We start from the raw sequence: 115,343 nt of genomic DNA, 5'->3' as shown, positions 1-115,343 counted from the left end.
TTTCAAAGCCATCAGCATCGTCGTTCGGTGTGATAAAAACAGCGGCTTTACCGCTTTCGTCAGGCTTAATCTCTATCGTAAAACTATTGCCGAGAAAACGCGCATAAAACTGATCTCCTCTCCCATCCAGCGATTCGGCATGCCATCTAACATCAATTGATACGGGGATCCCTTTAAAGGTATACTCCATCTTTCCGTTACAAAAAACATCGACGTAGTCATTGCCAACAACATGTTTTTGCAATACAGATGGGAAGCCCGGCAAGCCAGTTGCACTTTGAAATTGCTCGTTAGACAGGCTCGTTTTCCATCGTTGTGAGCCTGTAAGTTTCACATCTTGATCGATGTCGATAACCGTTTCCGACGATAGCATCCATTGTACCAAATCGATGTAATGGGTCGTAACGTCGACCAATCCCTCACCCTGCTTTTCTGTGTCGAAGAACAATGCCGGACGCAGAAGTGGCTTACCGGAAACATCTTTGATAAAGTGGTGTACACTTTGGAATAAGATAGCAGGCTCACCATCCTTCGCGTTTACTAAGCCGCCAGAAAAGGCTTGATTATTCAGCAACGATTTGACAACCTGATTTTTCACATCGTATCGTTCCGTCATCATATCATAAACCAAAACCGATTCTTTTCCGCCATCATTTTTCATTAAGGCGTTCAATTTACGATAACCTGCAACATCGATGACCAATGGTTTATCGGCGAAAACGTCACGCCCACGCCGAACAGATTCTTGGATATAATCTATCTTCCGCTGATTGTCCCCAGCCAGTATCACCACATTTCCCGTCACTGGATCAAATGCTTTTTCTAAAAAATTCGCTCCGTAGTAATCGATAATTCTCCAGTGCGTAGGATCGTCTTCCCGCATATTGTATTGCGCGATCAATTGTTTATACCCCTTTACAGTGGTGCTTGAATCTGCGAAAAGATGTACGACCGAATCAATAGCTGGATGCATGTGCTTCTGCACTAAAGCCGCATGAAAATGCTGTGGGTTGATAACGGTTAATCTGGCTTTCTCTTCCCGTTTTTGGTTAGAAGGATTTTCACCGGTACATCCAACTCCGAAAAGAAAAATTATTAGCAAAGAAAAATAGCTTAATGTCCTCATTTTACAAACTCCATTTTCTGATTTTATGACCATAAACTGCGTAGTATACCAAGTATAGGTAACACGGGAACAACACCCAATACGCTTCGCGCAAGCCATACCCATCAGCAAAATAACCGTAAACCATCGGTAAAATAGCATTACCGCATAATCCCATGATCATCAGCGATGCACCCATTTTAGTAAACCTGCCCAGTCCGTCCAGTGCAAGCGGCCAGATGCCTGCCCAGGTCAGGGAATTGGAAATACCAAGCAATACAATAAACCAAATAGAGATGTCAACCGTATGTCCCAAGAAAGTAACCTCACCATTGGCATAAATAATAAGCAACGAAAGTATAACGCCCAATACAGTAACAATCCTTAATAAATTCGTTTGACTAATAAACCGGGGCGTAACGGCAATTCCCATAAAATAACCTGCAATCGCCATCGCGAGCGTATATGATGGGAATACTTTGGCTTCCACAAGAGAAATCCCCATGGATCCCGCATAGTTAATGATGGTATCAATGGATATGACCTGTGCTCCCACATGAATAAAAATAGCCACCGCCCCCAAAATCAGGTGCGGAAACTGAAAGATACTGGTTTTATGGCTGTTCGTCTCCGCAACTTCCTCACTTTCTTCATCGGTATTTATCTCCGGGAGCGGAGAATACCGGACACCGATACCGATCAATAACATGACGCAGCCTACAACAGCATACGGGACGATAACGCGTCGAATTAGTTCATCAAGTGCCGCACTCCGGTCTGCATCTGTCATTTCCGCCAAGCTATCAAACATGGCCTGATCTGTAGGGCGCAGTACCGCCGCCGCAAACAAAAGAGGCGCGAGAATTCCTGCAAATTTGTTACAGATGCCCATGATGCTGATACGTTGCGCTGCACGCTCCTTCGGTCCTAGAATCGTAATATAAGGGTTTGCAGCGGTCTGTAGAATAGCTAAACCGACACCGATGGTAAACAATCCGAGCAAAAACACCTCATATGTTCGTGTCATTGCGGCTGGAATAAATATAAACGCACCCGTCGCAAGCGCCAAAAACCCGATCATCATTCCCTTCTTGAAACCGACAGCTTTCAACAGGTACGAGGATGGGACCGACATGACAAAATAAGCGATATAGAAAGCAAACGCTACCAAATAGGATTGGAAATGCGTCAGTTCACAAGCGATTTTAAAATACGGTATCAGGATGGCATTTATCCAAGACAAGAAACCGAAAATAAAAAATAATAGAGCAATAATACCAATAGAAATCGTTGTTTCTTTTTTGGTCAAACTTGCCACCGTTTTTACAGTTGTTTCGCTCATCCCTTATTTAGATTTTGGGTTCCCAACCTTTAGCATACTCTCTTGACCAAAACTCCCGCATGGTATGCTTATCATTGCGAATGTGTCCATTAGATGGATCTATTTCCAACTGTTTACCAGAACGTAGCGCGATATTACCTAATTGCACTAAAAGCGTGCTCTGATGACCGCTCATGATATCTGAATTTAGATTTCCGCCGTTATTGATGGCCGAAAACATATTCTGTATATGAATAGCATCTAATTGCTGTGAAGGACTTGTTAAACTAGCCGTATTGACTGGCCCGCTGTCCTTTACTTCTTTGACGAGTTTACCCTTTATATCGAATACTTTATAAGAATTACCTCCATCTATCTGCAGCGAACCATTAGATCCATAAAACATAACACCGACATTAGAGCCTTCCGTTGGCATTCCGCTACAGCTCCTCCCTTCCCAGGTAATTAATTTATTCGGACCAAACTCGATACTGATCACTTGCGTATCTGGCGTCTCCCAATCATCTTGATACGCATAACGCCCGCCATTTGAACTCACCCGCGTTGGATAATCCGCCTGTAGTCCCCAGCGCGCTAAATCCACCATATGCGTACCGTTATTCAAAGCTTCTCCCGTACCCCAATGCCAGAACCAATGCCAATTATAATGGATAAGGTTATCCTGAAAATCCCTTCGGGGTGCGGGCCCCTGCCACAAATCAAAGTCAAGCCAATCAGGCACGGACACCTTCTTACCAATACCAATGGGTGGTCGATTGTTAGCGTACCAAGTTTTAGCATAGAATACGTCACCAATCGTACCGTTATGCACTTCTTGAATACCTTTAACCACATTTGGCCAAGAGCGGCGCTGGTTACCCATTTGGATAACGTTCTTGTGTTTATTGACGGCATCGATCAGCCATTCGCCTTCCTGTGGATTATGGCCGCAGGGCTTTTCCAGATATACGTGTTTTCCTGCCTGCGAAGCCAAAATAGCAGCCGGCGCATGCCAATGATCTGGTGCGGCAACAACCAGCACGTCCACGTCCTTACTTTCCAGGGACTTTCTGAAATCTGCAAAACCTGTTGGTATAGTTTGTTGATATTTTGTCAATCCGCTAATACACTTGTCAATGGCGCGGCTATCCACATCACAAACATGAATAATCTCACTATTGGGTTGCGCTGCAAAATTCTTCGCCAATGCATTTCCCCTTGCATTGACCCCCATCATCGATATGCGCAGTTTATTATTTGCGCCTATAATGTTATTATAGCTCTTTGCGCTAAACGCGGGCAATACACCTCCTACGCTAATTGCTGCTGAAGCAATCAACGACTTTTTTATAAAATCCCTTCTTGAATTACTCTCCATAATAAACTGAAATTTAATTGATAACATGATTTAAGTCGATCGAACGACCGTTAGCAGACTTACTGACGTCAGCAGCTTCGATAAATGCACAAATTTCTAGAGTTTCCTTGCTGTCAAAAGGTACAACCTTCGTGTCAAAAAATTCAACGATTTTCTCCAATAACGAACCGTATCCTTTGTACGCGCCCAACGCTATAGTAGCCTTCTCACAATACACCGTACCTCCATAAGCGCTTTTACCTTGCCTAGTACCCCGAACTACGCCAATACGGTTATCGTCCCATACACCCACGATGATATCGGCACCCTCCGTATGCGTTCTTGAAACCATCTTACACCCCACGCCCATCGCGGCGAAAAGCATTTCCACACCATGAATGCCATACCAGAAAAAATCCGGATGACTAGGATCTAACGCTGCGGGGCTATACACATCTGCTCCGAGTACTTTACCATATTTACCGTCAATAATATCCTGCATTCCATCAATGTACCGAAGAGAAGAAGATGAAAAGAACGGCGTATTATATTGCTGGGAAAGTGCAAATATTTTTTGAGCATCGGCATAAGATGCAGCTAACGGTTTATCAATGAAAAGTACTTTCTTGGCTTTAAACACCTCTTCCGCCTGCTCAAGATGAAGGCGTCCATCGTTCGTTTCCAATAGCACAAAATCCACCTGCTTCAACAGTTCTTCGATAGAGTTGGTAATCTTGACGCCATACTGCTGTATGTCTTTCGTAAATTTTGGTATACGATCCGTAGCCGACGGAATGGTCTTTGTTCCGTATGGATATGCAGCCACCACCTTATATCCTCGATATCCTCCAGGGTTTTCATTAATGGACTTTGTAAAAGCTACCGAATGGGAAGTATCCAATCCAATAATGCCTATGCGTTTCCCATTTTGAGCGGCGATAGGTAATGTAAAAGCAGACGCTTTGTTCGCAGCTAGCCCCAACATTGCCAGGGAACTAGCGCCGATAAAATCTCTTCTAGTAAAGTTTTTCATGTTAACGGTTTATCTTGTTACTTTATAAAAATAAATAATTGTGTACGTTACCGAAAATATTTTAAATAAAAATATATGGATACAACAACCTTGTTACTCAATGTGTCGTTCATATACGATTTTTCCTTTCACCATAGTATATTGAACCTGGATATTAGCATCGAAGACGACGAGATCCGCATCTTTACCGACGGCAATAGAGCCTTTCTCTTCTTCTACTTTCATTACCCTTGCCGGATTCAGGGAGATCATCCGGATGATCTCGGTCAGCGGAATATTTCCCAACTTTAACATCGTCCTGACCAATCTATCCGCAGTCGCCACACTTCCCGCAAACGCTGTCCGGTCCTTTAGCTTTGCAACACCGTCTTCTACAAGCACCTCCATTCCATCATCACGGCTTCCAAGTATCGAAAGCGTATCGTCGGTACCCGCTGCTCGCATCGCATCCGTTATCAACACCATCCTTTCTGGCCCTTTTATTTTGTAGATCAATTCCAATAAAGGATTAGGAAGATGCACGCCATCCGCAATAAGTTCGACATCGAAGCCATCAATCAAATATCCTGCTTCAACAACCCCTGCATACCGGAAAGCGTGCCGTCTTGTTACCCCGGACATGGCCGAGTAAAAATGCGTCATTAGCTTATAGCCCACTTGATACGCTTTTTCAACATCTTCGTAAATGGCATCGGTGTGAGCGATTGCAGCAATAATATTATTCGCGACCAGATGCTCTCCAAATGCCAAAGCACCCTCTAATTCTGGGGCGGCACTCCAACGCACAATACTTTTATACCTATCTATTAGCGATTTATATTCTTTTGGATCAGGATTTCGTATATATCTTGGATCTTGCGCACCGCGTTGGCTCATCGCAAAATAGGGCCCTTCTAAGTGGATACCCAAGAAGTCCGCTCCATCATTATCATATTGCTTTACGCTTTCGTAACTCTGTAACGTCTCTTCTAATCGCTCCGCCGTAGTCGTCAATGTCGTCGGGACAAGAGATGTCGTTCCAAATCGGCAATGGGTTTTCGCTATTTGGGTAAAGGCTTCCTCTGTCCCATCCATAAAATCGTGTCCGCCTCCCCCGTGAACATGAATATCAATAAAACCTGGAGACACGTATTGGTCCCTTACATCAATCAATGTATGTCCTTTATAATTATCGACATATGAAAACTCATTAGCTGGAATAACGGCCTTTATCTTGCCATGCTCTACCAGCACGGCACCTGGTATTATGGTGTCATTTAGGATTACTTTTGCATTGTAAAACAACGTCGGTTTCGCCATTTTTAGGTTTATTTTATTTTTGTGTACGTACACGAAGATACAAACTTTTTTTATTTACCAAAACCTCACAAAGAAAAAATACCTTTTTTTCACTTCTTTTCCTGATAAGAGTCTACCAGGAGATAGGCGCGACAATGAATCGTGCCGAGACACGACATGTAAAAATAATTAGCTATGTTTGCTCACATGACGATAATAGAGGAACTGAAGAGCGAACTTTTAGGAAAATCTTTTCCCGAGCGGGTAGAGATTTCACAGGAGCAAGTCGTAGTAGATGTGGACACCTTCCTTAAGATACAGTTTATCGAAGTAGAAGCTTGGAAAAAAGATTTAGAAAAATGTCCAGCTTATTTACGGCTAACCAAATTCCGGGAAGCAGTAAGATTATACAAATAACGAGGGATTGATGTTTTGCTCTATTGTACTAATTGAACCGAAAGTTCGTTAAGTAATACTTTAGCATCATTGAGGTCTTGATTCCACGTCTCGTTACGCTTCGTAATCTTTAGTTTCTGAATGGCCGTTTCCAACCGACCGAGGTTCGCTTGGTCACCCTTCTCCCCTAACGCTTGTTTCACCATCTGAATCTTCGCATAATCCTGGAGCCCCTCCAACAAGCGTTCATAACGAATAGAGCTTCTAGCGTTCGGATATACAATATAGGTATCACCAGCCGGCCACGTACGAAAGCGCGAATCCAACAATGGATTTTCCACCCAAGAATTGAATGCCCAACGCAACATACCATCAAAATTCGCCGCCTCAGTGTACCATGCTAGAAGGGTAGATTCAGCGGGGTCAGAAAACGTAAACTGATTAGGAAACCCATCGCTACAGCAGACGTAAAATGTGGTGTTTAACCCACGAGATTGACGATCCTTAAGGTCCTCCGCAGAGAAGGGGTGCCCCAAAGCAATACTAATATCCTCACTATTTGGATAGCGTTGATAAGTTTTCTGATTATCCGCATAAGAAACACCCAATTCCGGAGAAACAGTTTGTAATAGCGCCAAAGCCCCATCGACCTCTTCTCTTGTGCGTTCATCAATAGCGATATTCGTTATGTCTAGCCATCCCTTCTCTCGAAGGTGCTGTACGAAATCTTTTAGAAACGGGGTCCATAACTCTTCAAATACAGGCGTACCAGGTTTGGCCTTCACATTTACGAATTCCCCGCCTACCTCATTTTGATAATGAATTTCATTATTCCAAGGAATGATCGAATAGCAATTTATCATCTTGTTAATCCCAAGATCGAGCATAAACTGCACCCATTTATCAAACACACTATAATCATACTTCCAAGAACCATCCTTTTGTTTTATCCAAATAATCATATCCGCATAGGCATCGAATGTCTGTACATTCCAGGGATCCTTATTAAGGGTCGCCGTGATTACTTTTTGCCCTACGTCAGCTAACATCTGCATTTGTGGTTTCAACGCTTTAAAATGTTCGTCAGACCACATTTCCAGATCTTCTACGCGTGCCACTGCAGCGGGATGTTGCCACTGGTCTAAATGATAGGTCCATTCTGACGGCTTTGGCAAAACCTGATCAATTACGTTCAAAGAAACGTCCAGTTCCTGCGCCTTTACGCCAGCAGCTTTCACATGCACTTTCGCCGTATAATTTCCCGGCTTCGCATCTTCAGGAATACGTAATGTTACCCAAACGGGCCTTACTTTCTTTGCTTCGAGATCGAAAGAAGTCATATCGTCCAGCATATCAGGAGACAGAGACGCCGCAAAATCTTCTGGTTTGCGATGACCGCATCCTCCAGCGAACTCATCGGTCATCACATAACGAACAAAATGCGTGGAAGCCATATCAACCGGTAAATGTTCTCCATTTTCTCCCGTAAACTCCGATACTTCTACCTGCGCATCCACGATCTCCGTATTCGTCCACAATAACACTTGCGCCGAGATACGCTCTCCTCTCCATCCTGTCATGGATTCCTGTTTCTTGACAGAAAAATCTGGAGCTACCGACTTCGGAAATCGCTTATCAATCGTCACAAAAGACGCATGTAACCCATTCCCCACATTAGACCAGTCAGACAATGTATCGGCAGTTGGGTCAGGCAATTCTTCAAAATTGACCAATTCGAATGGCGTATTCCGCTCTCGCCGCTGTTGCTTTTGAGCGCATGCAGAAACCATCGCTAGCAAGATTGTGCTGCACAAAACACCTGTCAATTTTCTTCTATTTAAATTCATCATAAAAAGATTATAATTTAAACTTAGCGAAATCGACAAGTATATGCAAACCGTATTGAAACACAATCGATTGTTTAAAATCAGTACTATCCTCCATGTAAAATATTCGAAGACGAGGTTGCTTCGTTTTCGCCGGAAAAAGAAGATAAAAAAACCTTATCTTTGCAGCATGATTAATGTATCGAATTTATCGCTTCGTTTTGGGAAGCGCGTGCTGTTTGAAGATGTAAATTTGAAGTTTACACCGGGAAACTGTTATGGAATCATCGGTGCCAATGGCGCTGGAAAATCGACATTCCTTAAAATCATATCCGGCGAGGTTGATCCTACAACGGGTTCTGTGGCTTTTACACCGGGCGAACGTATGTCCGTGTTAAAACAAAATCACTACGAGTTTGACGAATTTACCGTTCTCGAAACCGTCATGATGGGCAACCAGGAACTCTACAAGATAATGAAAGAGAAAGATGCCATCTATATGAAGGAGGACTTTAGCGATGCCGACGGTGAACGTGCCGGTGAACTAGAAAGCCTTTTTGCGGAAATGGACGGGTGGAATGCGGAGAACAACGCCGCTACCCTATTAAGCAACTTGGGAATCAAAGAAGGACTCCATTATAAATTAGTCAAGGAACTAGATGGTAACGAAAAAGTACGAGTGCTTTTGGCACAGGCGCTATTCGGTAATCCAGACATCCTGATTCTCGATGAGCCCACCAATGATCTGGATATTAACACAATCGCTTGGTTAGAAGATTTTTTGGCAGGGTATGAAGCGATCGTTTTGGTTGTTTCACACGACCGTCACTTTTTAGATCATGTCTGTACGCATATCGTGGACATCGATTTTGGCAAGATGAACATTTATACCGGTAACTATAGTTTCTGGTACGAATCCTCTCAGCTGGCGTTGAAACAACGCACAGATCAAAACAAAAAGATGGAAGATAAAGTTAAGGAGTTACAGGAGTTTATCCGTCGCTTCTCTGCAAATGCTTCTAAATCTAAACAGGCGACTTCCCGGAAAAAAGCGCTGGAGAAGCTTAATGTGGAGGATATCAAACCTTCTAACCGGAAGTATCCCGCCATTATGTTCAACCAGATGGACCGTGAACCGGGTGACCAAATATTGCATGTAGAGGGTCTAAGTAAAAGCGTCAACGGCGAAGTTTACTTTAAAGACGTTACATTCATGATCAATAAAGGCGACAAAATCGCGCTATTATCCGAAAACTCACTGGTAACCAGTGCATTTTATGAAATATTAGCCGGTCGCGACAAAGATTTTGGAGGAGAATTTAAGTGGGGGGTCACCATCACGCCGACCGATATGCCTATCGAAAACGCCGAATACTTTGAAGGTCGTGATGAGAATCTTGTCGATTGGCTTCGCAATTACACCTCAAAACCGGAAGCAGACGAACAGTTTATTCGTGGGTTCTTAGGTAAAATGTTGTTCTCCGGCGAAGAGGTTTTGAAAAAGGTATCTGTATTGTCGGGTGGTGAAAAGATGCGCTGCATGTTCTCAAAAATGATGCTTCAAGGCGCAAATTTCTTACTATTCGACGAGCCTACAAATCACCTTGATTTGGAATCTATTACCGCATTAAACAACGGAATGTTAGACTTCAGGGGTTCCATGTTGTTTACCTCGCGTGACCACGAGTTAACGCAAACCGTCGCAAACCGCATCATTGAACTTACCCCCAATGGAGTCATAGACAAATTAATGTCTTACGATGAATACATTAACTCCGATGTTGTCAAAGCGCAACGCGAAGAGCTATACGGTAAAACGACCGTATAAGCGTAACTTCAGCATATAAAAATAAGGGGGAATGTACATTTCCCCTTATTTTTTATTACTTTGGCTTTCTAAATTTATAAAAAGAGACCATGAAACCAACCACATTTTACTCGCTGGTGATGTTAGCGGGAATTGCTTTTTTATCTTGTTCGTCTGGAACAACTTCTTCAACGACGCAAGTAGAAGATACTTTGCAGGATACTGTCGGTTACCCTGAAGAACATTTAAACTGGAAATTAGGGGCCCAAGCGTACACCTTTAAATTGTTCACCTTTGCCGAAGCATTAGATAAGATCGATAGTGCTGATTTGCGGTTTGTAGAAGCTTTTCCAGGGCAGATTATCGGCGCGGGGAACGAGGAGAAGTTTAACTATACCCTCTCGAAAGAAGGACGAGACCTCGTCCGTAAGCTCCTGACTGACCGTAATATTACACTACACGCCTTTGGCGTAGTTAATGGCAAAGACGCCGCCGAATGGGATCAGATTTTTGCTTTTGCCCAAGATATGGGTGTCAGCGTTATCAATTGTGAGCCAAAAGAAGAACACTTGGATATTATATCTGCCCTGTGCGACAAATACGATATCCGTGCTGCCATTCATAACCATCCAGAACCCACAACCTATTGGAAACCCGAAGTCGTTTTGGCAGCATTGCAAGGAAGAAGTCCGAAAATGGGTGTAGCAGCTGATGTTGGACACTGGATGCGTTCGGGGCTAGATCCTGTAGAAAGTCTAAAGAAATTAAACGGCAAGATTATTCACGCGCACTTTAAAGATTTAAATGCATTCGGCGATAAAAAAGCACATGATGTACATTGGGGAACAGGTAAGCTTCCGATTAACGAAGTTATCGACGAACTGAAAAATCAGAACTTTGATGGGATGCTATCTGCAGAGTACGAATATAACTGGGAAAACAACCAACCCGATGTCGCCGAGAGCGTACGTAATCTCCGCAAACTTCTATCTGCGTCGGCTAATTGATCCAGTTCTTATAAAAATTTTCTAGCGGTGGTTGACTTAAATCGATAAGATAACCGTTGACCACCGCATATTTTAATGTTGCACCATCCCCTAGAAAAAAGTTACTGGTCCCTGTCAGAACGATTCTAGGTGTTGGAAGAATTTCAGTACCAGCAGCAATAACCAACGGAAGATTATGCAAACGATCTTGCCCCCGCGACATCACCCGAACCGCAATATATCCATCTTTTAATAGCTCCCACGCACTACTATTACTAATATCATCAACCGTCTGGAAAACCTTCGGATAGACTTTGCCCTGCACAAATTTCAATCCCCCGGCATCCAACTCATCGTACCCATACGTACCTTCTAAATCACCTATATCTTCTATCCAACCGCGTACACAATAATCTCGCTCTACAGTCAGTTCCGCTCGCCGGATAGCAATGTCTGTCTTAAGAGGTACACTATCCGTTCCCAAGTCGACCTGTCGGATAACCACGTCGTGTAACTGAGACGCATTAAAAGGAATCTTATCGTATGCCTTATAGTCGTATTTCTTATATGAACCCTGTGCGATTTCCAGCAAAGCGTTCAAAATGATAGCAAAATTAAACCGCCTTATCTCCTGTTTTTCAGGGTCACCTTTCAAACCGCCCGACTCTATCAGCACCGTACTAGCTCCCCATGCTTGGAAATTGTCACCAAAGCCACGTGGCGAATACGTATCGTCATACTTTGCCACCGCATCGGGAATATATTGCTGCAACAGGTTATTCATTCCCACAATGAGCTGCATCGCACCTTTACGAACATCATTCACTTCCCTGTCCGCATTATATGCCGGAGCCAGCATTGCTATCGTTACCGGATTTTTGGTTCCAGGCACGTTGTAATATATGCTCTGGTCGTGTAAGTTAAAGCCATAATTTGGCTTAATTTCCTCCGCCATCCGTCGCAGCAATTTCGCTTCCACCGTGTGATTGGCACGCGCATCTCGATTCAAATCGACATATTGCGCATTCCGCCGTATAAAACGTTCGGCACCATCGGGGTTCAGCATCGGAATAAAATGAATAGTCAGGTTATCCTTAAGAGCGATTCGAATGGAATCAAAACCATCATTTCCACCCTCCAAGAAATTGAAAATATCAAATAGAGCCATCGTAGCCGTCGGTTCATCACCGTGCATCTGCGACCATAACATCACTTTCTTATCCCCGTTACCGTATCGCAGTTTATATATTGCTCGGCTTTCCACCGATTTGCCTATCTCCGCAACCTGCAGAACATCTTTTTCTTCCCGTACTTTCACCAGGTCCACGATATCTTGGTGCTTAAACCGTCTATTCGTTAAAGCTACCTCCCGATATGTTTTGTGTAAGCTATTGTAAGCACTTGTATCCAAAGTCATCGCATCCGCATAACTATTTGATTCGCCCGTGATCGTTGTTTGATTACAAGACTGAAGACTTGTAACAACACATAAGAAAAAAAAGATTCTTTTCATATACAGTCGCGTTCCTACCGGTTAAACAATAACCGGTGCCCTGTGCCTACTTCAATAATCTTGCCATCTGTATACGCTACATTTCCAGAAACCAACGTGTGGACGATTGTAGACGAAAACGTATATCCCTCAAAAGGTGACCAACCACATTTTGACAAGATGTTGTCTTTAGAAACCATGTATGGCCTATCCAGATCTACCAGTACTAAATCGGCCCAATAACCCTCTCGAACGAACCCCCTGCTTTCTATCTGAAACAGCTCTGCGGTATTGTGTGCCGTTTTTTGTACAACTTGTTCCACTGTCATCTTGCCTTGTTTTACCAAGTCCAGCAACGCTTGCAGCGCATGTTGTACCAAGGGACCACCAGACGGCGCTTGTGCATAAGGCTTTGATTTTTCTTCCAATGTATGAGGGGCATGATCCGTCGCAATCACATCAATATGTCCGTCCAACACCGCCTGAAAAACCCCTTCCTTATCGGCAACCGTCTTCACCGCAGGGTTCCATTTAATAAAGTTACCTTTTTCTTCGTAATCCGCGTCGGAAAACCAAAGGTGATGCACACATGCTTCCGCCGTAATTTTCTTCTCCTTCAAGGGGATAGAACTGACGAAGAGTGCGGTCTCCGCAGCAGTTGAAATATGTAATATATGAAGACGAGTATTATGCTTTTTGGCAAGTTCCACCGCTTTCGAAGAAGAAAGATAACAAGCCTCGGCTGTCCGGATAAGCGGATGCATAAAAGGTTGCAGCTTCTCCTCACCATATTTATCCTTAAAGGCTTGAAGATTGCGCTGCACGGTCGCTTCGTCTTCGCAATGTACTGCTATCAGCGTTGGTGCTTCAGCAAAAATCTTCTCTAACGTTGTTTCATTATCCACCAACATATTTCCCGTAGACGAGCCCATAAAAATCTTGATACCACAAACATCACGTGGGTTTGTTTTTAACACCTCGTCTAGGTTATCATTGGCGGCTCCCATGAAAAAAGAATAGTTTGCCAATGATTTTTCGGCAGCAATATCGTACTTGTCCTGCAACAATTTTTGCGTCAACGTATTGGGAACCGTATTCGGCATTTCCATAAACGAGGTAGTGCCTCCGGCAACCGCTGCACGGCTTTCATGCCAAATGTCGGCTTTATAGGTCAAACCGGGTTCGCGAAAATGTACTTGATCATCGATCAACCCCGGAAGCAAATGCAAACCCCGCGCATCGATCGTTTGATCAGCAGAATGGTTGATTTCCTCAGCAATCATTTCGATTCGTCCATTACTGATATATACATCGCTTAAAAAAGTTTTTCCCTCGTTGACAATTTGTGCTGATTTTATAAGAATTGATGACATGTCTTAGTTTATGAATTATGCGTTATAAATTATGAGTTCCTGTTCAAACTACCTATCCACTTCTCCCAGTACGATATCAATGGAGCCGAGGATGGCAATCAGATCCGCTATAAGCTGCCCTTTACCTAATTCGGACAATACAGAAAGGTTATTGAAACTAGGTCCTCGAGCTTTTACCCGTCGCGGCACGTCTGTTTTTTCCTGCGTCACAAAATGAAAACCTAATTCTCCTTTCGGGTTTTCCGCACGAATGTAATATTCCTGCGCTTTCAAGTTCACTTTTTTAGGGACTAATCCACGAGGATCGAAATCCGGTGTCCTTTTAAAATCGAGCTGAAGTCTTTGCAAACATTGTTCTATGATCTTAATAGACTCTTTCACTTCATCGACACGCACCTTATACCGATCCCAGCAATCTCCAAGCTTTCCCATCTCCCCCTTACCAATCGGAATCTCAAAATCCAGTTCGGGGTAAACACTATAGCCATCCACTCTTCGTAAATCCCACTTAATGCCCGATGCACGTAACATCGGTCCGCTACATCCATAATTGATAGCAACATCCGCAGGCAACGCTCCAATATTCGCTGTACGCGAAATAAATATCTGATTATTCGAAAGCAAATCATCCAGCTCCACCAGCTTAGGTTTAAAATAGTCTACAAATTCTTGACAACGGCTTTCAAACCCCACTGGTAGATCATAAAACAAACCGCCTACCCAAATATAATTATAAAGCATACGCGATCCCGAAGCCCATTCCAACATATTCATAATGTGTTCACGATCGCGAAAACACCACATAAACGGCGTGAAAGCACCAATATCGATTCCGTAAGTGCCAATAGCAATCAAGTGCGAAGCAATACGATTAAGCTCACAAACTAGCACCCGTATATATTCCACGCGTTTAGGCAATTTGTTTTCTATTTTGAGCATACGTTCTACCCCCATAACAAAAGCGTGGCTGTTGTTCATGGACGACAAGTAATCCAATCTATCCGTAAAAGGTATTGTCTTCCCATAATTCATTGATTCCGCATGCTTATCAAAACAGCGATGAAGATAACCCAAGTGCGGGATGACCTCCCTAACAACCTCTCCATCCGTGATAAGCTCCAAACGGAGCACACCGTGTGTAGAGGGATGTTGTGGCCCCATGTTGATGACCATCTCTTGCGGCGTAATCGCTGCGATCTTCTTCTTATAATTATCTAATCCTTCGGTATAAGGCGTCATCTTTGTTTATTTAATGGCTATTCCATGATAAGTCTCCGCATCTTCATAATCCTTGCGCAAGGGATATCCTTGCCAATCGTCAGGTAATAAGATGCGTCTTAGATCCGGATGTCCTGTGAAAAATATCCCCATCAAATCGAATGCCTCCCGTTCATGCCAATCAGCTGTACGCCAAACGGCCGCAACCGAAGGCACCTCGGGCAAACTATCCAGTCGGCGGTCATTCTCTATTTCCACTTTCAATATAAGTTGTGTTTGATACGGAATGGAAGCCAAGTGATACACTACGGCAAATCGGTTATCAGGATGATAATCTACGGCAGATATATTCGAAAGGAAATCAAAATAACATCCTTCGGTATCCCGCAAATAAAAGGCGATTTTAACCAAATGGTCGGCAGCGACAACCAATGTAGGCTGTAAATGTTCCTCTTCCATACGAACAACAGCCTGCTCGCCAATATGAGCGATTATTAAATCTTTTATTCTAGATATCATTATTATGGCGCTAATCGTTGTATAATCCAATCCTCCTGTTGAAAAACGTACTCAATGCGATCGTGTAAACGATTACTTCTACCCTGCCAAAATTCCATTCGCACAGGATGGACCACGTAACCTCCCCAAAAGGCAGGTCGCTCTATATCCGTTTTTTCAGCGAACTCCGCCGTCAATTCTTCTACACGCGTTTCTAACACCCTTCTATCGGTAATGACCTGGCTCTGCGGCGATGCTATCGCTCCTATACGACTCCCTTTAGGACGAGAGGCAAAATATTCATCCGAATCCTCCGAAAGCAGTTTCTCCGCCCATCCCTCCACACGCACTTGCCTTTGCAGTTCAGGCCAAAAAAACAGCAGGCTGACTTTCTTTTCTTTCGCTATTGCCCGTCCCTTTTTACTATGATAATTCGTAAAAAAGCTAAATCCAGTAGGTTTTATATCTTTTAAAAGAACAACCCTCGACGAAGGGAAGCCATCCTCTCCGACCGTCGCCAATACCATCGCATTTGGTTCCACCACCTCAGCATGACGTGCTTCGTCAAACCAACGCTGAAACTGTTCAATTGGGTTGGACAATACGTCTCCCTCGTTCAATTTATATTTACAATAATCTTCCCGTATAGCTGCAATATCTTTATGGATAATGGACATGGGTTAAGTCTGTTTGATGCAAACACAAACTTAATCAAAAGCGGCGGGATTCGTAATATCTATTATCTTTTTTTACCTCCATCTCCCTATGTTGTTTGAGAGAGAACATCCAATGTATAACGTTATAAATTGTATTCTTTATAAAAATACCGTATATTGAGTCAGGTTTTAGACGAAAAGTTCTTATTATGTTCAATACGCACACACCTCAAAAAGGAAGTTTATTGCTTTCCGAACCGTTTATGCTCGACAACAACTTCGAAAGATCCGTTATATTATTATGCGAACACGATGCTATTGACGGAACCATGGGCGTTATCGTTAATAATCGTTCTTCGCTGTTGTTATCAGATGTCGTACCAGCTATAGAAAACCCACGCTTTCCCTTGTATATCGGTGGACCAGTTGGCGTGGAAGCCCTATTTTTTCTTCACAAGGCGCCTGAAAAGATTGAAGGTGGAGTTGAGCTGGTCGATGATATATACTTTGGTGGAAACTTCGAGCAGATACAGCTTCTAGTCAACGATCATCTACTCCAGCCAGATGAAATTAAATTTATTCTCGGCTACGCCGGATGGATTCCCGGGCAATTGGACGAGGAAATCGAGCAAAACTGTTGGGCAGTACACAATAAATTTCCAACCGATCTACTCCTGCTACAAGACGGAGAAAATCTATGGAAACAGGCGCTTATCAGTCTTGGACCGAAATATGCGCATGTGGCCAATTTCCCGAAAAGCCCTGATCTGAATTGATTTATTTTTAATCTTTCCTGTTTTTTCACTTTTGGCAAACGTTGTCATGACGACACCGTTATACTTATGTAGTAATCAATCGTTGCATACAAAAGACGGAAGTAGTTATGACAGAAGAATTAGTTCGCCTCTCTCAAACATTGCCTATCTGGCTCTGGAATATCAGTCTGATTTTATTTGCTATTCTAACAGGGATTCTTATAAAAATGATACTCGTGCCGCTCGTACGTCGAGAGGCTATCGCACAAGCGTCCTATTCCCTGTTCCGATCCTTTATCCGCCATTTTAACAAGATACTGAGCGTTTTTATTCCGCTTATTGTTTTTAGCAGCCTCCTGCCTTTTACCCGTTTCAATACGTTAACGCTCTCGGTTGTTAGCAAAACTGTCGAGATACTTCTAATTGGCTGCTTTGCAATTCTGTTAATTCGAACCGTCAGGGTGTTCGAGGACTATCTATACCATCGATTTGACGTGAACAAGGACAATAATCTGCGAGAACGAAAAATTAGGACCCAGATCGTGTTTATCCGTAAATTGATCATTACCATTATCGTCATCGTGTCTACTGCAATTATCCTCCTCAGCTTTGAGAGCATGCAAAAAATTGGCGCCGGCTTACTTACCGGAGTTGGAGTCGGCGGCATTATTATCGGTTTCGCTGCCCAGAAGTCGCTTGGGAACCTATTAGCTGGTTTTCAAATCGCGTTCACCCAACCGCTTCGCATGGACGACGTCGTGATTGTAGAAGGAGAATGGGGGCGCGTAGAAGAAATCAATTTGACTTATGTCGTCGTTAATATTTGGGACAAACGCCGCCTTGTACTCCCGATTAACTATTTTATAGAAAAACCCTTCCAGAATTGGACAAGAACTACCGCTGAAATACTCGGCACCGTTTTTATCTATACCGATTTCACCATACCAATACAACAATTGCGGGATAAACTAACAGCGCTATTAACAGGTCACCCCCTATGGGATGGTAAAGTAAATGTCCTTCAAGTGACCGACTTTAAGGAGCGAACCATGGAAATACGCTGTTTGATGAGCTGTAGAAACTCCGGCGATGCTTTCGATCTACGCTGCTATGTGCGGGAGCAGATGATTCAGTACGTTCAAAGCAATTTCCCCGAAAGTCTCGCGAAGATACGTATTACGTATAATGAAGGTACATCAGCCCCAGGCAGCACAGAATAGTGATTATGCACGTTCAATGACTACACAGCCATAAAACCGCTCGAATTGATCCTTACTCATCAATTGTCTCATCAATGGGCGGGTCACCAAGCACCGTGTCCCCCCTAACAGATCTCAAATAACCCTGAAAAGCAATTTCGAGGGCATGATAAATAAGATTAGCGTGGTCATCGCTCGTGCCATAGGTGCCTAGTACGACTTTGTCTTCATCGGTTTTTCCGACAATAGCCATCACGCACTTATCACCATCCGGGAAAAAGAGACCGACGCCGACCGGCTCATCGCCGTAATTAACCAGCCACGTTTCTTCGACCTGGTCCTCAACAGCTTTGGGAACGGCGGACTCCTTTTTTAACTGTTCTAGCTTTATATTGTCAAAATCAAGAATATTCATAATGATATATATCTATTAAACAAACGTTTATAGATACCTTTTGTTTTCAACGCGATTTACGCTTATCCTTTTTTACAGGTTATAAAATAGAAAGGAAAGGCTTCCTGGACTTCAGTAACACTTAACAAACCTACGTTTCCGAACTCTTCTTGTATCGTTTCCGCGTCGTAAAAGAACATTTTGACGCCGCCGAACATTTCGAATCGGTCTTTCCCAATCTCCGTTCCATGTCCGTAAGTTCGTGCTGCTTTTGTAATCGTCGTAAAAACCATCAGTCCGCCCTGCGTTAATTGGTTATAGCAATCGTGAATCAATTTTTTTCTATCCTTTTGGTCCAAGAGATGGATTAGCGCATAACAAAAAATCCCATCGTATTTTTTATCGTTGAATGGCATATCCGTTGCGGATCCGTGGTGGATAGGTATCGTATCCCCATAGTTCTTCTTGCCTAGTTCTATAGCGGTTTTTGATATTTCAATCCCCTCTACATCCATACCACTGTGCCTAAATACTTGTGCATTGCGGCCGTATCCGGCACCAGGAACGAGTACATTCTTTACCAATTTTTCTTTAAAAAGATCGCTTGCCAACACGGCCGATCTAGCCGGTTCAAGTCCCCACATTTCTTGTTTATCCAGAAAACTATTCTCCCAAAATTCTGTCATTTCGTTTTTTTTGCTTCCCAAATGTACTAAGAACAGTTACTATCTACGTCACGTAAGCGACATTTCCTAAAATTTGAAACTATACCTTACACCAGCTGTTCTATGGGTAATAAGTAAATAGAAAAGATATGAATACGAACGAACACAAGGAAAAACCACAAACAGACCGCGAGCGCGGCGTTGCAGAAAACGAAAAAGCAAATTACAGCAACTTTCCCCAGGAAGAATCGAAGGACGAGGACGAAAAAGACAATATCAAAGAGACCGATCAGTTGGATGAACGTGACAAAGAAGGTGGTGATATTGCCGGAAACGCCGCGGGCAATGTCCCTGCCGACGAAGAGGAGGACTAGCGCTGCAGCACCGTCACATTCCGCCCTCCTCCGGTCCGGTAACAGGTCTGGGGGGCGCATGTTTTTCTTGCCTCGTTTCAGTAAAAAACGCAGCGCCTAAAATAATCAGTCCCATGACGATATGAAAGAGATGAGTCTCTTCGCTAAACCCAAACAGAAAAGGCGCCGCGATAAGAAAGGCCCCTAGTACACCATCCATCGCCAAATGTACCTTCATCGGTATTATACGTACGATGCCGCCCTCGCTGGCTGTAAGTACAGTCAGTAAGGCAATAAGCCCACCGCCAGCCAAGCTTGTAATTCGTGCGGCTTCTACCTCATGAAAAGTTGATAACCAAGGACCCGCTAGGAGCACGACGCTCCATATATAGTCCATAAATGCGTGCCAGTGTGTTGGAATTAATTTTCTCATCATCTTTTTGATTTAAGTAGCTTCTCCTTTGCGCTCCCAATGATCTTTAATGAGGTTTCCGCTTTCATCGAATTTTAATCGTCGACTATAACGATCACCCATGATATGACCATTCGCATCTTTCTTACCTATAAACAGTAAGACGGGCCTCCCAGCTTCGTCGGTTTTGAACATCAAATTATTCCGTCCCACCGTACGCTCGACCATTGTTAAGGGCTCATATTCCTTATTTACGATCTTTAAAACTGGTTCCTTTAATGACATAGCTTTTATCTTATTACCATAAGCCTACTTCCCTATTCGGCTTTTAATAAGTAGACAAACAGCGCCCTAAATGGTTGGCCGCAACGCAAAAAACGCGTAGTTATTACCTACTTTCCATCCGTCATTCTTCGGCACACCTGATTTATACGGGTCAAGCGTAAAAAACACCTACTTTTCTTCCGAGTCGGTCTATGCTGGCACCTCCACACGTTCCTGTTTAAACTGTTCGACGATACACTGTCGATGCTTCGTACCCCAATCCGCCAAACCGTGGATTACCGGAAGTAAATCCACGCAGTAATCAGTAAGCTCATACACCACTGCTATCGGCTGTTCGGAGATCACCGTGCGTTTTACCAATAGGTTCATTTCCATATCCTTCAGTTCTCTGCTAAGCATTTTTCCGGAAATTCCCGTTACCTCCTTCAGTATTTCTGAATAGCGCCGTTTTCCAAAGCCCAGCAAAGAGATAATGGTGATTTTCCATTTACCATTCAGCACGTCCATGGTGTCGTGTACCGCGGCAATGTGTTTGTCGCAATTTGAATACTCGTGTCCTTCACAAGGCACTTCTTTTACTTTGTTTTCCATAAAATGTCACTTAGTTACCCGAATGTCACTATTACTTTTTGTCCCTTGGTTACAAAATTACACCAAATTATCGGATATTTGCCTAGGTTTTATAAAAAGATTACAAATGGAATTACAAGAAGCATTATCGTGGCGCTATGCCGTAAAGAAATACAAAGAAGCATCCGTAGACGATGACAAGATCCGTCGCATTCTCGAAGCGACAAATCTCAGCGCGTCCTCGGTCGGCATACAGCCTTATCGGGTTATCGTGGTCAAAGACAAAGCTCTCCGCGCCGAACTGGGAGCTGGCTCTTTCAACACTCAAATTGCAGACGCATCGCATTTACTTGTGTTTGCAGCCTACACGAATATTGATCAGGGTATGATTGACGACTTTATGGCACGCACAGCAGCTACACGGTCTATACCCGTAGAGCAACTCGCAGACTTTAAAAAGATGCTAGAAAGTTACCTGTTGGCACGTACGGCTGAGGAAAATTTTCAGTGGAGTGCCCGTCAAGCATACATCGGACTCGGCACCGCGTTAATTGCAGCTGCCGCAGAACAGGTGGATTCAACGCCGATGGAGGGGTTTGACTCCGCACAGGTAGATCGTATCCTTGGTTTAACGGAAAAAGGCTTACGCAGTGTCGTACTATTATCATTGGGCTATCGTGATCAAGAGCAAGATTGGCTGGCATCTCTCAAAAAAGTGCGACTACCCGTTGACGAGTTTGCCCCCCAAGTAGGCTAAATTAGGTGCCGCCTTACTAAAAAAATCCCCGGATTAACTATACATCCGGGGATTCCAACCGCCAAAATATACCGCTCAGCCTATTACGGAAGAGCCGTACGAGGTCACCCATGCATCGAAAAAAGCTTTTTTTTCGCGTAGATTTTTTATCTTTACGTCATGAGTAACAATGATATCATGAAAAAGCTCCGCGTAGCTTTAAAATTCACGGACGACGATATTGTCGAAGTATTATCCCTAGTGGATTTCAAGGTAACGAAAACCGAACTGAGCGCTATATTCCGCAAAGAAGACCATCCGAATTTCAAACCTTGTGGTGACCAATTACTCCGAAATTTCCTAAACGGATTGATTATCTACAAGCGTGGCCCTCGAGCTCGTCACTAACTTGACCATCATTGTCTAAGGCTCCTCCACTACTGTAATATTCACTTGCTTCACCGTTTCCTTATCATTATATGCCGTTTTATCAGAAGCAACAAATGTGGCGGTATATGTACCAGCCTCGGCGTATACGTGCGTAAATTCATACAATGGCATATCTGCGTAACCTTTTATAGGCACACTCCTGTCTACACCCATATTAATTTCATCCACCTGAAATGATTTGGAGATACCCCATTCCTCATATTCCAATCGGTATCCAGCAGTCGCCGCAAGCAACAGGATCGTTGAAGCAACGGTACTAGAAGACGTCAACAAGGTATCTTTTTTCACGAGCTTCCAGTCCATCGTTCTGTAAGAAGCTAAATCGACCGTATGTCCATATTCCGTGTTGACGCGAAGCGCATGTGAACGTGTTCTCCAATTCCTGCCCGGAATAGCTCCTTCGGGAACCGGTGGCGCTATATATCGATAGGCAATATAAAATGGTTTTCCACCCTCGAGCATATCCGCCAAATTCACCGCTCCGGATGATTGCCAGCTCGTTTGCCAGGGAGCTGGGGTTGCCCAATGAAATCTGGAGCTTACGTCATGCCACGTGGCATTACTTACGTCTTCATACTTATAAATCCCATTAAAGTCTGTGGAGAACATCAGCTGGACCTGCACGGCTTCTGTCGGCGTATTATGCGCGTCAAATGCAAAAATAAGATCCTTTACCTTGTCAATTCTGGATACATCCTTGAAATCATATGCGTTGCCCACTTCCCCAGAATAGAAAGAAAGTTGTCCTGGGTCGCCCGTCAGGAGAAATTTAGCCTCTTCACCCGCTTTTATCGTTAAGCTCGCGGGCTGTACGGAAAAAGTGGAAATATCCGCTGCTTCTTCCTTTTCGCAGGAATTCAATATTGCTAGGCACAATATTATTCCGATTAAACGTATTTTCATATCGCTAATTATATTTTATCATACTTATTACCAACCAGGATTCTGCGGGGTCAAGCCCCTGTTCAGTGCCATCTCACGCGGCGAAAACGGCCATAACATATCACGTGGAGAAGCATTCTGAAAACTAAGTACACCATAAGCGGTCCCCGAAGAAGCCCGCGGTACAGGCGAGTCACCATTGATGAAGTCATTCTCTATGCGTTTCATATTGATCATAAACTTACCCCACCGAATAAGGTCATGCTTTCGCAACGTTTCAAAACAAAGCTCTCTGGCTCTTTCGTTTTCAATGAGCTCTTGAAAACTTTCCTGGGTAGCGGTTTGATCGTCTGTTAGATCCGGATTACTCGTTTGCCGCTTGCTGAGTAGCGCGACCGCCTCTGCTCCGGATCCGCCACCACCGGTCAGTACAATAAGCGGTGGCGTTGTGTAGTTCATTCCCTCCTCTATTATTTTGACTCTGGTCACCGCTCCGTTCGCATTAACAAAAGCCTTGCCCGTCGCTCCAGTACCATCCCCACCGAGGATGGTTACTGTAGGTGCAGACGTATAGCCCGTGCCGCCATTAGTCACCTGAACCATGCGCACCGATTCCTGAGGAAGATACTTTCCGTAAGCTCTCCTGCGAACCCTGTTTACCGCCTCTATGGCTTCACTGGAAGGTGTCTGGTTTACCATATTGTCTGCCTCGGCAAACATCAATAGTACATCCGAAAACCGCAGCAACGGGAAATTAATGGGTCCGGCGTTCTTATTTTTAGGCTCAACCAGTTCCAGCTCACGACGCCACTTACCACTTGTGCGCTCATAGATTTGTGCTACCGTAAACGGTATTTCAACAGCAGGCGTTCCGGTTATGCGATACGGCGCGATAGCCCACTCGCGTCGTTCATCAGACGACAATAAACTAGCCGCATCCTCGTAGAGATGCCATAGCCGCCCTGTAATCTGGAGAAAACCATAGCTATAACCATACGCTTCATCTTCGCCAGAATAAGCAATTCCATTGTTGCTTCCTACCCGTCCGTTTTCTTGGAAAGCGTCCGCCGAATTTCCATAAAACTCTACCTCCCATATGGATTCTTTAATATCATAACGATCTTGGCACATATTAATAAACACTTGTTGATAAGACGGATTGAGGTCGTGCTGGAATCCATCTTCAGGAGCCGGATCGATGACCTTCTTTGCCCAAGCCCTAGCTTCCGCATACTTACTGCTATCATTAATAGGTTCGCCGGCCATGTATAAACATACCCGCGCCAAGACGCCCCTTACCGCAGACTTACTGACCCGTCCGCCATGACCTATATCGGAGATACTCTTCACCATACCTTCTGCTTGTTTCATATCCGCGAGTATTTGCTCATATACTTCACGAGCTGGAACGCGAGGTGCTACGGTTTGGTCGGCCGAACGGATCGGTTCTAACATCAAGGGTACGGCACCCCAGTTGCTCACTAATATCAGATGGTAGAAAGCGCGTAAAAACAGAGCTTCCCCTTTAATTGCTGCCAATTCAGTTTCGTTCATCTCTACCTTATCCGCATTTGCGAGTAAAAAATTAGCTCTATTGATACCTTCATACCAATGCTCCCAATTGTTAGCGATCCGAGCATCGGATGGTTCCGTGCTGTAGACCGCCACTCCTACCCGGGCTGAACTACGTGCGTAATAGCCCTCGTCTCCTTCAAGCCCCATTCGGCCGAGCATTTGGTCACCAAACGTCTGCGGCCGGCCCATCCTATCGTAAACGCCTGCGAGAGCCGATCTAAGCTGCGCTTCCGTTTCATAATAATTTTCCGGCGATAACGCATCCATTGGCGTCGTTTCCAAAAAGTTTTTACAAGCTGCAAAATGGAACAGCAGTAACACGACAATTATAAAATATCTTTTCTTCATGATTTTCAATACTATGTTTTACAATGTAGCTTTAATCCCAAACACAATAGTACGTGCTTGAGGGTAGGCCGAGTAGTCAAATCCAGGTGTAAGCACGGAGTGCTTAGAGGATACTTCCGGATCGAAGCCCGAATACGATGTCCATGTGAACAGGTTCTGTGCTGATGCTGTTAAGGTCAAATCCTGTATTTTCGCACGCCTGATCCACGTCTTCGGCAAGCTGTACCCGAAGAACACTGTTTTCAAACGCAGGAACGAACCGTCCTCAATTATTTTAGACGAATAGATACCGTTAGGTCCCCAACCTCCTACACGATAATGTTCATTAGAAGGATTCTCAGGTGTCCATCGGTCGGCATATGACGCGAACTGATTAAGGCTTAATCGCGTTGACCCTTCAAAAATAAGTCTATTCGCGTTCATGATGCTGTTGCCGTAAGACCACTGAAGAAATACACCAAGGCTAAAGTTTTTATAGGTGAAATTATTAGAAAATCCACCAATATGGATAGGAATGCCACGACCTATTACCGTCAGGTCATACTGGTTAATCACGCCGTCCCCGTTCAGATCTCGATATTTTATATCGCCCGGCTTCACGTTGATGTTCTGTCTATCATTATTATTCGTGGTTACATGGCTTTTTAATTCATATACGTCAGGTGCTATTTCATTGAAGTCTTCAAACTGATAGATACCGTCCCAAATGTAACCATACATCTGTCCCGCAGGTTGACCTATTTTCGATATATATGCTGGCGTGTTGTTAAACGCTGTTTCCCACGTTACGTTATTGATGATACTGTTTTCACCCTCCGTCAACGCCAATATCTTGTTTTTATTAAAGCTGATGTTAAAATTAGACTGCCAGCTAAAATCTTTCGTTTTTACATTCACGGTATTGAGTGTCAACTCGATCCCTTGGTTCCGCACCTTTCCAACATTCTTATAAACTCTTGTAAAACCCGTGTGGTATGGCATATTGGCGTTTAGCAAAAGGTCGTTAGTCGTTTTTCGGTAGAGGTCTACCGTGAATGCAAACCTGTTTTTCAGGAAAGAGATGTCGTAACCTATATCGATCTGTTCCGTTGTTTCCCATTTCAATTGCGAATTGCCTAAACTGGATATATTCACGCCTTGCGTAGGGGTTTGGTTTCCAAAAGAATAAGCTGCGTTATTATTAGGGTCCACTAAAGCGAACGCAGCAAAATCTGACACCCTGTTATTTCCCGTCAGTCCGTAACTGACACGCAATTTTGCTTCCGAGATAATGTTCTGGTTTTTCATAAACGGTTCGTTTATCATACGCCATGCAAACGCCCCCGAAGGAAAGAATCCCCACTTATTAGCGGTTAGAAATTTTGATGATCCATCTGCACGAAATGAAGCGGTGAACAAATACCGCGAATCATAATTATAATTAGCCCGCGCCAGATACGACTGTAATCTAAAAATGGAAGCCCCTCCCGAAGTTCCCAAAGGCGTACCTTGTCGAAGTCCATGGATTCCTAAGGACTCATTCGGAACAAGTATCGATGTATAACCTCCCGACTCATTTCTGCTTTCCTGCAAGCTATAAGCACCCATTAGGTCAAGCTGATGAGCCTTGTTAATCCTCGTCTTATACGTAAGGATATTTTCGTTAGACCAAGCGATACGTTCGGAGAACGATTTCGATCCCCATTGCCCACGTGAATTAGAAGGTAAAAGAGGCGTTCCGCGAGATGTCAACGAATTATAAAAGTTCTCTGACCTTGAATTAAGGCTGTTTAACCCGCCGGTCACCTTCAAGGTCAAACCCTTTATAATTTCATAAGAAAGGTAAGCGTTGGCAATAAGATTGTTTCTTAAGACTTCCCGATGTTCATTCTGTGTTGATATAATCGGGTTAATCCGGTAATCTTCCAATGGGTTTACATCCTCATCCATCATATCATCTCCTAAATCATCTAATGAAAAGTCTACGCTCCCTGTGACCGGTCGATATCCCAACGTTGCGTAGAGTAAGTAACTGGTGGCCGAACCACCCGCATTGGCCAAAGACGCCTCCCGTCCAAACGCCATTCTGCTAGAATAATTTGCATCAACTCCCCCTTTCACTTTTTTACTGAATGTCTGTTCTAATGAAAATCTACCCTGATACCGATTGCTTCCCGTATTAATAATAACGGCGTCCGCATCAAAAACCGATCCCGATATGGAGTACTTTGTCTGATCATTACCGCCCCTGACCGCTACATTGTGGATATTTGTCGCTCCGTTGCGAAAAAGCCTATCCTGCCAATCTATGCCCTCCATACCTCGATACGTTTCAAGCGTGGTCGTCGAGTCGTCGAAATAACGGCGACCATTGCCCCTGTCGGCCTGATAACGTACAAACTCATAAGCATCCATCATCTCCATACGTTTGATAATTTCCTGAAATCCATAGGAACCATTATACGTCACGACCGGCGCTCCAATCTTACCTCTTTTGGTCTCAATGATAACCACACCATTCGATCCACGAGCGCCATATATCGCTGTTGCAGATGCATCTTTCAGTATATTCATAGATGCGATATCGTCCATGTTCAGTGAACCCGGATCAAAATCTTCTATCGGAAAACCATCCACGACATATAAAGGCGCGTTACTTTGTGTCAGTGAGCCGGCACCACGGATAACGATGTTAATCCCTTCACCCCCCGGCTGCCCTTCACTCGCAGAGACCTGAACCCCCGCTATTCTCCCTGCCAGCGCTTGATCAAACGAGACCACCGGTGCATTCGCCAATTCTTCCACTTTTACAATACCGACAGAACCTGTGAGGTCTTCTCGATTTACGGTACCGTACCCGACAACGACTACTTCATTTATTTCACCCGATGTTGGATATAACCTAACGTTGACTGGAGAACTCCCTTTAAAGGAAACTTCCTGCTTATTGTAGCCAACCATACTGAATACGACCGTATAATTGCCTTTAGGAAGACTCATACTATATTGCCCTTTTTTGTTGGTTGCCGTCGTTATCGAGTTCTCTTTCAAAGATACGGTTGCCCCCTCGAGGGGACTACCGGCCTCATCTAAAACGACGCCGGTAATACGAACCGTTTCTTGATTCTCAACTTTTGAAGGGCCCGAATACGAAAAACCGGTTTTCTCGTTAATGACAATCACCTTATCCTTTAGCGTCCAATTAAAGGGTAAACCAGATAGTATTTTTTCCATAGCTACCGCTAAGGGAACATCTTTCAAGACCGCATTTACCGTCACTTGTGTTTTACTTTTGGCATTCACAAAGTAGCGGAGGCCAGTTTGTTCTTGTATTTGGCGCATTGCCTCGTTCAAAGGGATGTCTCGAGCATTCAGTGAAATCCGTTGCGCATAACTATTTGGTGAGGCCTGCAATACCGTTATGCATGTCAATAGCAATATCAATTTCATTCGTACCAAAATCTTTTTAGCCAAAAGCACGCCAATAGACATATCTTCGACTTTTTGATTAAAAATCATAACTTTGTTTATGTTTTAGGGTTTATAATTTAAGCATAGCCGCTGTAAACAGCGGTACTATTTGAACCGCCCTAAGCACATCTGGATAGTGTTCACAGCGCTATCCAGCTATGTATTATCTTCGACGGTATTCCTAATAGTCTTAGGAAAAAAATGGATTTATCATACAGCTTTCATTACGTTATACAATCTGTTAATTACTCCGTTATTTTCAGGGCATAATGATCAACTTGTTGGTAGAACCACGTCTCTCCAATTTAAAATTGAGACCACTTTCCTTCAGTATATCGAGCACCGATGACAAATGGAGGTTCCGTTCAATTTCGCCCGAAAAATATGTTGTCGGAACAGCACCTCTATATTCTATATCCAGGTTATACCAACGGCTCAGTTCCGTCATCGCCTTTTTTAACTCCGTATTAGAAAATCGAAATAAGCCTTTTTTCCAACCTATTGTCCGTTCAACATCAGCTATCCGAGCATATAATCGGGTGTCACTATATACGGATTCCTCTCCTGGCTTTAATGTAACAGACGAATGATGTGCCGAGACACTTAGCGAACCACTGACTAGCGTCGTTTTTATTTCGTTTTCCTCCGAATATGCCGAAACGTTAAAAGCAGTACCCAACACCTCTATCTCCTGTCCCCTACAAAGCACCTTAAACGGTCTTTTGCTATCGTTGGCCACCTCAAAATACCCTTCCCCTTCGAGCTCTATTATACGGTCTTCCGAAGAAAATACGGCAGGATATTTCAATGAGGAGGCCGCATTGAGCCATACTTTAGATCCATCAGACAGTACGATTCGGTATTGCCCCCCTTTTGGAGTATGCAACATCATCAGCGAAGAAGTACGGTGTTCATCTAAAACTCGTCGCCCATTCGTATACGTAATTTCATCTCCGATTACAATACCCTCTTGGTCACTACTTAAATCTAAAACCGTACCATCGGCCAATGTGAGCGCGGCTTTATTCGTTCCCGGGGCGACATCTTCCAACTCGACGAAATGCGAGCTATCAACATTCATGTTTGCTTTCTCATCAACGACGTACACACCGATAAGCGCTACCAAGACGACAGCCGCAACAGCCCCATATACCCGCAGCCGTATGTGACGACGCCTTATCTTTGCCTCTTTGTAGACCCTTTCCAACAAAATACGACGATGCACCTCTTTTGACGAGGCAATATGCTCTTGGATAAAAATTGGGGTATCTACAGAACTAGAGAACCAGTCGTCAAACTCGCGTTGTTCCGCTTCCGACAGGCTGCCGTTCAACCAACGGTTGGCCAAATCCTGCATACGTGTGTTCTGGTCGTTCTTTGCCATTCAATAGGTGCTTTATAAATAAGTACCCCGGCAAGACCAAATCCTTCATTTTTTTTTTATTTCTAGAACTGTCTTATGTGAATAGGTACACGGACAGAAAACGTTGCAATCCAGAACGGAGAACTTTTTTTACCCGCACAAGGTGTGCATCCACTGCTTTTTCGGTTATATCCAATTCTGAGGCAATTTCGCGATAACTCATGCCTTCCTCTTTATTCATCCGGTAAATCAATCTGGCTTTCTCGGGAAGATTACCTACGAGTTGTTCGAGCCGTTGCCGTAGTTCAGTAAAATCCAAATATTGCTGGGTAGCATCATCTAACAAGTCTACCGAGCCATGTCCTTCCTCGAAATAAATGCGTCGAACGCGTTGGTGATTCAGTGCTTTTATTATTCTATATTTCACCGCTACCAGTACGTAATGTTGAAAGTTGCCTGTTACATTCAGCTCTTTCCTTCTCTTCCACAACGACACAAACACATCTTGAACGATATTTTCCGCCTCCATAACATCATCTAATTTATGTATCGCTGTTTGAAGTAACTTATCCCAATAACGGTTAAACAGCTCGTTGAAAGCTTGTTCCTTTCCTTTCGACATCAGGCGTAATAGTTCACTATCAGCGAGCGGTTTATAAGACATCATATCTACAATATAGGTATAAACATAACATTAAACTATGAAGCGCCGAAAATGAATTCAGGTTTAGTCATCGGTGCCAACAATACAAAGTTATAACAATAAATCCAAACGACCGAGATTAAATTAACAACATTAAATTTGCGCGACTTTTATCTTTTACAGCTAAATTTCTTATTTTTAGCTGTATTTCAATTCAACATACCCAATATGGCTACGACGCTCGCTGTTATCTCTATTCTCTTAATTCTTTTAAGCGTACTGCCGTTTATCCAACATCAGCACTGGATATTTCGTGTAGCCGAATTTATCAAAATACAGCTTCTCATTCTACAAATCATTGTCTTCGGCGTAATGATGGTATATGTACAGGAGATGAGCTGGCTTTGGGCAATACAGTCCCTGCAGTTTTTGTTGATTACCTATCATGTTTATGTCCTGATGCGCTACACAAAATTCTGGAAGAAGCAAAAACCTACAAAAACAGCCTCTAGTTCGGATAAGATAAAGATTATTTCATGCAACATCTACCAATACAACAACGAATACCACCGTTTTATCCAGCTTATCGAACAAGAGCAGCCAGACATCTTCGTTACGATGGAGAGTAACGCCAACTGGGAAAAAGCTATGCAGTGCCTGGAAAAGGACTACCCCTATCAAGAGAAAGTTGCCTTGGAGAATACCTATGGGATGCATTTTTACACGAAACTAAAAGTTAGAAATATACAAACCCATTATTTTGTAGCAGATGATGTCCCCAGTATCGAAGCGGAGCTGGAAACCCATGATGGCCATCGCTTTGTTTTCTTTGCGGTACACCCACCGCCGCCCAGCCCGACGGAAGAAGAGAATTCCAAAGAAAGAGACGGCGACCTGCTTTCAGTAGCCAAGAAAGTGAGGGATTATACCTTGCCCGTATTGGTGACGGGCGACTTCAACAATGTTGCCTGGGCAAAGTCCTCTATTTTGTTCAAAAAGACCAGTGAGCTGATCGATGCGCGCATCGGACGTGGCATACTATCGACCTTCCATGCCAAATATTGGTTTTTCAGAGTCCCGTTGGATCTAGTGTTTCATAGTACGGATATTATTATCGACAAGCTATTCATTTATCCATCTGTTGGCTCCGATCACTTTCCGATTGGCTGCACCTTCCACGTTGAAGCCGACTCTCAAAAACAGGATGAAGATGTAAAGCATCTGGAAGCAGGCGAAATGGAGGAAGTGAATGAACTTGTTGAAGAGGGTAAGAAGGAAGAAAGCGATAACCGTCCTTCTTCGTGAACCGTTAAAAAACCTCTAACAACTCCCCAGGATACGTACCTGGGGAGTTGTTTGCATAATGACACTCAATTACGTCAATAGCTGTGCCGCCTCGTCGTCTACCAAGAAAAGTAGCTCTCCTCCAGCAGGCTCTAGCAGTTGAGATGGATACTGCTCCGGATTGTTCTCTCCCTGCAAAACTTCCTGTAAGGCTTTCGCTTTTTTCTCGCCAAACGTAATCACGACGATTTTCTCTGCTTTATTGATAAACGGCGCTGTTAGCGTAATCCGATACATATCCTGTGGAGCGAGAAAATAAGCATCTACCCATTTATCTTTTTCATGAAGCACTTCGGTACCCGGAAACAGCGATGCCGTATGCCCGTCGTCTCCCATTCCCAAAAAAATAAGATCAAGCCGCGCATCATCTATTAATTTTTCCCGCAAAATTTGCTCGTAGGTCTGGGCATAAGCTTTCGCGTCTACACCTTCCTTATACATCGGAAAAATGTTAGATTCCGGAATAGGAACGTGATTAAGTAGCGTTTCGTAAGACATCTTGGCGTTGCTCAAATCGTCATCAAGCGGCACCCATCTTTCGTCGCCCCAAAACACCAGAACCTTACTCCAGTCCACCTGTGATTTATAGGCTTCTGTAGCCAATAATCTGTGCAGCTCAATAGGAGAAGAACCTCCTGTCAGTGCCACCGAAAAAAAACCCTTTTCATCGATATTTTTCTTTGCCGCGTCGACAAACAGCTGTGCAGCTGTTTCAAAAATTTGTGTTTTACTTTCAAACTGTTTTACCATGTTTTTCCTCCTTTAAGTCTTCCATTGTTGTTGATAGCCATCGATGTCCCTGTCTGCTCAGCAGTTCATCGGCTGCCCCTGGGCCCCAGCTTCCTGCCTCATAGGTGTACATAGGCGAATACGTCCCATTTTCCCACTCTTCCTGAATCGTCGCAATAATATCCCATGCTTCCTCTACCTGATCCGAACGCATAAACAAGGTCGAGTCACCATCGAGCGCATCTATGAGCAAGGTCTCGTACGCTTCCGGGCTGTCCGGTGCGCACTCAAAATAGTCAAACACCATTTCAACCGGTTTTAAGGTCATATCCAAACCGGGCTTCTTTGCCATGAACGATAGGCGAATATCCATTTCAGGCTGGATATTGATGGTCAATTGGTTGGGCACTGGGCTATTCCTACCGTTTACGAACGTTTTGTTCGGCACTTCCTTAAAGTTCACGACAACAGACGATTTCTTCTGCGCCATACTTTTGCCGGTGCGCATATAGAAAGGAACCCCCTGCCATCTTGGGTTGTCGATATAAAACTTCATGGCTACAAATGTCTCCGTATTCGAGTTTGGGTCTACGCCTGGCTCCTGTCTATAACCTTGTTTTGGATTGCCTTTTATTACCCCCTCCGTATATTGTGCACGAACGGTGTAATGATTGATGTCCTCTGGTTTAATTCTTCGTACCGCCTTTAGTATTTCCGCCTTTTTATCTCGGATTAAAGCCGACTCAAACTCGACCGGCGCGTCCATCGCGACCATACAGAGAATTTGCAGGAGGTGGTTCTGAATCATATCACGTAGCGCGCCCGAATGATCGTAGTATCCGCCACGATCTTCCACGCCCACCTGTTCGGCCACCGTTATCTGAACCGATTCGATATGTCTATTGCTCCATAGCGGTTCGAAAACCGTATTCGCAAAGCGAAAGGCCAAAATATTTTGTACGGTCTCTTTCCCTAAATAATGATCGATACGATAAATCTGTTCTTCCTTGAAATTCTCGTTTAGCAGCTTGTTTAAGGCAATCGCCGAAGCCTTGTCATACCCGAAAGGTTTCTCAATGATGATACGGTCCTTCTCTATATTGCTTGCTAAGCCCGTTTTATGTAAGTTAACAGATACCTTATCTATAAAGCTCGGTGCTACCGATAAATAAAAAAGGCGGTTTGTTCGTCTATTACAAGCTACATCGAACGCTGTAAGCTTATCATTGAGATTCAGGAACGAACTGTCATCCGTGATGTCAAAATTCAGGAAAGTTATCTTTTCACTAAAACTCGTCCACTGTTCTTCGGTGTAATTGTTATTACGTGAAAATTCCTTCAAATTTTCCAAGACATAAGCTCGAAAACCCTCCTGCGTGTATTGTTTTCTACCCAGCGCAAGGATCTGGAATTGCTTTGGCATCCATTCGTCTATGAATAGATTAAAGAAAGCCGGGAATAATTTCCTTTTCGCTAAATCACCTGTTCCACCAAATACGACAATGGATGTTGGTGCTGTTGTTCTGTCGTGCGTCATTTTTTACGGTCGCTTAAATTAGTCCCATTGCGTATGAAATACACCCGCTTGATCGATACGTTCATACGTGTGTGCACCAAAATAATCACGTTGCGCCTGAATGATATTCGTCGGAAGATTTTCCGAACGGTAGGCATCAAAATACGCCAGTGCATTCATCAAGCCCGATACCGGTATACCCTGATCTATTGCATCTTTTATTACAGCGCGGATACTTTCTTGGCATGCCACCAATTTTTGGGCAATATCTTCATCTAACAGGATATTACGCAACTGCGGGTTCTTCGCATAAGCAGCGCGGAAATCTTCCAATACGACCGCCCGAATAATACAACCGCCTCTCCATATTTTAGTTACTACTTCCAAATCTAGATCATAACCATACGTTTCAGAAGCAACGGTTAATTGCGCTAAGCCCTGCGCGTAGGTAGTGAGGACAGCAAAAAATAAGGCTTGTTTAAGATGTCCGATATTTTTTTCCTCACCCGCAGCGATACGGCCCCCATCCCATGGGAGTATTTTCGCCGCTTCGGTCCGTTCCGGCTTGTATTTCGACATATCCCGCATATTGACAGCAGCATCAATTACCGGTACAGGCACTTGTAGATCCATTGCATTTTGCGAAGTCCACTTTCCAGTACCTTTGGACTTTGCCCAATCTGAAATCAGATCAACCAAATACGTATCCCCTTCTTTTTTCTTTAATATCTGCGCCGTAATTTCCACCAAAAACGAACTCAGTTCCTCTTTGTTCCACTGCTCAAAAGCCTGTTGAATGGCAGCGTTGTCCAAACGGTACACTTTTTTCATCAGGTCGTAGGTTTCCGCAATCAGCTGCATAATACCATACTCGATACCGTTGTGGACCATTTTTACGTAATTCCCTGCGGAACCATTTCCTAGGAATTCGACACAAGGTTCGCCATTTACTTTAGCCGCGACCGCTTCGAATACCGGGCGTAATCGCTCATAGGCCTCCCTATTCCCTCCGGGCATTAAGCTCGGGCCTCTCCTCGCTCCACTTTCGCCTCCGGAGATACCCATCCCAAAAAAGTGAATTCCTTTTTCAGACAGCTCGTTAAATCGTCTGTCCGTATCTGGAAAGTACGTATTGCCACCATCGACTATAATATCACCTTTATCTAAAAACGGCACCAAACTCGCTATCGCCGCATCAACAGGCTTACCCGCCGGTACCAAAAGCATGATCGCTCTAGGCTGTTGTAACGACTCGATAAAATCTTCCGCATGCGTCGTTGCTTTAATATCTTGTCCGTCTTGTGCTTCAGCTTGTAATGATTCGGCTTTTTCCGGATCTAAATCCAGTCCGGCTACAGCAAAACCGTTGTCTGCCATGTTTAGGAGCAAGTTTCGTCCCATAACTCCCAGACCGACGATTCCGAAATTGTATTTATTCATCTCTTTCAATTAGTTAAATTTGGAAAGCCAAATATATTGAAACTTGTAATTATTAAAGTACCTATTGCCTCTTTTCGGTAGCGGTTAGTTGCGAAAAACCGTTTTCTGACCTTCGTATGATGAATACAGCAAGCGCAAGAGTCTCAAAGGGATAGATTAAGCCTCGATTTTATTTATTACTGTGTTAATACTCCCTTAATCTCGATGGTTTACATTTGCAGCATCATGGAATCAACAAAGACGACAAACGGACTTCCATCAAACCATGACCAGACTTTTGCCAATGAACTGAAAAAGTCGGGTGCTGATAAAACGTTGCACAAGTTATTTGATCGTTACTGGAAACCGTTATTTCAATTTTCCTTCAACATACTTCGGGACGACGACGATGCAAAAGATGTCGTCCAAGAAGTATTCATCAGCCTGTGGGACCGGAAACTCGACTTAGCCGTCCACAGTTCTATTGAATCCTACCTATTTACGTCCGTACGTTATAAATCCCTCACCAAACTCTCGCAACGCTTGTCATCCAGTGAACGGAACCTGCCGCTTGAAAATTATGTTGAACAAACCTTCTCAGACGCCCTCGATCCATTGTTAATGAAAGAACTGCAACAAGAGATCGACTTGCAGATAAACAAACTACCCGACCGTATGCAAGAAGTCATTCGTTTAAAAACGAAGGAGTGCCTAAGCATACAAGAGATTGCCGAGAAATTAAATATATCAGAAGATACCGTCAAGAACCATTTGGCTACCGCCAGAAAGCGTTTACGCGTCCAATTGAGAGATGTCGCCTACACCGCGTTTATCATCAGTACTTACACCCCCCTGTCCTAAAAGGGAAACCATCGTTACGCACTATTCTTTATATTTTTTTAATTATTTGATAACATGCTCCACTAGCCCTTTCGGGCGAAAAAATAGACATACAAGTGAACAGCTTACTTGTATATGCAATTTGAAAAAATAAAGGAAATCATTGATCGTTACCTAAAGGGCAACCAAGGAATCAGCGAACAACGCGCCATGGAGAATTGGCTCGATAGCCTAACGAGCAAACCGCTTCCACACAGTTCCGAAAAACTCCAAAGCATAGGTCATGACATGTGGCAACATATCGAGCACCGGCGTGGAAGCCGTGATCGGGTTTCCCGTATGCGATTACTATGGAGCACCATAGGCAGCGTGGCTGCCACCGTTTTGATCGGATTTGTGCTCTTTAAGCATATCTCTTCCAATCAGGACGTCCATTATAACACCGGACCTAAGGAGACCAAAGAGATTTTACTTGCGGACGGTTCATCCATCACCCTGCGTGAGAACACGCACTTGTCGGTTAGTCATCGTTATAAAACCGACTCCATCAGGTCTGTGGAGCTATCCCAAGGGGAAGCCTTTTTCAGTATCCAGAAAGATCATCATCGTCCGTTCGTTGTTAAAAACAAGTTGATGCAGACCGAAGTCCTAGGCACATCATTCACCATCCAAACACAGGATGCGCTGGGTAAATGGAATATACGTGTAAAAACAGGTCAAGTTCGCGTTTCACAGATGGGCTGGGACAAAGGGCACTATACCTTACTGGCAAACGATAGTCTTGCCTACGACCAGAAGCAAAACAGTGTCGACTACATACACCTTATGCCCGCCCCGCGCGGGAAACTACTGTTTCAAGACGCGAGTTTGCAGCAAGTTATCCAAAAATTGGCAAAACAATACAAGCGCAACATACAGGTAGCGGATGAAATTGGACAAGCCCACCAGTTTTCAGGCGAATTCGATGCAGATGAACCATTCGCTTCCGTGCTGGAAATTATTTGTTTTGCCACGGGCACGCAATATCATTTAGAAAAGGACACCATCATACTGTCTCCACAAGAATAAACAAGATTATGCCGAGACACTCGAACGGCGCGCTTAACTATAGGTTCGAAGGTATTTCGGTTTGATCGTACTTTAACATATCATATTACGAAAAATGAAAAACTATCTATTACTCATTGCCAGCGCCTGCCTCTGGAACGGCTCGCTTGCAGCGGACACGCCGATTTCCACGCCTGTCAGTCATATCGAACAGAAGAAGGACACTTCGCTGCTGCATGCCATACAGCAGATTGCCGAACGCAACGGTAAAAAACTGATTTACGATAAAGAGATTCTCATCGGGAAAAGAGCCCATCCATACAATGAAACGTTGCCCTTAGAGCAGCTTTTACGCGCCGTGTTGGCCGGCTCCGGCGTAGGTTACCAATTAAAAGACGACAAAATTATTCTTCACAAACTGGCCACTACCGCTGCACCAACTCGGCAAGTCGCCTCCCAACAGCACGAGTGGGTCAGCGGTACGATCACTGATCACCGCACCAATGCACCCATTGTCGGCGCAACGGTGCAACTAATAACAACCAACCGTTCGGCACAGACAGGCGCCCAGGGCGACTTCAAATTACCGCTAGCGGGTGCAAAAGACCATGTATTACTACGCGTGCAGTATATCGGCTATAAATCGAAAGACGTCGTCGTAACACCAGAGCAGCTAAGCCGTCCCGTCACGATCGTCTTACAAGAAGATTTGTTTGGACTAGACGAGGTGGTCGTCACCGGTCAGGGAATGGACATCAACAAACGACGTCTGTCCACCAACATAGCCACGGTAAGCGGCAAAGAGCTGGAAAAAATACCGGCGGCACGCTTTGATCAGTTGTTACAATCAAAACTCCCCAATGCACAAATCCGTTTAACAGGCGGACAGTCAGGAGCAACATCAATCATTCGCGCCCGCGGTGTCGTATCTGCATTTAAAAACTCTACTCCGGTCATCTATGTAGATGGTGTCCGCATGGACAACCTCAATACGGCCTCGGCGATTGGTGGCGGCAGCGCCCAAGGCTCGGGTGTCAGTTCATTGGCCGACATTCCTGTCGACAATATTGAGCGTGTAGAGTATGTCAATGGCGGCGCCGCAACCACCTTATACGGTTCTGATGCAGCCAATGGCGTTATCCAGATTTTCACTAAAAAAGGAGGTGCCGATCGTACGACAGTTACCGCAGAAGCTACCACGGGTGCAGAACGCGCCACGACCGATTTTCTGCATTTCGACAGGACAAAGGAACTGCTATTTGAACCCGGGTTGTTCCAGCGTTATAACGTTGCCGTCAATGGAAATAGCGGAAAAGTAGGCTATAGTGTTACGGGCGCTTACCTCAACAGCTCCGGCGTACAGGTTTTCAAACAAAACCAAAATAAACGTATCGATTTACGATCCGGTTTCAAAGCCGAGCTACACGAAAAAGTCAGTTACGAAAGCAGTTTTACTTTTGTGAACAACAGCTACAAACGTAACCGCAACGGAAACCAAGGAGGCTACACGGGGTTATGGTTCGCGGAAAGTGGTGCCTCGGCAGTAACCGGACCTCAGCCCCGGTTCAACCCCCGCCTCGATGAGCTTAGTGACGAAGAATTCGCTAAGATGAAGGAATACGTTCACACCGCCGAGCGTCTTCAAGACAATGAAATTGTTGTGAATAGATTCCAGACCTCGCAAAGTTTTCGATATAGGCCGATGCATAATCTAAACCTCAAAGCTGTTGGGGGAATAGATTATAGAGTTTTACGCAATCAAGCTATCCAGACGAACGAATACCTTACCCATACCACCGGCAATTTGACAACAGACCGCGGTAACATCAGCAATGGCGAGCGGAAATATTGGGGACTTACCCTAGAGCTAAACGGGCAACACAAAGCCGACATTGGCGATCTGTCTATAGTTACCACCTTGGGCGGTCAACTTTTTCGGAACGAAGATCGACAGGTGGCGTACAACGGTGCCAATGTTCGGGACGGCGCAAGAGATATAAGAGCGGCCACCTCAACCACCAGTAACGAAGGCTACCTCGAAGTAGTGAACTACGGCATTTACCTACAGAGCAATTTAGGGTGGAAAAATAAGATGTTCTTGGATTTGGGCTTGCGTGGCGACGGAAATAGCGCATTTGGTAAAGATATAGGAGTACAATATTATCCAAAAGTTGGCTTTTCCTACATCCCGTCTGCAGAAAACTGGTGGAGCGAAAATTTGTCCTTTATTCCATCAGCCAAGCTCCGCGGAAATTATGGCCTGGCCGGGAACTTTCCTCCCCCATACCACAACCTTCGTACGGTAGCCTTTTCAAGCTATCTAGGCGCGCAAGCTGCCACATTTGGCTTCCCTGGAGTTGACCTTCGCCCAGAAAAAACAAACACCCTGGAGGCAGGTGTTGACCTTGGTTTCTGGAATGATCGCCTAACCCTTTCAGCCGGGTTTTATCATGCCATCACGAACGACGCCCTATTCAGCGTACCGGCTGCACCCTCTACCGCTGAAAACGAAGCGTTACGGAATGTCGGAAAAATCATGAACCGCGGTTTCGAGTTTAGCTCCCAAATCACCGCCTTGCAAACAAAAAACACAGCACTGCGATTCAACCTCGCCGTCAATACACTAGATAACAAAGTACTATCCTCTAACGGAGCCGCACCTTTTAACATTGCTGGATTCAGCGAACGGACGATACAAACCGTGGTCCAAGAAGGATATCCCGTAGGTTTTATCCGTAGCAGTTACGGTGAGTTCGGTGAAGATGGGGTATTGGCGACATCCACGCCACTGCAATATCTCGGAACCACAATCCCCGATTTGTTTGGTAGCATGGGCTTCGACCTACAATGGAAAGGATTAAATGTTTTCGCCAACGCCGATTATCAGCAAGGTGCCGTCGCCAACAACTGGGATAGCCAATTCCGTTACAATTATGGCGCCGGCGATGAAGGCATACCTGCCGGAGAAATCAACTCCGAATACGGGCGTACACGCTGGTTGAGCTTCACCAATATGTTCATCGAGAAAACAGACTATCTTAAAGTCCGCACGATCGGTGCCACCTACACCTTGCCCAAGTCTGCTATAGGTTCCTTTGCGAACTATGTGGTCGTTGGTGCCACGGTGATGAACCCGTTCAATTTCGCGACCTCCTCCTTTGATCCCGAAGCAACGATCAGCGGCGGTGCTACGGGGCAAGACGGTCCCACCACCGGTGGTATTTCTTACGCGACCTATTCCGCACCAAGACAATTTCTGATGTCCGTAAAAATTTCATTCTAAATCTTTATTATCATGAAACGATTCAAAAAACCGATATACATACTTGCAAGCACTGCCTTGCTACTTAGCTCCTGCGAACTATTCGAAGTCACCAACCCTTATGTAACAGAGGAGCGCTTTATCCCGAGCTCCATGTCTTTAGAATCCTGGTTGAATGGTGTCCGTCGGCAGGCCAGCCTTACGGTCGGAACCGTTGTTGAATTTTCTGAACTCGTCTCCGACAACTATTTTAACAACTACACCCAAAGCAGCAAGGTGTTTGACAACCCAGAGATCAACTATTTTGACCAAGACGTTACCAATATCCAGGCGGCTATCCACAAGCTTATGGAAATGAGCAAGTTTGGTCTAAACGAGCTCATTCCCTTGCAAAAAGAAGACGCTAGCCAACAAAAAGCCGAGTTGCTCTTCTTTCAAGCCTATGCCCATATATTAGGAGCCGAGCTCTATGTTGGCCTACCGACGGAAGCACTAGGTGAGGTCCGGTCACCTCGCGAGCTGCTGGAAAGTGCCATCGCTATGCTCAGCGAAGCAAACGATCTTTTTTCCGAAGCCGAAGATCAGGAAGCATGTACGCTTCTGTTGGCAAGATGCCACCATGGATTAGGCAATCTGGAGGAAGCTGTGCGATTTGCCCGGGAAGCTATTGATCACCCCTTGTCATTGAGACAGGTGCGATACGGTACACAAAACGGACCATCAAACAATTTCCAAAATTTTATTTTTTCATCAAACACCAACTCCTTCGCACCCCTTCCTCGTCTGGATTTCCTTGACCCGAAATATTTTCATCAAACAACGAACATCTTCGACGACCAAAAGCCTATCGCAATCGCTAAGGCCGAAGAAGCTTATCTCATTCTCGCCGAAGCACTAATTGCACAGGAAAATATCCCGGCTGCGAAGCAAGCTTTAAAAGATTTACTCAACGACTGTGTCAGCAAAAGACCGCAAACCATGCTTGACGACAGCAAAGACACGCGGAATGGTGGTAATCGAGGAGACTATCCCCTGACGGCTGTTTCCGTAAAGTTTGATGCAGCGTCCGCCCCCAAAGAAGGGCTAGTAGTAGATCGCTCGCTTGGCAATATTCCAGCGTATTCCGTGTCGGGTACCCATATTACATTAACCGATATTGATGCAGTAGCAACCGCAGACGAAGCCCTTTACCTCGTTTACCTGATGCGACAAGAGATTTTCATTGCCGAGGGACGCCGCATGACCGATCTTGGTATCCGATTCCCCATATCGCAGCGTGAGCAACTCTCCAACAGCCACGTAACCGATGCACATATCCAGGCCATTATTCCTGATTTCATTCCGAGGAATAGAGGTCTCGATGATTTCACCTACGACACGGCCGCTGGCGTCGTTACCATGAAACACGATATGAACCGCATATTGGTTCAACACAAAACTTCACCCTACATCATGCCCCTTCATCAATAATCTTACATCACATGAAATTAAATTTAAAGTTATTGCTCAGTGCAGGTTCGCTCCTGCTTTCCGCCTGGAGCTACGCGCAAAGTCATGCCCATGGTACAGTCTATCTTGACCTCAACAATAACGGGAAAAAAGACAACAAAGAAATTGGTCTAGCCAACGTAGCTGTCAGCAACGGTATAGACGTCGTTTTAACCGATGCGCGAGGTCGTTACACCTTACCGGTCAGCGATGACAATATTATCTTCGTGATCAAACCAAGTGGTTACTCCCTTCCGTTAGATAGCTATAAACTGCCGAAATCATTTTACATACACAAGCCAAAAGGATCTCCAACAGACCTCACCTACCCTGGCGTTGCCCCTACCGGGCCACTTCCTAAGCGCATTGACTTTGGTCTTACCGAAAGCCGGGAAGACGAGCAATTCCGGATACTGGTCTTTGGTGACCCCCAAGCCTATACCGCACAGGAGATGCTCTTTTTTAATCGTGCAATCGTCGATGAAGTCGTCGGCATCAAAAACGTGGCTTTTGGAATCAGCTTAGGCGACCTCGTAGGCGACGATCTAAGCCTGCATCCGAGTTACAAAGCAAGTATCGCACGCATCGGGTTGCCATGGTACAACCTAAAAGGCAACCACGACATGAATTTCGACGTACAAGCCGACAGTTTATCCGACGAAACTTTCGAAGCGAACTTTGGGCCGGCAAACTATGCGTTCAACTACGGTAAAGTACATTTCATCGTTTTGGACAATGTGCGTTATCCCAATCCTCGAACAGGAAGAGGCTATCTGGGCGGATTTCGCAAAGATCAGCTTGATTTTGTCGAAAACAACTTAAAACATGTCCCTAAAGATCATCTAGTCGTGTTGGCCTTCCACATTCCGCTGGAACATCGTAATGGCGATACCTTCCGGGCAGAAGACAGGCAACGACTGTTTGATTTACTCCAAGCTTATCCGCACACCCTTTCCCTGTCTGCGCACATGCACACGCAGACACAGCATTTCTACAACAAGGACGATGGTTGGCACCAAGAAAAGCCACATCACGAGTACAACGCCGGCACCACTTCTGGCGATTGGTATTCCGGTCAGTTGGATGAACGGGGAGTACCTACCGCGACCATGCGCGACGGAACGCCAAATGGTTACGCATTTATCGATTTTGATAAAAACCAATATCGTATCCGCTATCAAGCATCAGGCCGTGATTCCACCTACCAAATCAATATCTTCCATCCGAAGGTTGTAGGACAAGGAAAGCGTAGCCGGTCCGCTATTTTTGCCAATTTCTTTATGGGCCACCACGGAAACGACGTCGCCTATTCCGTAGACGGGAGTGAATGGAAAAAAATGATGCCGGTTCGTACGTCAGATCCCGCTTATCTAGCCGAACTATATCCCTGGGACAATCTGGATACGCTATTACCCGGGCGGCGACCTACCGACGCCATGCCTAGCGCGCACCTGTGGCGCGTTAGCCTGCCGGTGGATTTAGCCGTTGGTGAACATCAAATTCGTGTACGGGCTACAGACGATTACGGAAACACCTACCAAGCATCGAGCACGTACCGTATAGCACCCACCAAAAGTTATCCCGACCCGCCGACAAGCGTGCGCTAATCGGTCAGCGCATTTTGTGAATAAAAAATCCCTGAAACTACCCGTTTCGGGGATTTTATTAATAAAGATATCTTAATAAAACCTTAACACACGGATACTGAACCAAATATTTACTTTTGTTGAAGAAGTTCCACATACATGCTTTTGAACAGCGAGATTATGAAGACGTCGGATATAGATGAACAGCTATGGCACGCATTGCAACTGGGCGATTGGAAAGCATTCGAGACCATCTATAACCGGTATATCAAGCTATTATATAAAGAGATAAGTAAACGAATAGACGACAAAGCAGTTGTCGAAGACTTGATACAAGACATTTTCCTTTCTTTGTGGAATAAACGTGAAGCTATACAAATTCAAGGAGATATCTACCCTTACCTCTACGGCATGGCCATCAATCGGGTGTTGAATTATTACCGGTCAACCCGTCTTCAGCCAAAGTTTGTAGAATTGTGGGACGATTTGCCGGAGCATATGGCTGATCTTACCGAATTATCGCTTGCCTTCCGGCAGGCTCATACACAGGAGCTTGAGTCTTTACTAGAGGTCGCAATAAAGTCGTTACCTAACAGGATGCGTCAAGTATATAAGCTACGGTATGAGAAAGAGCTTAGCGTACCTCAAATCGCAAAACAACTTTCAACCTCACCCAACACGGTCCACAACCAGTTGAAAACAATCCGCAAACGCTTCTTGAAAACCATCAGGCAGAGCAGCTACATTTTTTTCTGACCCCAACCACCTAATATTAACTTCACATTAACGATGTTATCAAATTATTAAACCTGTTCTAGGCAATAGCCGAACCCTCCTTTTTGGTTTCTTTATTATTAGAAGGGAATAATACCCGATAACAAATACACACGTGAAGAAAGATATTCAGACGTTATTAAATAAATACAAAGAAGGAAAATGTTCCGAACAGGAGCTTCGCCTGCTGGAAGCATGGTTCTTTAAAATCGCTGACGAAAGTCAAGGAGAAGAGCCCGATAGCGAGCAAATTCGTAAGATATTCAACCGCATAGCGCACAAAGCTTCCCCTTCCAAACCCAAGGTTTTTAAAATAGGGAAAAGGTACGCGACTATTGCAGCGTCTATACTAGTGGTCATCGGAATAGGGTTTTCGTTATTAAAAACGGGCCATATACCTAGCCTACCGTGGAGCGAAACAGCAAATTATGACATCGCTGCAGCAACAGACAAAGCTATTTTGACGCTGCAAAACGGTAAAAAGATTGCACTGGACAGCTTAAGTGGCCACACCGTATTTTCTAAGTATGGAGTTGAAATTTTACCCGGAAAGAACGGTGAAATTATCTATAGACAACTTCCCATAGCGCATCATCATCCGTCCATCGATGTCTCCGCCTATCATACAATCGAAACCCCGAGGGGAGGTAAATATCAAGTCCAATTGGCCGATGGTTCTAAAGTGTGGCTGAATGCAGGTTCGTCGTTAACCTTTCCTGTACGATTTGACGCCACCGAACGGAAGGTAAGATTGTCCGGGGAAGCCTTTTTTGTGGTCAACAAACTAATCCATGGCCCGGATACGGAACGCATGCAAAATGTTTCCTTTCTGGTGGAGACAGACGGGCAGACCGTCGAAGTACTGGGCACCGAGTTCAATATTAAAAACTATACTGACGATTTACACCAATATACAACACTCGTTGAAGGCTCTGTCAAGGTCAAGCTCAGCAGCGGCAAGGAGATTATTCTGCGTCCCGGCGAACAAGCACAATCAGGAGAGCATCTCGAAGCCGTGCATGCCGATCTCGAACGGGAGATTGCCTGGAAAAACGGTGATTTCGTCTTCAAACGGGAAACCTTGGAGGAGATATGCAAACAGATATCCCGTTGGTATAATATCGATATTACATATCCCGAAGACATTAAATCCGTGCGATTCAGCGGCATGATAAGACGTTCTCAACCCTTATCCGTAATTATCAACATGATTGAATCAGCAGGCAAAGTCAAAGCCACGTTAAAAGAAAGGAGGTTGACCATAACGAAAACATAGCAAACCAAATAGGAGATAACTACATAAAGGTGACAGATGCTACGAACACCTGCCACCCGACCTGTGTAAAACATACTTATCGAAAATAGAAATCCAGACAAATTCAGCATACTATTAACGACAGAAACAAAAATATGAATTTTACTTCATTCCTGCGTGCGCTAAAGATCAGCGCAATACTCTTTCCGTGCTTTATACTGCATGTGAACGCTTATGTATACGGCCAGACACTGAGCATTTCAAAACGCAGCAGCAGTGTAGACGCTATATTTAAAGAAATACGGCAAAAAGCCGGATACGACTTTTTTTACGATGCCAATATACTGAACGACATTCCGCTGCTAAATGTAGAAATGCAAAATGTAGAAGTCAGCGCCATTTTGGAACATTGCCTTAAAAACCGGCCTTTCACCTTCAACATCGAGAATAAACTCATTACCATTCAGCGAACAGACGGCAAAACGAACATTCCGCTCCATCCCAGCCATGCCAAACAAGTCCAGGAAGGTCGTTTAAAAGGGACGGTAACAAACCAAAAAGGCGAAGCCCTCGCAGGTGCAACCGTCAGCATCAACAGTATCAAAATCAACACCCTAACCAATCATAACGGGGAATTTTCAATCACGGTACCCGTCGGCACTTATGAGGTTATAATAGGATACGTTGGTCATATCAAAAGTGTACAAAATCAAATTACAATAAGCGCTGATAAAACCACAACCAGAAATTTTATGCTTACCGAGGCGATCAATGCTGTGGACGAAGTGGTCGTTACGGCACTCGGTATCAAACGCGAAGAAAAAGAGCTAGGCTTCGCGCAACAGACCATCGGTGCCGAACAGCTAGCTACCGCCGCGTCCACCAATTGGTCAGAAGGACTAAAAGGCAAGGTTGCAGGACTGCAGATCATTTCCGGCAACACGGGACCTATTAATTCGCAAAGTATACAACTACGGGGAAACACCTCACTGGATCCTGCTGGAAATTACGCATTGGTAGTCATCGATGGTGTACCAATGAATCAAGAAACCACTGCCTATGGAAACAACGTTGGTGCTGCTTACGGAACCGAGGCTCCAGTTGATTACGGGAACGCGATTTCCGAATTACGTCAGGACGATATCGAAAGCGTAACGGTTCTCAAAGGCCCTTCGGCTGCGGCACTTTACGGTTCGCGCGCTGCAAATGGAGCACTGATCATTACCACCAAATCGGGTAAGAAAAACCAAAAGCTAGGCATTTCTGTCAATAGCACGGCCTTATTCGATCATATTACCAACTGGCCCAATTATCAATACGAATATGGAGGCGGTAGTATGAATCAGCTTGATCAGAATGGCAATATGTACTATTCTTGGGGAAATTCAGAAGACGGCCCAAGTACCAACTCTCCCACCGCCTTTGGACCAAAATTCGACGGGCAGTATTTTTACCAGTATGACCCCGTTACCCAAGCCCAGGGCACCGAGCGCACTTTGTGGAGGCCATATAAGAATAATATGAAAGATTTCTATCGTACTGGAATGACTTTCGAGAATAGCGTAGCCTTACAAGGCGGTGATTCTAAAGGATCCATGCGCGTCAACCTTTCACGTACAGACAACAAGTATATCACGCCGAACACCGGCTTCGAAAGAAACAGCGTGTCCTTTAACGGCAACTACGAGATCACAAAGTACATAAAACTATCCTCCGTAATCAACTACAACAACCGAGCAAGTGAAAACCTTCCTGGATTTGGTATGAGCAACGGATCACTGAACTATTTCATGATGTTTTTGTTACCAAGCGTAGACATTGAATGGTATAAGCCAATTTGGAGCGAGGGAAAAGAAAACGTAGAACAATTAAACCCATTTTCACAGTGGTCGAGCAATCCCTACTACCTGATGTATGTTGACACCAACCCGCTTAAAAGTAACCAACTGGTTGGAAATGTTCGCGCTGATATCGAGGTTTCGGAGCATCTGAATTTAATGGGTCGGTTATCCCTCAATTCACTTGGTCAGCTTCGAGAAACCCACCGGGGCTACACCAGTAAAAAGCATCCAAGGGGTTATTATGGCAGACAGGATGTGTCCAGTCAAGAAATCAATGCAGACTTCTTAGCAACGTACAAGAACAGCTTTGCTGAGGTTTTTCAATATAGTATTATGGGAGGCGGGAGCATCATGGATTATGATCACCGCAATGTGATGTCCTCAATCGACGCCCTTATCGTACCCGGTGTTTACACCTTGGCCAATGGCGTGAACAATCCACTAGTCAAGACCAATGACCAAAGGAAACGGATCAACAGTGTCTACGGTATGGGGTCCATATCCTGGAGGGACAGGATATTTCTAGATCTTACGGCCCGGAACGACTGGTCCAGCACCCTGCCCGAAGGTAATAATTCCTATTTCTACCCTTCTGTGTCCAGTAGCTTTATCCTTTCAGAGCTCTTCCAGCTTCCTTCGACCGTTAACTACCTGAAATATAGAGCCTCCTATGCAAGGGTCGGTAGCGATGCCCATCCCTATCAGACATCCAAATACTACAGCCAAAGCAGCTTTGCTAGCTCCGCCATTATACCCGGAACGATGTATAATATGGACCTTAAGCCCGAAATCACATCAAGCTGGGAAACAGGGTTTGATATTCGTCTATTTAATGACAGGGTCGGTTTGGACGCAACCTATTACATGTCCAGTACAGAGAACCAAATCCTGTCCTTGCCGAATGATATCGTGTCGGGATACAGCAGCAGGGTAATCAATGCAGGCGAAGTCCAGAACCGCGGGGTAGAACTCGTTGTGAACGGTACGCCGATCAAGCAACAGGAATTCGAATGGAATATCGTCGCCAATTGGGCGTTGAACCGCAATAAGATCGTTGAATTGAACGATAATCTTGAGCGGCAGACGTTAGCTAATGTTTGGCAGGGTTATCTCATTGGTACAGTCGGCGGTACCACTACCGACCTCTACGGAACCAAGTTTGTTCGTGACGATCATGGAAATATGGTATTCAACAACGGCGTACCCGTCAGAACAACTACTCAGGAATATATCGGCAATACAGCAGCTAAATGGAAAGCCGGGCTAACAAACAATTTGAGATATAAGGATTTCAAGCTGAGCTTTACAGTAGATGGTCAATGGGGTGGACTTATTTACTCCGGTACATATAACCGATCCTCGTGGGATGGCTTCACGACCAATACTATTCCCGGACGGGATGAAGGCTACATCATAGGCGAAGGTGTTGTCAAAAACGAAGATGGAAGCTATAGTCCCAATACGGTCCAGATTAGCCCGCAGTCTTACTATGGCCAATATCACCAGACTACCGAGCCGGGCGTCTTTAAAGCAAGCTTTATCAAACTTAGGGAAGTTTCCTTGACATACACATTGCCTAAGAAACTTCTACAAAACATCTACGTAAACAACCTCTCGCTGACCGCGTTCGGACGGAATCTATTTGTTATAGACAATTTTCCTTTCTGGGATCCAGAAGGTGGTACCATGAACGGGACCGTCTTTGTCCCAAGCTTGGAGATGGCACCGATGCCGTACACGGCTACATACGGCGGCAGTTTAAAGTTTGATTTTTAACCCACATGCATAAAACTGAAATAACGCTCATGAAAATAAAAACAATTATATCGCTTTGCGGCCTGATGTTAGGGTTATCAGGTTGTACGAAGAATTTCGAAGAGATCAACACCAACCCGAATCTGATCAATGAGATCAGCCCCGGTACCCTGTTGAACGAGATTATCTATAATATGGCAGCAAATAACCTGACCAACCACTACCATATCAACTGCCAATTGATGCAGATCCAACTTAACTATCCCCAATTCTATGGAGGTGTCCAGCGCTACGAAATACTACCAACCACAGGCGATTCACAATGGAATGCGGCTTATAGATGGGCAAAAAATGTCAGTGAAATGCGTTCTGTGGCCGAAAAAGAACAATCCAACAACTACTTAGCTATCGCGCTCACCTTGCAGGCTTGGATCTACTCCAACCTGACCGACACATTCGGTGATGTTCCCTTTTTTGAAGCTTCAAAAGCCGAGGAAGGGATCCTGCAAGCCAAATATGATAAACAAGAAGATATCTACGCACAGCTTCTGGAAGACCTCGCGCTGGCAAATAGCCTATACGACACCGACCAGACTATGAACTACGGAACGGATATCTTGTTTGCGAACGATGTCCAGAAATGGCAGAAGTTCACCAATTCGTTGCGCTTAAGGTTGCTGTTGCGTATTTCGGACGTATATGAACCTGCCTATACGGAAATGCAAGCGATCGTTGCCGATCCCATATCGAATCCGATCATTGGCCAAGCATCCGAATCCGTCATCCTTCACGTAACCGGAATTACGCCTAATCTATCGCCCTGGTCGAGGGCACTGGACTTCAGCAACCAACATGCTGTCGGTTCATTTTTTATCGAAACGTTAAACGAGCTTGAAGATCCACGCCGCCCTTTTTACGTTGGAGAAGCTAAAAGAGGAGAACAAACTATCGGTTACAAAGGAATTCCGAGCGGATACGATCCCAATACCAGTTTTGACTATTCTCCATCCTACATGAATAATCTCCAGGTCACTGCTCCGATGATCATTCCGATACTAACCTATGCCGAAGTTGAATTCATACAAGCCGAACTAGCACAAAAAGGTTACGGTGAAGATGCAGCAAGCCATTTCAAGAATGGCATTAAGGCCGCTGTCGAATTATGGACTAAAAGACCCCTTGATGAGCAATACTTTTCAAATGAGCTGGCCACGTATGATGGCACTTTAGCGCGTATCATGTTGCACAAGTATTTAGCACTTTATTTTACCGACAATCAGCAATGGGCTGAATATCGACGCACGGGGTATCCTGTCTTGCCCACAACGGGTAGTAAGCTCAATAATAATACGATGCCTTCAAGACTGATGTACGCCAGCCTACAATCGGTATACAACCCAGATAACTATAAAGCCGCTATTACTGAAATGGGGGGAGATGATGTGAATGTAAAAGTTTGGTGGGATGTGAAATAAAAGTTCAGTGCCTGATTGGCCCTGCATGTTACTTAAGGAGAGGGGGATTGCCCCTCTCTCCTATTCAAACACCTTGATCTTATGTTACTAAGGATTCGTACTAAAAATCGATCCATTCGCAATCAGCGCCCGTCGATTCATCTTGAGGATATCCACCACCCACTCAGCAAAATCTTCCGGTTGCAACACCTTATCCGGGTTCCCATCCGTTAAACCGCCGTCAATACTCATATCCGTAGCAATCGTGCTCGGTGTCAGGGTGATAACCCGAATATCATCTTTACGCCATTCCGCCATCATCGACTGTGATAATGAAATCACCGCCGCTTTGGAAGCCGCGTAAGCCGCCATACCTGCGCCACCCTTTAAACCTGCGGTGGACGCGACATTGACAACATCTCCTTGTCCTGCCTCTTTTAGATAAGGATATACCGCTCTGGCCACGAGATATACGCCAAAGAAGTTAATATCAAACACCTTTTGGAAATCCGCTGGTGCCATCTCCATCACTTTGCCGAACTGGCCTACGCCCGCATTATTTATTAAAATATCGACACCTCCCAGTGACTCAACCAATTCTTTTATTCCGCCTTCCACCTGTGCGTTATCCGATACATTAAACACGGCATAGTGTGCTTCCACACCTATTCCACGAAGTTCCTCCACTGTTGATCGCAGGTTTTGCTCGTTTTGCCCGGTGATACCCACATGTACACCCTCAGCTGCAAGTGCCAGCGCCACTGCTTTTCCCAAACCACGGCCTCCACCTGTGATAATTGCTTTTTTACCTTTTAATTCTGTCATATTGATGTTGTTGTAATCTATCCAAAAATAACAAGAATAGTTCTTATCAGGAACCTAAATTGAAATCATACCGATAAATCGGACAATTAGTATTGCTTTCGTCGTCCGGATCCTCGCAAAGGATAAAGGTTAGTGTATCCGCAGACTGGCCATAAAGCGCAAGCCCTTCCAGTTTTTTGGTATTCGAAAGCAGGCTAGTTGGTCCTAATTTCCAGTCGCTAAGCCTTATATAGCTGAGATAGGAACCTTTACATTCGCCGTCGTGATAAGTACTGGCACTGTCTTCTGCCGTTGCGATAAAAAATAAGCGGTCGTCCACGATGACCCCGTCAGAGAAACCTGTAATATAGTTTTGGATACGAGGCAACTGGACATGATGCGCACGCAATGTTTCCGGACGAAGTACAAAATCCAAATCACCCCCTACCGTAAAGATGACGTTCTGGTTCCTTTCGCCATTGCCACGGTTTAAAAAGTACCAGACTCCGTTAGCATATGTCAACCCTTCTATATTGAAGTTATCCCGGTCAACCTCACCTATCTCCTGCATTTGTTGATAAATCGATTCTAAAGATACATGGCGTACATTCCGATTCCGTTTGTCATAAATAAACGCGTCTTGCCGTTGGGGTTTTGATCCTGAACCTACGATTACCAGCGCATCGCCAACATCGCACAACGCTTCGAAATCTTTTTTATCCTTTTTGGCAACCAGCTCGTCTTGCTGTGTACTGTCCAACAGCACTTTATCCAGTCGTTCTTCCAGTACATTATAATGGTAAAGATAAGGACTGTTGTCCGAAACAATATACAGTTGATCCTGATCGTGTTGCAAGCCGGATGCCGCATTGATACCTGTCAAGTTGAAAAGCAATAGCAAAGAATAGAGTGTATCCATTATCCTGTTGATTTTGTTCTGATCTATCAAAAGTAACAAGAATAGTTCTTATCCGAACCAACTATTTAAAGCTACGTCACGGCAGCTCGGGCATTCCATTCCACGCTCAAATTGTTCTACAGGAATAACAAAAATCCTTTTGACAAATGAAGAAATTATCTTAGCTTGCTTAGCATATGGACAGATCGATACACATTTCTTACCGTTCCGCTTTACGTCGGCTTACCTACTGTATGCTCCTACTCGTTGCACTGCAAGCTTGCCAATCGTCCGGCAAAAAGGATACGCAGGCTACACAAGCAGACTCTTCCGGGCAAGAAAGTATGGATACCTCGGCATCCGTGGTGAAACCATTCAAATTGCAGCCCCGATCGGTCAAATTCCTCTGGCGCGAAGACCAACCCATGGATGGATATGATGCAATCGTCAGTACCATCATGCTGGACGAAGCTTATATTGCCAATATATCCGATCCGGAAAAGGCCGCATTAGGCTATGTGGCCACTTTTATTGGAAATGAATGTGCCTGGGACGGCAAAGCCTCCCCATCGCGCAGCAACCTAAAATGCAAGATACTTACCGCACTCGATCTCGGTTATCAATGTTCAGACACACACCTCGGCTTCCTGCGTCAGTGGTTCCGGGGTGACAGCACCGCACTGAAAAAACTAGAAGCCTGCCCTACCATCCCGGACGGTTCGACCATACAAGACACGTTTAACAAAATTGACCTGAAGGTCGACGGCAACGAAATCATCGTAGCTTATACGGTTGTTAGCATCAACACCCGGCACGGCAAAAGCTGGACCTGGGATGTCAAGGATCATTTCAGATTCCACGACAACCGTCTTGAATTGGTCAAGACCGAAAGATCAGAACCGGCTGCGGCGGATTTTGATGTCGCCGAAGACCATAATCCGGCAGCTTAAAAGACAACGCCGTAAGACCATGCAAAACAAACTGATCGACTACTTTTCAAAATTCACCAAGCTGACGGCGCCTGAAATAACAGCGCTAACCGACAGTATGGTCATTAAAGAAATCAAGAAAGGCCATTACCTACTAAAAGAAGGACAACGGAATAAAGACACCTATTTTATGCTATCCGGTTTGGTCAGGCAATATACCCTTACCGACGGGGAAGAAATCACAACCGGCTTTTTCAATGAAGGACAATGGATAATTTCGCTAACCAGTTTTACAGACAACCCCGTTTCCGATAGTTATTTGATCAGTGAAGAAACATCTTGCGTCGTTGTGGGCAATGAAGAAAAAGCCCAGGAAATCTTTAAACATTTTCCGAGATTAGAAACGGTTTCAAGGGCAGTAATGGAAACCGTGTTTGCCGAACAGCAAAAGACGCTTACCTCCTATCTGACAGAAACGCCTGAACAGCGGTATTTGAGGTTATTAAAAGAAAGACCTGCTATATTCCAAAGAGTGCCTCAGTACCAAATTGCCAGCTATATCGGCGTTAAACCCGAATCCCTAAGCAGAATCAGAAAGCGATTAGCTGCTAGTGATTGACCTTAGTGATAACTACGCCGTTGTTAAAACCTTTGGTAACTAACCAGATACTCAAGAGAATTTCAAATAAGCCCCCAGGGATAGACAACATGACTCCATAAGGCTTTCCAAATAATTCCAATCCGCAACCCACAATAAAAATTAGGTATCCCATGAAACCCCATATGGGAAACAAAACGGGAACAAGCCTAGATTTATACAGCAGGTTGCAAAACACCAGTCCGCCACAGCCCCATAGTATCATGCCTAGCTGATAAGCGTAAAAATTCCCCCTTGAAGACAAATCTAAAATCATACTGAATAAGGAAGAATCATGTTGGTCTGTTTGAACTAAAGTTTCACTTATTGAAATAGGCAATAAAAGGAAAATAGCCCCTAAAGTAAGCATCAGTGTCCCAAAAGAACCTAACAACAGGTAAAAAATGGAAAGACTTTTGTTTATCGATTTAAGGACATTGAACATAACGATCAATAACCCTAGGTTAAATAAAGTGTGCAAAATGGCGATTAATAACGCGCCTATAATCAAGGTTGTCTTATTTTCAACTGTTTCCATTAGCCCCATACCAATTGCATAGGATACGAATGAAAGGATAAAGCATATTCCGAATAGCCGAGCTGAAGTTATTTTCATTGTTTTGCTTTTTATATGTTTTAGCAAAATTGACGTATAAAACGACCAAACTCATTGACTTCGGTTAAGAAATGAATTCTTCAAATTTCTCCTTTCGGTCTAAAAATCTATCTTTGGTCCTTGGCTCGGTGCAGATATTCTATAGAAGCAAAAACGAGTTTATTAATTAATTATGCATTATGAAATGGAGTATCATAACCGTATGGATGATCATGTTTTTATCAAGCTGTAATAATCCTGAAACCAAAAAGACTGAAACGCATGAAGAAGGGTATGAAACACAGCAGATGACCGACATCAGCAATACGTTAACTGCCTTTATTAAAAGCGACACACGTGCTTTAGACAAGATAGATAAAGACCTAATAAGTGAGGATCTCGCAGGTTTAATCTCAAAAGCCGCCGCCATGGAGAAAATCGACGCAATCAGAGTCGCTAACAGCAATGAACCGACCAATAAACCCAGATTGATTGAGGGAGATATTTTTAGCAGTCTATACGAAGGGGCAGAGCATTTCTCAGTAGAAGACATAAAGAATCTGGACGATAAGGCCATTGTTACTGTGAGATTCAGTAATACGACATTTAATGAAAAATGGGATGACGAAATCGTCTTCGTCAAACAGGAAAAATGGGTGATCGACGATGTAATTTTTAAAAGTTATGATCCTGCGTTGCCTACCACCAAAGCGATTTTGCAGGACTTTATCTCCAAAAACTGATACGCGGCATTTTATTGACACTAATTTTGCCCTACTACAGGCAACTTGAGTAAATAATAGCTGCCCACAAGGCGCTGAAAGCTCATTTCTGCCTGGCTCAGTAATATCGCAGACTTTTCTCTAAGAACATCCATGCTTAAAATCGTTCTACAGAAATAACAAAAATACCAAAAATTGTATTTTCAGAAGTACAAAAAACTTACCGAATCCCCTAATCTCTGATATCCACGTGTAATACTTTAAGAAATGAATTCTTCAAATTTCTTCTTTCGGTCTAAAAGTCTATCTTTGGCGCGTTAATTAATCTAACTTTATGGATAACATCCGTGTGTCCCTATTATTTATTTCGTATTTCAACATGAAAAAACTTTACATTTTAGTTTTAGTAGCTTGTTTACTTGCTACGGGTCGGTCTTATAGTCAAGACAGTAAATTCAATATCTCCGTCCATACCCAATTGGGTACCACCAAATTTTCAGGAGCTGATCATTCTTCGGTGGAGCTGAAACAGTTTGCCATTACGCCCCGAGCGACATTTCGTATCGACAAAGTATGGGCAATTGGCGCACTCTACAATTACCGTAGCGCTGAAGAGAGAATATACCTTGTGATCCCGGGAGCGGGTGGAGGAAATGCAGAGACCAAAACAACAGAACAGTATGCCGGCGTCCTTGTCCAAACCTATCTTTTTGACAACGGAAGATTCGCGGCTTTTTTGGAAGTAGACGGCACCATGGGAACCTCCAAAACGGAAGTTCTATCTGGTTTGGACGGCACGCCTACCAAGTCTGACTTATATTCCTCGGCATTCCACGCTGGCGGACGGTATACTTTTTTCAAAGGGCTCGGCGCAGAGATACGTCTAAACCGTTTGGCGGGTTATCGCAAACTAAAAACTAAGGAAACCGACACAGAAACCAATCAGTTCGACTTATTTAATAACGTTCTGAACCAGGTTTCCGTAGGGCTTTCTTATCAATTTTAGGTATCCCTATTATAAAAAACACCCGGAACGCACGCTCCGGGTGTTTTGCTTCCCCACCCGGCCTCTAGCGGGCGGTGATCCAAAAACTGATACAAAGCACTTATTTCTAATCCTATTCAGGTACTAAGGTAATGAGGAAATACCCCTCCTTCTGCTGATACTCCACGTCATCCAAGGTTACTTGTTCGATTTTTGTCCCTCCGCAGCCCTTATTGTTTCTTGCCTTGACCAAGAATGAGAAAGATTTTATGGTCGATAAGAATTTAAATTGTTCGACCCCACCTGACCAACCCACGCTATACAGTGTGACGCGATCATCTACTCCAATCGTATGCTCTACGAGCTCATTTTGGTCGTTTCCCAATTCTTCGCGAAACTCGAAGTTGTCGTTATGCAGCTGACCGGTAGTAATCAAGTTGTTTCCTTCAGCATCCACGAACTCAAAAACGACGGGCTCCGGAGGGGTAAAACAATCTTGTTTTTCGCATGCTGTCACCAATAGGCAAAGACATGCAAGTACGAGGTATATACGTGTAGTGTTCATCAAATGATTTAAACGCGTTTAGCAAATTCCAACCGAAAAATATGGAAAAAAAACGAGTTTGTAGAACTGAAAAATTCATTCCGCATGAACTTAGTTCGTGTTTCATGAATTAAGTTCGTGCATTTATTTGACCATCTCTCATTTTTCCCGAAAGACCGGAAGCCGCTCCCAGAGCGGGATGTACGGCTTTTGCGGACTGGCGGATTTCAAGTTCATGCTTAGCTATCTGTAATAAAAAATCATAAAAACCTTGATTTTATAATCGTTTTTCATGTTATATAATTATTTTTCATAATTATCTGGACGTATCCCGACGATTATCGGGACGGATTCATCCGGATGTCATGGCCAGAACAGCCGCCTTTCCGTTGTTAAAAGATTCAAAGGCTTTCTCCACTAACCAGTTTTATATATTGCAACATCCCTGTTTCTGCATCCAGCTGTGTCACGTGTACCGTGCTTGCCGTAAACGTGTTGACGACCCGGGATGAGCTCCCGTCCACTTCCAATATGAGGTAGGTTTTGTTGGTATCGTTTCTTTCTTTCCATTCTGCCGTTGTCGGGTAAGGGTCGCTCCATGTAGCGAGGTACAACGCACGCTCGCCCTCGGAAAATGCCTTGATAGATGAATATACGCCTAAGGGAACAATTTCCTCCCCCCTCGGGCTAAACAACCCGAGATGTTCTTCAACACCCTCCGGGACTTCCTTTTCTTGAGCGACCAGCACATGTCCGGCTTTTGTCACCTCTATTTTCTGGTAAACCGGCGGCAGCAGCTCCTCACCTATCCAGCTAACAAGGCTATACTTTTTTTCGACCACACCGGCCGTATCTTGCGTGGTGTGGAGACACACAAAACCGAGGGAAGTGATCGTCGAGATCAGTTTTTTGCTCCCAGCTACGGTTTCGGTAATCGGGAGACGAACATCGCCACTTAAGCTGTATTGCATCGCTCCTTCGGTTGGTTCATCGTCTGCCGACAGTACAGCGAAGATATCGAAAATCCCTTTTTCTTTGTTTCGGTACACGCCACCATAGTGCTTTTCCAACATAGGCATATCGGCTGGCTGCGGAAATAGGATAACCCCGTTCACGAAACGCAGCTGACGGTGCTCCGCCGGAATCAGGATATCGTTTCCCTTTTTTAACCCGTTTTTTCCGTTTTCCGTAAAGAATCGGTAACCGAGCCCTTCCAGATACTCGTCTACTTCGCTGCTTTCCCTACGTTCGTATTCCCGATATAGGGAGGATGGCTCTGGTATCGGGGTTGAGTCGGGCAGGGATAGTATATGTTCCGCTGTCTTCACTTTCTCTTCCGCAGGTTTATTACGAGCCTCCTGGAGGAATGCGTCGATCTGCTGGAGTTTATCGTGTGGAAACCCGTCACTGTAATCGCTCGATTGTCTGGAGGCCAGTTTATTGAATTGGCTATCGTAAAGGTCGTGTCTCCCCTTTTCAGGCGAAAACAGAAATGGATTATCTTCAAACTGCTCGTAAAAGCTGCCTTGGGCCGTGTCAATTTCGCGAAAAACCGTATAAAGCGGAAGGTGTTGATACCCCGTCAGCGGCAGGAGATACGTATACCGGTGCGGTATAACTTCATTCCCTTGGCTATCGATTAGCCCAGCGAAAAATGTGCTGTCGCGCGATATATAATATGGTTTCCCGTCGATTTCAAGCATTTGTAAATCAAGGTATATCGGCGGAACTGTATAATCGCCCTGCTTGTCTATTACGCCGCGGAATTTGCCCCGATACACGATTGCTTGCCCGTACTTGAAGCGCGCTGCATAATCGAATGAAAAGGCGATGCGTGTTTTTTGGTTAACATCTATATATCCCCATTGCCCGTCAAGCTTTACCGATGCCAGTCCCTCGGAAAATCCGGTAGCATCGCAATACGTAGGCGGTATGTTGTGGTCCTCGCCGTTCACACTGGCAAAACCAAAGGTCTTTTCTGTGCAATTTCCGTAAGACGTAAAAAGCTCCTGTGCGCGTGTAGTCATTATGCTTATGGATAACAAAAAGACAATACAAAAATTCAACCTATTCATCGGCGTAAAAGTAAGTAACCGACCTGATTCAAGCAACTTATCGCACGCTACATATTATCTACAATCGTAAAAAATTTGGTTTTTTAAGTACTACTACCTAAAAAATATTTCTCCGCAATAATTCGATGAATTCGGCATAACGGTTCGGCTACTTTTGTATCCGATGAATACCATTTTAATTGCGCATATTTTCGTCGAAGAAGGTAAACGGCTACGACGTATCGCCGTACAGGACATCCGATACCTGAAAGCTGCGGGCGACTATACCGTGGTTTACCTAGACAAGGGCGAGTTTATAAGTTCGTCAGGTATCGGATCTATCGAACAAAAACTCGATCCATCCCGCTTTATGCGGGTGCACCGTTCGTTTATTGTCAATCTGGAGCACATCGACGCCTGCCATCGAGATATCGGCAGGCTCTACCTTATTATGAAAAACGGGCAGCAAATCGGGGTAGGCAAACGTTATATGCATCAAATCAAATCGTTAATACTGTAATAATGGGGTATTCCTAGAGGGTTAGCCTTTGTTAATTTTAAAATTAAGCACCACACTGCTTGATGGGGGAACCTCACAGCCTTGTACCGCTATTGGAAAGATCCGGCCCGAAAAAGAACCTTCTATATACTGGCCAACACCCGTCAGCGTAGCGGTTCCGTTAAATATCTCCTCGTTTTCACAGGTGCGGTAAAAACTAATAGAACTACGTCTTTCCCCTCCATGATATGTGGTGTAATACAGCACAGCCTCCCCGCCGTCGATGCCGCCAGGGTATGTACCAGGGCCCGTACCAAAGCACTGGAGCGTCAGACTTATCGGAGACTCGTCTCCGCCTAACCGAATGTACACACTACCGTTGACAAGCTTAGCATCATGTCCCGTTTTGGATAGATCCTGCTCTACGCCATTCACGATGAGCTGAACGAAATTTTCGGGTACCAGGCGGATGGTCGTCAATAAAATAAGCTTCCCGAACTTTCGCCTACCACCAGGAGCCCTTCGGTCGCTGATGTAACCGTTCTTGCTCTCCACTTCGACCTGTATTTCCACATTCGTCGCTCGCTCTATAGTGGTCGGGGCTGTATAAACCGCGTCACCGGGTACCATTTTGGTGTTGATTTTCGGCGATAGTGATCCCGGGCCGGAGATAATCTTCCACCCGCTCACCGTCAGATCCTTCGAAAAACCGATATCGTCCATTGCCGCTAAGGGAACGCTATCGATGTGGTTTGCCGGCATGAGTTCGCCAAGTACCTGTTCCAGCAACTTCAGATTAACCGTTTCACCCGCACCTACCGATTCTTTATCTTTCCGCAGCGACAAGAGGTCAAACCACACCCAATCGCTGAAATGGGTTGTTTCAACCGTCAGTCGACCTTGCGGAGCATCCAGCTCCGTAGAACTACCGCACCATACCCCGTCGCGCCGCTGGAAGGCCACCATGCGTGTCGCTGGGTTACCCTCAGCATCCGGATCATACAAAAACGAGAGCTGGACAGGTTTATCGAAGTGGATACCCTCCGGAGTCAGCCGGAATGCCGGATTAGTCGACCCCTCGTCAAGTGTATTGCCGATGGGTTGGATGGCGAACGTCGTCAGTTCGTCCACGGCGCCGGGCGGGATTTCCATTCGTACCATATCCCCGTACAACAGGACGCCGCCATTGGGTCCGATCGCTGCCGAAACGGCATCGCCCACAGGCTGTCCCTTGGGTTTAACTACCGGTTCGCCGAAAACGGGGTCGGGTTCTTCCGTAAATGGTGCGTCCTTAGTGCAGGAGGCCGCCAGCAGGAGCGGCAACATGAATACAAATCGATATACGGTTAACATAAGCGAATTCATAGGCTTTTTTTATGCAAGTATCGGTGATTACCAATATTTATTTTCGTCCATTTCGACGAACAATCGATAAGCGCGATAAAGGGCTGGAAAAGACGGTAAGATGCGTACCTTCCGTTAAGAACTCCATTGATTATTATATCGTTTTTATTACATTTGCTTAGCTACGCCTATATGAAGCGTACTACGCAGTAAACATCTACAAATCTTATAAACAACTATGAAAAAAAACGACATCTGGCGGTATATCCACAACTGGAAAGGTATGCTTGAGCGCCATGAAGCCCCTATTATCTTAGAGCGCCTCTATAGCGATAAATCCCATTTTGATTTTTGTGTATTGGATTTTATGAAATCGGGCGCAAAAAACGTCCATGTGTACCCCGGTGTATCAGACGATTATAAAAAACTCCGATTTTTTGTACTATCAGAAACCTTTGATCGTAGTACATACCGGGACAGTATGGATCACTATATCTATGTATCAAAACCGCTAAAAAGTACCGATCAGGAAGCAGATTTAAAATCTGATATCAGTGAAAGGGAAGCCCAGAGACGTATTGATCGTTGGAACGAGACCTTTAGCGGCAAAGTTATTGATCCCGCTATTCTAGACTTGCTAAAAGTGCGGTGTTTTATCATTCCGATGGAGGATATTTCGACCTGTGTCAATAGCGCATACTTTGCATTTAAGGTCGATAAAAAGACATCCTTATGGTCTATGGATTTGATTATCCGAGGGTGCTACGACGATCAAGACGATGCGCGTTCGGCACCGCAGGCGTCTTACGATACGATCCGCCTAGTGCCTCCGTTTCCCCCAATAACCGAAGAACAGCAATTTGAAATCTTGTTTGATTAAAACATCATGTCAAATTGGATACAATGGCTGGATGCTGCAACGTGGTCCATTCCCATTTTATTGACCCTAAGCCTTGCAGCTTTAATCTGCTATAGGAAAGCGGCCAACCCATGGGATTATTATGTGTTTGCGTATCTGGCCATTGCGCTTATTGTGGATCTATCCAGCCGATACTGGTTATCGTTTCATACCGATAATCTCGTTTTCGTACATTTATATGCCCTGGCGGAATTGACGTTGGTGGGCATCATGTATATGCGGTTTTTCCTTACCCGCCTACGAAAAATCGGGTGGCTACTGCTATTCGTCAGCGGAAGTTTCGTGACCTGGGAATTTGCGCATCATATCCTGCGGGACACCGATCAAGACTTTTCATACTATCAATCGTACAGTCGCGTAGTCGTTTCGGCGACGCTTGTCGCCTACGGACTTATATCGCTGTTGCAAAGGGTTCGCCGTTCCGAGCGGATGGATAATCAAAAAGTACGTCTGATCGTGGCATTGACCTTTTATTACAGCTTGAATTTTATATTCTATCTTCCGATCAATTTTTTCGTTACGGCCCATACCCATTTCAAATTTTTACTTTGGGCTATAAACTTACTGGTTACCAACGTATTTTATATCTATTTGACCCTATACCTATGGCGCTTTGGCAAAAAGAAGAAACCATTATTTTCTGGATAATCGTTTCCTTGTTTTTTATCTCCGCTATCTTGATCTGTTTTTTTTGGCTATTCTATCGGTATCAGCAAAACATGTATCAACAAAAAGTAGCGCATCTGGAAAACGAACACCGGTTTAAGGAGTCATTAAGACTCTCCATGCTGGAGAGCCAAGAAAATGAGCGTGCCCGGATAGCTCATGATTTGCACGATTCCCTAAATGGTCATTTAACCGCCCTACAGTGGTCTGTAGACCTTGACGTCGAGCGTCCGAAGCTGCAAGATAAGATTAAGTTTTGCATCGCAGAAGTACGACGTATATCCCACAATCTCTACCCGCCCCTGCTGGAAGACACATCATTAGAAACGCTGCTTTCCCATCAGGTACAACATTGGATTAGCCGTTACGAAATCGATTATTATATCGATGTCCGTACGCAGCAATCTATATCAAACCATGTAAAACTACATTTTCTTCGCATCATCCAAGAACTCTTCGTCAATAGCGATAAGCACGGGCACGCTACTCGAGTCCGCTTACATTTACGGATTACACCAGCCTCCCTATGTATGGCTTATTGTGATAACGGGAAAGGTCTGCCGCCTGGATACCAAGCCGGATTAGGCATCAAAAGTATCCAAAACCGGATAATGATGATCGCGGGACAATACAAAACTAAATCTTACCAGGGTTTTCAGTTTATTTCCATTTGTTCCGATAATAAACACCTCTATAAACAAGCCCATTCATGACCACTTCCCTACCAAAAAAACACCGACTGGCACTGGTTGATGACGATCTTTTGCTCATTGATCTGTTGAGTTCCTATTTAAAAAACTTCGATCGGTTCGAAATCGTTCTGCAAGCCTCCGACGGCAATTCCTGTCTCGAGCGCTTAGACGCTCTGGAAGATCAACACCCAGAAGCTTATATTATTGATTTGAAAATGGAAGGAATGGACGGGCTAACCCTACTCGAAAACATTCAAGATCGCTACCCCGATGCGCATATTATTGTTGTTTCCTCCCATTACCACAACGATACATTGGGCTTTATGATCAAGAAAGGTGTAGCCGCTTTTTTACCTAAAGGTGTTTCTTTAACAGTTTTGATCGAAGTGCTTGACGAAGTTATGCAAAGAGGCTTCTACCTGCTACCAGATCAAGTCGGTATCCTGAGGAAACAAATATCCCATAAGGTATCTCCACCGCGGCTTGGCAGCGACCTATTAACCTCGCGTGAGCGCGATGTACTTATTCGACTGGCACAACAAAAGACGGCCAAAGAAATCGCAGATGAACTATTTATTACCACCCGAACCGTGGAAGGCCATAAGAACAATCTGTTTGCAAAAACCGGCGCGAAGAATTTAGTCGGTTTGGTCCTTTACGCCATCCAGCAGAAAATTATCGATCCCGATAGCATCAACATATAGCGTACCCGTATTTTTACCTCTTTCCTATAGTCAGGTAATTACTACCTGAAAACACCACTCTATTACTGCAAACTTTGTGTATGCCCAATCCAATATACGGGCGGGGTAAAGACATTGTATTGAACAAACAATCCTATGAAAAAATGAGATCAACTACCATTAACACACAGCTTCCCCAGGCCGACCAGCAAAAGATAAAGCAAAGCTTTATATCGCTGGCGGAAATGCAACGGATACAACTGCCCGAAGCCCTCCTTGACTTAAAAAAAAATCCGCCACCCGGAAGAAACTGGCATTTTGGACTCGAACATTATTCCAGTGATCAAGATTTTCGAGAATGGACCGGCATCAAAGACGCAGACGGTATGTTAGTAACCGCATTGATTGAACACCCCATGCATGCCTTTTTAAAAGTCTGGGCACTTCTACGAACCTCCGCCGTCAGTGAATCAATTAAAAAAAGGTGGTATATCTTCGTCTTGGCCGACCTACTCGAACGACTGCGCACAGCCGTGGGCCATATGTTTTATCACCAGTGCATCTATACACTACAAAGCAAGCTCGATTATCTCGATCAACAGATCAGCTTAGGAAACCAGCTCCATGTCGAGCGGCAGGCCCACCAACTCTATACCACGAGCCTCCAGTTTGGCAACGACATCGAGATCCTATTGTCATCAGCCCTTTCCAACGAGAAGGCTAATGGTATACCGCAGACTATAAACGATCTGGCTGGTGGCTATGCGCTGACCGACTTAAAAACAAACGGCTTTAAAGCCGTCATGAACTGTATAATAGCTAGTATTCAAAAATAAATCCCTTCCCTCATGAAAAACAACAGCTCCGATGCCCCCGTGGGCACCATCATACCCTATAGTGGCGATGCCAAAACACAACGCGACACCTTAAAGGCAGCAGGGTGGCTAATCTGCGACGGCGCGGAATTATCACAAACAGAATACAAAGAACTATTCGACACCATTGGTCAGGCGTTTGGAAGCCCAGCCGACGGTAGATTTAATATTCCGGATTTCAGAGGTCTGTTTCTGCGAGGCGTAAGCGAAGATTCCGGCAATGACCCGGATGCGGCCAGCCGAACAGCACTTCACGACAATGGAAACGCAGGCAACACGGTAGGTTCCTTTCAACCTTGGGCCACCGGAAAACCTCGTAAGGACTTTACCGCGACCATTCCCAAAAACAAGATCGGAAATTCTAAATTGGACAAAGGAGCATGCGTCGACGATGCTGGCAAATACCGCGATGAAGATGGTTATGGCGACACAGACGGCACAGGTGGCGACAAAGAAACAAGACCAATTAATGTATACGTCTATTACCTGATCAAATGGAAAACAACGACCAACAGTGGAGGACTCGCTACACCACCCGTAGGCACGGTCATGGCGTATGCCGGTCATGCTATTACAGCCCTCGCCAGCAATTGGGCAAGCTGCGAAGGCGCAGAACGCCAGCGCGTGGGTAAGTTTGAATCGCTATTTGCAGCCATCGGAACCGCATTTGGGTCTACCGGTGACAACAAGTTTAACCTACCCGATCTGCGTGGCTATTTTCTCCGTGGCGTGAACATGGATGCCGAAAACCGCGATCCCGAAGCCGAGGGCCGGGAAGCACTTCAACCAGGAGGAAACACCGGCAACGCGGTGGGCTCAAAACAAGCTGACGCCACCGGCTACCCCGTATCCAAACCGTTTCGTACCGCCATTCCCCACCTGCCGAACCAATCCGGAGCACCTGCTATGTCAGGTTTAGTCAAAGACGTCTACAAGTGGAATAAGAACTCTTCCGGTCCTATTGCGCTAACGACGGGTGGCGGCGACGAAGAAACACGCCCAATTAACACGGCCGTCGCCTGGCACGTGTTATATCAGCAGCTCCTGTCCGATGACTGGCCCGTGGGTACCATTATCGCCTACGGGGGTAGCACATTGCCCGAAAACGATTACTGGTTACCGTGCAAAGGTCAAATCTACCCGCAGCATACATACAGCGCGTTATACGCGGTGGTCAAAAATCTGTACAACAATCCGGATCAAAATATCCCCCCTGATGCATTTCAACTTCCCGACCTACGTGGCAAATTCTTACGTGGAGCCCAAGGCGACACCCAAGACGATGAGCCTGTCATCGGACAGACGCAACCCTACGCCACCAAACGTCCCGGCACGCCGTTTAGTGCCAGCTTTGACCATCTACCCACATCCTCTAAAGGGACGCACGGTGTCACCAGCAGTAATAACACAGCCGACAATGGTCAATACGAACAAAGCACCTGTACCGACGGCGGTGATGCCGAATCCCGTCCTATCAACGTAGCTGTCCATTTTTATATCAAAGCAAACAAATAATTCCTGTTATGAACGACAAAACAACATACAGCAATATCGTCACCGTCAGTCACCAAGGCCGTGCCGTGTCCTTCGTGTTGAAACAGGCAGAAAATACGAACGAAAGTACCACCTCCATATGCTTCAACATCCTGGATCCGGATATCGCCTCCTCGCACGACGACCTCGATTGGCAGACCTACCAAGAATTGCCATTTCCGACAACCGTGAGTATGGCCGGGTTCAATATCCTTCGTATCCCGGAACCCACGTTAGGCGCAACCTCGACTTTTCGGGTAGTCACCGACCAACACTATATATATATTTTCCGATGCATCGATAATCAACTGTACGCCAATCGCTATGTCCTCTCCGAGCAGCCCGCAACGGTTAAAAACAGTGACAACAACCTTAAAGCTCGGCCGAACTGGATATTACAACCAAGCTGGGAAGTCCGGTTCCAACGTAGTGAAAAACCAGACACGCCCCTAGGTCCTAAAGACAACCAAAGCTTTGTGGATATGGACAATACACCTTTCGAGGAGCCTGTTTGGGTACTTCCGCTGACACCCACAGGTGAAAAAGTCTCCATTTCAGGCTTTGACGTACAATTGTTGCCCACCGCGACACCCGATGAATATGCCTGGCAGATCGCTCTGATAGCAGAAGGCAAGCTCTTCACCTACTCCATCATCAAACCCGCAGGTGGATGGTTCCAATTTGACGACGACCAGTTCGATCCCACTGTGCAGACCATCCGCCCCAATGTGGTCCTATCGCTAACACAACCCAGCAGTGGCACGCCGAGTGCCCCCATCACGCTCATCGGTCAACCCTCAGCATGCCTGTACAACAAACAAGAACAGGTACGCACGGCTAACAACGAGCAGCTCAAACTCCAAAATGCCTACCGCTATATGCTAGCCTGTCAGGGTGCGGTCGCGGCTCCGGAAAACGAAACAGCGCATGGTATTGTGGTTCTTGATTTCGCGGTAGCCGAAACCGGACGACTGGCTTACCAAAACACGTACAACGCCACGCAGACATTGGCAGCAGGCGCCTTGAATGCTCGACAATTTACCCTCTCTTTCAATGGCTGTGCTCAGTTGCTTATTCCGTCCAACCCGGCCTTAACGCTCGGACCGGCATTCACGCAACAATGCTGGGTCATGCCCAAAGGCACCACATTGGATAAACAATACATCTTCGGTGTAGCGCCGGGCACATCAGCTGCCAACTATCCCCCCGTAGTTTACATTACCAACACCCTAAAAATCGGCGTCGCGTTTGGAGATGGCAAGAATCTACTCTCGGCCGAGACCAAGGATAATGTGCTGGAACTGGACACCTGGACAAACGTAATTGCCTGTTACGATGAAACTGGTTACCACCTGTTGATCAATGGATCGGAAGTAGCACTGGAAACCACGGTCGATTTTAAGGGAAAGACGCCAACTCAAACCGTATTGACCGTCATTGGGCAAGGCGCTGACGGCGGCAACTTTACCGGAATGCTGGATGAAGTACGGCTGTGGCAGGGCAATCAGGCGGCCGTAGCAAAGAAAAATCTCTTTAAACCACTCGACCTTCAGGAGGACCACCCTGATTTACTAGCCTATTGGCCGCTCAATACAGGCAAGGGACTGATTGCCAAAGATCATTCTAAAACCGGCACACACGACGCCACCTTATCTGGCGCGCGCTGGGTACCCGGCACCCCGCCCCTGAAACTCCCTACCGGCGACAGCAGCAGCATGGACGAAATGGGACTGACAGTGAACACCGGCATTGCGCTCCCGGTAGCCGACGACGATGGTTACACCCTTTTTGGCGCGATCAAGCCGGATAGCACACCGTTTTTATTGAGTGGCAAAGACGGGCTAATACATCTGTATTACCAAGGCAACAACGATGCCTTCCTTGCAGCACAATATGACACCTCGATCTCCCGGCCGGTGTTTGGTATACCCTGGACAGCCGGACCCGCTTCTGCAGATGCCGTTAACAGCGGCAACCTGCTATTTATCGGGCGACAGGCCGGCACGCTGCTCAACAACAGTGTCGTGCAACTCGCTAAAACGGCTACCAATTTGTACAGCTTAACACTGGACGACAACATCGGTAATAACGAGACGTGGCAGGGGCTACTACAGCGTGCAGATTATGTGGCAGCTGTACTGGAAGAACATTACACCAACGATCCACTAAACCCCGATGTGCTCGATAGCAACACGGTATTCTACGATAGCTTAGGCGTATATAAACAAGGCTTTTTGGCTGTGGGAGATCCACTACAACACGGATTTCTACAAATAATCAGTACGCAGTCCGATGGTATAACGGTCGACAAAGTGGAAGTGAAGGTAGCCGAAGAGGCCACCACCGCCACCGTTACATTGTCGGGCACCATACCAGGCAACCCCGAAAATCCATTACACATCCAAATCAACCATGTGCCGACGGATGTCACGCTATTTTCACAAGTACTCAGCGACCGTTCAAGCACCTACGATTACACCGCAGGCGCTAATAACGACCCGAACAACACCGCTTGCTATCAATTGCCCACCGATGGACCGGATGGACTCTTGCTGGTGCCGAGCAAGGAAATCAAAACAACCACGCTTTCAATAACAAACGGAAACAGCAAGACGACGTGTACCGTCAAAATATCCCTGCAATACAGCGATTCAACGAAACCCGAAACTGTAGGAATTTGGGAAAACATTAACCGACAGCTTGGCCAACTAAGCGAAATCATCAAGAAAAGTGCCGACGGGGATAATAAAATCGTCGCGGACCACATCGCATTCCAGTGTCCAGCTCTAGCGCAAGATCTGCCCGTCACCAACGTGGCGGCAGCCCCGAAAGCTGGCTTACGGGCTTTATTGGCGTTTATCCGGGTGTTTACCATCGGCGCCAATGGATTGGTCGGCAACGCGAGCCTTCCTTTAAGCCAAATACAGGGTGTAAAGAGCAAAGGGTACGCCCTCAAACAACGCTTAGCCGTAAAAAAGACAGCACCGGGATCGCCCCTGTTTGCTGTCAGACTTGATCGGCCAGCAAACAACGGCTATCCTCAACTATTGACAACGGACAAAAACGGAGCCGCCACCGCCCTACCTTTAAAAACGGGGGTAAACGGCGGTTGGCTCGATATAGCGCCATCATCAGCGCTAGGGCTACGCGGCAAACATTCGCTGATCACGATCGATAATAGCGGAAGTCAGTACCAACGGCTGAACCTTCAACAGGCACGGACATTGGAAGCTTGGACATACCCCACCCTTTCCAACGATAAGTTGGCTAGCGACACCAACCGCATCCTACACCTCGATATCGAAAATGGCGTCGATAAAAGCCAGAATATGCTGGGGCTAAAGCGCAGCGACATGCTCTACCTGATGGGTAAGGGCAAGCTGGAAGTAAATGATGCGGATTGTATGGACGATTCAAAAAGAGACAAACGCTTGTTTCCTAACCAAGATAACTATGCCGTACAGCTCTATATTAAGCCCGCGTTGAGAACAATTGAACCGGATCGCCCAGCACCGGTTTTGACGCTTACCTTCAAAAACGGCGAAACAACCGATCAGATCGAAACACTACACCTTGACCCTACAGGTAGGTTGTCTTACACCGTTCAAACAGGCAGCTTGGATCCTGTAAGGTCAGCATTTACCCAAGACATAGCCGACAACAGCTGGAGCCAGATTACCGTGTCACGCGCAAACGGAATTCTTTCGTTTTTTATCAATGGCTCTTCGTCTGGAAAAAGTGACACTACCCGTAAGCCCGAGGGCAATAACCATGTGGTAACCGTTGGCGGCAACGCCCAGTCCACGGAGGGACAGCTAGAAATGGAAATGGGGCTTAACCAATTTTCCCTATACCGCGACAGTTTGTCCCCACAGTTTGTCACCGACCACTACCACCGAGTTTTACAATCGAGTGCTGATAACCTGCAACTGCTTTGGCGGCTGGATCGCCAAACGAGTAACGGATCCGTTGTCAATGAAGCGATGACCACACAAGGTCTGTACGGTACAAGCTTCGATACTGAAAAGTGTATATGGGAAAGCCTTGGCGTATTTAAATATGCTTATGCCGCTGTTGGTAAACAAGCCGTCGTCACCGAAATGGCTGCCGTACCGAACAACCAATGGACGCATCTGGCCGCTACCTATCAACCCCATTACGGTGTTCGATTAACCGACGGAAACTATGCGGATTGCGGCGCAAACAACGGCCTTAACTTCGACAAGGCATTTGCAGCCTCACTTTGGGTGAAAGCCGATCAAACGACCAAGGAGAAACAAGTGCTGCTCAGCAAATTTGGGGCAACAGAAGACGAGCAAAGCTATGAGATTGGCCTGCAAGATGGTAAGCCCTACCTAACAGTTCGCTGCAAAAACGCCACCGATAAAGCCGGCAATGCCTTACCGCTCAACAAGCAATATATAACATGCCGATCCACGAGTCCGTTGACCAGCACAGAAATGACACATCTGGTCTTTACGGCCGAGCTCATCGAAGTCACAGAACAGGTGGAGAACGTCGCCCAAAACCAAAATGGAGAAAAAATCAAGCAGCTGGGCACATCGATCGAAAATTACCACCGGTTAGTCTTGAAATTGTTTGTAAACGGTCAGTTAGTTGCTACGTTTCCAGACGATAGCGCTCCTCATGCCGCGATATTGTATGGTAACGTCCGCTTTTTTGACTCCAATACACCATTGAATATGGGTCGGACACGGCCCGATGCGGAAGCGTCTGAGCAAGCATTCTTTTCGGGTACGATCTCGGATGTACTGTTATGGAATAAAGTGCTTGGAAAAGAGCAGGTAGCTACCTTATATACAATCAAAGAAACTCCGCAAGATGGGCTTACATCAGCGTGGTATTTTAACGAACAAAATGGACGCACGGCCTATGATAGCGTATCATCAAACGATGCCGTATGGTTAAGCAACGAGGAGGAAATGTGGGTTGTGGTCCATGATAATGCCACCATGCAACTGCTCATTAACGGAAAGCTGACTACAGGCATCAATGCACTTCCAGGCGATTTCGGCGGCTATATGACGCCGCAAGCTGCCATCGGCGGCTGCATAAACGATAGTGCCGTGGTCACGAATGGTTTCGAGGGCTATCTAGAAGAAGTACGGGTCTGGTCGGAGCGCCGAACCAACGAGCAAATTACCGATAACATGAACCGGCATGTATCGGGATTGAAGACACATTTGGTCGGTTACTGGGCCTTTGATACCGGATCGGGCGATCGATGCGTCGATGAATCGGCTTACGGCAACAACGGCATATTTAAAATTGATACGGATCAAGCATCTCCTTATTGGGTGCCATCGACGGCACCGGTCGCAAACGAAGGGCCAGGGGTCCGGAATGCCATGGGAGGCCTTGCCACCGATGCACAAGCATCTCTTCGCTCGGGGCCAGCCGCAGTGGAATATGCCGATGTGCAGTATGATGCAAGTGGCCAATCATTCAGCGTCTTAAAACGTTGCTATCTGTATATCGATCAAGACGGCCATATCGTGCACGCCTCGGGGTATAAAGTGGGCGATCTCAACATGGTTTACCTAGGGCAGGTCCAAACCAACCCATCGCTGATTGGCTACGTGGAGGGCGCACCACCGCTGCCCAGCGAAAACCTCACTAAGCCCTATTACCTAGATCCTACCAAGCCGTCGTACTTCGCGTACAACAACAGTTCGTCGGTGGCCTTGACACAGCAAAAAACAACCGCCTTCCGCTTTTCCGGATCCAAGCATACCGGTAGTCATCTGGCTTTTAACACCAAGCTCGGCGGTGGCGTATCCTTTGAAAAAAAACTAGAGGAAATCATCCTGATCACCGACATCATAAAAACTGAAGTCATCGGTAAAGCGACATTCGGATTAGGATGGAATGAGAGCGAAGATACCGGCAGTCAATTCGCTGCCCAGCTACTATCAGGCAACGTCAACACCATGTATAACTGTGGCGACTGGGAGCCAGACGACGGCGCGGGTATGCTCCTTAAAAACGGTGAAAGGCGTTTTATCCCGAACAACGAGGGGTATGCGTTAGTCAAATCGGCCACAGCGGATGTTTATACGCTGCTACTGCAAGACACCGGCGCCCTCATGGGCACTACGATCGCCCCCAATACAGAGATTCCGCCAGATGTCAATCTGATTTATTTCCCGTTGAACCCAGCGTATGTGAAAAATGGCACATTGGATGGCAAAGTAGGATTAAAAAATGATCCGGACTATCAAAATGCCGATGTACAAAGGGGTAGTTACTTCAAGCCGACCGAAGCCTATGCACTCAAACGTCAGATTGAACGGAAAGACCAGGAATTACTGGCCCAGTATCAGCAATTCGACGCGAAAAAACGGGGCAAAGACCGGAATTATAAACTCGATAATGATATTTCATCCAACGCACTTTACGACTGGAAGCAGGGGGCGCCGAAAAGAGGCATGTACAGTACACACGTCTGGACTGCCGCCGGAGGGCTCTATCGTGAGCAGCAAGGCTATGTCAGCCAAATTGAGGAAAATTACGGTGGTTCATACAGCTTCGACTGGTCATTGGGGCTGACCGCAGAAACCACATTGGTATTTGGGGGAGTGGGTTTCTGGGGCGAGTTGGACCTCAACGGGGGTACGCATATGAAATACGAAGTCAGCAAGGCAAAAGAAGAAACGTCTGCTATATCGTTGGATATCCAGGCCGATCCTGATGGTTTTTTGAACAAATACTTGGGCAACGATCCGAAAAAACCCTTTTACACGTCTAAGTCAGAGCCAGGAAAGGTCGACACCTATCGCTTTATGACGTTTTATCTACCCCCGGACAAGGGAAACTTCGACGAATTTTTCGAAAGAGTGGTCGATCCGAGATGGCTGAACCTATCTAACGACCCGCGAGCAGCAGCACTGCGGGAAGCTAGAGCCAACACCAATCAGAGTTGGCGTGTGCTGCATCGGGTTACCTACGTTAGCCGGATACCGCCTGAATACGACGTCGCGCCAAAGGAAAAGATCCCTGATACTGATATTGCGCCAGCAAACGCACAGGCGAACACCTTATTGTTCGAACTGGTGACACATCACATCAAGAAGTTGCAATTAGCGGCACACTACGCGCCCGCGCAGATCGGTCAGGCCGTTAAAGATGTGCTCGACAAAGACTTGGTCAACTCGCTCCCACTCTGGAAAACTTTCAGAGAAAAAGCATCAGTGCCTAATTCAACGGAAGCCAACCAGTACATGACATTGTACGACGATATTGTTGCCTATATGGATGCTTACTATCAATCAATAGACAACTAGAATAACAAATTTTTTAACTTTTAAACTTATATGTTATGGGACAAGGAAGTCACATTTTAATTAAAAACCAAACAGATCAGGATTGGGTATGCTTTCATAACCACCAGTATCAGATGGACGGCTGGGGATTCCCTGAAAAGATTGAATCGGGTTCGGTTGTCAAGGTCTATGTAGAATTTTGTGAAAATATATTTAAGCACGAGCATGACGATGCCGGTGAAGTAAAATACAAATTTGGTTCAGATACGTCCGCCAACCCAAGCTGCTATCTTGAGTTCGGTGCAAGCTATAAGCACGATAGGGACGTCTATGTAAACTTGGTTAATATACCAAGTAACGGAAATCTTCTAAACAAGACCATAGACTTAGGATGGGATCACGATGGGACTATGCCTTTTGCCTTGTACGGTTCATCTGGAGATTACATGTTGATAGATCCTTCCAGGTGGATGGAGCAGACTTTAAGTCGTATAGGGGGTTTTCCACTTAAAGATATTTCGATCCCGGGGTCGCATGATGCTGGGATGTATACACGAAATGGTGGAACGGCGTTCGGGCGGGACTGTAATACATTAACGCAGACTGGCTCCGTAGGCGAACAGTTGGCCAATGGCGCTCGCTATTTCGATATCCGCCCTGTTATCGCTGCAGGGAAGTACATGACCGGGCATTACAGCAAGATTATAGATGCTACCTGGCAAGGGGCAAATGGCGAGTCCATATCCGATATAATCAAGGAGGTCAACAGCTTTACAGAAGGTAGGAAGGAAATTGTCATTCTTAACCTTTCCCACACCCTTAATACAGATGTCGGCAATGCCAGTTATCGAAAATTTAATGATGAAGAATGGACCACGTTATTCCAACAGTTAGCTGGCATCAATAAGTTGCTGTTTTCTGATAAATCCGATCTTACCCAAATCAAATTAAACGATTTTTTGAGCGACGGCAGTAAAGTTATCATCGTGGTCGAAGGTGTGGATAGCAAGAAACTTGGAGAGTATTACAGGAAAGGCTTTTATACGACAAAAGAGTTTAATGTATATAATCGTTATGCCAATACGAATGATCTTTCTAAAATGATCAACGATCAAGTTGATAAAATGAAGGCGCATAGCGATAGCTATTTCTTGCTCTCCTGGACACTTACCCAGTCTACATCGCAAGCAGTCACCTGTTCGTCCAGCATCTTGGATCTGGCTAAAGAAGCCAACGCAAACCTCGATAGGGTTCTTGATTTTGTATCGCCTTCTTTATATCCCAATATCGTGTACATCGATAAATTTGACGATACACTGGCAACGATGGTGGTTTTAAAAATAAATGATGGGAGAACCTAAAAGGTCGATAATTAAACCCACCCGAAGCGCGTGCGCTTCGGGTGGGTTAATCAACATCAATATAGAAAACCAAATAACCATAAAGGAATTTTGCGGTGGAAACCGTGCGTTATATCATCTGACACGATATAGGCATTATCCAGCCCTTTGACTTGCTTTCCTGTCTTATCTTTCCCACCTATTTCAAAGGTATATTTATTATTCACCGTAAAATCTCCTTGTTCGGCGTAATTAAGGTCGTAAGCGTACCCCACTTGGTTCGCAAAAAAGGTTTCACGCAGATTTCCCCGATTGGCATTCTCCTCCGCCAGCAAGTAAAGGAGGTTGGTGTTTTCAAGATAGACCTTAGCTGGTTTTTGCAGCGCACTTATCCCTTCTCCAGATCTGAAGAGATTACGAGTTAGTTCAATTTCATCTAGATAATGCAAATAGGACAACAGGGTATTTCTATTAATCCCAATCTTTTCGCTCAATTTACTCACGTTAGGAATAAAGGGTACTGATTCTGCGATAACCGTTAACAGCTGTTTAATTTTAGCCACATAGGCTAGATCAATTTGGCGCAATAACGGCAGTTCGATCTCCAGCATCATATTCAAAACCTCTCCTAAGCGCATAAAATAGAGATCCGATTCTTCTTTATAATAGGGATAATAACCGTGCTGAAGATAGTTATCAAAGTGCTGAAAAGGTTTAATTTGCTCATTCACCTCCCTTGCTTTGTCGGTATGCTGAGCTAACAAATCGGCTAAAGTTATCCGTTCAAACCGAATTCCAGTCTCTATTCCCAGATATTCCCGAAAGGAGAACCCCTGCATATTATAAATAACAGCTCTTCTACTTAGATCCGCACGTGCATTTAAGATCTCCAACAAAGACGATCCTGTAAAGACGATTTTTAATTCAGGATAATCATCATATATATTTTTCAGTTCCTGCGCCCACCCGCTATACTTATGTACCTCATCTAAGAAGATATATTTTCCTCCTCTTTGTTCAAAATCTTTCACTAGATCTACTAATGAATTTGTATTGAACCAGATAGCATCTAGACTTACATACAGAACTTCATCTAATCTGTCAGACAAATGCAGCTTTATATATTGCAACAGTAGTGTCGTTTTGCCGATCCCCCTCGCTCCTTTTATACCGATCAACCTGGCATTCCAGTTAATCTCCGCCATCAGGCTACGGGTAAAACCCACGTTGACGTACGCTAACTTCCGTTGGAATAATTCGATTAATGCTTCCATATTTGTTTACTGTAATAAACAAATATACACAAAATTGCTTATCAGAGTAAACAATTTTTAAGAATATTGTTTACTCTGATAAGCAAAATAGTTTTTTCAACACTCCGGGTGGTTCAATTTATGGATACTTTCCAACGAAATCAAACACCAGTTTACCCGCTATCCACGCTGCCCCTACTTTGTTGGGCTGTCCTTCCGGACCATGGTTTGTCGCTGCATCAAACTTCGTTCCAATGGCGCTGATGCCATTCAAAAAAGAGATGTCGCCTGTGGGGAAAGGAGGCGAATTATGATCATTTTCGGCGGCTTGCGGCCTTTCTGGTGTATACAGCCTTAAAAACAGATCATCGCTTTCGCTATAGATCGCGAAGGGTTTAATCGTGTTTTCAATGACAACCCAATGGAAATTACGGTAATAGCCTTTAAACTCGGGGTATTCCCAGGATTCTCCGGTAACCGTATTATTATACTTTTTATGCCAAACACCGTAATTGTTACCTTTCATTCTATTTTTCCAAACCCGATATGGGCCTCTTCCCATATATTTCACACCGGTCACCAGTTCTTCAGGAAAATCAAAGTTTATTCCCAAATAATCAAAGGCATTGTCGGGATCTCCCGTATAATGGTAATACGCGTAGTCCAATGTTAGCAGACCACTGGGGGCCAATTTATACTTTACTCGTTTCAGCGGGCCTTTATAACGTATTTCGACAAAAGCACTATCTCCTTCTATAGCGTGCTCCATGGAGACAAAGTCTGCCTTTCCAACGGCCGGTTGTGGTCCGTTCGAGAAAGGGATCTGCTGATCACCACTTTTTACCTGATGGATCAATCCGGAGCGTTTGTCAAAACTGATGGCTAAATCACCAGCTGTTAGCGTTACGTCGCCATCCGTTTCCGTCACCTGTGCCTTTGCCTCGGCACGCGATTCGTTTATCCATTGTTTGTTGATCGTTTTCACCGACTTGAGTGGCCAAGTCCATGTATAGAGTTCTCTTCCGTATAGATCTGTCGCCTTTAGCGTTAAGAGATCGGCTTGTTCTTTTTTTTGCTGATCGAAAGGGATTTTAATCGTCCCGTGTTGTTTAGGCTGCAAATCGGGTCCAGCGAGCGATCCCTCTTCCAAGACCTTGCCTATTGTATCCTGCTCATAAGGCGAAGGCAAGGTGCTGAGTTTCCACTGAAACTGCACCGTATTTAAATTGGTGTAAAGGTAGCGGTTCTCTATTTCCAAGTCGCCATCAAAATGAGTTTGTAGTTTTTCGTGGTCGATATAAACAGGCGACCAGATTTCCTTGATCGTATAAAAACTGCCTTCCTTTTCACGGTACGGACCTAAAATGCCATCGGGAGCATGGTTGCCATCGGTATCGATACGACCATCTTGATCTAGCCTAACCACGCCTTCATCCGCAAATACCCATAGAAAACAGCCGGCAGAAAGCGGATTGGACATCATCTTGTTCCAATGGTCGTTTAAACCGGCGCCATGCCCCCCATCAAACAGGCCATGCAAAAACTCTGTAGGAAAGAACACTTCTTTGCCATTATATAGCGATCCGGCACAGCAATCATAACCTTTATAGTGTTGCGTGTCGGTGCCTTCAAAAATATCCCAAGGGTGAATCACGATTCTATTTTGGGGGTCGTATTTGGCATAATCTTCCACGAGCTCGTGATTATTACCACCTTCATTGCCATTTGCCCAGATAACGATCGACGGATGGTTTACATCCTTCATCACCATCTCTTTCAACAACTTACGACCAACAGGCGTATCGTACTTTTTCTGCCAACCGGTTAATTCGTCGATCACAAAAAGGCCAAGTGAATCACATACTTCGAGGAAATGGCCATCGGGAGGATAGTGAGACATCCGTACGGCATTCATGTTCATATCTTTCATGAGATTGACGTCCGTGATGCTGATTTCCTTGCTCATGGTTCTACCGGAGGTGGGCCAAGCGCTATGTCTGTTGACACCTTTGAACATTACTTTGACACCGTTAACAAAAAAGCCTTCTCCTCGCTTTAACTCAACCGTTCTGAATCCAAACTTTTCGGTTTTGGTATGCACCACATTTTGTTTTGCATCGAGCAGCTTGAGCTCGACCTGATAGCGATTGGGAAACTCGGGCGACCAAAGGTCGGGGGATTCCACCTGTGTTCGCAGGCTTGTTTTCTCTGTATCTTTTTCAAGAGGCGTACGAAAAGGAGCACCTACTTTTTTTCCATCCAATGTTTTTATTTGGGCTTCCACCGTCTGATTTTTTTGATCCCCTTCTGTATATACATTGATCAAAAAGCTACCATCTGCCTTCGCATCAATGGCGGTCCATTCTATATGGTTATCCGGCACGATTTCCAGGTATACGGGCCGGAAGATGCCTCCAAAAACCCAAAAGTCCGACATACGCTCCGCTCTATTCACCGAGGTATCCGAAGAAATTTTCCGGACGGTTACCTCCAGCAGGTTTTCCCCGGACGGATTGATCAGCTTCGTAACATCGTACTTAAATCGGTAAAAGGAGCCTTGATGAATGGGACCTGCCGATTTCCCGTTGACCTTCACCTCGGTGTCGGTCATCGCGCCTTCAAAAACAAGCTTTACCGTCTTGTTTTTCCAGTTGGGATGCGAAACGAATGTATGCTTATAATAGCCAATTTCATTCTTCTCGAAATCTTCCTGCCAGCCATAATGATAGGTCCCAAAACCTTTGGTCTCCCAGTTAGATGGTACCGGTATTTTACTCCAGGTGCCGCTATTGGCACCACTGCTCACCATAAAATCCCAATCTACAGTATGGTCTTTATCGGTACCCGAAAGATAGCTGATCTCTGTGGATTGACCGCAGACGATGCTTATTGTTACAAAATGCAGCAGGTACATGGCCCACTTCGTTACATTTTTGATACTTCTTTTTTGGATCATGGTGTCTTTTTATTGCCAAGCAGGATCTTGTCGCATGTTGAGATTTGTATTTCGTTCGGTTTACATCTCAAATATATTAGTTTAAGTTCTAGCATGCAAATATTAAAACCACCCGAAACGTATGCGCTCCGGGTGGTTTTTATTATCGCCTACCCAATGCTAGAAAAACGGAAGATTGGTTCTGGAGGGCACCAGTATGATCTTGGTGTACGAAAGTATGGCTCTGTTGCTGTGACGTCATCGCTAATAGCCACGCATCGTCATTGTTAACCCGGCGCGAAACAAGCAAGTCAAGTACTGAGCTATTTAGCTCGAAATGAAAGCAACTTGCTGTTAACCAGTTTGAAGAATTCCTGCTTATAGGCTTTGCCGATAGGGATAGACAGGTCGTTGTTCCGTACGCGAACCACGTTCCCTTCGACTGCCGTGAGGTAGGTCAGGGAAACGATGAACGATTTGTGAACCCGGATAAAGCCCTTATCGGCCAAATGTTCGTATACATATTTGAGGGTAAGGAAAGTGGTGATGGGCGGCTGCCCGTCGCTATGAATGATCACATAGTTGCCCAGCCCTTCAATAAAGGTGATACGCTGTATATCCACTTTGAGCAATTTGCCCTTCTGTTCCGACTTTACAAAAAGAAAAGCGTCGTTCCCGTTCGTTGCCGTTTGCAGGGTGCCAACGGTTGTGGTCAGCCGGCTCACCGCTTTAAGGAACCGCGGGAACGCAATGGGTTTCAGCAGATAGTCCACCACCGCATGCTCGAACCCATCCAGCGCATATTCCTTATAGGCGGTGGTCATGATGACGCGGGTATCCCGTTTGATCAGCTTGAGGAGTTCAACCCCGGTGAGGTTCGGCATCTGCACATCCAGGAATACCACGCCATGCACCAGGTCATCCAGCAGTGCGAGCCCGGTAACGGGATCGGTGGTTGCCGCAATTAAATTGAGGTAAGGAACCTGTTCCACGTAGTGTTCCAGTACGTCAACCGCATGCTGCTCGTCGTCGATGATGATACAGTCGATCATGAATTCAGTGGTATTTTCAGTTGCACTGCAAATGCCGATGGCTCGTCTTCCAATACAAAGGTATAATGGCTGCCATAGCTAAGATCCAGTTGCCGCCTGATGTTTTGCAGACCGATGCCGTTGGAAAGTTCTTTGATGCCGTTGCCTTTCTTGTTTTTTATATAAAACGACAATTCACGGCCGTTGGTATGCAGCTTTATCAAAATAGGGTGACTTTGGTCATGTAAGTTGCCATGTTTAAACGCATTTTCGACCAGGGTGATCAGCACTAACGGAACGATGGTTGCGGAAGGATTGGTTAGGTCTTCATCGAAACAAATATTCAGTCGGTGATCGTGGCGCCGCTGATTGATTTCGATCACGTTTTTCAAATGCTCCACCTCCTCCATTATGTTTACCCGACCACGCACATCCTCTCTTTTTGCCAGCGCGTACCGCATAATGTCGGCCAGTATCAGCACGGACTCCGCTGTTTTTTCATCGCTCTTCATAATTTTGCTATAAATGAAGCTCAATGAATTGAACAGGAAATGGGGGTTGATCTGGTGTTTCAGTGCACTGAGCTCGGCCTCTGCCTTTTGTTTCTCTAAAATGATCTGCTGCTTGCTTTTGCGTATCCATTCCGCCATCAATGCCACCGAAAAACAGGCGACCAAATCACATAAACTGAACATGGCGTGCCACAGCAAAAACCAGGAAAAACTATTGTCGGGAATGGCGGTGGTGGACAATCGTTCCTGCATGTTTTGGGGGTCTTGCGGTGCCGAAAAAAGCCACCAATAACTAAGGGCTAACTTTAGCGCGAACATCACAAAAAAGACAGCCAGCGCACGCCAGATGCGTACCTTGTGCATCAGGGGCAGAATCACATGAAAGATCAACAGGTAATACGTGACGACCGCCTCCACGATAAACAAAAATGTATTGATGCCGAGCCCGAATCGCTTGCTGAAATCGTATACGGTTTTTGCAGGATTGGCCATGTATGCCATAAAAAACAAGGTGCCGTGAAGCACCAGGCTCATCAATGTCAAGAGAATAAGCCTTTTGCGGTTGCGTTTCAGAAACGCTACGATCGACTTGAATAGATTCTTGGGCATAGTTAGAACGTTAACCCTATTCCGCCGAAGACACCGACATTTCCTTTGGTCGTCACGGAAAGGTCTATCCGCGATTGCAGTTTGAGTTTAGGGACAACCTGTTGCCGAAAGCCCACACCAAATACACCGGTGATGCCGGGTTTGTAATCCTCAAAAAAATTGGGTGCTACATCCCCCGCTCCCGCGAACACCACATAGCCGTACCGCGGGTCGACATTGCTGAAATTCGATCTCAGCTCGCCCTGCAATGCAATTGCCTGCCTATCGATGTAGAGGTTGCGCCATATGCCGCGCAATAGCCGGTCGGCCGAAATATAGGGTAATTGGTAAAAAGGCGCGTCTCCGTTGAATACGCCGTGGTACAGTGCCTGCACCGCCAGGGTCGTACCTTTCGTTAATATCGGCAACGCATGGAAACCACGGTAATCGAGCTTAACATCGCTGTACACGAAGTCGCTGCCACCCAATCCGCCATAGCGCCTGAAGGACAGGTCTGCGTAATAGCCTCCCGTCGGGAAAAACAGGTCGTTCCGCGTATCAAAACGCAACACCGGACCCGCGCCCGCTAAAAATCCACCATCCCCGTTGGGCACCGCGGTTGAGGCAGGTTCATCGAAATCCAATCGGCTGTCGTTACGGACCTGATAGGTAATGCCCGCAAAGAAGCGTTCGCCGATGGCTTTGGTCACTTCCCCTTCCCAGGAAAACACGTTGTTGTGGTATACGGTGCTGTGCTCTTTTTGGGTATCGTTGCCCAATCCGAAGAAATACGACCGATTGTTGTGGAGAAAACTCGCATGGTTGACGTAGTGCCATCCGCGTTTGCTGAAATAATCTATCGTCAGGCTCGTCTGCAATTGGCCGTTGAAGCCATAGGCCACCGAAGGCGTGATCGAAGACGGACGGAAGAAGCGTGGGGGAACGGAAGACTCATTGACTTTTGGAGGGAGTATGAAACACATGCCAAGTCCAAGTAAAAAGCTGGTTTCCGGGCTGTAGGAAATGATCGGTATCGGAACAATACCCACTTTGCTGGTGGGCCCATTCAGAAAGGCCGAATCGGGCAGTGCGGAAGTGGCGCTAATGCGTGCCTCCGCCAGATCGGTTCGGACGGATTGCCATCCCGCTTGGTTAAGCACCGTCAATTTGCCCTCCTCAAACCCGTCGGCGGCGATGGTATTGTTCAGGGCCGTCACGCGCGAACGCTCCTGCAGACCCCATACAGCAAGTTGACCTGCGTCGTTTAGGCTCATCAGGTACCTGCCATCGGGAGCAAAAGCCAATTGTGTAAACTGCCCGTTTTCGGCACGGATGGTTTGCACCACGCGATCTTGCCTGACGTCCCTTACTTCGATCCGGTTCCTGTGATTGATGCTGGCGTATTGGGACGTATCCGTGGGATTGTATACCAAGCCGGTCAACCGTGAAGTCTCCCAATGTACTTTTTGGGTTTTCAGTGTTTCCGTATCGATTTGCCGCACCACCGACCTTGCTGCCGCCAGCAACTGCGAACCCTCGGCGTTCACGGCGATGCTGGTGGTTAAGTCGGTAATGGAACGCATGGTCAGCAGCTGCCAGTGTTGCGTATCGTAAGCCGCCAGCTTTGCCCCCCAGAATGTCTTGGAATGCACGAAAAAAGCCCTGTTGCCGTCGCGGGTGAAAGCAGCAGACTCGATGGCGAACGGATATTGCTGTTTCATTTCACCATTACGGGTCAGATCGTGTACGTAAGTGGTTTTCTCCGTCTTCGTTTTGATGGAATAGAGCAACCAGTGGCCGTCATCGCTGATGGTGCAGAAATAAGGTGATGCGCGATGGGAAGTGGCTATCACGGTGGCCGCGTCGTCCGCCAAAATGGTGGAGACCATAAGCTGGCCATCGACAAACTGCACCATCCGGCCGCCATTGGCCGCCAAAGGCGCTGTGGCATGACGATTCGTTGGGTCTTGGGCATGGACAGTTATCGAAAAGGACAGGCAAACCAGTAGGAGTAGGGAAAGGGTGTATCTGAAAGCGGCGTACAGTATGGGCATCAATTCATTAATTTTTACGTTCAACATATCGTTACGACGGGAATAAAGGTAACGTAATGGTATTTATTTGTCAATAAAAATATGCAAACGGCCAGATTCGCTATGTAAACGCCGAATAATTCCCGGATACTTTTTCAGTCATCCACGATTACATCAGGTAGTAATGTTCCTAAGTATGTCTCTTGTCATAGATAACAGTCGATAGAAGTAGTTTTGCGATATTGCGTTTTATAACTAATATTTCTAAGCACATGAAAAAAGATGAATGATATAAAGTTGTGGAAGCAGTTTCAACAGGGCGATGCCGAAGCTTTCGATATACTCGTAAAGCAGGCCTGGATCCGGAAGCGGCGGCCACCGGTAGTACCTCTTCTCCCTACGCGCTGCCAAGACGGATGATGTTTCGGGCGATAGGTCTTCGCTCTTCATCATACGACTCCAAAAGCCCGTATGGAAAACCGAATTTTAGGACCATGGCCAATTTCCAGGCCAAATTATAAGCATCCTGAATCCCGGTATTCATGCCCTGTGCTCCGGCAGGACTGTGAACATGAGCCGAATCATGGACTTTTTTTCCATGACTTGCTAAAAAATCTACGAGCAATTTTTCGGTTTCAAATTCATGACTTTTCTTGAAATATTTCTTTGTTTTTCCGACTAAAAGACACCCCGCCGTGTCGGCGAAATTATTGCCCATTCTGTTTGCCATCATCAATTTATAATTTCACCATCATTATCTGCCAGTCTTTCCTGCCACTTACTTCGCTCTTCGGTAGTTATTCGTGCCCAATTTTCAATCTCACCGATTACTTTTAGTGGTTTCTGACTGCGATACGAACGTGTCGGGTTGCCTGCGAACTTTTTATTCGTCACATTCGGATCTTCTTCAAAATCCCCCGTTGGTTCTATGATATAAACGCGCTCTTCTCCCTCGCCTTTCGCCAAAGCAGCAGCGAGCCCGGCCCCATGTATCAAAGCGGTAAAGTAAATATGATTCATAACGAGATCGGCTTCATAATTCGATTTGCCTCCGGCGGTCAGTAGATCGCCTATCTGTAAATCTGCCCTTGTTCCGTGAAAGAAGGGACCTTTGGTCGATGGTGCATCAGGTAGCTGTTTTGCTAACTTAGCGTATTTTTCGGCGTTATCCGCCTCGCGCAGTTCCTTGTAACATTGTGCCAACTGGGCGTATATTAGCGGTAGTGCAGGTCTAACGACGTCATCATTTATTTTCTGTGCGAGCTGCAATCCCATGTGGAGCCACTTTAATTTGTCCTCCAGCTTGTTTTGCCGACGAGCAATATGGTGTGCCGAAGTAAATTTTTCAGCATCGTCAGTTGCTTCCTCCCAAGCTTGCAGAAAAAGGGCAAGTGCATCTTCGTAATTACCTGTCTCCTCCAGATGCATGCCCTGTATACAGAGCTTAACCACTGGATTATTTGCGCTAAATTCCATGTTATAATTTTCGAAGTAAAAGATAGGAAAAAAAATTATCTTTGCCGCTTAATCCATATAATTATGAATAAAATCATTATTTTCCTATTGTTGTTAGGGACATTCCATCTTGGGTTTGCACAACAGCCAAAACTACTAATTGAGTTTGGAGGTGCCTTTGATCGGGCAAAATCTGAGACATATTCGCAGCCCAGCACTGCCCAAATCCACGAACTAAAATCCCCCAAAATCCAGCCCCAGATCGGTTTCGGAGTATCGTCTCGTTCCTATATAGGATTAAGCTACAATTTAACCAAAATTAAAGAAATTTACACGTTCGATTCTAACAACGAAGTTTATACCACTGCTGCGCGAAGAGAAAACTTAGAAAAGACGCATGCATTCGGTATTTTCTACCGCTATTATTTTATGCCATTCAACAAAACCCGGTGGAATACTTTTGCCGAGGTGAATCCAAGTTACCAGCTTTACAACGTCAATGACGCTTCTATGTTAGTAGTAGAATTCCATGAATCATTTTCCGGATCAACAACGGCTCAGGAATCGTCAGCGCGCCATAAAGCTATCGATATGGATATTAGAGTCGGGGCGTCGTACCGTATTGCTCCTAATTTTCATGCCCAGCTATCCGTAAGATCGTTAGCCAATGTGAAGTACACATTTAACAATTCCTCTAAATTGTTTGATGAACAAAAAGAAACATCTTATCGATTTTTCACCTCGCCTTTATCAAACACCTATCTTTCCCTTTTATTTAGTATTTAAACATTCAACATGAACAAAATTTATATCCCCAACAGATAATATACATTCCTGATGGCAACGGAATTCAGCCGGTTGGTGTTAACATAGACGGGAACACCATTAATCAGCACGTCGGTCTACTGATTCAGAGCTACCTTTATGACAAGGGGAAAGTCGCTGCATTTCTAGAATTGGACGGAACAAAAGGAACTTCAAAAGCTACAACAAACCTGCCTGATGGTATACATAGTGAAACTCCAGTCGTTGAAAGCGATGTCTATTCCTCAGGAATACATGCCGGCGGACGGTATACCTTTTTTAAAGGACTGGGTGCAGAGATACGTCTAAACCGTTTGGTTGGTTATTATCATTCAAAAACTAAAGGAAATGACTTAAAAAGGAGTCAGTTTAATTTATTTGATAACTTTTGGAATGAAGTGTCGCTAGGACTGTCGTATCAATTTTAAGCATTCCAATAAGAAAATAAACGTTCCATCATCGCTGCAAGCCGCTTGTAGAGCGGGATGTACGCTTTTCTGGATTGTCGGATTTCAAATTCATGACTTTTCTTGAAATATTTCTTTGTTTTTCCAACTAAAAGACACCCCGCCGTGTCCGAGAAGTTATTGCCCATGCGGATGGTATTGTAATTTAAAGTATAAATAGACTCTACAATTTTTAAAAAAACATCTATACAATCTAAAAACACACAAATAGATATGTTTTAAATGGTTTATTTTCACTATATTTGAACAAATAAGAAAATAAATGGATAATTCAAGGTTTATTCCGACAGAAAAAATCATCGAACGCTTACAATACGAAAATCCTTGGTGGTTGACCCAAGAAATTCCTACTGTATATAAGGAGATGTCCAAGCGCTTGTATTTTGATCTGTTTTACCCCCATGTAATGGAGATAGAAATTCGTAGAGCTGTTGTGTTAATGGGGCCAAGACGGGTAGGGAAAACAGTAATGATGTTTCATACTATTGATCAATTAATCAGAGACGGTATTAATCCACAGCGTATTTTTTTTATTGGCATCGATAATCCTATTTATGTCAATCTGAGTTTGCAGGAAATTTTAGATTTATGCAAAGAGTCGGTAAAAGTTCAAAGCCTTGAAAACTGCTTCGTGTTTTTTGATGAAATTCAGTATCTCAAAGATTGGGAACGACATTTAAAGGTTTTGGTTGACACGTATCCGAATACAAAATTTATTGTTTCAGGTTCTGCAGCAGCTGCGTTGAAATGGCACAGCACGGAAAGTGGTGCTGGTAGATTTACCGACTTTATGCTTCCGCCTCTTACTTTTCAAGAATTCATTCATCTTAAAAAGCGAGATCACCTTATTCAAAAAAGTACGATTCAGTACGGAGATAAGCAAATACCCTATTGCACACCTTTGAATGTAGATGAACTAAATGATGAATTTATCCAATATTTGAATTTTGGAGGTTATCCCGAAGTTGTTTTATCTGATAAAATACAGAAGGATATGGGGCGTTATGTAAAAAATGATATTGTAGACAAGGTGCTGTTGAGAGATTTACCTAGTTTGTATGGAATAAGAGACGTTCAGGAACTTAATCGTTTCTTCACTTACATTGCGTATAATACGGGGAATGAATTTTCGTATGAGACCATGTCTCGAGAAAGTGGAATCCTAAAAGAAACACTCAAAAAATACTTAGAATATTTAGAAGCTGCCTTTTTAATTAAAGTCTTGAATAAAGTAGATATGAATGCGAAACGATTAAAACGCGTGACCAGTTTCAAAGTTTATCTAACCAATCCATCGCTCAGAACAGCTCTATTTTCACCTGTAAAAGCAACCGATAGTGAAATGGGGAATATGGTAGAAACCGCCATTTTATCACAATGGATGCACCGTGAAAATTTGGATTTAACCTATGCACGTTGGAGAGAAGGACGATCTGAAGGAGAGGTAGATTTGGTTTTAGTAGATGATAAAAAATTTAAACCTGTATGGGGAGTAGAAATAAAATGGAGTAACCGTTTCTTTGATATGCCACAAGATTTGACCAGTTTAACGAAATTTTGCAAAGCAAATAGTTTTGAAAAGGCCTTAGTTACAACTATAGATAAACAAGATACCAAAGTTGTTAGTGAAATCAACTTCACATTTGTTCCGTCTTCTGTTTACGCTTACAATATTGGGGAAGTTACTTTAAGAATGAAAAATGGATAATAGAATTTCTTAACCACTGGATTATTTGCACTAAATTCCATGTTATAATGATTTAAGTGATATGCTGCTAAAGAAATAATCGATGACCAGCTATATTAAAAAAACGGTTAACGGCTATGCCGTCAACCTGTTACTTCTTTTTTTTGCTGAAGACATTAGCAACGGTGTCCTTGGACGGGCCGTCTTTTTCTTGTTGGTAAGAAGACTGTGTCTTGTCTTTTGTGCTTTTGGTCTTTTTTTGATCTTTGCTCATGATGTGTATTTTTAAGTTTACTAACGTTGTTATGGTAACTCGCGCGAGGTGCTTGCTCGACGATAGACATGAAGGCACCCAATCGGCGCCCTGTTGCCTGTTTATTTAATCTAGAGATATTACGTGCTTTAAAGAGAAGAATACTTGCCGGTAAACCGACAAAATTTTCAGGATAAAACAGTATGTTTTATTTTCATATCGGATTCGCGAAAGGGATTTAATGACTGCGAATCTTTATTTTTAAATATACGATTAATAGTTGATATTCAAAGGATTAATACAGAAATTTTCGGGAGTCTTTTTCTTTTGAATGTACCCGTCCATAATTAATCTGGCCATGAGGTAACTAAGCGTCGATTCTGCCCCCTGATTGATATTGACAACCTTTTCTTCCAGACCATCGAAGCACCCACCTGTAACGGGATTGTAGATGTGCTGCCTGATATGGTTCCTACCAAGGAACCACTCGAATGATGTTACCAGCATTTCCCGGTATCGGTCATCATGGTCTATCCGGTAAAAACGATCAAGCGCTATAATGGTGTATGCTACATCTATAGGCTGCTCCCCTCCCTTGGAATCATTCCGGGGTTTTCCTCGATGTGCCCATCCCTTGTTTGTAACGACGTGTATTCCGTCATCTGCCATCACCTGGCTTAATAGAAACTCGAACGACTTATAGGCAATGACCTTATATTCCGGTTTTCCTGTAACTTCATAGGCACAGAGCATCGCCTCGGGAATGCAACTGTTGCCATAAGTCAGGTAGGGCTCATACCAATGCCACCCGTCTCCGCTTTCGTGTCCGAACATCGCAGCCAATCGAGCGGCCAAGATATCCAGTTGGGCATGATAGCTCCGATCTGCTACACAGCTCAACCCTTTCATTATAAAAGCCATGGATCTTGTTGAGTAGTAGCGTAAAAAATTAACCGAGGCGCGTTCCATCAAATCGCCGGCAATCTTGGTGAACGCTTCCGGCAGTAGCGGGGCCATCCCTAACAGTTCACCTAACGCCCAAATGGCGCGACCATTTGCATCTTCCAGGTTTTCCTGTCCGTTCTGTTCGGTAAAACGTCCCTGCTTATCCATGTAGTTTAGAAAGGTGCCATCTTCCTGCATGCATCGGGCAATGAAATACAGATATGTTTGGATCAAGGCCAAGTCTTCATATGCCTGATAGGATTTATAATGGTGCAGTATCGCTATTAATGCGCGCGCGTTGTCATCGAGTGCGTAACCACTTTCCAGGTCTGGCGAACTTATATCAGCAAACTGTACCATCCCGATGTCTGTCGTCATGCGCAGAACATGATCAAGGTTAACCGGTGGCAGGGAATAAACAACCTTCCGCCCCCCTCCGATAAGATCTTCAAATAGTTCCATATGCGCTATGGCAGCATTAGGCCACGACGTCGCCACCGTTTTCTGTATATTGATATGCCGGATACTGTCCAAGCGTATTGTGTCGTCCAGTATCTGATTGACTGCGCTGGCCAGTTGCAGGGGTGCGTTAAAATCTATTATAATCCCCATATCTTCCTTTAACACTTCACATACATGTGGTATCGGTGTCGACACGATCGGGCATCCAGAGCTCAATGCATAGGAAAATGTACCGCTTACGGCTTGTAATGGATCGTTGGAGGTAAAAAGGTAGATATCTGTCACCAAAAGGTAAGAAAGCAGATCCTCCGTTGATAGAAAATGATTGACGAACCGTACATTCTCTGCAATCCCATAGGTATCGACCAATTCTTCAAGTACGAGACGGTACCGTTCGCCTTCGGATTGAAATAAGGTTGGATGTGTCACCCCTAAAATAAGAAAAATGACCTCTGGCGCCTTCTCTATAATTTTGGGCAACGCTTCCAGGGTTGTTTCGATGCTTTTGCCGGGACCTAGCAGACCGAAGGTGCTGAGGACCTTTCTTCCTTTAAGGTCAAATCGCTCGCGTATCTCATTCTTGTCCGTCGCCGGGGTCAGGTGCGTACCGTGCTGGATGACAATGACCTTATCGGGATTGATCTGATAGTCGCTAGTAAGAATATGCGCGGAATGGTAGGTCATTACGACGAGCTTAGCGCACGCCTCCGCTATAGCGTTTACCTCCTTGAAAAGTTTTTCCTCAGGACAAGGCAATACAGTATGGAACGTTACGATGACCTGCTTTTCTATCTGGGTGAGCCATTCATGGAATCTCTCGTTTTGGCCTCGGAAGAGCCCGAATTCATGCTGAACGAAGACCAGGTCAATTTTATCGGACCGGTTAAGATAAGTCAGCAAGATCCCGAAAGAGTCGTCATCGGATACATTGAGCACATGATCACTCACGAAATCATATGAAAGCCTTTCATCATCATTTTCTATTGGTATAGGTACCTGCGAATAGGTCTGTAGAAACTGATTAGAAATCGCGGTCATAAGATCTGTAGTATATGTTGCTATGCCACAGGCACGTGGTGGAAAAGTGGACAGGAATACTATTTCCCGTTTTGTTCTTGGTGTCATATATGTTTCTAGTAGATGTGAAATTGTCGCGCACCGGCGTCCTGACCCGGCAAAATACGGGTAGTTAGGTCGTTGCGTAAAATAAGTGGGTTAAGAACAATAAGCGCGGCTCCCTTGCACTGCAGTAAACGGAGGGTAATTGTGGAGCGCGTGCCGTAACGATCGGAAATGCTCAACTTTTATAGAAACCTCGGAAACGGTATTTTATGTAAAACGTTACATTAACATTTATAAATGTACGATAAATAATGTAATAAAATCTTATTTACAAGATAGTTACATGTCGATGACATAATAGGACATCCCGCATCCGCGCGACTCGTTTTTCCTATTATCTATCTCGTTTTCTGCTATTTAAAATTCATTTTGCATGAATTAAATTCATTCTGCATGAACTGAGTTTATGCATTTTTTCAAACACAACTTCTTTTTTCCATTCATGGCTGAAAGCCGCTCCCAGAGCGAGATGCACGTCTTTTGTGGACTGCCATATTTCGAAGTTCGTGCTTTTTTTTGGAGTAATTTCATCACTTACTAGTACGCAAAGTATTCGTCCCAGCAATCGACAGGCAAATTTACGCGTGCTTTTTCGTGTTGCGCTAAATTCCCTTCAAACCATTCGGTAACACTTAAAAGCTTTCGTAGCTTCCTATCATCCAAGTTGCCCGCCCCACACAAGGCGTTCATGGCAGCGGGCGGAGCCACTAGGTGATATTTCGAAGTCTTGCTTCTTCGGAGGTGAAACATATTCACGTACCGACCTTTTCCTACTTTCAGGAACCACTCGTTCGCTAACCAAGATGCTATCACATTCGCTGTGTATTTTGTATAGAGCACCCTTCCATCCATGAGGTACAAGACCCCACCATTTCGGGTAGATAAATAAATCAAGATGTCTAAAATCCGTACTTTATCCAGCAACGGTACAGGCTCCACAACAACAGAGGGTACGCTTTTGCTCGCGCCACCACTGGAATGCCCAATTTTGTGAGCATCATCCTGCTCGGCGACGCCATTGCCATACATATCACCCACGGATAACGCAAGCTGCCTATCCTTCCATTGTACAGCGCGCCGTCCTTTCTTCCACCATCGACGGATATGGCTGTCATGAAACACAGAACAGCTCGGTTTCCACAGAACCAAACTCGTGTAAACAAATAAAATCGTCACAAAAATCGGAAAGCCTATTCGCATATAACCAGACGCTACGATACCACTATTTACCAAACTATATAGAAAATGTAGTAAACAAAGATGGAAGGTCGTGATGCTTAATCCCACGGTTAGAAAATACGCGCCATACATTGGCCACCGAAAGGATGGTCTCATCTTTGACAATAAAACAAATAAAAGCCTGACCAATCTACTGATCCACCACATGTACAACCACAACAAAGCAAATGTTAACACGCAAAGCAAAAAAAATTGAGGCTCCTCGATATAATCCATTAAATCAAGAAAACGTCCATTCGTATTCAATAGATAAGTCACGAAAGTAACTCCGCAAAATGTACTGCCCCATAAATATATTTTCATTCTCTTCTCGGTTAATAAGTTGTAATATGTAACGCAAAAAGCGATTGGTATACTAATATAAAAACACCGATAATAAAAAGCAATTCAAGCCGTCATTTGTCGCCATTTTTTATCTACTCAAATCCTGTGCGTCATAAAAATTTCCCAGCGTAATCCCAACTCGGCGTAAATTTCCCCAACTGGGAGCCAACGGCCGCCAGCCGGTATTGACGAATACTATTTATCTGATTTTATTTGCTTGATAGACAAAATAAATATGAAAAAAAAATTAGACACCGTGGGTGTAGCTGAAGTTCAAGCGGAACTTCTCGCCCTATCAGATCAAGAGCTACAACAAGAAACTACTGCCTTGCAACAGAATTTTACGGAATGGATGGAAGAACATTTCGAGCTGACTCCGTCCCAGTTGCAGCAGCTCCATGAGCTGCCTACCGATTTCCGAGATAAGCTTACTGACGCTGTTGCTGGAACGTTGAACGGACGAGGCTTGATTGCTTTCACTAAAAAGGAAAAAAGCCAACCGCAACAGCGGGGTGAGAATCCAAAAGACATCATCATCGGCGGCCAGCAAAGTGTTGTTTGGCGAGTTGGCGATGCTGAAAGCACTGAACATGGCTCTCTTTCTATCGAGATTAGCTATGGCTAAGTGCAACGTTGCGCTAAATCCACTGCTCCCTACCAAAATCTGGAGCAGTGGTATTTACAATCCGCTTATGAGACCTTATGGAAAAAAGCCTACACGTCAACTTCCTTGCTCACTTTGGGCAAGCGATTGCCGACCAGATACCCGAGCGACCGAAACCTCGGCTTAACATCCGACATGCGGACACGCAGTACTATGCCAAAGAAGGAAATTGGGCCATCGCCCAAGAGTTCGATGGTAAACATGGTTATCTCTTTAGTTATGATCTACACTTCGAGGAGGAGGCGGTTATTCCGGTACGGGTCGACATGGGTGATTTGTACGTGCTGTATCTAGTCGAGGGAGACATCGATATTTTGATCCGTGATGCCGCCGACAATCTTATTTGCACCCTCGCCCCTGGTCGCGCCCGGTATTTGTATGTCCCTCCGGGCGATTATCGAGTCGAACTTTCTGCCGGAGGACATCAAGTATTCGGATTTTACTTTGATGGCGGTATTTTTCGCGATGGGAATGAACGCAGCTTCCGCTTTTTACATGAGGTGATTGCCGCTTACCGAAGTAAAGCCACCCATCTGGTTTATAGCATCGACTTTCTCGTCGGCCCCAAAACCCTACTGCATATCGACCACCTTTGTAACAATCTCCGAAAAGGTGATCTGGATAACGAAGCCTTTGTGTTAACCGAACTAACGCGATTGATGCAGCTATCGAAAGAGAAGGTGTTTACGGAGTATGAACAGACCTCCGACCCTGAACTCTTAATCCAGCGATGTCGACAGTTACTTGCCAAAAACATTGCATATGAAGGCAATAAAGCCCAGATCAAATTGATCGCTAATCAGCTCGGTATACGATACGAATATCTCAATCGCATCCACAAGCAATTTCACGGCAAAAATCTGCGTGATTACCGCAGCAGCCTACTGGTTAAGCATGTCGAAACATTGCTTGCTGGCCCCTTTTCCCTTTGGGAAGTGGCGATACAATCAGGTTTCCATGGTCCCAGCGAACTGAATCGCTTTTTTAAGAAACATCGTGGTATTACACTAGCCCGGTATCGGCGATCTATTGAAAAAGTATAAAAGTATTTCTATCATACAGGGCACTTCGCAAGACTCCGCCTACTCGTTATCGCCTATGTCATTTTTGGCATATCACTAATGTCATATTCGGCATAACGCTCGCTTTATTTTCCGTTTTACCTTTGGACTATACAATAACAATAAACGTAGGTCATGAAAAGAGCGGCAAATATAGAGCATCTAATTGAGTACAGTAAGGAGGGCCTGTTCGTACTCTTTGTGTTTATCTGCGTGATACTTCATGCTGATTTTCTCATGGTTATCGATAAACCGGATCTGCAAGAATTTAAAACAGACGAAGCGTTTGATCCGCTGAAGGTCGAAACGCTGCATCCAGATTCCGCAATAAATAGAAAAGCGAATGCTTGATTGCCGAACGAAAAATAAAACTTGAAGAGATGAAAACAAAACAGTACAGACGAAAATTTGCGGTGTTTCCCGGTTTAGCCGGGAAGAACATATTAACCAAGGAAATCAGCGATCGATAGATCGAGATTCCGCAGCAAAAAAATAGATTACGCAACGCACAAGAAACGAATAAACATGCAAAAGCTTATCAACAGAACGAGAATAGCAGCGGCCATAGACGCAATAGCCCAGAGCAAAGCCGCACATTGGCTCGGCAAGAAATCGCTGTGGCTCTACAAAGGTCTTCCTGAGCTCATTGCGTATGGTTATGCTTTCCTGTATATGTATACCGGATACGACAAGCTTAAACATGTGGAAGAGTTTATAGATGGCAATAGCAAGATACCGCTTGTAGGACAGTACGCCGAACTTATCGGCTGGGGCATCCCCACTTTAGAGATCCTATTAGCTGTACTGCTGGTATTGCCCTTCTTAAAGCTGAAGAAAATCGTGCTTTGGGCTTCTGTCGTCTTAATGGGTATTTTCACACTCTATTTGGCAACGATGTTGATTTTCGTCCCGGATAGGCTTTGCAACTGTGGGGGTGTAATCGAATCGATGGGCTGGACCACGCACCTGATCTTTAACCTTCTTTGTTTGGGTGCAGGAGTCTTTGCCATCAGGAATTTACAAAAAATATAACCATTTAAATTTAATAAGATGAAAACTCAAATTAAAAAATTAGTAAAATCAGCAGTGTTCGGTGTAACGGTGCTTGGTGGGGCGGTTGCAATGCAGTCTTTTGGAGAAGCTTTCCAAGAACAAACATGGTATTATAACAGCGATGATCCCAACGAGATCAATGTTGCCTCAAATTGGACAATGACCAATCCGGGGTTAAGCGGTTGTTCCTCTGCCAACCTGCCTTTGCCATGTCAATTACCGACACCCGAGGAAGTGGATAACCAATCAGCATTAGCAGACCACTTCGATGAGGTATTTAACAATGATGCCTCCAGTATTACGGCCGCAGCAACACAGCGACGAAACCCGTAAGGGGAATTGAAAGCCTTCTGATATTTACAGAAGGCTTTTTAATTTTCATCGTGGATTCTGCGTCATGCCCGTCAACTCTATAACCGTTCGGGGAACAGGTAGCGCAAAACGTAAATCACCCGGTTTCATCTCCATCATACTTCCCTGCCACTCACGTTTCATCCTAATACCACGTCCCTCCTTGTTCAACCGTTTGACGTCCATCCATCTAATACCACGAAATAAAAGTTCCTTTCTTCGCTCCCGTAAAATTAAATCGAGCAATTCTTGCTGATCCATATCCTCATCAATAGGAACGTACCCATCCACTTCATGACGCGTAATCAGCAGATCGTTCATATCCTGCACAGCCAATACCAGCTGTCCAGCTCTGACATAGCTTTCCGCTCTATTTAGGTACATCTCATTGGTTGCAATTCCGCTGAAGTTCAAATAAGGCTTTAGGGTCCCTTCAAAAATATAGGAGCCGTCCACACGCTGACCAAAGTTTACCGTTCGTCTTAAATCTCCGTCTTCATACAGTTCAACCAAATCCTCCGAAACCCGTAATCTATTCTGTGTAAGAATACTCGCGCCTATTGCACCGTCCATAATCACTTCCTCGCAGAACTCATCGATGGGATTGTTACTTTCGGGGTCCAATGTACTAAAATCGAGCAATGTGCTATGTAGTTGCAGGCAGGAATCTGCATACCTTCCGGTTGCTTCGTAATCCCTCACCGCCATATACGCCCGGGACAGCATACCGAAGGCTGCCGACTTGGACGGCTTGGTTGGATGAGAAGACCGCGTCGGTAACAACCGTGCACTGTTGGTCAAATCCTCGAAAATGCGTTCATATGTAACCTTTAGGTTAGACCTGTAAGACTGCTCATTGAAATTACTGGAAAGGCGTAATGGCAAGCCTAGATCTAAATCAGCGGTTGACGCATCGTAGGCATTGCACCACAGTTGTGCCGCATGAAAATAGGCTTTTCCACGATGATACAGTGCTTCGCCTTTGACCTTGTCAAACTGCCTATGATCCGATGTCTTGCCTACTCCCTGTATCTCACTTAATTTTTCAAGCACAAGATTACAGTAATATATTGCATTATAAGTGCGCAACCAGTCGTTTGATGCATCTTCTAAATACACATTATCGTCCCAGAGATATAGATTCTGTTCATCTTGGCTGAATAAACCGTTAAAATCGGCTTCAGACACGTAATAGTCATCTGTCGATATCTCCCCTCCTCTCGGATCATCAATGAAGATGGCCAGATTGTTCATTAGAGCATCTAGATCCTCCAGATTATCTGGAACAGATAATGAAACATCTGATTTTGCGTCTAAAAACTTCTCACAAGATGATAATGTAACAAAAAGAGTGCAGAGAATGTAGGTTAATAGTTTTTGTTTTTCCATCATTATAAACTTAGATTGATACCAAAAGTATAAACGGCCGGAACTGGATAAGAGCCAAGATCTTGCTTTCCTGCCTGTGGGTCAAGCCCCAAATTGTTTTTTCTCCACAAGATTCCCAGATTTTCCGCCGTGAGGTAACACTGCATTTTGAGTTTTGTTGAAGACCAAAAACCTGCTTCGGTAAGGTCATATCCGATACGCATGTTCTGTATACGTACGAAGCTACCATCATAGACAAAAGGTTCCGAATTGATATAGAACCTCTGCATCGCAGATGTAGCCGGGTAGATAAAAGCGGGAATATCCGTGACGTTTTCGTCACCCGGCTGTTTCCATCTGTTTTCGTGATCGGTATGTGTCACGTTACTCTGCACCAAGTTATAGTACTCGATGGTCGATCTTCGAAGGAAATAATTGAATTGGAACAGGAGCCTCAGATCCAGACTCCAGCCTTTGTACTGAAAACTATTCGATAACGCGCCGAAGAAACGTGGTGAAGTCGGGCCATGGTAATGAAGATCTTTCAATTGCGTCCCCGTACCCGACAGCGAAGAATAGTTATCAGAAACCTCACCCTCCAAATATCCAAGCGGACGTCCGTCTTCGGGCGATAATCCCGCCCATTTATAAGAGAGCATACTATAGACCGGTTTTCCTTCCAGTCCGGAGATTCTTAACGGGGCACCAACAAAATTATTCGCATTGGTATTTGTCAGATAGTAATCGACAATCTCATCCCTGTTGTAGCTGAGTAACAACTGGGAGTTCCATTGCAATTTACCACGCAGGTTCTGACTTGAAACATTCAGATCGAGTCCGCTTCCTTTCATGGACGCTACATTTTTCATGATGTGTGTTCCGATTCCGGCTGTATAGTCCATGGGGGACGTACCGAAAAGATCGACACCTTTTTTCGTATAATACTCTATGCTGCCCGTTAGTCGATTATGCCGCATGCCAAAATCCACCCCCAGATTCCATGTTTTTACCGTTTCCCATTTCAGTTCAGGATTTACGTAATTGCTGATAGCAGCTACCTGCTCTCCCGTATATTCGGAATTCGGTCGATACGTTACTGTCGTCACGGCAACCATACTATTGGATAGGTTTCCACTCAACCCGTAAGAAGTTCTCAACTTAAGATAGGGAAGAAAGGTAGACCGGTAGAACGGTTCCTTAGAAAGCTCCCATGCACCGCCCGCTGACCATAACGGGTTCCAGCGCCTGTTCGCGTTCATGCCAAAAAAATTGGAGGCATCTTTACGAAAGTTGGCCATCAACGAATACCTACCCTTATATATCCCGGAAGCGTTACCATAGTACGAGACAAACCTTGAATCCGATCGGGACCTACCATCTCGATTCGGAATAAATGCCCTCGCGCCATTTACGAAACTCGGATAATTGGTGGCATAATTAACTTGCGTATGTGTATATCTATCTGGGTTGAACCCGTACAGTCTGTTACTCACCGAATTTGACGTAGACTGCCGGACCTCGAAACCGGCAAACGCGTTTGTGGTAAAATCACCTTTTTCCAAGGTATAATCCAGCTGCCCGCGGAAATTATGTACAAGCAGCTTTGCATCGGTTCTGTCGTAAATCGCTCCCAACGGGATCGGGTAGGATACTTCTCCGTCATCCACTTGCGTAAAACGGTTCACCAAGTCGCGCGTGAAGAAGCTTTCCTGCCGGTATTGCTCATTTTTTTCACCCGCCTGCCGTTGGTAAAGATATTTCAGATCTGCACCGAACCGTTTGGGAAGCTTTATGCGTAATGCCGGTGCAAACAAGATCTCTGTGAGTTTGTCATCCGAGGTTTGATAGTTATGATCTTCCAACGGATAATACTGCCAATCTTGAAGATAACTGTAATCCAGACCATCTAAATAGGAAGATCGCAAAAACCTCACTAGCGGTAGCGGATTGCCATTTCCATCCGATAGCTGTGCATAAGGGTACACATCTCCCTGACTATTTGAAAAATTGGCGACTCCCTGTCTTCCCGAACGCATCGCCTGTTCCGTGTACGTGATTCCCAGCGTTCCTTCCAACCAGCTGGTGATCTTTACTTTCTGGTTGCTGTTCAGCGAGAGCCGCTCCTGTCGGCCGGCGAGTTCATCTTTTCCGTTATTATAACCGATTCCCAACGACCAGCCTAGTTTATCGCTCCCGCCATCAAGGGAAATTCTGCTCTGGCTTGTTACGCCTTTCTTATATACCTCATCCAGGTCATCGAATATATCTATTTCTTTCCATGCCGCTAATTGAGATTCCAGATCAGTATCCGATACGTACCCGTCTCGGTGCTGCTTTAAAAATTCAACGACCGGCGTTACGCCTGGTTTCGTACTCAGGGTAAACTTTGAATTATAAAACCCCTGATCAAACAGGAATCTCTCCATTTCGATAAAACTTGCCGCATTCATCGTAGAAGCGTAGCGGAGGTCCGGACGTTGGCGGGCAGACAGGTTAGAAATAAATGATACCCGTGTTTTTTCTCCGTAACTTGCTTTCTTGGTCGTTATCACAACCACCCCATTTCCTGCCCGAGCCCCCCAGATCGATGTGGCCGCGGCGTCCTTCAGCACCGAGATATTTTCTATATTATTGGGATCTATATTCGATATATCCCCCTCGTACGGAAAATCATCCAATATGATCAGCGGGCGTTTGCTTCCACTAATAGTGCTTAGGCCGCGCACGCGAAGATTCGATTCCCTGTTTTCATTGCTTTGTCCCCGATCGAACATCATCCCCGAAAGCATACCATCCAACCTGTCCAATATATTGGCCGAGGTGCGCTCCTGCAACTTTTCGGCACCAATTTGATCGAACGAGCCGATCCGTTCCCGTTGTGAAATCTTCCGATAGCCATCGTACACATACACTTCCTCCAGTTCTTGGTTTATATTAAAGAGTCCGATCTCGAATACCCGATCGCCATCAGACATGGAAATCACTGTATCTAATTGAATATACCCAACATGTGAAATCCGGAGTGTTTTCAAGCCATAATCTTGCAATATGACCTTACCCTCCCTGTCTGACGAATATGTCCGCTCCTCTTCCTTAACATGCACAGATACGCCCGATATCGGAGCGCTGTTGTTCTTATCGTAAAGTCGAAACTCCTGTCCATTCGCTAAACACGTGTATAATGCAAAACAGGACACGCCATAGATCTTTGCTATTTCCTTTCTAATCATAACTCGACAACTAAAATTGGAAATTCCACCTCGATATACTTTACGCCTCGCCCTAAAACATCCAATTCCGCTCCGATCGACCTTCCATTTTTAAAAGGCTCGACAGAGATGGCTTCGTCTGCCGAGGAAATATCAAATACAGGTATCCCATCATTAAAGAACCTACGGACAGCACTGGAAAGCGGTGTATTCCTAAATAAAGCACGTTTTGCTTTTGAGACGTCGAACGGTTTTTTTTTGTCGTAAACCAACCGGACAGGTATTTTTAACGGCTGAAATCGGGCATTTAGCCCGATATGTTCATTAAGCTGTGCCAACGCTTGAAGGGGAACACTTTCCTTCTCAGACACCGGAATGGAATATTCCAGACTACTTAGTTCAACGAGTATTGGCAGATTCGCCGGAAACTGCACAAATGAATGGTGAAACGGCAGATCTAGTTCTTCATAACGGTAGCGCGCGATAGAACGGTACATTTCCCCTATCCCGATATTGAGCATACTTAGGGAATATAATTTTCCATCTTCCATCCTGCGAATATTTCCACCTCCAAGATCAGAGTTCTCCCCGCGAAAAAAATAAGAATAGTGGAAGTTCGGCACGGCAGCATATTTTTGCGCCAGCAAAGCAGGAAAGTTATTGGTATCTGTCGTGACATCACTGACCCTGATTCCATCGGTTTCTACTGCGAGCCGCTCGATATCCTCTATACGCAGGTCTGCCAGTCCCGTCATTGTCTGCACCATCCCCTCGCCGTTCAATAACACATAAAATGGCACTGAACCATGTACAAAATACCTTGGTACCGTTTTGTTTCCAACAATCGATGTCAACGGATATCTCTTTGCTATTTCTTTATTTGCAAAGAACGTCTGTACTTTGGTCGGATCATCGTTTGTTACCAAAAGCACATTCATATCGCCTTTGTTGAATGCTTTCGTTTGATATAGATCGGGCATGTGTGCAATACACGTGGTACACCAGGTATTCCAAAAGTCCAGTAATAGTGATTTTCCTCTGTACTGCGATAATGTGGCCCGGGTAATCTCTCCGTTCTCGTATATGGATACTGAGTCTGTCCAAAACTCATCGGGAACCCGATGCCCTACTTGCAAAGGCTTAATCTCAATTCGCCCTTCGGCAGTCCGCGATTCCGCGGACTGCGCCCAGGCGTCTGATAGATTAAACAACATGAAACAAATCAATGCCAACACCAAAGGCATTGATTTGTTCTTCATTGCCTCTACCCCTACTATTCCCCTACTTTTACTGTACCGCTGATCTACGCCAGAGGTACATGCGTTTAGTAGGTCAGTAGTAGATCTCCAGTAGCTTCTTAGTAGATCTCCTGTACCTTTTCGGTACACTCCCCGTACACTAACAGTACACTCTCGGTACATTAACGTTACCTCATCTATTTTACGCAAAAGTTGCGTAAATAGTACTACATCCTTACTGCACCTATACTTAATCCCCGCTTTGAGAACGCCAAAAAATAGGCAAAAACGCCACCTGTTTCTTCGGGTGCTGTTCGGGTGTCCTTCGGGAGCGCTTCGAGTCCGCTTCGGGACTGGTTCGGGACAACTTCGGTAATCCTTCGTTTGAGATTCGGTTGTTCTTCGGGTGGCACCCGAACAGCAGTCGAACACTTCCCGAACAGCACCCGAACCAGTGTCGAACAAATCCCGAGGATATCTCGAAGAAACATCGACAACGTCTCGAACGGTTGCCGAAGGTAATTTAAAGGAATCTTCATCCTTGAGCGTCTTTAGATTCGTATGTGGTTTCGTAATACTACCAGTTCGGGTAGTAACAATCTTTTTGATAGGGTCCTGTAGAAACACATTTTGATTATGAATGTGTCTAGGTGGATACACAGTTACCTGTGTCGTTCTGTCCGTCTTTACGGGCATGGCGTGCCCAGTAGCATAAAATTGCTGCATGTTTTAATCGGTTTTATGATTAGTAATAACTTGAAAATCAATAAAACCGACCCCTGCTCCTTACGAAGAAGAAGAAATATGCGCAAAATCATTTTGCAAGATTGGAAAGTAAATCCTATTTTTATTGTGCAACGAATTATTTAGCCTTTACTGACCGAAGAAACCGTACAAACAATTGTGCATATTTTGTCAGAGGTCGGTAAAGCAGAAAACATTAAGGTGAAATATGTCCTTCCGGACGGCTGGGCGAAGTCCGCCTCATTTGCGTTTGCAGGCGTACCTTGCCCCTTCACCTTTTGCTAACTGCCTAGGCTTTTTTATTCGGGCGCGGCGATAACGTTCTTTATTTGTTGTTTACGGGATGGATGAAGCGGCACCTCTTTGAGGTGGCTTTGGGTGTTGCTAATGTTAGTTAACTTTTTCGTTCTTTTCATAATCCTGAAGTTTATGTAGAACGAAGCTTTCTCGGAAGTGAATGGGTAGCCCTCAAAAAAGCAAGGGGCAGTCCCGCACTCTAAATCCGTAGGGCGACCAAACCCTCTTCCTAAAGTATCGAAGACAAATAGGAAGCGCCATTTAGAGATAACGCGAGACCGCCACCATGCCTATGACAAAAGTAAGAAACTTTTTCAAGCATGAGGCGATACTACGCGGTTCTCTCGTCGGCTTTTTGGTCATTTACGGAACGAGACAACTTCGTAAACCAAGGCTTAATAGCCGTGATTATCTAATCGCTTAGACAAATATACAGAAAAAATTCCATAAATAAAAAATAATTTTTTGGAATTATAATAAAATTAAGATATGGATGAAAAAGAGATGATGATGAAAGACATCGAAAATTTCTCTGACTATGTTAAGGCTAAAAAAGAGAAATTTCAACTGACTAATAAGGCTTTAGGAGAAAAAGTAGGGCTATCAGAAGGCGAAATAAGCAAAATTATCAATAGAAGTAAGCATTCGGTTTCGCTCCATTCATTTTGCAAAATTGCGGTTAATACTGGCGACACAATTGACCAAGCTAGAGACCAAGTGTATCCGCATCGTAAGTTTAAACTAAACGAAGTCAATTCTCAAATCAATACTATCAAAGAACGTAAGGGCTTTGGAAAATTTATGCAGGAAAATTTCGAAAAAGATACTATTGAACAGGTTCCAAGTGAGAATTCATTTGATATTATTCGTGTGAAAACCGGAATAAGCGAAACGCGTTTAAAAAACTTATATTATGGTACCGGCGCCCCAGAACCCTTCGAATTCCTTTTAATCGAAATGGCCGTGGGGAAAAATCCGGGAGAGTTGATGAAGGTGTATGTTGAGAGGTATCCAGTAAAGAAAACTAAAGAGTGAAAAATGGAGGTCGCGGACTGTTACCTCCGCGCAAATTACTAATCGACAAATTAATCTGATGGACCAAACAAAACTAATTAAGCAAAATTCTATACGTATATTTAGTAAAGGCTTGCGCTTTTAGGGAAACCGTATGGAGGTTTGAGGGGAGAGCTTGTTATTAGATTCTTTTTACTTACTATATAGTGATGCAAAAAACTGAATTAGATTCTTTCCTTACAATGAAAGGATCTCATACCGAATTCTTACGATCCAGATATCAGGACATAACACCTGAGATTATATATAAATGCTCCAAGGAAAGAATTTCTCTTTTAAAAGACACACAAAACATTACTAGAACAATTGCTATATTTCGATTTAATCGTAATACTTGGTCTGAATCCCTTAGCAAATTGAATACTGATGTCGAAAATGGGTTTCTAATAAACGATGCAATCAAATTACACAATTTAGAGTTATTAAGACAGCCAATTAAACATTGCAAAATATCCTTTCCTGACTTGAGCTCTATGAAAAGATTAAAAATATACGAGTATAGTCAGCTAATTAAAATTTACATAAAAAAAGAAGAATCTATTGAACTTTATGGTAACTTATATGAAATATATCATCCGGAGATTCTTGTAGACAACATTATAAAAAATGCCAGATTAGAGTTTTATACCATGGAACATGCAGATATTATAATTGATATGAGAATTTTGGAATTATTGAACAGTAAACTAATATAAAAATGATTTACAAAAAGAGATTCTATTTGGATCTAATAACAATAGTCTTGGGTATATTACTGTTCATTACATTTGTTTTGTCAGTGATATACTTATACACAGGTTGGCTAACTCCGAAGTTTGCGGATCTTATAGCAGGATTAATAACGGGATTATTTGTAGCATGTGTTCAAGTAGGCTTAAGCTGGTACGAGTATAAAAAAATTGACAAATTTACTGACATGAAAGTACTTGATGTAAGATCTGATCGAGATAGTCGAGAATTTTATGAAAATCTAATTAAGGAATCAAAAAGACAAATTGATATCATGGGTGTTACTGCTGATCGGTTAATAGATCATTTTGCAGACATAGATGGGGATCAAGAGAGAGCTAAAGTACTATTAAGAGCACTCAACAAAAAAGTCAAAGTTCGAATATTGCTACCTGAAAAAGAATATATAGATAGCACAAAATCATCAACCTTTGATAGTGTTAAATTAAAACTTGAAAAACTAGAAAAAGAATATCCACTTCTGGAGTACCGCTATTTTTCATATTCGCCCAAACATAGTATATTTCGAATCGATGACACTTGTATTTTAGGCCCGGTATTCCCTGAACGGCAAAGTAGGGATACTCCTGCTATCCATTTTGACAGCAGCAGCCCATTTGCATCCAAATATTTAGAACATTTTGAACACGAATGGGAAAATGCCAATGCTTAAAATTACGGCTTTTCCTAGACTGCATATCACTCTAATAGCAATGGGTCAAAATGCCTATCGGATAAATGGAGGAATAGGTTTTTCCATATCTGATCCTAAACTTGAGATAGAAATTTCTCCATCTATAAGATTCTCACTAACGGATTTAAGAGACACAAAACTTACTGATAACGAAATTATTAAAATAGAATACAGTATTGATAGAACAATAAAAGCACTTTCTTTTAGGCACAACATCCATGTTAAAATAGGGAAAGGGGAATTATTATCACATGTTGGATTAGGCGCTGGAACAATAATAAAATTAGCATGTATAGAGGGGTTATTTTTAATTAATGATTTTAAGGATTATAGTACTACACAAATCATTGATTTTTCTGGGCGAGGCGGTACTTCTGGTATAGGGGTTAGAACTTATTTTAGTGGAGGATATGCTTTTGATGTCGGAAGAAAGAATGACGGGAACACCTTATCTCCATCAGGTTCCTTAGAACACAAGGTAAATCAGTCTCTTTTAATTAATCAGGGAGAGATGCCAAATTGGAAAATTGGTCTATGCATCCCTAGAAATCTCTATGGATTTTCTAATACAACTGAAAATTCTTTCTTTAAAAGAACTGCTAATTTATCAAACAAAGCAATAAAAGAAATTCTGTATGAATGTTCTTTGGGCGTATTACCGAGTATTATAGAAAAAGATATAGATGTGTTCTCTAAGTCCATAAAAAAGATTCAAAAGTTAAAGTGGAAAACAGCAGAACGCAAAGTACATGAAACTACTATTTCAGATGCAGAGCTAATATTATATGACTGCGGCGCATCGGCGATAGGTATGTCTAGTATGGGGCCAACTTTATTTTTTGTTGGAGAAGATTTGGAAAAGACTATAACTCTCGCAAAGCAACAGCTTAATGAAAAATTTCTGATATTTGAAACTTCAACAAATAACAGGGGAAGAATAATAAATGTGCTATAATGCTTGAACTTACTTTTATTACATCCAATAATGAAAAACTAGCACATGCAAGACACATTTGCAAAGATTACCCTGTTCGAATTTCGAAACAAAAAAATTATGGCATTGGCTATATTGAGCCAAGAATCGATGATAGGGATGAATTACTTCGACAGAGTATCGAGGATGCTAAAGAAAGATTTCGTAAAACACAACCGGCTAACTCTGATAAATTATTCTTCATTGAGGATACATCTGTTAAAATTCATGCTTTAAGCTCTAATGACAAGGAAGTTCCCGGAGTAGACATCAAGTATTGGATGCAAGAGAATGATTTTGACACCTTGGATCTGCTATTAAAAGAGCAAGGAAATGATCGACGTACCACAGTTAGATCTGATATTGTTTTAGTATTAAACAAAACATTACAAAAAAAATATGGAAGTGATTATCTAATTTTTACTAGTTCTGTTGAAGGAACAATTATTGACAAAGAACACAAAATAAAGCCCCAACCAATCTATCCTTGGTTAAATGATCGTACATTCAATAAATGGTTTATACCAAATGGTGCTGAAAAGCCTTTGAGCGCACTACCTATAAATAAGGCTGACCAATATGATTTTAGAAGACAAGCTTATAAAGATATGCTTGATTTTCTATCGGGAAACAATCTAATTACTAAACCTGTTTCCTATAAGCAGTTAGATCTATTTCCTCCGCATATTTTCTTAGTCTGTGGCCCCACTTGTGCAGGAAAGACAACCTTGTCAACATATATGTTAGAGCATTATAATTATTACCACTTAGAAGCTAGTGATTTTATGCATTTAAGTTATTATGAAAGACATGGAATTGGATCAAAAGTAAAGATTGGCGATTTTGCAGAAAAAGCATTGAAAGAAAAACCAACAATCGTTGTCGACCAAATCACAGAGCATCTAGATCAAATTAAAAAAAACATACCTATAGTTATCACCGGCTTTAGGTCTCCAGAAGAAGTTGAAGCATTTAGAAGATGGTTCGATAATGACCAATATCTAGATTTGATTTATATTGATGCAAAAATTCATGAACGATACGAACGCAATTTGATTAGAGAACGAGCAGATGACACATCTACATTTGAAAAATTTGAAGAAAAAAACCAACAACAGGACAGCATGGGGCTGTTGAAAATAAAGGAGCAAGTTCCAGATGAAAATATAATTTTAAACGAAGAGGATATATCCTCTTTCTACGAAGCTTTTGAACGTCAATTTTATGATAAACTTACACACTCTAAACATTTCAGTCTAAACAAAGAGACATTACCTACAGCTTTCAAAAGAAAGAAGCTTCAAAATACTATTGTTGAGGCTTTATACCCATACAAAGATGACAGCAATGGCCACACAACTGCTGAAATTGCGCGTTTAACACTGGAAAATGCAGAACTAGAGAGTAAAAACAAGAATAATGTGAGTAGATATTTTAATCAATATTATTATCCTTTTTATGACATCTCTGTAAATGAAGATGGCAAGAATAAATATCAATTATCTCACACAGGTATATCATATTACAATTGGCTAAAAAAACACCTATCTTAAAAAAAACAATTACCTTGGCTAACAATATAATGCTTCAACATATCATTCCAGTCACTAGATATTATGGTTCAAAAAGAAAATTGCTCCCCGCAATATGGGGAGAAATAGAAAAAAGAGAGATTCCTTTTGAATCAGTATTAGATATTTTTGGTGGTTCGGCAACCTTTTCATACTATGCAAAGTTAAAAGGGAAAAAGTTGATCTATAATGACCTTTTCCGTTTCAATTATCTTATTGCCAAGGCTATTATTGGAAATAAAACTTTATCACTCTCTCTTGATGAAACTTTACAATTGCTTAAAGAAAACCCAGATATTAATTACAAACATATCATACAAGAAAACTTTAATGATATCTATTACCCTGATGATGAAAACAGGGTAATAGATATAGTAATCCAAAATATTCAACATTTGGCAGATGAAGAAAAACAGGCTAGTGCATACTATATTCTATTCCAATCATGTATGATCAAACGCCCTTACAATCTATTCCATCGTAAAAATCTCAATCTTAGGACGAATTACAATGGAGGTAATTTTGGAAACAAGACAACATGGGAAAGATCTTTTGAGGAGTTATTCATAAGATTCCATAAAGAACTTTCTGAATGTACTTTTGACAACGGTTTTGATAATAAAATTCTAAACTCTTCTGCATTAAAATGTGATGCAAATGCTGATTTAGTTTATATTGATCCGCCATATTTCCATAAAGACAACCATCTTACTTATCACAGTAAATATCATTTTTTGGAAGGGCTAGCACATTACGATCAAATATTATCAAACATTAACTTTGAAACTAAAAATAAAGAGATAACTATAAATAAGACTCGAGAATTTGAAAACAAAGCAACCTTTCTCTTCGAATTAGATCAACTTTTAAACAAACACTCAGATTCTGTTATTTTACTTTCTTACAGAAGTAATGGTATTCCTTCAATTATCGAAATTGAAGAATTATTAAGAAGGCATAGATCGAACGTAGAAGTAATTACGCTAGGTAAGTATAATTATGCACTAACAAGAAATAATAAGGAGACTGAGGAATATTTGTTTATCGGAAAATAACACTGAATGACTCGGTAGTGTAAATTGAACTGTCACATCACTCCTTTTAGGGTTTGTGCTCAGAGGCTGAAAGCGTGGACAAACCCTAAATGGAGTTGCCGAAGGCTTTAATCCTATCCCCAAATTTAATATGTAATTGTTGCATTGTCAATCCCCAATTTCTCAATGCCAAGATCAGACTGATCTCCCAAATTTTGTGTATGAGTTTCTTTTTGAGCATAGTATCAGGGTATAGGCAATTTTATTTCGGGCATACTTCTAAAATAATCTGTTTTAACTTTTCAAATTCGGGCTCTGCGATTACGGTAATAGTTCTACCCTCTTTATCAGGAATTGGAACATCAAAGTGATAAGGAATACAATTAAGTCCTTCTCTAGCTATATTATATCCGCTCTCCTTCTTTCCGCTTGCATCAATAAAATATTGGTAGTCCGATACTGTCTTATCGCTAAAACTACCAATTAATAAGAATTGGATCTCAATTCCCTCATCGTAAAGCATTTTAAACTTATCGATAAGTTGTGAAGCTCTTCTTAAATAACCTTCAATATAGAATTTGGAAATTTTTGTCTTTGCTTCGACGTAGGTAATTTTCGTCGGTGTTTCTATTAAAAAATCTACCTCCGTGTGTTCCTCCTTGTCAATCGTAAAGTGGTGATTAGTTACATATGTATATCCATTCTCTTTAAGGATAATCTCCACAAAGTCTTCAAAATACTTTGATAAAAAATAATAACAAATGGATGGCTTTAAAGTGGACACGAACTTTTTACTGCTGCTTTTCGGAGCAGATACTGATCTATAATGATTAACTTTTGAATCACCATCATGATTCAGCCAATGTATTAAATTATAGTCTGTATCCTTTTTAACATTTGTATACACTCCCAAAGCCGTTTCAGCTTGAACACTGGGTGAAAGCAAAAAATGATAATCTTTTAAGTGTTCCAACTGTTCAACAGAAACTACACTATTAAAAAAATGACTAAACTCCGCATCAATCACAACTGTACCATCTAAATAAAAATTGTTTTTTAAGTGAGAAAGTAAAAGGCTCAGTTTAGGGTTGTTCACCTTAGTCCGAAAATCTTTCACCAGATCATCCACTTTTGCATCTACACCCCTCTTTTTCTTTGAAAAAGTATTAGTCAAAAGATTATAATAATAAGACTTTAAGAACTCGGGCTTTATAAACGGGGTAAGCTGTACATTCACATATGGTATAAAGCAGTTACCGACAAGGATACCCAGTTCAAGCCCCGCTGAATTAGAAAGGATAGAGATGTCATTTGATACTGAAAAAAAAGAGTATTTCTTATAAAACTTTTCATTAATCCAAATGTCTTTTTCGTCAATCGGTGATGCATTTAATTCATCTATTTTAAGAATAGAAGAAAGGACTATTACATCTTCGGGATGACCTTCAAATTTCTGTTCGGAAACAACTCCTTTATAAAAAATGTCGTTTTCAAAAAATGCTATTTTGCCGAGACTCTTTCGGATCTTGTCAATATTGAGTTTTTCAACAAGGGCTTGCAAAATTTTTGTCTTCTTAATGGCGGTAATGAGTCTATCTTTTCCTTTATCACCATTACCCATAAATTTTGTAGACAAGCGATTGAGCACCACCACGTCAGTGGTCGCCGATAATGAGGCTTCAAATTCTGGTAACCTAGTTATTTGTTCATTGAAGTAGGCAGCAATTTTTCCTATCAACCCTTCTTTACCCATCCCCTTTCTAGTTAATTGCCCACTGTTATTATAAATATCCAATACTTCTTCCGGCCTAATAGACATTTCCAAAAGAAATTCGTCGCTAAACAGATCTAAAATTGTAAAACCTGCAACTGGGTTTCTCAATTCGATAAGCCTACCTAACTGAATTCCAATATCTAAAGAAATTTCGCAAACAGCCTCTACAATAGTTTCTAAATGAATTTCATAATTGAATAATGAAATATTCGTATAATTATCAAACACCATTAGATCTTTTGTTTTGTATATTGTGTAATCACCTCATTTAACACAGGCTGTAAGTCATAATTATCCCGATACAGTTCAAGAAGAACAAATAAGGATTTAGGATCAAAATCAATTATTTCTAAGTTTTCATCATCAGTAAGCCCCAATTCGGAAAAAGTTAATTCTAATTTTTCCGGTGAAAAAATTGAAATGCCGTGGGAGGGAAATTCATCCCTAAGTTTTTCAATTTTAATCCGTTCATTTTGAAAATCTTCTAAATAGTTATTGAAAATAAAGTAACTGATCCTTTCTGAAAGATCGTCAATATAGTAGCGATCCTGCTTCTTTAGATTACCTTCCGATTCAATAGATTCAAAATAAAATTCTAACGGATCAAAAAACTTCCTATGTAAATTTTTAAATGCCTCTTCATCTTCAAGCCTTCCCAATGTTTCATTAAATTCCTCCTCCAAACCAAATTTCTTCAATATTTCCTCTAGAGATTCATCGGTGCCCTGAGCATAAAGTAAACTCGAAATTCTTTGAATAGCCAAACGGTTATTCGGTGCTCTATTTTTTGAATAGGCGGTAAAAATATCACCGAGATTTTTATCCGTTTCAAATAAATCATTCAAATACCCGACGAGTGATTCAATATCCTCCTTTGATGTTAAAGGGGCAATTTGGAGAATATCCGGCTTGATACGTGTATATAACGCATCATTGGTGGTACTGATTTCGGATTCGCCAATACCAGTCGTGAAACTAACCATTAAGTAATGCCCCTTAATTTGATTGAACAGATCTACTAATTCTCTGTATGAAGTCAAAAAATGGTTAAATCTCAATTTAGACTTTTCTCTGATTTTTTCAATTTCATCAATGGCAAAGATTAAATACGTACTGGCCTCCGATAATATATTTAGAAATAATACTAAAATTTCCCTTCTATTAAAGTCACGGATTTGCTCAATCTTCCATTTATCAAAATATCTTTTATTATAAAATCTCCCGGTTCCTAAATAGAAGATCTCAATAATATTCTCTCTTGAATTCCCCTCTTTAAAAAGTAATTTAGTATATTCTTCAATTTCTCGAAAATTACTTTCAAAATTATTGGTAAGTGCTCCTATGTTATTGCTGTCGGAAAATCCCTGAACAAAATCAACTATTTTATCAATGTATTTATCTTGAATAATTTTCAGTAAGAACAGAACAAGATCAGTTCGCTCAATATCAGCCCGGGAATATTCAACGGAGATATTGTACTCATCATGTGTATTAAAAAACAATTGTAAATATTTTAGAAGATTGGTCTTTCCGTTACCAAAATCAGCGATGATTAAATTAGTAACCATTCGGTCTGCGTCAATTTCTTCAATTTTACTTTTGACAGCAGCTTTTAATTTTTCTTGACCAATTATAAAGAATGGCAGCTCCGGTACCTTTCCTTCTGCAATATCCTTTTTAAATGCGACTATATGTTTTTCTGGAAGGCTTAACTTTTCCCAAAGATTGTCGATTTTCATTTGTCTTTAATTTTAATTTTTATGACGGGCCTATTCCGAATATAAAACCGTTCACGAGTATCAATTGAGTTGACAGTATTACTAAAATATATATTACGGTTTTTTTTCTCGCTTTCGTAAAACTCTACCAAAAATTTTTGAAAATTTTCCGCGGAGATCCTCATTTCCCCTTTTATATTATGCAAATTTATAAACCCTAGATCATTTTTATCCTTTTTTAATCGCTGTTTGTATATTTTTAAAAACATGCCTTTCCTTTTAACAAAAGCCATCTTTTCTTTAAACCCCTCATTTTCAAACTTTTTAAACAAGAGCAACAACTCATTATACCACTCATAGAATTTAACATTACTGTTTATAATTTCAATATAGTTTCTTCTTATGTTAAATTTAGCGTCTAATACGTTTAACGATTCCACCCACGAATTACGAACAATATTATAATTTGATAAGCTGGAGGACGTAAAATTAAAATGCTTAATCTTTAAATAATCATTAATGAATTCAGATTGTTCGGCAATAACACTTTTAAGATTATATTTTAGTCCCAGTTTAATAAACAAACAATGGGTTATAAAAAGGTGGAAATCTGCTTCTAATATTCGCTCAAAATAGAATGTTGCTTCCCGCTGTGAAATTCGGAAAAAGTTCGACTTGATTTCCAAAAGTGCTTTTCCATTGACTGTTAAAGTATTTTTGGGACTGATTAAATTAAATTTATCCTTAGCCAAATTTAAATAATACGACGCGGCTTTATAAGTTGAATAAATCTGTTTATCAATGACAGTCTTCCGATCCAAAATAATATTTGGCAATTCAGATAGAAACTCCTTTTTACTATTAATATTCTGAATATACTCCCAAATACTGTTAATGGCTACGTCACTCGGTAAACCATTAAAAGCGTCAGGAAGTTCTTTCTGATATTCTTTATTTAACGTCTTAATCAAATAATAATAAAATTCCGAAAGAATTTGTGAACTTGGAATTGATTTGTCTAGCGTGTCGACAAATGTACAAATCCACTTGCTTGGCTTCAACTGTTGGTTGAAGGGGCGGTGCAGGCTAGCAATATAAACAGGCTCCGTCATTCGATAATTTTAACAAACATAATATTTTTTTCTTTGATATATAGTATCCGCCCTATGAACTACGTATTTGAATTGTCGTTACTTGTGTGCATGATTAAATCTATGACGTTCCGCTTACACTACGGGACTTTTCGGCCATTGACGCAATTCAGGACTAAATTTGATGATTAACATTGGGAAAAGTATGTTTCTCGTTGAACTCCAATATTAACTTATGTATAAAATAGGCTGGCATATCATCAACCACAATTATCAGTTCTTAATTAACAACCCGATATGCAACAAAAGCCCTAGAGCAGGAGAATGTGTACGAGGCACAAATGCCTTAAAGTTAGCAGTCTTAAAATCTATCAAGGTCAAATAGGCTTGGTGAACTCCTTTTAAACTCATCGACCAGATTTCACCGGTTGCTTTTCGAACGAAGGTCATGATATCATTCTTGACCGATATAACATCATATTCTTTTCCGGTAAGACTTTTGAAATGTTTTACCGGACTTGCCGCACTATAGAATTCGGCGTAAGTAATTTCTGGTTCAGTTTTCGTGTATTTCATTTTTTGGTTGATTTAATCTGAGTAGTTACCTATCCAAATAACGTCGTGTGCTATTCCTAAACTCCTGCTTAAACTGATCATCCATTAGACGTTTGGCAAATTCCATCTGGAATTTACGCATAGATAGGGCCACGTCATCGAATATTTTTTTAAAGGCCAGCTCTCTGGTATACGGATCAAGATTATCTACATACTTCTGTTGGTAATCTGGATGATCAGCTATACGTTGTGTAAATGTTTCATATACCTGCCGCTTGTCCTCCGGCGTAGCTTCCCAATCAGCGAACCAGCGATCATTAAAATCCCGAATAATCTCGTCTAGTGCATCCGTCTCATCATCGCCGTGTGCACCACGTGGATTGGCGTTCGCAGGATCTAAGGAGGTTTCATCTTTATCAAGCAACAGCGATTCATTTAAGCGTACACGTTCGATACCGTACGTAGACAAGTCTACTATGATACTCCCTATTTGCTGGACAACTTTTTACTAAACTAAGATATAATTACGATACATTTTTAATTTCCTGATAGAACTTTTCATCTGGTGTTATTCGTCCTAATGACTTGTGTCTTCTCTCGGTGTTGTAGAAGTGCACATAATCCTTCACCTGTTTGTACAAGTCAACCCCACCATTGGGTGGATTAAGGTATATCTTCTCTCTTTTAAGCGATCCCCAGAACCTTTCAATGTAGATATTGTCCAGCGCCCTACCTTTGCCATCCATTGATATTTTCACTTCATTTTTCTGTAAGGCTTTCACAAAAACTTCAGATGTAAACTGAGAGCCCTGATCGGTATTGAATATCTCGGGCTTACCATGCCTTTGGATCGTATCTACCAGTACATCCCTGCACCATTCAGCATTCATTGTATTGGATACGTCCCAGCCCATTATCTTTCGGCTATATACATCGATGATAGCAAACATATACATAAAGCCCTTGAACATGGGGATGTAAGTGATATCCGCCTGCCATACCTGAGCGGGCCTTTCGACCTTAAGGTTCCTGAGCAGGTAAGGAAATTTATAGTCTGCCTTATTTGCTTTGCTCAGGTTCTTTTTAGGATGTATGGTTTTCAGGTTCATGAGCTTATACAGCCTACGAACACGCTTCTGCCCAACGAAATAGCCCACATCCTGCCTCAGATAGTCCGTCATGCGCTCTACCCCGTAAAAGGGACAGTCCAGAAACTTACGGTCTATGGCATTCATAACCTGCAGGTTGAACAGAGATTCTCCCTTGGGCTTAAAATAATAACTGCTGCGCGGTAACTCAATAACTTTGCACTGCCTGTAAACGCTCATTTTCTTATAGGAGGGGCAAACAAGCCCGCGTTTCTCGTCACGACTCATTTGCCCAATACTTTTTTTAAGAAATCCACCTGTATCTGTAGCTCCCCAATCTTGGAATAAAGTTCCTTCTCTTTGGAGTCATCCTTTGTCGGGCTTTTCTCCGTGGTAAAAACGGATTCCGCATTATCCAGAAATTCCGTTTCCAGGTGTTGATCTGTGTTGGGTGCAACTCGTATTTAACGGCCAGCTCCTGAATAGTCTGCTGTTCCTTGATAGCTTCTATGGCCACCTTCGCCTTAAAGCTTGCACTGAATTTCCTACGTTCTTTTTTCATTTTAAACTGCTAATTTAAACATTTATGCAGTTGTACAGTATGTATGCGCCCTATGAACTACATATTTGATTTGTCGCTAATTTGTTTATAGTTCTGCGGATAAAGATCTTTTAGATTCTTATGGTTGATGGAGGATATGTTGAGCAAAGTATGCTTTAGCCATTTGAACGGGTTGACCTCATGCTTCTTGCAGATAGCGAAGAAAGAATAGATCATTGCCGATCGCTGTGCGGCTTCATGACTGCCAGCGAACAAGTAATTTTTGCGTCCGAGCGCTACTGGTCTTATGGCATTCTCGATAAGGTTATTGTCAATCTGCAGATGTCCGTCATTCAGATAAGCCGAAAGCGCATCCCAGCGTGCATAAGCATAGGCCATGGCCTTTCCGATCTGGCTTTTAGGCAAAGTGTTCTTGATCTCTTCAAAGATCCATTTGCCCATTTGGTTAATGACCGGTAGCGATTCTTTCAGCCGCAGCTCTTTGATCTTCTCGGCAGCAAGTTGTTCTTCTTTAGCTCTACGTTCAATTTTATAGAGTTTCTGTATCATCATCAGCGCCTTTTCGGCCCTTGGGCGATCGTTCTGCAATGCTTTTTCAAACTCACGGCGTGCGTGTGCCCAGCATGCCAGATGGGTGATGCCCTTCT

The 115,343-nt window shown here is 43.8% G+C and carries 97 protein-coding genes and 1 pseudogene (1 of these 98 running past the window's edge); 46 read left to right on the top strand and 52 right to left on the bottom strand.

Translation table 11 applies throughout. The features are described 5' to 3' along the window. From C5745_RS06240 to nagA, 5 genes are all read right to left on the bottom strand, one after another. Positions 1-1,126, bottom strand: partial view of a putative oxidoreductase C-terminal domain-containing protein gene (locus C5745_RS06240; RefSeq protein WP_165793034.1) — the 5' portion only. 269 nt of this gene lie to the left of the window's left edge; the window shows 1,126 of its 1,395 coding nt (coding positions 1-1,126); its start codon is at positions 1,124-1,126; its stop codon lies off the left edge, out of view. A gap of 1 nt (position 1,127) precedes the next feature. Continuing rightward, positions 1,128-2,447 carry a sugar MFS transporter gene (locus tag C5745_RS06235; protein WP_105716134.1) on the bottom strand — a complete coding sequence of 440 codons (1,320 nt, stop codon included), beginning with the start codon at positions 2,445-2,447 and terminating at the stop codon, positions 1,128-1,130. Between the two features lie 7 nt (positions 2,448-2,454). Then, positions 2,455-3,831, bottom strand: coding sequence for a Gfo/Idh/MocA family protein (locus C5745_RS06230; protein ID WP_243403265.1), 1,377 nt, complete (start codon positions 3,829-3,831; stop codon positions 2,455-2,457). Beyond that, positions 3,818-4,816 carry a Gfo/Idh/MocA family protein gene (locus C5745_RS06225; RefSeq protein WP_105716133.1) on the bottom strand — a complete coding sequence of 333 codons (999 nt, stop codon included), beginning with the start codon at positions 4,814-4,816 and terminating at the stop codon, positions 3,818-3,820. Before C5745_RS06225 ends, C5745_RS06230 begins: the two co-directional genes overlap by 14 nt. A gap of 93 nt (positions 4,817-4,909) precedes the next feature. Further along, positions 4,910-6,115: an N-acetylglucosamine-6-phosphate deacetylase gene (gene nagA / locus C5745_RS06220; protein ID WP_105716322.1), complete on the bottom strand. Its 1,206-nt coding sequence runs from the start codon at positions 6,113-6,115 to the stop codon at positions 4,910-4,912. 186 nt (positions 6,116-6,301) lie between these two features. Here nagA and C5745_RS06215 point away from each other — a divergent pair, with 186 nt between their 5' ends. Next, entirely contained in the window at positions 6,302-6,511 is a 210-nt protein-coding gene (locus C5745_RS06215) for a DUF6965 family protein (RefSeq protein WP_105716132.1), read from the top strand. 20 nt (positions 6,512-6,531) lie between these two features. Here the strand turns inward: C5745_RS06215 and C5745_RS06210 are convergent, their stop codons facing one another. Beyond that, positions 6,532-8,340 (bottom strand): DUF4091 domain-containing protein, encoded by a 1,809-nt coding sequence (locus tag C5745_RS06210; RefSeq protein ID WP_243403264.1) that lies wholly within the window; start codon positions 8,338-8,340, stop codon positions 6,532-6,534. Between the two features lie 166 nt (positions 8,341-8,506). Between C5745_RS06210 and C5745_RS06205 the strand changes: the two genes are divergently transcribed. Then, the gene (locus C5745_RS06205; RefSeq protein ID WP_105716130.1) at positions 8,507-10,144 is read left to right on the top strand and encodes an ABC-F family ATP-binding cassette domain-containing protein; all 1,638 of its coding nucleotides are present in this window, start codon (positions 8,507-8,509) and stop codon (positions 10,142-10,144) included. 89 nt (positions 10,145-10,233) lie between these two features. Further along, positions 10,234-11,130 carry a sugar phosphate isomerase/epimerase family protein gene (locus C5745_RS06200; protein ID WP_105716129.1) on the top strand — a complete coding sequence of 299 codons (897 nt, stop codon included), beginning with the start codon at positions 10,234-10,236 and terminating at the stop codon, positions 11,128-11,130. Here the strand turns inward: C5745_RS06200 and C5745_RS06195 are convergent. The 5 genes from C5745_RS06195 to pdxH are packed head-to-tail and all read right to left on the bottom strand — an operon-like array spanning position 11,123 to position 16,367. Then, positions 11,123-12,622 (bottom strand): M14 family zinc carboxypeptidase, encoded by a 1,500-nt coding sequence (locus C5745_RS06195; protein WP_105716128.1) that lies wholly within the window; start codon positions 12,620-12,622, stop codon positions 11,123-11,125. The two genes, C5745_RS06200 and C5745_RS06195, sit on opposite strands and share 8 nt — an antisense overlap. Positions 12,623-12,636: 14 nt before the next feature. After that, a complete protein-coding gene (locus C5745_RS06190; protein ID WP_105716127.1) occupies positions 12,637-13,974 on the bottom strand; it encodes a dihydroorotase in 1,338 nt (445 codons plus the stop codon). A gap of 48 nt (positions 13,975-14,022) precedes the next feature. Continuing rightward, positions 14,023-15,213 (bottom strand): NADH-quinone oxidoreductase subunit D, encoded by a 1,191-nt coding sequence (locus C5745_RS06185; RefSeq protein ID WP_105716126.1) that lies wholly within the window; start codon positions 15,211-15,213, stop codon positions 14,023-14,025. 6 nt (positions 15,214-15,219) lie between these two features. Then, positions 15,220-15,711, bottom strand: coding sequence for an NADH-quinone oxidoreductase subunit C (locus C5745_RS06180; RefSeq protein ID WP_105716125.1), 492 nt, complete (start codon positions 15,709-15,711; stop codon positions 15,220-15,222). A gap of 2 nt (positions 15,712-15,713) precedes the next feature. Beyond that, positions 15,714-16,367, bottom strand: a complete 654-nt coding sequence (gene pdxH, locus C5745_RS06175; RefSeq protein WP_105716124.1) for a pyridoxamine 5'-phosphate oxidase — start codon at positions 16,365-16,367, stop codon at positions 15,714-15,716. A 188-nt stretch (positions 16,368-16,555) separates the two neighbouring features. Between pdxH and C5745_RS06170 the strand changes: the two genes are divergently transcribed. Both C5745_RS06170 and C5745_RS06165 read left to right on the top strand, forming a co-directional pair. Beyond that, on the top strand, positions 16,556-17,122 hold the full coding sequence (locus C5745_RS06170) for a YqgE/AlgH family protein (RefSeq protein WP_105716123.1): 567 nt from the start codon (positions 16,556-16,558) through the stop codon (positions 17,120-17,122). A gap of 107 nt (positions 17,123-17,229) precedes the next feature. Further along, entirely contained in the window at positions 17,230-18,321 is a 1,092-nt protein-coding gene (locus C5745_RS06165) for a mechanosensitive ion channel family protein (protein WP_105716122.1), read from the top strand. Positions 18,322-18,373: 52 nt separating this feature from the next. Here C5745_RS06165 and C5745_RS06160 read toward each other — a convergent pair whose 3' ends face one another. Continuing rightward, positions 18,374-18,715 (bottom strand): hypothetical protein, encoded by a 342-nt coding sequence (locus C5745_RS06160; protein ID WP_105716121.1) that lies wholly within the window; start codon positions 18,713-18,715, stop codon positions 18,374-18,376. Between the two features lie 62 nt (positions 18,716-18,777). Beyond that, entirely contained in the window at positions 18,778-19,380 is a 603-nt protein-coding gene (locus C5745_RS06155) for a class I SAM-dependent methyltransferase (RefSeq protein ID WP_105716120.1), read from the bottom strand. A gap of 128 nt (positions 19,381-19,508) precedes the next feature. On the opposite strand from C5745_RS06155, the gene C5745_RS06150 reads away from it, so the two are divergent. Beyond that, positions 19,509-19,733 carry a hypothetical protein gene (locus C5745_RS06150; RefSeq protein WP_105716119.1) on the top strand — a complete coding sequence of 75 codons (225 nt, stop codon included), beginning with the start codon at positions 19,509-19,511 and terminating at the stop codon, positions 19,731-19,733. Between the two features lie 13 nt (positions 19,734-19,746). Here C5745_RS06150 and C5745_RS06145 read toward each other — a convergent pair whose 3' ends face one another. The 3 genes from C5745_RS06145 to C5745_RS06135 form a co-directional block, all read right to left on the bottom strand. Further along, a complete protein-coding gene (locus tag C5745_RS06145; RefSeq protein WP_105716118.1) occupies positions 19,747-20,148 on the bottom strand; it encodes an SPW repeat domain-containing protein in 402 nt (133 codons plus the stop codon). A gap of 9 nt (positions 20,149-20,157) precedes the next feature. Then, positions 20,158-20,409: a hypothetical protein gene (locus tag C5745_RS06140; protein WP_105716117.1), complete on the bottom strand. Its 252-nt coding sequence runs from the start codon at positions 20,407-20,409 to the stop codon at positions 20,158-20,160. Between the two features lie 189 nt (positions 20,410-20,598). After that, positions 20,599-21,000: a winged helix-turn-helix transcriptional regulator gene (locus tag C5745_RS06135; RefSeq protein ID WP_105716116.1), complete on the bottom strand. Its 402-nt coding sequence runs from the start codon at positions 20,998-21,000 to the stop codon at positions 20,599-20,601. A 106-nt stretch (positions 21,001-21,106) separates the two neighbouring features. Here C5745_RS06135 and C5745_RS06130 point away from each other — a divergent pair, with 106 nt between their 5' ends. Continuing rightward, positions 21,107-21,736 carry an NAD(P)H-dependent oxidoreductase gene (locus tag C5745_RS06130; protein ID WP_105716321.1) on the top strand — a complete coding sequence of 210 codons (630 nt, stop codon included), beginning with the start codon at positions 21,107-21,109 and terminating at the stop codon, positions 21,734-21,736. Between the two features lie 159 nt (positions 21,737-21,895). Continuing rightward, positions 21,896-22,123, top strand: coding sequence for a DUF1456 family protein (locus C5745_RS06125; protein ID WP_105716115.1), 228 nt, complete (start codon positions 21,896-21,898; stop codon positions 22,121-22,123). A 15-nt stretch (positions 22,124-22,138) separates the two neighbouring features. Here the strand turns inward: C5745_RS06125 and C5745_RS06120 are convergent, their stop codons facing one another. From C5745_RS06120 to C5745_RS06100, 5 genes are all read right to left on the bottom strand, one after another. Beyond that, the gene (locus tag C5745_RS06120) at positions 22,139-23,068 is read right to left on the bottom strand and encodes a DUF5017 domain-containing protein (protein WP_105716114.1); all 930 of its coding nucleotides are present in this window, start codon (positions 23,066-23,068) and stop codon (positions 22,139-22,141) included. A gap of 27 nt (positions 23,069-23,095) precedes the next feature. Next, positions 23,096-24,970, bottom strand: coding sequence for a RagB/SusD family nutrient uptake outer membrane protein (locus C5745_RS06115; RefSeq protein ID WP_105716113.1), 1,875 nt, complete (start codon positions 24,968-24,970; stop codon positions 23,096-23,098). Positions 24,971-24,988: 18 nt separating this feature from the next. After that, positions 24,989-28,468 carry a SusC/RagA family TonB-linked outer membrane protein gene (locus C5745_RS06110; protein ID WP_243403263.1) on the bottom strand — a complete coding sequence of 1,160 codons (3,480 nt, stop codon included), beginning with the start codon at positions 28,466-28,468 and terminating at the stop codon, positions 24,989-24,991. A gap of 211 nt (positions 28,469-28,679) precedes the next feature. Next, positions 28,680-29,804, bottom strand: a complete 1,125-nt coding sequence (locus tag C5745_RS06105) for a FecR family protein (protein WP_105716112.1) — start codon at positions 29,802-29,804, stop codon at positions 28,680-28,682. A gap of 73 nt (positions 29,805-29,877) precedes the next feature. After that, positions 29,878-30,450, bottom strand: a complete 573-nt coding sequence (locus C5745_RS06100; RefSeq protein WP_105716111.1) for an RNA polymerase sigma factor — start codon at positions 30,448-30,450, stop codon at positions 29,878-29,880. Between the two features lie 204 nt (positions 30,451-30,654). Between C5745_RS06100 and C5745_RS06095 the strand changes: the two genes are divergently transcribed. Beyond that, on the top strand, positions 30,655-31,731 hold the full coding sequence (locus C5745_RS06095) for an endonuclease/exonuclease/phosphatase family protein (RefSeq protein ID WP_105716110.1): 1,077 nt from the start codon (positions 30,655-30,657) through the stop codon (positions 31,729-31,731). A 69-nt stretch (positions 31,732-31,800) separates the two neighbouring features. Here C5745_RS06095 and pgl read toward each other — a convergent pair whose 3' ends face one another. From pgl to gndA, 3 genes are read right to left on the bottom strand one after another with little or no spacing between them, the layout of a single operon-like run. Further along, entirely contained in the window at positions 31,801-32,520 is a 720-nt protein-coding gene (gene pgl / locus C5745_RS06090) for a 6-phosphogluconolactonase (RefSeq protein ID WP_105716109.1), read from the bottom strand. Beyond that, positions 32,504-34,036, bottom strand: a complete 1,533-nt coding sequence (zwf, locus tag C5745_RS06085; RefSeq protein ID WP_105716108.1) for a glucose-6-phosphate dehydrogenase — start codon at positions 34,034-34,036, stop codon at positions 32,504-32,506. Before zwf ends, pgl begins: the two co-directional genes overlap by 17 nt. Before the next feature lie 18 nt (positions 34,037-34,054). Then, positions 34,055-35,455, bottom strand: coding sequence for an NADP-dependent phosphogluconate dehydrogenase (gndA, locus tag C5745_RS06080; RefSeq protein ID WP_105716107.1), 1,401 nt, complete (start codon positions 35,453-35,455; stop codon positions 34,055-34,057). A gap of 225 nt (positions 35,456-35,680) precedes the next feature. Here gndA and C5745_RS06075 point away from each other — a divergent pair, with 225 nt between their 5' ends. From C5745_RS06075 to C5745_RS06035, 9 genes are all read left to right on the top strand, one after another. Further along, a complete protein-coding gene (locus C5745_RS06075) occupies positions 35,681-36,295 on the top strand; it encodes an RNA polymerase sigma factor (RefSeq protein WP_165793032.1) in 615 nt (204 codons plus the stop codon). 114 nt (positions 36,296-36,409) lie between these two features. Then, positions 36,410-37,342: a FecR family protein gene (locus C5745_RS06070; RefSeq protein ID WP_105716105.1), complete on the top strand. Its 933-nt coding sequence runs from the start codon at positions 36,410-36,412 to the stop codon at positions 37,340-37,342. A 94-nt stretch (positions 37,343-37,436) separates the two neighbouring features. Further along, positions 37,437-40,604 (top strand): TonB-dependent receptor domain-containing protein, encoded by a 3,168-nt coding sequence (locus tag C5745_RS06065; RefSeq protein ID WP_105716104.1) that lies wholly within the window; start codon positions 37,437-37,439, stop codon positions 40,602-40,604. A gap of 12 nt (positions 40,605-40,616) precedes the next feature. After that, on the top strand, positions 40,617-42,053 hold the full coding sequence (locus C5745_RS06060) for a RagB/SusD family nutrient uptake outer membrane protein (RefSeq protein WP_105716103.1): 1,437 nt from the start codon (positions 40,617-40,619) through the stop codon (positions 42,051-42,053). 11 nt (positions 42,054-42,064) lie between these two features. Then, entirely contained in the window at positions 42,065-43,678 is a 1,614-nt protein-coding gene (locus tag C5745_RS06055) for a calcineurin-like phosphoesterase C-terminal domain-containing protein (RefSeq protein WP_105716102.1), read from the top strand. A gap of 159 nt (positions 43,679-43,837) precedes the next feature. Beyond that, positions 43,838-44,413 (top strand): RNA polymerase sigma factor, encoded by a 576-nt coding sequence (locus C5745_RS06050; protein WP_165793031.1) that lies wholly within the window; start codon positions 43,838-43,840, stop codon positions 44,411-44,413. Between the two features lie 133 nt (positions 44,414-44,546). Then, complete coding sequence (locus C5745_RS06045) at positions 44,547-45,707, top strand: FecR domain-containing protein (protein ID WP_105716100.1); 1,161 nt, start codon at positions 44,547-44,549, stop codon at positions 45,705-45,707. A 134-nt stretch (positions 45,708-45,841) separates the two neighbouring features. Further along, on the top strand, positions 45,842-49,303 hold the full coding sequence (locus C5745_RS06040) for a SusC/RagA family TonB-linked outer membrane protein (RefSeq protein WP_105716099.1): 3,462 nt from the start codon (positions 45,842-45,844) through the stop codon (positions 49,301-49,303). A 29-nt stretch (positions 49,304-49,332) separates the two neighbouring features. Next, positions 49,333-50,757 carry a SusD/RagB family nutrient-binding outer membrane lipoprotein gene (locus C5745_RS06035; protein WP_105716098.1) on the top strand — a complete coding sequence of 475 codons (1,425 nt, stop codon included), beginning with the start codon at positions 49,333-49,335 and terminating at the stop codon, positions 50,755-50,757. An 87-nt stretch (positions 50,758-50,844) separates the two neighbouring features. Here the strand turns inward: C5745_RS06035 and C5745_RS06030 are convergent, their stop codons facing one another. Together C5745_RS06030 and C5745_RS06025 are read right to left on the bottom strand one after the other, a co-directional pair. Continuing rightward, positions 50,845-51,561, bottom strand: a complete 717-nt coding sequence (locus tag C5745_RS06030) for a 3-ketoacyl-ACP reductase (RefSeq protein ID WP_105716097.1) — start codon at positions 51,559-51,561, stop codon at positions 50,845-50,847. Between the two features lie 46 nt (positions 51,562-51,607). Continuing rightward, positions 51,608-52,459 carry a DUF6929 family protein gene (locus C5745_RS06025; RefSeq protein WP_105716096.1) on the bottom strand — a complete coding sequence of 284 codons (852 nt, stop codon included), beginning with the start codon at positions 52,457-52,459 and terminating at the stop codon, positions 51,608-51,610. 233 nt (positions 52,460-52,692) lie between these two features. Here C5745_RS06025 and C5745_RS06020 point away from each other — a divergent pair, with 233 nt between their 5' ends. Together C5745_RS06020 and C5745_RS06015 are read left to right on the top strand one after the other, a co-directional pair. After that, entirely contained in the window at positions 52,693-53,388 is a 696-nt protein-coding gene (locus C5745_RS06020) for a hypothetical protein (protein WP_105716095.1), read from the top strand. Positions 53,389-53,407: 19 nt separating this feature from the next. Further along, on the top strand, positions 53,408-53,986 hold the full coding sequence (locus tag C5745_RS06015) for a Crp/Fnr family transcriptional regulator (protein ID WP_105716094.1): 579 nt from the start codon (positions 53,408-53,410) through the stop codon (positions 53,984-53,986). Here C5745_RS06015 and C5745_RS06010 read toward each other — a convergent pair. Then, positions 53,976-54,620, bottom strand: a complete 645-nt coding sequence (locus tag C5745_RS06010; protein WP_105716093.1) for a DUF4386 domain-containing protein — start codon at positions 54,618-54,620, stop codon at positions 53,976-53,978. The genes C5745_RS06015 and C5745_RS06010 overlap by 11 nt on opposite strands. A gap of 179 nt (positions 54,621-54,799) precedes the next feature. Between C5745_RS06010 and C5745_RS06005 the strand changes: the two genes are divergently transcribed. Then, the gene (locus C5745_RS06005; protein WP_105716092.1) at positions 54,800-55,342 is read left to right on the top strand and encodes a hypothetical protein; all 543 of its coding nucleotides are present in this window, start codon (positions 54,800-54,802) and stop codon (positions 55,340-55,342) included. A 358-nt stretch (positions 55,343-55,700) separates the two neighbouring features. Then, positions 55,701-56,327, top strand: a complete 627-nt coding sequence (locus tag C5745_RS06000) for an outer membrane beta-barrel protein (RefSeq protein ID WP_165793030.1) — start codon at positions 55,701-55,703, stop codon at positions 56,325-56,327. A 112-nt stretch (positions 56,328-56,439) separates the two neighbouring features. On the opposite strand, the gene C5745_RS05995 is transcribed toward C5745_RS06000, so the two are convergent. Both C5745_RS05995 and C5745_RS05990 read right to left on the bottom strand, forming a co-directional pair. Then, positions 56,440-56,871: a hypothetical protein gene (locus tag C5745_RS05995; protein WP_133166300.1), complete on the bottom strand. Its 432-nt coding sequence runs from the start codon at positions 56,869-56,871 to the stop codon at positions 56,440-56,442. Between the two features lie 380 nt (positions 56,872-57,251). Further along, positions 57,252-58,877 (bottom strand): WG repeat-containing protein, encoded by a 1,626-nt coding sequence (locus C5745_RS05990; RefSeq protein ID WP_165793029.1) that lies wholly within the window; start codon positions 58,875-58,877, stop codon positions 57,252-57,254. Between the two features lie 211 nt (positions 58,878-59,088). Between C5745_RS05990 and C5745_RS05985 the strand changes: the two genes are divergently transcribed. Next, complete coding sequence (locus tag C5745_RS05985) at positions 59,089-59,424, top strand: LytR/AlgR family response regulator transcription factor (RefSeq protein ID WP_105716088.1); 336 nt, start codon at positions 59,089-59,091, stop codon at positions 59,422-59,424. A 21-nt stretch (positions 59,425-59,445) separates the two neighbouring features. Here C5745_RS05985 and C5745_RS05980 read toward each other — a convergent pair whose 3' ends face one another. Further along, on the bottom strand, positions 59,446-60,768 hold the full coding sequence (locus tag C5745_RS05980; RefSeq protein ID WP_133166299.1) for a hypothetical protein: 1,323 nt from the start codon (positions 60,766-60,768) through the stop codon (positions 59,446-59,448). 217 nt (positions 60,769-60,985) lie between these two features. On the opposite strand from C5745_RS05980, the gene C5745_RS05975 reads away from it, so the two are divergent. The 8 genes from C5745_RS05975 (at position 60,986) to C5745_RS05940 (ending at position 74,759) form a co-directional block, all read left to right on the top strand. After that, positions 60,986-61,627, top strand: coding sequence for a hypothetical protein (locus tag C5745_RS05975; RefSeq protein ID WP_105716086.1), 642 nt, complete (start codon positions 60,986-60,988; stop codon positions 61,625-61,627). Between the two features lie 6 nt (positions 61,628-61,633). Continuing rightward, complete coding sequence (locus C5745_RS05970; RefSeq protein WP_105716085.1) at positions 61,634-62,314, top strand: hypothetical protein; 681 nt, start codon at positions 61,634-61,636, stop codon at positions 62,312-62,314. A gap of 71 nt (positions 62,315-62,385) precedes the next feature. Then, positions 62,386-63,045, top strand: coding sequence for a sensor histidine kinase (locus tag C5745_RS05965; protein ID WP_165793028.1), 660 nt, complete (start codon positions 62,386-62,388; stop codon positions 63,043-63,045). Beyond that, complete coding sequence (locus tag C5745_RS05960) at positions 63,042-63,728, top strand: response regulator transcription factor (RefSeq protein WP_105716083.1); 687 nt, start codon at positions 63,042-63,044, stop codon at positions 63,726-63,728. Before C5745_RS05965 ends, C5745_RS05960 begins: the two co-directional genes overlap by 4 nt. 143 nt (positions 63,729-63,871) lie before the next feature. After that, on the top strand, positions 63,872-64,543 hold the full coding sequence (locus C5745_RS05955; protein WP_165793027.1) for a hypothetical protein: 672 nt from the start codon (positions 63,872-63,874) through the stop codon (positions 64,541-64,543). Positions 64,544-64,555: 12 nt separating this feature from the next. Beyond that, positions 64,556-66,097 (top strand): phage tail protein, encoded by a 1,542-nt coding sequence (locus C5745_RS05950; protein WP_105716081.1) that lies wholly within the window; start codon positions 64,556-64,558, stop codon positions 66,095-66,097. 8 nt (positions 66,098-66,105) lie between these two features. After that, the gene (locus C5745_RS05945) at positions 66,106-73,419 is read left to right on the top strand and encodes a LamG-like jellyroll fold domain-containing protein (RefSeq protein ID WP_105716080.1); all 7,314 of its coding nucleotides are present in this window, start codon (positions 66,106-66,108) and stop codon (positions 73,417-73,419) included. Between the two features lie 35 nt (positions 73,420-73,454). Next, a complete protein-coding gene (locus C5745_RS05940; protein WP_105716079.1) occupies positions 73,455-74,759 on the top strand; it encodes a PI-PLC domain-containing protein in 1,305 nt (434 codons plus the stop codon). A gap of 56 nt (positions 74,760-74,815) precedes the next feature. Here the strand turns inward: C5745_RS05940 and C5745_RS05935 are convergent, their stop codons facing one another. Further along, positions 74,816-76,012, bottom strand: a complete 1,197-nt coding sequence (locus tag C5745_RS05935; protein WP_105716078.1) for an ATP-binding protein — start codon at positions 76,010-76,012, stop codon at positions 74,816-74,818. Positions 76,013-76,130: 118 nt separating this feature from the next. Next, positions 76,131-78,947 (bottom strand): glycoside hydrolase family 2 TIM barrel-domain containing protein, encoded by a 2,817-nt coding sequence (locus C5745_RS05930; RefSeq protein WP_105716077.1) that lies wholly within the window; start codon positions 78,945-78,947, stop codon positions 76,131-76,133. A gap of 93 nt (positions 78,948-79,040) precedes the next feature. Between C5745_RS05930 and C5745_RS20180 the strand changes: the two genes are divergently transcribed. After that, positions 79,041-79,217 (top strand): hypothetical protein, encoded by a 177-nt coding sequence (locus C5745_RS20180; protein ID WP_165793026.1) that lies wholly within the window; start codon positions 79,041-79,043, stop codon positions 79,215-79,217. A gap of 32 nt (positions 79,218-79,249) precedes the next feature. Here the strand turns inward: C5745_RS20180 and C5745_RS05925 are convergent, their stop codons facing one another. Genes C5745_RS05925 through C5745_RS05915 form a run of 3 tightly spaced genes read right to left on the bottom strand, consistent with a single transcriptional unit; the run spans position 79,250 to position 83,138 of the window. Continuing rightward, the gene (locus tag C5745_RS05925; protein ID WP_105716076.1) at positions 79,250-79,978 is read right to left on the bottom strand and encodes a LytR/AlgR family response regulator transcription factor; all 729 of its coding nucleotides are present in this window, start codon (positions 79,976-79,978) and stop codon (positions 79,250-79,252) included. Further along, on the bottom strand, positions 79,975-81,078 hold the full coding sequence (locus C5745_RS05920; protein ID WP_105716075.1) for a sensor histidine kinase: 1,104 nt from the start codon (positions 81,076-81,078) through the stop codon (positions 79,975-79,977). Before C5745_RS05920 ends, C5745_RS05925 begins: the two co-directional genes overlap by 4 nt. 2 nt (positions 81,079-81,080) lie before the next feature. Beyond that, positions 81,081-83,138, bottom strand: coding sequence for a BamA/TamA family outer membrane protein (locus tag C5745_RS05915; protein ID WP_105716074.1), 2,058 nt, complete (start codon positions 83,136-83,138; stop codon positions 81,081-81,083). 234 nt (positions 83,139-83,372) lie between these two features. Here C5745_RS05915 and C5745_RS20175 point away from each other — a divergent pair, with 234 nt between their 5' ends. Further along, on the top strand, positions 83,373-83,510 hold the full coding sequence (locus C5745_RS20175) for a hypothetical protein (protein ID WP_165793025.1): 138 nt from the start codon (positions 83,373-83,375) through the stop codon (positions 83,508-83,510). Here C5745_RS20175 and C5745_RS05910 read toward each other — a convergent pair. Both C5745_RS05910 and arr read right to left on the bottom strand, forming a co-directional pair. Beyond that, entirely contained in the window at positions 83,488-83,823 is a 336-nt protein-coding gene (locus C5745_RS05910; RefSeq protein WP_105716073.1) for an FAD-dependent monooxygenase, read from the bottom strand. The genes C5745_RS20175 and C5745_RS05910 overlap by 23 nt on opposite strands. Further along, positions 83,823-84,203 (bottom strand): annotated as a pseudogene (arr, locus tag C5745_RS20795) (NAD(+)--rifampin ADP-ribosyltransferase); the annotation flags it as partial. The gene C5745_RS05910 and the pseudogene arr, both read right to left, overlap by 1 nt. Positions 84,204-84,629: 426 nt before the next feature. Here arr and C5745_RS05900 point away from each other — a divergent pair. Further along, positions 84,630-85,331, top strand: coding sequence for a hypothetical protein (locus C5745_RS05900; RefSeq protein ID WP_105716071.1), 702 nt, complete (start codon positions 84,630-84,632; stop codon positions 85,329-85,331). Positions 85,332-85,501: 170 nt separating this feature from the next. Beyond that, positions 85,502-85,777: a hypothetical protein gene (locus tag C5745_RS05895; RefSeq protein ID WP_105716070.1), complete on the top strand. Its 276-nt coding sequence runs from the start codon at positions 85,502-85,504 to the stop codon at positions 85,775-85,777. Here C5745_RS05895 and C5745_RS20790 read toward each other — a convergent pair. Further along, on the bottom strand, positions 85,774-86,019 hold the full coding sequence (locus C5745_RS20790) for a DUF5675 family protein (protein ID WP_105716069.1): 246 nt from the start codon (positions 86,017-86,019) through the stop codon (positions 85,774-85,776). The two genes, C5745_RS05895 and C5745_RS20790, sit on opposite strands and share 4 nt — an antisense overlap. Before the next feature lie 59 nt (positions 86,020-86,078). On the opposite strand from C5745_RS20790, the gene C5745_RS05885 reads away from it, so the two are divergent. Next, the gene (locus C5745_RS05885) at positions 86,079-87,524 is read left to right on the top strand and encodes an ATP-binding protein (RefSeq protein WP_105716068.1); all 1,446 of its coding nucleotides are present in this window, start codon (positions 86,079-86,081) and stop codon (positions 87,522-87,524) included. A 130-nt stretch (positions 87,525-87,654) separates the two neighbouring features. On the opposite strand, the gene C5745_RS20715 is transcribed toward C5745_RS05885, so the two are convergent. The 3 genes from C5745_RS20715 to C5745_RS05875 all read right to left on the bottom strand — a co-directional run bounded on the left by C5745_RS20715 (position 87,655) and on the right by C5745_RS05875 (position 91,827). Next, positions 87,655-87,777: a hypothetical protein gene (locus tag C5745_RS20715; RefSeq protein ID WP_262508118.1), complete on the bottom strand. Its 123-nt coding sequence runs from the start codon at positions 87,775-87,777 to the stop codon at positions 87,655-87,657. Between the two features lie 252 nt (positions 87,778-88,029). After that, positions 88,030-90,288: a glycosyltransferase gene (locus C5745_RS05880; RefSeq protein WP_105716067.1), complete on the bottom strand. Its 2,259-nt coding sequence runs from the start codon at positions 90,286-90,288 to the stop codon at positions 88,030-88,032. A gap of 534 nt (positions 90,289-90,822) precedes the next feature. Then, positions 90,823-91,827, bottom strand: coding sequence for a hypothetical protein (locus tag C5745_RS05875; protein WP_105716066.1), 1,005 nt, complete (start codon positions 91,825-91,827; stop codon positions 90,823-90,825). 256 nt (positions 91,828-92,083) lie between these two features. Here C5745_RS05875 and C5745_RS05870 point away from each other — a divergent pair, with 256 nt between their 5' ends. The 5 genes from C5745_RS05870 to C5745_RS05850 all read left to right on the top strand — a co-directional run bounded on the left by C5745_RS05870 (position 92,084) and on the right by C5745_RS05850 (position 94,959). After that, positions 92,084-92,473 carry a hypothetical protein gene (locus C5745_RS05870; protein ID WP_105716065.1) on the top strand — a complete coding sequence of 130 codons (390 nt, stop codon included), beginning with the start codon at positions 92,084-92,086 and terminating at the stop codon, positions 92,471-92,473. A gap of 77 nt (positions 92,474-92,550) precedes the next feature. Continuing rightward, a complete protein-coding gene (locus tag C5745_RS05865; protein ID WP_105716064.1) occupies positions 92,551-93,555 on the top strand; it encodes an AraC family transcriptional regulator in 1,005 nt (334 codons plus the stop codon). A gap of 153 nt (positions 93,556-93,708) precedes the next feature. Continuing rightward, the gene (locus C5745_RS05860) at positions 93,709-93,924 is read left to right on the top strand and encodes a hypothetical protein (protein ID WP_105716063.1); all 216 of its coding nucleotides are present in this window, start codon (positions 93,709-93,711) and stop codon (positions 93,922-93,924) included. 174 nt (positions 93,925-94,098) lie between these two features. Beyond that, positions 94,099-94,605, top strand: a complete 507-nt coding sequence (locus C5745_RS05855) for a MauE/DoxX family redox-associated membrane protein (protein ID WP_105716062.1) — start codon at positions 94,099-94,101, stop codon at positions 94,603-94,605. An 18-nt stretch (positions 94,606-94,623) separates the two neighbouring features. Then, positions 94,624-94,959 carry a hypothetical protein gene (locus tag C5745_RS05850; RefSeq protein WP_105716061.1) on the top strand — a complete coding sequence of 112 codons (336 nt, stop codon included), beginning with the start codon at positions 94,624-94,626 and terminating at the stop codon, positions 94,957-94,959. Positions 94,960-95,004: 45 nt separating this feature from the next. On the opposite strand, the gene C5745_RS05845 is transcribed toward C5745_RS05850, so the two are convergent. From C5745_RS05845 to C5745_RS05835, 3 genes are read right to left on the bottom strand one after another with little or no spacing between them, the layout of a single operon-like run. Beyond that, the gene (locus C5745_RS05845) at positions 95,005-96,369 is read right to left on the bottom strand and encodes a RagB/SusD family nutrient uptake outer membrane protein (protein ID WP_105716060.1); all 1,365 of its coding nucleotides are present in this window, start codon (positions 96,367-96,369) and stop codon (positions 95,005-95,007) included. Continuing rightward, positions 96,369-99,575 carry a SusC/RagA family TonB-linked outer membrane protein gene (locus C5745_RS05840; protein WP_105716059.1) on the bottom strand — a complete coding sequence of 1,069 codons (3,207 nt, stop codon included), beginning with the start codon at positions 99,573-99,575 and terminating at the stop codon, positions 96,369-96,371. Before C5745_RS05840 ends, C5745_RS05845 begins: the two co-directional genes overlap by 1 nt. Then, complete coding sequence (locus C5745_RS05835) at positions 99,572-101,518, bottom strand: TlpA family protein disulfide reductase (protein WP_105716058.1); 1,947 nt, start codon at positions 101,516-101,518, stop codon at positions 99,572-99,574. Before C5745_RS05835 ends, C5745_RS05840 begins: the two co-directional genes overlap by 4 nt. An 804-nt stretch (positions 101,519-102,322) precedes the next feature. Here C5745_RS05835 and C5745_RS05830 point away from each other — a divergent pair. The 5 genes from C5745_RS05830 to C5745_RS05805 all read left to right on the top strand — a co-directional run bounded on the left by C5745_RS05830 (position 102,323) and on the right by C5745_RS05805 (position 107,929). Beyond that, on the top strand, positions 102,323-102,868 hold the full coding sequence (locus C5745_RS05830; protein ID WP_105716057.1) for a hypothetical protein: 546 nt from the start codon (positions 102,323-102,325) through the stop codon (positions 102,866-102,868). A gap of 955 nt (positions 102,869-103,823) precedes the next feature. Then, positions 103,824-104,309: a hypothetical protein gene (locus tag C5745_RS05820; RefSeq protein WP_133166298.1), complete on the top strand. Its 486-nt coding sequence runs from the start codon at positions 103,824-103,826 to the stop codon at positions 104,307-104,309. After that, complete coding sequence (locus tag C5745_RS05815; RefSeq protein WP_105716054.1) at positions 104,296-105,285, top strand: beta-ribofuranosylaminobenzene 5'-phosphate synthase family protein; 990 nt, start codon at positions 104,296-104,298, stop codon at positions 105,283-105,285. The genes C5745_RS05820 and C5745_RS05815 overlap by 14 nt, the downstream gene beginning before the upstream one ends. Beyond that, positions 105,285-106,856: a non-canonical purine NTP pyrophosphatase gene (locus C5745_RS05810; protein ID WP_105716053.1), complete on the top strand. Its 1,572-nt coding sequence runs from the start codon at positions 105,285-105,287 to the stop codon at positions 106,854-106,856. Before C5745_RS05815 ends, C5745_RS05810 begins: the two co-directional genes overlap by 1 nt. Then, a complete protein-coding gene (locus C5745_RS05805; protein ID WP_105716052.1) occupies positions 106,832-107,929 on the top strand; it encodes a DNA adenine methylase in 1,098 nt (365 codons plus the stop codon). The genes C5745_RS05810 and C5745_RS05805 overlap by 25 nt, the downstream gene beginning before the upstream one ends. A gap of 241 nt (positions 107,930-108,170) precedes the next feature. On the opposite strand, the gene C5745_RS05800 is transcribed toward C5745_RS05805, so the two are convergent. From C5745_RS05800 to tnpC, 8 genes are all read right to left on the bottom strand, one after another. Then, positions 108,171-109,913, bottom strand: a complete 1,743-nt coding sequence (locus tag C5745_RS05800; protein ID WP_105716051.1) for a hypothetical protein — start codon at positions 109,911-109,913, stop codon at positions 108,171-108,173. Continuing rightward, positions 109,913-111,421 (bottom strand): hypothetical protein, encoded by a 1,509-nt coding sequence (locus tag C5745_RS05795; RefSeq protein ID WP_105716050.1) that lies wholly within the window; start codon positions 111,419-111,421, stop codon positions 109,913-109,915. The genes C5745_RS05800 and C5745_RS05795 overlap by 1 nt, the downstream gene beginning before the upstream one ends. Continuing rightward, the gene (locus C5745_RS05790; protein WP_105716049.1) at positions 111,418-112,512 is read right to left on the bottom strand and encodes a hypothetical protein; all 1,095 of its coding nucleotides are present in this window, start codon (positions 112,510-112,512) and stop codon (positions 111,418-111,420) included. The genes C5745_RS05795 and C5745_RS05790 overlap by 4 nt, the downstream gene beginning before the upstream one ends. A gap of 252 nt (positions 112,513-112,764) precedes the next feature. Then, positions 112,765-113,067: a hypothetical protein gene (locus C5745_RS05785; RefSeq protein WP_105716048.1), complete on the bottom strand. Its 303-nt coding sequence runs from the start codon at positions 113,065-113,067 to the stop codon at positions 112,765-112,767. A gap of 25 nt (positions 113,068-113,092) precedes the next feature. Further along, positions 113,093-113,515 (bottom strand): hypothetical protein, encoded by a 423-nt coding sequence (locus C5745_RS05780; protein WP_105716047.1) that lies wholly within the window; start codon positions 113,513-113,515, stop codon positions 113,093-113,095. Positions 113,516-113,570: 55 nt separating this feature from the next. Next, positions 113,571-114,422, bottom strand: coding sequence for an IS3 family transposase (locus C5745_RS05775; protein ID WP_105716046.1), 852 nt, complete (start codon positions 114,420-114,422; stop codon positions 113,571-113,573). A gap of 16 nt (positions 114,423-114,438) precedes the next feature. After that, positions 114,439-114,696 (bottom strand): transposase, encoded by a 258-nt coding sequence (locus C5745_RS05770; RefSeq protein ID WP_105716045.1) that lies wholly within the window; start codon positions 114,694-114,696, stop codon positions 114,439-114,441. Positions 114,697-114,753: 57 nt separating this feature from the next. Then, a partial coding sequence (tnpC, locus tag C5745_RS05765; RefSeq protein ID WP_117584407.1) for an IS66 family transposase occupies positions 114,754-115,343 on the bottom strand: 590 nt, incomplete at its 5' end.

Origin of the sequence: Sphingobacterium haloxyli, from assembly GCF_002980525.1 — a bacterium.
Taxonomy (GTDB): Bacteria; Bacteroidota; Bacteroidia; order Sphingobacteriales; family Sphingobacteriaceae; genus Sphingobacterium; species Sphingobacterium haloxyli.
The sequence above is the reverse complement of the archived record's forward strand: the minus strand, read 5'-3'. Positions and strand labels throughout refer to the sequence as shown.

Bases quoted from the DNA above. Each gene is read 5' to 3' on its own strand.
- C5745_RS06235 (WP_105716134.1), bottom strand. From the start codon at position 2,447: ATGAGCGAAACAACTGTAAAAACGGTGGCAAGTTTGACCAAAAAAGAA.
- C5745_RS06230 (WP_243403265.1), bottom strand. From the start codon at position 3,831: ATGTTATCAATTAAATTTCAGTTTATTATGGAGAGTAATTCAAGAAGG.
- C5745_RS06225 (WP_105716133.1), bottom strand. From the start codon at position 4,816: ATGAAAAACTTTACTAGAAGAGATTTTATCGGCGCTAGTTCCCTGGCA.
- nagA (WP_105716322.1), bottom strand. From the start codon at position 6,115: ATGGCGAAACCGACGTTGTTTTACAATGCAAAAGTAATCCTAAATGAC.
- C5745_RS06215 (WP_105716132.1), top strand. From the start codon at position 6,302: ATGACGATAATAGAGGAACTGAAGAGCGAACTTTTAGGAAAATCTTTT.
- C5745_RS06210 (WP_243403264.1), bottom strand. From the start codon at position 8,340: ATGATGAATTTAAATAGAAGAAAATTGACAGGTGTTTTGTGCAGCACA.
- C5745_RS06205 (WP_105716130.1), top strand. From the start codon at position 8,507: ATGATTAATGTATCGAATTTATCGCTTCGTTTTGGGAAGCGCGTGCTG.
- C5745_RS06200 (WP_105716129.1), top strand. From the start codon at position 10,234: ATGAAACCAACCACATTTTACTCGCTGGTGATGTTAGCGGGAATTGCT.
- C5745_RS06195 (WP_105716128.1), bottom strand. From the start codon at position 12,622: ATGAAAAGAATCTTTTTTTTCTTATGTGTTGTTACAAGTCTTCAGTCT.
- C5745_RS06190 (WP_105716127.1), bottom strand. From the start codon at position 13,974: ATGTCATCAATTCTTATAAAATCAGCACAAATTGTCAACGAGGGAAAA.
- C5745_RS06185 (WP_105716126.1), bottom strand. From the start codon at position 15,213: ATGACGCCTTATACCGAAGGATTAGATAATTATAAGAAGAAGATCGCA.
- C5745_RS06180 (WP_105716125.1), bottom strand. From the start codon at position 15,711: ATGATATCTAGAATAAAAGATTTAATAATCGCTCATATTGGCGAGCAG.
- pdxH (WP_105716124.1), bottom strand. From the start codon at position 16,367: ATGTCCATTATCCATAAAGATATTGCAGCTATACGGGAAGATTATTGT.
- C5745_RS06170 (WP_105716123.1), top strand. From the start codon at position 16,556: ATGTTCAATACGCACACACCTCAAAAAGGAAGTTTATTGCTTTCCGAA.
- C5745_RS06165 (WP_105716122.1), top strand. From the start codon at position 17,230: ATGACAGAAGAATTAGTTCGCCTCTCTCAAACATTGCCTATCTGGCTC.
- C5745_RS06160 (WP_105716121.1), bottom strand. From the start codon at position 18,715: ATGAATATTCTTGATTTTGACAATATAAAGCTAGAACAGTTAAAAAAG.
- C5745_RS06155 (WP_105716120.1), bottom strand. From the start codon at position 19,380: ATGACAGAATTTTGGGAGAATAGTTTTCTGGATAAACAAGAAATGTGG.
- C5745_RS06150 (WP_105716119.1), top strand. From the start codon at position 19,509: ATGAATACGAACGAACACAAGGAAAAACCACAAACAGACCGCGAGCGC.
- C5745_RS06145 (WP_105716118.1), bottom strand. From the start codon at position 20,148: ATGATGAGAAAATTAATTCCAACACACTGGCACGCATTTATGGACTAT.
- C5745_RS06140 (WP_105716117.1), bottom strand. From the start codon at position 20,409: ATGTCATTAAAGGAACCAGTTTTAAAGATCGTAAATAAGGAATATGAG.
- C5745_RS06135 (WP_105716116.1), bottom strand. From the start codon at position 21,000: ATGGAAAACAAAGTAAAAGAAGTGCCTTGTGAAGGACACGAGTATTCA.
- C5745_RS06130 (WP_105716321.1), top strand. From the start codon at position 21,107: ATGGAATTACAAGAAGCATTATCGTGGCGCTATGCCGTAAAGAAATAC.
- C5745_RS06125 (WP_105716115.1), top strand. From the start codon at position 21,896: ATGAGTAACAATGATATCATGAAAAAGCTCCGCGTAGCTTTAAAATTC.
- C5745_RS06120 (WP_105716114.1), bottom strand. From the start codon at position 23,068: ATGAAAATACGTTTAATCGGAATAATATTGTGCCTAGCAATATTGAAT.
- C5745_RS06115 (WP_105716113.1), bottom strand. From the start codon at position 24,970: ATGAAGAAAAGATATTTTATAATTGTCGTGTTACTGCTGTTCCATTTT.
- C5745_RS06110 (WP_243403263.1), bottom strand. From the start codon at position 28,468: ATGATTTTTAATCAAAAAGTCGAAGATATGTCTATTGGCGTGCTTTTG.
- C5745_RS06105 (WP_105716112.1), bottom strand. From the start codon at position 29,804: ATGGCAAAGAACGACCAGAACACACGTATGCAGGATTTGGCCAACCGT.
- C5745_RS06100 (WP_105716111.1), bottom strand. From the start codon at position 30,450: ATGATGTCTTATAAACCGCTCGCTGATAGTGAACTATTACGCCTGATG.
- C5745_RS06095 (WP_105716110.1), top strand. From the start codon at position 30,655: ATGGCTACGACGCTCGCTGTTATCTCTATTCTCTTAATTCTTTTAAGC.
- pgl (WP_105716109.1), bottom strand. From the start codon at position 32,520: ATGGTAAAACAGTTTGAAAGTAAAACACAAATTTTTGAAACAGCTGCA.
- zwf (WP_105716108.1), bottom strand. From the start codon at position 34,036: ATGACGCACGACAGAACAACAGCACCAACATCCATTGTCGTATTTGGT.
- gndA (WP_105716107.1), bottom strand. From the start codon at position 35,455: ATGAATAAATACAATTTCGGAATCGTCGGTCTGGGAGTTATGGGACGA.
- C5745_RS06075 (WP_165793032.1), top strand. From the start codon at position 35,681: ATGGAATCAACAAAGACGACAAACGGACTTCCATCAAACCATGACCAG.
- C5745_RS06070 (WP_105716105.1), top strand. From the start codon at position 36,410: ATGCAATTTGAAAAAATAAAGGAAATCATTGATCGTTACCTAAAGGGC.
- C5745_RS06065 (WP_105716104.1), top strand. From the start codon at position 37,437: ATGAAAAACTATCTATTACTCATTGCCAGCGCCTGCCTCTGGAACGGC.
- C5745_RS06060 (WP_105716103.1), top strand. From the start codon at position 40,617: ATGAAACGATTCAAAAAACCGATATACATACTTGCAAGCACTGCCTTG.
- C5745_RS06055 (WP_105716102.1), top strand. From the start codon at position 42,065: ATGAAATTAAATTTAAAGTTATTGCTCAGTGCAGGTTCGCTCCTGCTT.
- C5745_RS06050 (WP_165793031.1), top strand. From the start codon at position 43,838: ATGAAGACGTCGGATATAGATGAACAGCTATGGCACGCATTGCAACTG.
- C5745_RS06040 (WP_105716099.1), top strand. From the start codon at position 45,842: ATGAATTTTACTTCATTCCTGCGTGCGCTAAAGATCAGCGCAATACTC.
- C5745_RS06035 (WP_105716098.1), top strand. From the start codon at position 49,333: ATGAAAATAAAAACAATTATATCGCTTTGCGGCCTGATGTTAGGGTTA.
- C5745_RS06030 (WP_105716097.1), bottom strand. From the start codon at position 51,561: ATGACAGAATTAAAAGGTAAAAAAGCAATTATCACAGGTGGAGGCCGT.
- C5745_RS06025 (WP_105716096.1), bottom strand. From the start codon at position 52,459: ATGGATACACTCTATTCTTTGCTATTGCTTTTCAACTTGACAGGTATC.
- C5745_RS06020 (WP_105716095.1), top strand. From the start codon at position 52,693: ATGCTCCTACTCGTTGCACTGCAAGCTTGCCAATCGTCCGGCAAAAAG.
- C5745_RS06015 (WP_105716094.1), top strand. From the start codon at position 53,408: ATGCAAAACAAACTGATCGACTACTTTTCAAAATTCACCAAGCTGACG.
- C5745_RS06010 (WP_105716093.1), bottom strand. From the start codon at position 54,620: ATGAAAATAACTTCAGCTCGGCTATTCGGAATATGCTTTATCCTTTCA.
- C5745_RS06005 (WP_105716092.1), top strand. From the start codon at position 54,800: ATGAAATGGAGTATCATAACCGTATGGATGATCATGTTTTTATCAAGC.
- C5745_RS06000 (WP_165793030.1), top strand. From the start codon at position 55,701: ATGAAAAAACTTTACATTTTAGTTTTAGTAGCTTGTTTACTTGCTACG.
- C5745_RS05995 (WP_133166300.1), bottom strand. From the start codon at position 56,871: ATGAACACTACACGTATATACCTCGTACTTGCATGTCTTTGCCTATTG.
- C5745_RS05990 (WP_165793029.1), bottom strand. From the start codon at position 58,877: ATGACTACACGCGCACAGGAGCTTTTTACGTCTTACGGAAATTGCACA.
- C5745_RS05985 (WP_105716088.1), top strand. From the start codon at position 59,089: ATGAATACCATTTTAATTGCGCATATTTTCGTCGAAGAAGGTAAACGG.
- C5745_RS05980 (WP_133166299.1), bottom strand. From the start codon at position 60,768: ATGAATTCGCTTATGTTAACCGTATATCGATTTGTATTCATGTTGCCG.
- C5745_RS05975 (WP_105716086.1), top strand. From the start codon at position 60,986: ATGAAAAAAAACGACATCTGGCGGTATATCCACAACTGGAAAGGTATG.
- C5745_RS05970 (WP_105716085.1), top strand. From the start codon at position 61,634: ATGTCAAATTGGATACAATGGCTGGATGCTGCAACGTGGTCCATTCCC.
- C5745_RS05965 (WP_165793028.1), top strand. From the start codon at position 62,386: ATGTATCAACAAAAAGTAGCGCATCTGGAAAACGAACACCGGTTTAAG.
- C5745_RS05960 (WP_105716083.1), top strand. From the start codon at position 63,042: ATGACCACTTCCCTACCAAAAAAACACCGACTGGCACTGGTTGATGAC.
- C5745_RS05955 (WP_165793027.1), top strand. From the start codon at position 63,872: ATGAGATCAACTACCATTAACACACAGCTTCCCCAGGCCGACCAGCAA.
- C5745_RS05950 (WP_105716081.1), top strand. From the start codon at position 64,556: ATGAAAAACAACAGCTCCGATGCCCCCGTGGGCACCATCATACCCTAT.
- C5745_RS05945 (WP_105716080.1), top strand. From the start codon at position 66,106: ATGAACGACAAAACAACATACAGCAATATCGTCACCGTCAGTCACCAA.
- C5745_RS05940 (WP_105716079.1), top strand. From the start codon at position 73,455: ATGGGACAAGGAAGTCACATTTTAATTAAAAACCAAACAGATCAGGAT.
- C5745_RS05935 (WP_105716078.1), bottom strand. From the start codon at position 76,012: ATGGAAGCATTAATCGAATTATTCCAACGGAAGTTAGCGTACGTCAAC.
- C5745_RS05930 (WP_105716077.1), bottom strand. From the start codon at position 78,947: ATGATCCAAAAAAGAAGTATCAAAAATGTAACGAAGTGGGCCATGTAC.
- C5745_RS20180 (WP_165793026.1), top strand. From the start codon at position 79,041: ATGCAAATATTAAAACCACCCGAAACGTATGCGCTCCGGGTGGTTTTT.
- C5745_RS05925 (WP_105716076.1), bottom strand. From the start codon at position 79,978: ATGATCGACTGTATCATCATCGACGACGAGCAGCATGCGGTTGACGTA.
- C5745_RS05920 (WP_105716075.1), bottom strand. From the start codon at position 81,078: ATGCCCAAGAATCTATTCAAGTCGATCGTAGCGTTTCTGAAACGCAAC.
- C5745_RS05915 (WP_105716074.1), bottom strand. From the start codon at position 83,138: ATGTTGAACGTAAAAATTAATGAATTGATGCCCATACTGTACGCCGCT.
- C5745_RS20175 (WP_165793025.1), top strand. From the start codon at position 83,373: ATGAATGATATAAAGTTGTGGAAGCAGTTTCAACAGGGCGATGCCGAA.
- C5745_RS05910 (WP_105716073.1), bottom strand. From the start codon at position 83,823: ATGATGGCAAACAGAATGGGCAATAATTTCGCCGACACGGCGGGGTGT.
- C5745_RS05900 (WP_105716071.1), top strand. From the start codon at position 84,630: ATGAATAAAATCATTATTTTCCTATTGTTGTTAGGGACATTCCATCTT.
- C5745_RS05885 (WP_105716068.1), top strand. From the start codon at position 86,079: ATGGATAATTCAAGGTTTATTCCGACAGAAAAAATCATCGAACGCTTA.
- C5745_RS20715 (WP_262508118.1), bottom strand. From the start codon at position 87,777: ATGAGCAAAGATCAAAAAAAGACCAAAAGCACAAAAGACAAGACACAG.
- C5745_RS05880 (WP_105716067.1), bottom strand. From the start codon at position 90,288: ATGACACCAAGAACAAAACGGGAAATAGTATTCCTGTCCACTTTTCCA.
- C5745_RS05875 (WP_105716066.1), bottom strand. From the start codon at position 91,827: ATGAAAATATATTTATGGGGCAGTACATTTTGCGGAGTTACTTTCGTG.
- C5745_RS05870 (WP_105716065.1), top strand. From the start codon at position 92,084: ATGAAAAAAAAATTAGACACCGTGGGTGTAGCTGAAGTTCAAGCGGAA.
- C5745_RS05865 (WP_105716064.1), top strand. From the start codon at position 92,551: ATGGAAAAAAGCCTACACGTCAACTTCCTTGCTCACTTTGGGCAAGCG.
- C5745_RS05860 (WP_105716063.1), top strand. From the start codon at position 93,709: ATGAAAAGAGCGGCAAATATAGAGCATCTAATTGAGTACAGTAAGGAG.
- C5745_RS05855 (WP_105716062.1), top strand. From the start codon at position 94,099: ATGCAAAAGCTTATCAACAGAACGAGAATAGCAGCGGCCATAGACGCA.
- C5745_RS05850 (WP_105716061.1), top strand. From the start codon at position 94,624: ATGAAAACTCAAATTAAAAAATTAGTAAAATCAGCAGTGTTCGGTGTA.
- C5745_RS05845 (WP_105716060.1), bottom strand. From the start codon at position 96,369: ATGATGGAAAAACAAAAACTATTAACCTACATTCTCTGCACTCTTTTT.
- C5745_RS05840 (WP_105716059.1), bottom strand. From the start codon at position 99,575: ATGATTAGAAAGGAAATAGCAAAGATCTATGGCGTGTCCTGTTTTGCA.
- C5745_RS05835 (WP_105716058.1), bottom strand. From the start codon at position 101,518: ATGCAGCAATTTTATGCTACTGGGCACGCCATGCCCGTAAAGACGGAC.
- C5745_RS05830 (WP_105716057.1), top strand. From the start codon at position 102,323: ATGGATGAAAAAGAGATGATGATGAAAGACATCGAAAATTTCTCTGAC.
- C5745_RS05820 (WP_133166298.1), top strand. From the start codon at position 103,824: ATGAAAGTACTTGATGTAAGATCTGATCGAGATAGTCGAGAATTTTAT.
- C5745_RS05815 (WP_105716054.1), top strand. From the start codon at position 104,296: ATGCCAATGCTTAAAATTACGGCTTTTCCTAGACTGCATATCACTCTA.
- C5745_RS05810 (WP_105716053.1), top strand. From the start codon at position 105,285: ATGCTTGAACTTACTTTTATTACATCCAATAATGAAAAACTAGCACAT.
- C5745_RS05800 (WP_105716051.1), bottom strand. From the start codon at position 109,913: ATGGTGTTTGATAATTATACGAATATTTCATTATTCAATTATGAAATT.
- C5745_RS05795 (WP_105716050.1), bottom strand. From the start codon at position 111,421: ATGAAAATCGACAATCTTTGGGAAAAGTTAAGCCTTCCAGAAAAACAT.
- C5745_RS05790 (WP_105716049.1), bottom strand. From the start codon at position 112,512: ATGACGGAGCCTGTTTATATTGCTAGCCTGCACCGCCCCTTCAACCAA.
- C5745_RS05785 (WP_105716048.1), bottom strand. From the start codon at position 113,067: ATGAAATACACGAAAACTGAACCAGAAATTACTTACGCCGAATTCTAT.
- C5745_RS05775 (WP_105716046.1), bottom strand. From the start codon at position 114,422: ATGAGTCGTGACGAGAAACGCGGGCTTGTTTGCCCCTCCTATAAGAAA.
- C5745_RS05770 (WP_105716045.1), bottom strand. From the start codon at position 114,696: ATGAAAAAAGAACGTAGGAAATTCAGTGCAAGCTTTAAGGCGAAGGTG.